The organism is Variovorax sp. KBS0712, assembly GCF_006323185.2.
Taxonomy (GTDB): Bacteria; Pseudomonadota; Gammaproteobacteria; order Burkholderiales; family Burkholderiaceae_C; genus Variovorax; species Variovorax boronicumulans.
Genome location: NZ_VCCD02000002.1, coordinates 54,019 through 167,125 on the forward strand (window position 1 = coordinate 54,019; position 113,107 = coordinate 167,125).

The window sequence follows — 113,107 nt, forward strand, 5'->3', positions numbered from 1 at the left end:
CAGCCTCCGGGTCGGCCACGTCGGCCGCCACCACGCCGTGGCCGCTGCCCGCCAGGGTCTCGGCCACGCGCTGCAGGGCCTGCGCGTCGCGGCCCAGCAAGGTCAGCACTGCCCCCTGGGCAGCGAGGGTGCGGGCGATCTCTGCGCCGATGCCGCGAGCGGCGCCGGTGACGAGGGCATGACGGCCAGTGAGCGAATTTGTGTGCATACCTGAATGGTTTAGTTCTGAATCATTTTAGCCATTTGCGCCCCGAGGTGGTGCTACCGCATGAAACGGCCGCCGTTGAGGTCCAGCGTCGCGCCGGTCATGAAGGCCGCGGCCGGCGAGGCCAGGTAGACGACGGCGGCGGCCACCTCGTCGGCCAGGCCGAAGCGACCGAGCGGGATGCCGGCCTTCAGCGCCTGCTGCCGCTCGGGTGGCAGCGCGGCGAGCGCGGGGCTGTCGATGGCGGCGGGCGCCAGCGCGTTCACGGTCACGCCATGCGGCGCCAGTTCCTGCGCAAAGGCACGCGTCAGCGCCAGCAGGCCGGCCTTGCTGGCCGCGTAGTGCACGCCAGTGGCGCTGCTGACCTGCTGCCCGGCCAGCGAGGCCAGGTTGACGATGCGGCCCGCGCCGCGCGCGCGCATTTGCCTTCCCGCGATGCGGCTGCCGAAGAAGCTGCCGCGCAGGTTGATGGCAAGCACGTCGTCCCACTCAGCGGGCGTGATGTCCCACAGCGAGGTGGTCGGCGTACGCGCCGCGTTGTTGACCAGGATGTCGACGGCGCCGAAGTGCTCCACCGCTTGCGCGAAGCGGTCGCCGAAGGCCTGCTCGTCGCGCACGTCGAGTGGCAGCGCGAGGCCGTTCACCTCGGCGGCAACGGCCTGTGCGTTGGCTTGATCGATGTCGGCCACCGCCACGCGCGCACCGGCCTGCGCCAGGGCGCGCGCGATGGCCGCGCCCAGCCCCTGCCCCGCGCCGGTCACGAAGGCCACGCGCCCTGCCAGTGGAAGCGCGGTGGCGTGCGTCATCCGGCTTTGGCGGGCCGACCGTCCCAGGTCTGCGGCCCCACGCCGCGCTCGCGCAGCTTGAACTTCTGCACCTTGCCGTTCTCGGTGCGCGGCAGGTCGGGCAAGAGGTCGATGTAGCGCGGCACGGCGAAGTACGGCAGGCGGCCTTCGCAGAAACGCGCCAGCTCGGCCGGGTCGATGACGATGCCTTCGCGCGCCACCAGCGCGGCCATCACCTCGTCTTCGGCCAGCTCGGAGCGCACGGGGTACACGGCGCACGAGGCCACGCCGGGGTGGCTCAGCAGCACCTGCTCGACCTCGAAGGACGAGATGTTCTCGCCGCGCCGGCGGATCGCGTCCTTGATGCGGTCGACAAAGCGGAACGCGCCGTCGGCATCGCGCACCACGCGGTCACCGGTGTGGAACCACAGGTTGCGCCAGGCCTCGACGGTCTTCTCGGGCATGTGGAAGTAGCCGCTGGCAAAGGCATAGGGCTCGTCGGCGCGCAGCAGCAGTTCGCCGGCCTCGCCGGGCGGCAGCGGCACGTCGTCTTCGTCGGCCACGCAGGCCTGGAAGCCGGGGCGCAGCCAGCCCATGACGCCGCCGCGCGGCGAATCGGGCGCGGTGGCAATGGCGAAGTTGGTTTCGGTCGAGCCGTAGCCTTCGAGCAGCGCCACGCCCGTGCGCGCCTGGAAGGCCTGCCCCGCCGCCGCGGGCACGCCGGGCCCGAGGCCGGTGCGCACGCGGTGGTCGCGCTCGCCCTCGCCCTCGGGCTGGGCCAGCAGGATCGGCACCATCGCGCCGAGCAGGTAGACCACGGTCGCGCCGTTGGCACGCATCGCCGGCCAGAAGCCCGAGGCGGAGAAGCGCGACTCGAACACCACCTCGGCCCCGGTGAGCGCGGCCTGCGCGAAGGTGTTGAGCGCGTTGATGTGAAAGAGCGGCAGCGTGGTGCACAGCACGTCGTCGCGGCCCACGCCAAGCACCTCGGCGCTGTTCACGCCCCACCAGAAGTACTGCGCCTGCGGGCAGATGACGCCCTTGGCCGGTCCCGTGGTGCCCGAGGTGTAGAGGATGGCGAGCGGATCGCCCGGCTGCACCGTGGCGGGCGGCAAGGCCTGCGCGCCCGGCGGGTAGGCCGACACGCGCACGCCGGCGGGCGGCGTCCACGGCGTTTCGGGCTCGCCCACCACCCACACCTCGCGCAGCGCCGTGCGGGCCAGGTCGGCCGTCGTCAGCCGCTCCAGAAAGCCCGCCTCGATCACCAGCAGCTTCGCCTCGCTGTTCGCGAGGAAGTATTCGATCTGCGGCCCCATCGATGCGGTGTTGACCGGCACGACCGACGCACCGAGCCAGCCCGCGCCGAGGAAGGTGTCGAGGAACTCGATGCGGTTGCCGCACATGACGGCGATGCGGTCGCCGCGCGCCACGCCATGCTGCGCGAGCGCACCGGCGCGCGTGGCCGCCGCATCGGCCGCGTCGGCGTGCGTCCATTGCCGGCCCGCGATGCGCAGCAGCGGTCGGCTGCCGAACAGCGCCGCCTGCCGCTGCAGCATGGCGGGCAGCGTGCGTTGCGCCGGCGGCACCGCGCGCGGGTCACTCGTCATCGTGCGTGCCTCCGCCGAGGTAGGTGGCCTGCACGCGCGGGTCGCTCGCGAGGTCACCGGAAGCACCGGACAGCGCGATCTCGCCGGTCTCCAGCACATAGCCTTCGTCCGAGCTTTCGAGCGCGGCGCGCGCGTTCTGCTCCACCAGCAGGATCGACACGCCGTCGTCGCGCAGCTTGCGCACGATGGTGAGGATGTCGCGCACGATCAGCGGCGCCAGGCCCAGGCTGGGCTCGTCGAGCATCAGCAGGCGCGGCGCCGACATGAGCGCGCGGCCCACAGCCAGCATCTGCCGCTCGCCGCCCGAGAGCGTGTCGGCGCGTTGCGCGCGGCGCTCGGCCAGGCGCGGGAAGCGGTCGTACACCGATTGCAGCTGCTTCTTCATCGCGTCGCCGCGCAGCCGCTTGGCGTAGGCGCCGAGCTGCAGGTTGTCGAGCACGGTGAGTTCGCCGAACAGTTCGCGCCGCTCGGGCACGAGGCACAGGCCGCGCTCCACGCGTGACTCCACGTCGAGCCCCTGCAGGTCTTCGCCTTCGAAGCGCAGCGTGCCCTTGCACGGCAGCAGGCCCATGGCCGCGGCCAGCAGCGTGGTCTTGCCCGCGCCGTTGGGGCCGATCACCGAGATGATCTGGCCCCGCTGCACGTCGAGCGACACGCCGCGCACGGCCTCCACCTGCCCGTACGACACATGCAGGTCGCCAATCTCCAGCATCGCGGTCATACGACGCTCCCGAGGTATGCGGCCTGCACACGCTCGTCCGCGCGCACCGCCGACGGCACGCCCTCCACGAGCTTGGAGCCGAAGTTCATCACTACCAGACGGTCCACCAGTTTCATCACGAAGTCCATGTCGTGTTCGACGATCAGGATGGTCACGCCCTCCTCGCGCAGCTTGCGCAGCAGGTCGCCCAAGGCCATCTTTTCCTTGCGGCGCAGGCCGGCCGCGGGCTCGTCGAGCACCAGCAGCACGGGGTCGGCGGCCAGCGCGCGCGCGATCTCCAGAATGCGCTGCGTGCCCAGCGGCAGGCTGCCCGCGAGCTCGTGCGCGCGGTCGCCCAGGCCGATGCGGTCGAGCTGGCGCTGCGCCTCCTGCAGGATCTGGCTCTCTTCCGTGCGATCGAGCCGCAGGCCCGCCTTCAGGATGCCCGAGCGCGTGCGCGAGTGCGCGCCCAGCGCCACGTTGTCCAGCAGGCTCATGTGCGGGCGCAGCTTCACGTGCTGGAAGGTGCGCGCCAGCCCGAGCCGCGCCACCGCGCGCTGCGGCATGCCGGCGATGTCGTGCTCGAGAAAGCGCACCTGGCCCGCGCTCATCGGCAGCGTGCAGGTCAGCAGGTTGAACATGGTCGACTTGCCCGCGCCGTTGGGCCCGATGAGGCCGATGATCTCGCCCGCCTTGACGTCGAAGCTCACGTCGTTCACCGCCACCAGCCCGCCGAAGCGCTTCACGGCGCCGTTGACCGACAGCACCTGCGCGCCGCGTGCCGGCAGCTGCCGGTGCGGCAGCGGCTCGACCGGCGCGCCGGTGTAGCGCGAGGCGCCCTGCGGCGCGGCGCGCCGGCGCGTCCAGCGCCGCAGCAGGCCCATCACGCCGCCGCGCGCAAAGTGCAGCAGCAGGATGAACAGCGCCGCGAAGGCCACGGCCTCCAGCTGGCCGGCGCGCTGCGTGAGCATCGGCAGCACGTCCTGCAGACCGTTCTTCAGCACCAGCACCAGCGCCGCGCCCACCAGCGCACCCGCCAGCTGCCCGAGCCCGCCGGCCACGGCCATCAGCAGGTACTCGATGCTGGCGCGCACGTCGAAGGGCGACGGGCTCACGAAGCGGTTCATGTGCGCATAGAGCCAGCCCGCCAGCCCCGCGAACAGCGCCGCCGTGACGAACAGCGACAGCCGCACGCGGTACGCATCCGCGCCCACGCTGGCCAGCAGCGTGGCGCCGCCGCGCAGCCCGCGAATCGCGCGGCCGGGGCGCGACTGCAGCAGGTTGTGGCTGAACAGGCAGGCCAGCCCGACCACGACCCAGATCAGGTAGTACATCGCGCGCGGATCGGCCAGCGACCAGCCGCCGATCTGCAGCGGCGGGATGTTCGACAGGCCCGTGTGGCGCCCGAGCGCATCGACGTTGCCGAACAGCATCGCGATCGACAGCCCCCAGGCGATGGTGCTCAGCGGCAGGAAGTGCCCGCCCAGGCGCAAGGTGAGCATGCCGATGGCCAGCGCCGACAGGCCCGTGAGCAGCAGCGCGAACAGGAGCCCCAGCCACGGCGACAGGCCCTGCGCAGTCGTGAGCCAGGCCGTGGCGTAAGCCGCGATGCCCACGAAGGCCGCCTGGCCGAACGAGGTCGCGCCGCCCACGCCGGTGAGCAGCACGAGGCCCAGCGCCACCAGCGCGCCGATACCGATGTCGTTGAGCAGCGAGACCGTGAAGCTGCCCGCCACGGCCGGCACCAGGGCCAGCACGACGATCACCGCCGCGATCCACGCCATGCGTTTGGTGTTGCCGTTCATTGGTCCACCTCGTCTTCTTCCTCTTCCGAATGGGCCGCCATGAAGGAGCGCAGCATGAGCACCGGGATCAGCAGGCTGAACACGATCACGTCTTTCAGCGCGCCGCTCCAGAACGACGCGAAGCTCTCGACCACGCCGACCGCCAGCGCGCCGATGGCCGTCATCGGGTAGCTCACGAGCCCGCCGATGATCGCGGCCACGAAGGCCTTCAGGCCGATGATGAAACCCGAGTCGTAGTACATGGTGGTCACCGGCGCGATCAGCACGCCGATGAGCCCCGCCAGCAGCGAGGCGCAGCCGTAGGCCAGCAGCGCCGTGCGCACCGGCCGGATGCCGACCAGCCGCGCGCCCACGCGGTTCACGGCCGTGGCGCGCAGCGCCTTGCCGGCCACCGTGCGCTCGAACACCAGGAAGAACAGCCCGCTCAGCACCACGGCCGCCCCCACCATCAGCACCACCTGGCCGCTGACCGTGAAGCCGTCGCCCAGCGTGAACACCGAGCTCGTGAGCGGCGTGGTGCGCGAACCTTCAGGCCCGAAGAACAGCAGGCCCAGGCCCGACAGCAGAAAGTGCAATGCGAGCGACACGATCAGCAGCACCAGCACCGAGGCATCGGCGATCGGCTGGAACACCACACGCGCCAGCAGCGGCGCGATGGGCACCACCAGCAGCACGGCCACCGCGATGTGCACCGCCACCGGCACGCCGGGCCGCGCCGCCAGCCAGGCGAGCACGCACGGAATGGCGGGCAGCACGCCCCAGGTCAGCACCGCCTTGGGAATGCGCGCGGCCTCGCCGCGCCGCAGCAGGCTGCCGATCTCGGTGGCCAGCGCCAGCGCGGCCAGCACCGCGACCATGCCGATGGTCGGCGGCACGCGGCCGGTTTCGAAGGCCGCCAGCGACAGCGCGGCAAAGGCCGCGATGTCGCCGAACGGCACGAACACCACCCGCGTGACCGAGAAGATCAGCACCAGCCCGAGCCCGGCCAGCAGATAGACGGCACCGTTGGCCAGGCCGTCGGTGACGAGGATCAATGCCACGTCCCAGTTCATAGAAAAACCTCTGTCGGAGTCATCGTTGTCGTGAAGAAAAACGGGAGATTCAAGGGGCGAGCTTCCATTGGCCGTTGTCGAGCTTGACGATCACGCGGGCGCGCTCGTCCACGCCGTACAGGCTGCCGGGCTTGAAGGTGTAGACGCCGTGCGTGCCGACCACCTCCTTGGTGCTGAAGATGGCGTCGCGCAGCGCCACGCGGAACTCGGGCGTGCCCGGCTCGGCCTTCTTCATGGCGCGCGAGGCGGCGTCGGCGAACACCAGCCAGCCGTCGAACGAGTAGGCCGAGAAGGCGTCGCTGGTGGGCGCGTTGTTGACCTTCTGGAACACGGCGCGGAAGTCGGTCGCGATCTTCTTGGTCGGGTAGTCGGCCGGCAGCTGCTCGGCGACGATCACCGGGCCCGTGGGCATCAGCGCGTTCTGGCCGGCCGCGCCGACCACGCGCACGAAGTCGGGGTTGATCAGGCCGTGCTGGCCGTACACGCCGCCCTTGAAGCCGCGCTCCTGCAGCGCCAGGAACGGCAGCGCGCCCGGCGTGCCGGCGCCGCCGGTCATCACCGCGTCGGGGCGCAGCGCCACGATCTTCAGCACCTGGCCGGTCACCGAGGCGTCGGCGCGTGCGTAGCGCTCGTTGCTCACCACCTTGATGCCGGCGCCGGGCGCGGCCTTGTTCAGGGCCTCGTAGACCAGGTCGCCCCAGGCGTCGGAAAAGCCGATGTAGCCCACGGTCTTGACGTTGTTGCGCTTCATGCGCTCGACCACGGCGTCGATCATGAGCTGCGTGGGCTGCGCCACCGTCATGACCCACGGGTTCTCGTTGGGGTCGAGCAGGATGGGCGTGAGGCCGATCATGGGCGTCTTGGCCTCCTTGCCCACCTGCGCCATCGCGATGGCCGACGGCACGCCCGAGGTGCCCATGAGCACGTCGACCTTCTCGTCCTCGATGAGCTTGCGCGCGTTGCGCCCGGCCGTGGTCGGGTCGGAGCCGTCGTCCAGCACCACGAGCTGGATCTTGCGGCCGTTGACCTCGCCCTTGTAGGCCAGCGCGGCCTGCATGCCCTTGGCGTACGGCACGCCCAGCGAGGAGTTGGGGCCCGACAGCGACACGCTGAGTCCGACCTTGAGGTCGGCCGCCAGTGCGCTCGCCACACCACAGGCGGTCAGCGCCGCGGCGAGGGCACCGCGCGTCAAGGTCTGCATCAGGTTCTTCATGTCGTAGCTCCAGTGAGGAAGGATGGATGGAACGGAAACTCAGATGAACAACTGGATCGCGGGCAAGGCGCGCGTGGCATTGAGCAGGTCGACGCGCTTCTCGCGGATGGCCCAGCCCGTGGGAGTGCGAACGAGGTGATGGCGGGCGGTGCCGCTCAGCAGGATCTGGTCGTCGCCGCGCGCCTCGATGTAGAGAAAGGGCGTGCGCAGGCGCACGTCGTCGGCGCCCTCTTCCTCGATGCGCGAGGGCTGCAGCACATGCTGGCTATGGCTGGCCGGATGCTGCGAATGCGCGCGCGGGTTCTTCAGGCGCTCCACGCGCAGCTGCAGCAGCAGCCGGTCTTCGTAGGCCAGCGAGTTGTGCGAGAACGGATCGGCCTGCGCCGCGCCGAGCAGCGGCACCCAGTAGTGGCCGTCGTCGGCGAACAGGGCCAGCCAGTCGTCGAAGCGGCGCGCGTCGAGCAGGGCCGCCTCGTGGGCGATGAAGTCGCGCGGATCGTTCATGCCGCCACCTCCACCTCCACCGTCATCGCCTTTGCCCAGGCGCGGAACTGGTTGCGCATGAGCAGCTCGTTGGTGCCGTTGGTGGTCACCGTGGCCTGCCGCGTCTCGGCCGGGTCGTGGTTGCGGTGCAGGCTGATCCATTCGTTGCCGCCGGCGCGCAGGCCCTTCTGGATGCTCTCGAACAGGTGCACGTCGTCGTGCGCCACCACCGACATGGGCGAGAACACGAGCCGGTTGTAGCTCATGGCGCGCTCGAACAAGAGCGCGGGCGCACCGGCCGCGCGGAAGCTCCAGGCCTCGACGAGCGTGCGGTTGGCCGCCAGCGGGCGGATCACGCGGATGGCCTGCGGCGAGCCCTTGACCGACAGGCTCGGGTACAGCACCGAGTTCTGCGGCGAGCGCTGCAGGATGTCGGCGGCGCGCGCTACGCCGTGCGCTGCCTGCATCGCGGCCTCGTACTCAGGCAGCTGCGCGTAGTTGGAATGGATGCTGAAGTTCACGCCCAGCACGCTGTGGCCGTTGGCGAACACGCGCCCGCCCATCTGGTCGAAGAACTCGTAGCCCGAGCCGAAGGGCAGGATCTGCTCCATCGCCATCGGCTTGGGGTCGGTGGGCGCATGCCCTTCCCACAGCGCCTCGGCCGCCTTGGTGGCCGACTCGTGCGTCGACATCGGGTGCACCGTGTCGTTGATGTTCTCCAGGTACATCTTCCAGTTGCAATGGACGATGTTGCGCAGCACGCCGCCGCCCACGGTGAGCTTGCCCTCGGGCGAGCGGTCGACCATGTTGTCGAGCGCGCCCAGCACGTCGCCGAAGTAGTCCTCGAACGAGGGGCCGGTGTCGGACAGGCGCACGAACACGAAGTCGCGGTACACCTTCACGTGCTTCACCACCGACAGCCCCTGCCCCGACTCGCAGGCCTTGAGCTGCGTGCCTTCGTAGCCGTTCTTCAGCGGCAGGCCCAGCGGCGCGCCGTCCAGCTTGTAGGTCCACGCGTGGTACGGGCAGCGAAAGAAACGGCCGGTGTTGCCGCGCTCGTCGGTCACGAGCTGCGTGCCCTTGTGGGCGCAGCGGTTGTACATGACGTGCACCGCGCCGTCGGGCTGGCGCACCATGAGCAGCGGGCGGCCCGCGATCTCCTGCGTGACGAAGTCGCCCGCCGCCGGCACCTGGCTGGCATGGCCCAGGAAGACCCAGGTGCGGGCGAACAAGCGCTCCTGCTCCAGCGCGAACAGTTCGTCGCTGAGGTACAGGTCGCGGTGCACCCGGTCGTCGCGGACCAGCGCCGCGACGAGATCGGGGCGGTTGCGGTAGGCGGTCATGGCGGTGGGCTTCGGCTAGGCCGGGGTCAGGGGACCAGCTTCCACTGGCCCTTGTTCATCTGCACGATGACCACGCCGCGCTGGTCCGAGCCGTAGCGGTCGTCGGGCTTGAAGGTGTAGATGCCGTGCGTGCCCACCAGCTCCTTCGTGCCCACGATGGCATCGCGCAGCGCCGTGCGGTACTGCGGCGTGCCGGGCTCGCCCTTGGTGCGCGAGGCCGCGTCGGCCAGCAGCAGGTAGGCGTCGTAGGTGTACGACGAGAAGGCATCGGTGGGCACCGCGCCGTTCGCCTTCTGGTACGCAGCGCGAAAGCCCATCGCGACCTTCTTGATGGGGTTGCTGTCGGGCAGCTGGTCGGCCACCAGCACCGGACCGCTGGGCACCTGCAGGCCGTCGATGGCCGTGCCGCCCACGCGCACGAAGTCGGCGTTGATGAGGCCGTGCGTGCCGTAGATCTTGCCCTTGTAGCCGCGCTCGGCCAGTGCCAGGTAGGGCAGCGCGCCCGGCGTGCCGGAGTTGCCCGCGAACACCGCGTCGGGCCGCGCCGCGACGATCTTCAGGATCTGCCCGGCCACCGACGAATCGCTGCGTGCATAGCGCTCGTTGGCCACCACCTTGATGCCGGCGGTGGCGGCGCTCTTCACGAGCGAGTCGTAGGCCAGGTCGCCCAGCGCATCAGAGAAACCGATGAAGGCCACCGTCTTCACGCCCGACTTCTGCATGCGCTCGACCACGCCCGCCACCATGAGCGGGAACGGCTGCGACACGGTGACGGTCCACGCGCCGTCCGCGCCCGGAATGGTCACGGGCGTGGGCGAGATGAGCGGCGTGTTGAGCTCGCGCGCCACCGAGGCGATGGCCATCGCGCCCGGCACGCCCGAGGTGCCGATGAGCACGTCGACCTTGTCTTCCGTCACCAGCTTGCGCGCGTTGCGCCCGGCGGTGGTCGGGTCGGAAGCGTCGTCGAGCACGATGAGCTGCACCTTGCGCCCGCCGATCTCGGGCCGCTCGGCGATGGCCGCGCGGATGCCCTTCTCGTACGGCACGCCCAGCGCCGCGACCGGCCCCGAGAGCGAGCTGATGAAGCCGATCTTGAGGTCTGCTGCCGCAGCACCGAAGGTGGTGAAGGCGGCCAGCAGCGCGAGGCCAAGGCGGGAGATTTTCTTCATGGGAACTTCCTCTGCAGGGGTGGGTGTGGGGACGAGGGACGGTCAGTAGCGCAAGGTGCGGCGCGATTCGAGGTCGGCATCGACCTGCGCGGGCGTGAGCCGCTCCGGCTTGCATTCGAAGCGCTCGAACAGCGCCAACTGGTCGGCGTAATGGCGGTCGCGCACGCCGGCCGGGCTCACGAAGCCGCTCTGCCCCGGCGCGGCGACCGAGCACATGTCGAGCGCGCCCGGGCGCAGCACGACGCGGTAGTTGAGCGTGCCGCGGTTCATGTAGGAGCTGACCTCGGGCTCGTCGCCCGCGCCGGCCCACGGCACGCCGATGGCGTTGATGCGCGAGAAGCGGTGCCGCACCGCGGGCGTGGTCCACGCGGCCATGTCGGGCCCGAGGCGGGTGCGCAGCTCGCCCACCGCATCGGTCAGCGCCGCGCGCACCATCGTGCGCGGGTCTTGTCCGTTGAAGAAGTCGTGGCGCTGCGGCACGCCCGAGGCCGGGCCGCTCAGCGCGTTCCACAGCAGCTTGGCCACCGCTGCGGGCTGCGCGCTGCCCGGCGAACCGCGCGGCGTGAGCGTCGGGTAGCCCAGGTTGGCGTAGGTGGCGAACACGGCCGGCGGCAGGTCGTCGGCCAGCAGGCGCCGCGACATCGCACCCAGCCACGCGCGCAGCACGGTGGTGGCGCGGTTGTCGTAGACCTCGCCGCCCGGGGCGACGCGGTTCTTCAGGTCCCAGTTGGCGAGCAGGTCGGCCGCGCGGCGCGCGGGGTCGCCGGCCGGCAGGCCCTTGGCCGCGTCGACGATGAGGGGCACGAAGTAGCGCGCGTTCAGGTCGGCCAATGCCGCGCCCTGGCTCACGCGCCAGACCTCGTCGGCGCCCAGCTTGGCCGTGCCCTGCAGCTGCGCATGGATTTCGGCCACGCGGTCGACATGTGAGAAGTTCGCGCCATCCGCGCGCAGGCCTTCGGCGATCTGGTTGTTCCAGCTCGCGAGGTAGCCCTGCGCGGGGTTGTAGGCGCGCGGGTTGGCGCTGAACGGCAGGCTGCCCTGCCACTCCATGCTGCCGTCGCCGCGCGCGGGAAAGCGGATGTCCTGCGTGGCCGGGCGGCGCGGCATGCGGCCCAGGCCCACGGCGCCGATGTTGCCCGCCACGTCGGCATAGAACCAGGTGATGGACGCCGCCACGCGCTCGCCCTGCGCAAGAAAGCCCGACCAGTCGCGCGCCCGCGCGGCACGCGCCCAGCCGAGCATGGTCTCGACCTCGCGGCCCTGCCAGGTGCTGCGCGCGGTGTAGGCGCGGGCGTTGTCCACGTCCCAGCTCTGCACGAAGCCGTGCACCGTGGCGTAGATGTCCACGCTCTGCGGCGCGGCGCCCTTCACGCGGATGACGTCGGTGCGCCGGGTCATCGGGCGGTAGGCGCCGTCGTATTTGTATTCGTGGCGGTTGGCCGGGTTCAGTTCTTCTTGGTAGATGTCGTTGGTGTCGAGCGAGCCCACCGTCGAACCCCAGGCGATGGTGCCGTTGGTGCCGAACAGCACCGGCAGCAGGCCGATGGGCGTGAGGCCCGTGAGGTCGTAGCCCGCGCCGTGCAGGCCAATGCCGTGCACGAACGACGGGTTGTTGAAGCCCTGCTGCGGGCCGTTGTACAGAACGGCCACGCCTTCCTGGGTGCGCGAGGGGCCGAGCACCCAGGCGTTGCTGGCGGTCGGCATGCCTTCGGTGGCGGCCAGGCCCATGCGGGCGACCTGCGTGGCGCGGAAGTCGGCGGCGGCCTGCGCGGAGACCGGCGCGAGCGCGGCGTCGCCGGGCTCGGCGCTCGCCAGCCGGTTCGCGTTGCCGCGCGGCACGATGGTCGGCGCTGTCGGGTCTTCGAGCCAGCGCAGTTGCTCGTACAGCTGCAGGCCGGCCACGTCGCCGCGCGCGGCCTTGAGCTGGTTGAGCAGCGAGAGGTTCGCGACCTCGGCCGTGCCCGCGAAGAAGCGGTTGAGGATGAGGCCGATCCAGACCATGGCCACGTCGTCCGCGGTCCAGGGCGCCGGCTCGAAGCCGTTGTCGATGAACTCGCGCGGCATCAACTTCGCGCGGTCGGCCAGCACGTCGCGGATGCGCGCGTTGACGCCCGCGGCGTAGCCTTCGAACATGGCGCGGTCATCGGCGCTCAACGCATCGATCTGGCGGCGGATCGACACCGGATCGATGTTGGAGCGCGTGGCCTTGTCGGTCGCGACGAACTCGGCCCCCAGCACCTCGGCCACGCTGCCGTTGCCCGAGCGACGCGCCATCTCCAGCTGGTAGAGCCGGTCTTCCGCGACGGCATAGCCGAAGCCGTGGAACAGGCCGCGCGTGTCGCTGGCGTAGACGTGCGGCACGCCGTAGCGGTCGCGCTTGATGGTGACTTCACCGCTGCCGCCGGGTGCGGTCGCAGCGCAGCCGGCCAGCAGCGCGGCGGCGAACAGCACGGTGCCGGTCGCGCGCCGGCGGCGCAGGGTACGAAGAAGCGGGTGCATGGGGTGGGCGGCGTTCATCGGATCGACGCGAGGGCGTTCAGGGCACCAGCTTCCACTGGCCCTTCTCGAGCTTCACGACAACGCGCGAACGGTCGTCCGAGCCGTAGCGCTCGGTGGGCTTGAAGTTGTAGACGCTGTGCGTGCCCACCAGCTCCTTGGTGCTCACGATGGCGTCGCGCAGCGCCAGGCGGAACTGCGGCGTGCCGGGCTCGGCCTTGGTGGCCAGCGCGCGCTGGGCGGCGTCCAGGTACACCAGCCATGCGTCGAAGGTGTAGGCCGAGAAGGCGTCGGTCGGCGGCGCGCCGTTGGCCTTCTGATACGCCGCGCGGAAGTCCATCGACACCTTGCGGATCGGGTTGTCGGCGGGCAGCTGCTCGGCCACGATCACCGGGCCCGTGGGGGCCAGCAGGCCTTCGACCGAGGCACCGCCCACGCGCACGAAGTCGGGGTTGATGAGCGCGTGCATGCCGTAGATCTGGCCCTTGTAGCCGCGCTCCGAAAGCGCGAGGTACGGCAGCGCGCCGGGCGTGCCCGAGGTGCCCGTGATCACCGCGTCGGGGCGCAGCGCCACGATCTTGAGTACCTGCCCGGTCACCGAGGCGTCGCCGCGCGCATAGCGCTCGTTCGACACGATCTTGATGCCGGCCGGCTCGGCGCTCTTTTGCAGCGCGCCGTACACCAGGTCGCCCCAGGCGTCGGAGAAGCCGATGTAGCCCACCGTCTTCACGCCCGACTTCTTCATGCGCTCGACCACCGCGCTCACCATGAGCGGCGCGGGCTGCGGCAGCGTGACCATCCACGCGCCCTCTTCGCCCGGCAGGTTGGCGTTGGCGATGGAGATCAGCGGCGTCTTGGTTTCGCGCGCCACGCCGGCAATGGCCAGCGCGCCGGGCGAGCCGGCCGTGCCGATGATAACGTCGACCTTGTCCTCGTCGATCATCTTGCGCGCGTTGCGCGCGGCCGTGGTCGGGTCGGACGCGTCGTCGAGCTGCACCAGCTGGATCTTGCGGCCGCCCACGTCGGCCTTGTAGGCGAGCGCGGCCTTCATGCCCTTTTCGTACGGAATGCCCAGCGACGACACCGGCCCCGACAGCGAGGTGATGAAGCCGACCTTGAGATCGGCGGCCCACGCGCTGGCGGCGCTCAGCGCGCCGAGGCCCGCGGCCACGGCCGCGAGGGTGCGAATTCGGTTCAGGACTTTCATGGCGATGCTCCAGAGGTGATGTTTTTGAACGGAACGAAACGGACGCTGAAATGAAACTAGAGGGCCAGGCTGCCGACGCTGGTGCCGCCGCACACGTAGAGGACCTGGCCGGTGACGAAGCTGTTCTCGGGCGCGGCGAAGAAACGCACGGCGCGTGCCACGTCGGCCGATTCGCCCAGGCGCTTGACGGGCACCGAAGCCGCGAGCGCGCGCTCCTTCTCGCTGCCGGCCTCAACCACGTCGTAGAACATGTCGGTGCGGATCGGGCCCGGCGCCACCACGTTCACCGTGATGCCGTCGGCCGCGAGCTCCAGCGCCCAGGTGCGCGCCATGCCCAGCATGCCGGCCTTGGTGGCCGAGTAGCTGGTGCGCGTGGCCAGGCCCAGCGCGGCGCGCGACGACAGCAGCACCACGCGGCCGAAGCGCTGCGCACGCATCGCGGGCAGCGCGCCCTGCACGAGCTGGATGGCGCAGCCCAGGTGCAGGTCGACCAGCGCATCGAGGTCGTCGAGCTTCACGTCGGGCAGCAATGCGGCGCGGATCACGCCGGCGTTGTGGACGATCGTGGTCGGTGCGAAGCGCTCGACCAGTTCGCGCACGGCCTGGCCGGTGGCGGCGCGGTCGGCCAGGTCGACCTCGAGGCTGTGCATCTTGGGGTGGTCGATCTCGGCCTTGCGGCGCGCGAGCGAGACCACCTCGTAGCCTTGCGCGAGCAGGTCTTCGCAGATGGCCTTGCCGATGCCGGCGCTGCCGCCGGTGACGGCCGCGACCTTGGGTGCGGCGGCGCTCATGCCGTGGCTCCCACCAGGGCCAGCACGCGCAGCGGACTGCCGCTGCCCTTCTCGATCTTCAGCGGCGGGCAGATCAGCACTGCGCCCGAGGCTGGCAGCAGGTCGAGGTTGCTCAGGCACTGCAGGCCGTAGCGACCCGCGCCGTGCATGTAGTAGTGGCAGGGGTAGGGCGGGCGCAGGTGGTAGCCCTGCCCCGCGTCGGTGCCGATGGCTTCGGAACCGAAGCCCAGCACGTCGCGTTGCTCGACCAGGAAGCGCACGGCCTCGGTGCTCGGGCCGGGCGTGTGCTGGCCGGTCTCGTCGAAGTTCTGGTAGGCCTCGGGGTCGGTGCGCTTGGACCAGTCGGTGCGCATGAGCACCCACGCGCCCTTGGGAATGCGGCCGTGCGCGGCCTCGTAAGCCTCGATGTCCTCGAGCGTCAGCAGGTAGTCGGGGTCGTCCTTCACCTGCGGCGAGCAGTCGATCACGCAAGCCGGTGCCACGAAGTGCTGCACGGGAATGGTGTCGACCGAGTTGTTCGGCAGGTCGCGGCCCGATATCCAGTGGATCGGCGCGTCGAAGTGCGTGCCGGTGTGCTCGCCGCAGGAGAAGTTGTTCCAGTACCAGCCCGGGCCGCGCTCGTCGTACTTCGACACTTCCTCGATGCGGAAGGGCCAGCACTGGCCCATCTCGGGCGGCAGCGCGATCTGCGGAAACTCGGGCGTGAGCGTCTGCGTGAGGTCGATCACGCGGATGCGGCCGCTGGCCATGGCGGTCACGAGGCTGCCGAGGACTTCGGCGGCGGACATCAGTTCGTTGGTGGTCGTGGTCATCGTGTGATTCCTCTGCTCAGCCGCCCGCCGCGAGTTCGCGTTCGAGCACCTTGGGGTTGTCGCGCCAGCGCTCCAGCCACTCCTGCGCCACGTCGCCCGGGTACACGTCTTCCACGCCGTCGCGCAGTGCCTTCACGATGGCGTTGGCCAGCGTGGTGGGCGCCAGCTTGGGCGGCGGCGTGTGCTGGTTCCATTCGTCGTCGATGGGGCCGGGGAACACGTTGATCACGCGGATGCCGGCGGGCCGCATCTCGGCGCGCAGGCACTGCGCGAGCGAATGCGCCGCCGCCTTCGAGGCGCTGAAGGTGCCGTGCGGCGGGAAGTTGCTCAGCGCATAGATCGACAGCAGGTTGACCCACGCCGTCGCGCCCGTCGCGCCGTCGGCCGAGCGGCCCTTGAGCGCGGGGCCGAACTCCTGCGCCAGGCGCAGCAGGCCGAAGTAGTTGATGTCCATCTCGGCCTTGGCCACGTCGGTGCCGCGGCGCGCACCGATGCCGAAGGTGCGGTGCACCTCGGCGTTGTTGATCACGATGTCGACCTTGCCGCCGATGGAGCCGGCCAGCTCGGTCACCTGGCGGCCGTTGGTGAGGTCCAGCGGCACCAGCGTGACCTGCGGCAGGGCCGAGATGTCGTCCAGCCCGTCGCCCATCTTCTTCCACGGCTCGGCATGGCCGACCCAGACGATGTCGGCGCCGGCCTTCACCAGCGCACGCACGAGGGCCTGGCCCGTTTCGGTCTTGCCGTCGGTCACCAGCACCTTGCGGAACTTGGGGTCGCTGGTCATTTCGCGCAGCATCTTGTCGTCGGCCATGTGGGGACTCCCTTCAGTCGGAAAAGCAATGAGGACGGCCTGGCCGGCGCGGTCGAGCCGGGCGCCGACACGCACGCGCGCGGGCGCATCGCCGACCTCGCCGTGCAGGTGGACCATGAGCGTGGGGCCGGCATCCAGGTGCACCAGGCCCAGCCGCCAGGGCAGCCGCTCGCGAAAAAACAGGTCGTTGCTGTGGTGCAGCGTGGTGCTGCCGAGCAGCGCGCCCTCGCCACTCTGCTGGCGCCAGCGCAACGCCGCCGACAGGCACTTGTGGCAGACCTCGCGCGGCGGGTACTGCACCGTGCCGCAGTCCTCGCAGGTCTGCAGCTCGAAGCGGCCTTCGGCGGCGGCGGCCGTGAGGCCGAGCGCGACACGGCCGCGCGCGCCGGGCGGCAGGTTCATCTGCCGGGTGCGCAGCACGGGGTTCTTGCGCGGGGGGCGCATCATCGGCATCGTCATGCGGGTCTCCCCAGGATGACCGCGCCTGTGCACAGGCAGCGGTCGTAGGTCACCATGCCGAAGCCGGCGACAAGGCCCAGCTGGGCGTTGGGCACGGCGCGCGCGCCGGCCTGGTCGGTCAGTTGGCGGATCGCCTCGACCATGCCGAGGAAGCCGCCCGCCGCACCGGCCTGCCCGGCCGAGAGCTGGCCGCCGCTGGTGTTGTTCGGAAAGCTGCCGTCGAAGGTCATGGTGTTCGCCTGCACGAAGGCCGAGCCTTCGCCCTTCTCGCAGAACCCCAGGTCCTCGAACTGCATCATCACGATGACGGGGTAGTCGTCGTAGGTCTGCACGAAGTCGAGCGCGGCGGGCTGCACGCCGGCCTGCGCATAGAGGTCGTCGCGGTCCTTGCGCCAGCCGCCCTGCACCATCACCGGGTCTTCGGCGTAGGCGTTGTGGCGCTCGATGGCGCCACGGATCACGACGTGCGCCAGACCCAGGTCGCGCGCACGCTCCTCGCTCATCACGAGGAAGGCGTCGGCGCCGGCGCAGGGCATCACGCAGTCGAAGAGGTGGATCGGGTCGGAAATCGGCCGCGCGGCCATGTACTCGTCGAGCGTGAGGCCCTTCTTGAACATGGCGTTGGGGTTGCCCAGCGCGTTGGTGCGCTGGTCCACGCAGATGCGGCCGAAGTCTTCGCGCGTGGCGCCGTAGGTGCGCATGTAGTTGGCGGTGATGAACGCGAAGATCGAGTTCGGGCCGCCCGAGCCGTAGGGGTAGCTGGCGTCGCGCGCGAAGTTGCTGAAGCTGCCCAGCGTCTGGCGGAAGGAGTCGACGTGGTTGGTGTCGGCGCCCACGCAGGCGACGATGTCGGCATCGCCCGCCTGCACCGCACGCGCGGCGCGGCGCAGGCACATCACGCCCGAAGCACCGCCGGTGGGCATGTGGTCGAGCCAGCGCGGCGACAGGCCCAGGTGCTGCGTGACGCCCACGGCCGTGTCGGGCGCCAGCGAGAAGCTGCTCAGGCACAGGCCGTCGATCTGCTCCTTGGCCACGCCGCTGGCCTGCACCAGCGCGTCGATGGCCTGGCCGACGAACCAGTGCGCGGTGCGTGTGGAGTAGCGCACGTACGGCACGGTGACGGGCACCGCGACCGCGACGCCTTCATAGGAGAGCCGTCGCTTGGTCATGCCTGCCTCTTTTTCATGGAGCGCGTGTCGATGCAATGGCCCTGGCCCGGCAGCGACTGCGCCATCTCGCGCAGCTGGCCGCGCTGGATCTTCTGCGAGGGCGTGAGCGGCAGCGCGTCGACGAAGGCCACGTAGCCCGGCGCCTTGTAGTACGCCAGCTGCGCCAGCGCATGCTGGACGATGCTGGCCGCGACCGCTTCGCGCTGCGACGCATCGGTGTCATCGCGCAGCACGATGCAGGCGAGCACTTCGTCGCCGCGCACCGCATCGGGCGTGGCGGCCACGGCCGAGGTCTTCACGGCCGGGTGCTGGTTGAGCACGCTCTCGACCTCGACGGCCGAGATGTTCTCGCCGCTGCGGCGGATCACGTTCTTCTTGCGGTCGACGAAGAAGAAGTTGCCGTCGGCGTCGCGGCGCACGAGGTCGCCGGTGTGGAACCAGCCGTCGGCCCAGGCTTCGCGCGTGGCGTCTTCGTCCTTCAGGTAGCCGGAGAAGAAGTAGCGGCGCGGGTCGGCGCCGGCCGAGCGCACCAGCAGTTCGCCGGGCATGTCGGTGCCCACGTCGCTGCCGTCCTCGCCCATGAGGCGGATCTCGACGAAGTCTTCCTGCCGACCGAAGCAGCTGGTGCCCACGAGGCGCGGCTCGCGGTTGGCCATGATGCAGGCGGCCGCGCCGGTCTCGGTCATGGCCCAGGCTTCGACCAGCGGGAAGCCGAAGCGCTCTTCGAAGGGCGCATGGTTCTTGCGGTCGACACCGGCGCCGAAGCCCCAGCGGATCGCGTGGTCGCGGTCGGCCGCCGACGCGGGGGCCGACAGCAGCATCGCGGGCATCACGCCCAGGTAGTGGACGATGGTCGCGCCGCTTTCCTTCGCGCTGGCGAGCCAGCTCTTCGGGTGGAAGCGGTCGAGCTGCACGAGGCAACCGCCGGCCACCAGCACCACCATGGTCGAGAACGCCATCGCGTTCATGTGGTTGAGCGGCAGCGGCGTGATCACGCGTTCGGCATCGGGGCGGATGCTGCACACGCCGTCCAGCGCCGCATACCACTCGCCCGCGCGCAGGAAGTACGCGTTGCTCAGGATGCAGCCCTTGGGCCGGCCCGTGGTGCCCGAGGTGTAGAGCAGGCCGCATTCGGTGTCGGTGCCCACGGGCTCGCCGGCGCGTGGCGCGGCGGTCTTCGCGGGCGGCACGGCGTCGTCGGGGCCCATGGTCTCGAAGGCCACGCCGGCTTGCGCGGCGGCGGCCTGCAGGTCGGCAGCGCGCTCGGGCAGCGTCACGGCCAGGCCGATCTCGCTGTGGCCGATGAGGTAGACCAGCTCGGCCGAGCGCATCTCGGCGTTGATCGGCACCACGCTGGCGCCCAGCGCGTTCAGCGCGAGCCAGTGGAAGATGAAGGCGGGCCGGTTCTCCAGCAGCAGGCCGACGCGGTGGCCGTGGCCGTAGCCGGCCTGTGCGTAGGCGCTGCGCAGCCGATCGATTTCCGCGGCGGCTTCGCCCCAGCGGATGGCGCCGGCGGCGATGCCGTAGGCGGCGGCGGTCACCGATTCGGTGAAGAGGAATTCGGCCTGCGGGGTGCGCGCGGCCGTGGCGGCGAAGACCTGGTGGACGGTGGCGTGGGTCATCGCGTCCTCAGATGAAGAGCTGCACGGCCGGAAGCGCCGCGTCGCAGTTGAGCAGGTCGACGCGCTTGAGCGTCATGCGCAGCGCGCCGTCCTGCACCGTGAGGTGATGGAAGAAGGTGCCGACGTAGAACTGCAGCTCGTCGCCCTGCGACTCGGTGTAGTGGAACTCGGTGCGCACCACGAAGCGCTGGGCCTCGGTGTCGAAGGTCTCGACCACGGGCACCTGCAGCAGGTGGTGGCAGCGGCTTTGGGGCTGCTGCGAGAACGCGCGCGGGCTCTTCAGGCGTTCGATGCGCAGCTCGCGCAGCAGCTTGTCCTCGTACAGGTGCGAGGTGTGGTTCAGGCCGTCTTCCTGGTCGGGCACGAGCGGAATCCAGTAGAACGCGTCGTCGGTGAAGAGCGCGTTCCATTCCTCGTAGCGGCGGGTGTCGAGCAGGCGCGCTTCGTTGACGACGAAGTCGACGAGGTCCTGGCGGGTGATGTCGATGACGTTGGTGGTGGCCATTACATCGTCTCCGTCATGCGCTGCACCCAGCTGCGGTACTGGTTGCGCATGGGCAGCTCGTTGGTGCCGCCCGTGGTGATCTCGCCGCCCTTCAGCTCCGCTTCGTCGTAGTCGCGGTGCAGGCTCACCCACTCGTTGCCGCTGGCGTGCAGGCCGGCCTGCATGCCGCGGTAGGCCTGCAGGTCGTCGTGGCCCACCACCGAGAACGGCGAGTTGATGAGGCGGTTGTACATGGTCGTGCGCTGCAGCAGCTCGGGCGGCGCGCCCTTGAGGCGGAAGGTCCAGCTCTCGATGAGGGTCTTGTCGGCCGAGATCGGCTTGACCACGCGGATCGCCTGGATCGCGCCCTTGATCGTGAGGTTCGGGTAGTACACGGTGTTGTGCCGCGCCATGCCCAGGATCTGCGCCGTCTTCTCTTCGCCGTAGCGCGCCTTCATGGCGTCGTCGTACTCGGGGATCGCCTTGTACTTGCTGTGGATGCTGAAGTGCACGCCTGTGAAGCTGTGGCCGTGGTCATACGTGCGGATGCCCATGTCCTCGAAGAACTTGTAGTCGGACATGAAGGGCACGAACTGCTCCACGGCCATGGGCTTGGGCTCGTCCTCGGGCTTGTCGGCCCACATGCGCTTGGCGGTGCCGGCCGACGACTCGTGCGCCACCATGGGGTGCATGGTGTCGTTGAGGTTCTCGACGAACATCTTCCAGTTGCACTGGTGCATGAAGCGCAGGCAGCCGCCGGCGATTTCCAGCTCGCCCTCGGGCGAGCGGTCGGCCATGTTGTCGATGGAGCTGAGCGAATCGCCGAAGTAGTCCTCGAAGTCGGGGCCCGCGTCGTTGATCTTCACGAAGATGAAGCCGCGGTGGCTGCGCACGTGCTTCACCGGGGTGAGACCCTTGCCCGACTCGCACTCGTGCAGCTGCGTGTGCTCGTAGCCGGTCTTCAGCGGAATGGCCAGCGGCGCGCCGTCGGTCTTGAAGGTCCAGGCGTGGTACGGGCAGCGAAAGAACTTGCCGGTGTTGCCACAGGGCCCGTTCACCAGGCGCGAGCCCTTGTGGGCGCAGCGGTTCATCATGACGCGCACACTGCCGTCGCTGTGGCGCACGACGATCAGCGGGCGGCCCGCGATCTCGTTGGTGATCCAGTCGCCCGACTTCGGCAGCTGGCTCTCGTGGCCGACGTAGTTCCAGGTGTTGGCGAAGAAGTGCTCCTGCTCCAGCTCGAAAAGCTCCTGGCTGGTGTACAGGTCGCGGTGCACGCGGTCGTTCTGCACGAGCGCGCGAACGGCATCGGGGTTGTCTCGGTACGAAGGCATGGTTCTCCTGGCTCCTTCCTGGCTGGCTTTTCTCAGAGGTCGAGCACCAGGCGCGCTCCCTTGGCGCGCGAGATGCAGATCTGCATGACGGTGCCTTCCGCCTTCTCGCGGGCGGTGAGCACGTAGTCGCGGTGGTCGATCTCGCCCTCGATCACGGGCACGGCGCACACGCCGCATTCGCCGCGCTTGCAATCGAACATCGGGTCGCAGCCGTGCTCGATGAGGCAATCGAGGATGCTCTGGCCGACCGGCACGGTAAAGCGCTGGCCCGACTGGGCGAGTTCCACCTCGAAGGGCTGGTCGCCCTCCTCCACGACGGGTTCGGTGAAGAGCTCGAAGTGCACGCGGTCGTGCTCCCAGCCGCGGGCCTGGGTGCGCGCGAGCACGGCGTCGAGCATGACCTTGGGGCCGCAGACGTAGAGGCGGTCGCCGGCGGGCACGGCGTCGAGCAGCGCGTCGATGTCCAGCGGCGCGCCGGCCTCGGCGTCGGCGTGCACACGCAGGTCGTCGCCCAGCAGCGCCTGCAGCTCGGGCAGGAAGGCCATCAGGTCGCGGCTGCGGCCGGCGTAGTGCATGCGCACGGCGGCGCCTTCGGCGCGGCGGCGCGCGGCCATCGAGGCGAGCGGCGTCACGCCGATGCCGCCGGCCACCAGCACCGTGCCGCCGGGGCCGGTGTGCAGCGGAAAGTCGTTCTTCGGCGGCTCGATGGCGAGCACGCTGCCCTCGGTCAGACCTTCGTGCATGAAGCGCGAACCACCGCGGCCGTCGGCCTCCTTGCGCACGGCGATCACGTAGTCGGTCGGGGCGTTGGTGGCGTTGCGCTCGGTGGCGAAGTTGATGAGCGAGTAGTGGCGCCAGTCGGTGGTGCCGTCGGCCAGCGTCACCTGCACGCGGATGTGCGCGCCGGCGGCGAAGCCGGGCAGCGCGCGACCGTCTTCGGCGCGCAGGCGCAGCAGGCGGATCAGCGGGTTGAGGGCGCGCGCTTCGGCGACGCGAAGCTGGAGCGTGGGGGCGGTCATGGTTCGGGTCCCTTCAGGCCAAGGCGTGCTGCACCAGCGCGGCCTGGAGCTTGTGGCCGTGTTCGTCGGCGAGCGCCGCGTCGCGCAGTTCGCGCAGGGTGGCGGGCGCCAGCGCGGCACCTGCACGTTCGAACGCGCGCATCACGGTGTCGTAGTTGCGCAGGCCGCGCTCGTGCGTGTCGCTGTAGCCCTTGACCAGGCGCTGGCACTGGGCGAGTTCGACGGCCAGCGCGGGGTTGCGTGGCGCGGTGGCGGCAATGCGTTGCAGCCACTCTTCGATGCGGCGGTTCTCGTCGGCGTAGCGCATCGTCGAGCGCCGCCAGCCCTTGCAGGCCGCGACCATGCGCAGCATCAGGTAGCCGCGCAGCGAGCTGGTGCGGATCACGCGGCCGTGCTGCGTGAAGCGCTCGACGATCTTCTTCGGCAGCGTGGAGTGCATGAGCCAGCGGCCGAGGCCGCCGGGCAGCGTCTCGCAGATTTCCTGCAGGCGCGGGTGCATGTACTCGTGGATGGCGAGCAGCTGGCCCGGCTGCACGCCGGCCTCGCCGTGCACACGCTCGAAGCGGGTCGCGCGGGTCTTCAGGGCGGCGACGCGGGCCGTGTCTTCGTAGGACATCCACAGCGCGAGGTGGCGCGCGGTTTCGCGCAGCAGGCGGTGGGCGTCGTCGGGCAGCTTGGCCACAACGGCCATGCGGTCGAGGTAGAGGCCGGCGTAGGCCAGGTCCTGGTAGTCGATGAGGCGGCGCACGCCTTCGAGCAGGAAGTCGTGCGCGGGCTGCGGAAAGTCGCGCTGCACGCGCTCGACCAGTGCGCGCACGGCCGGGTGGCGCGGCTGCGGTGCGGGCGTGGCGGCCGGTGCCACCTTGGCGGGTTCGCCGTCGTCGCCGTCCTGCGCGCGGTCGAAGGCCGCACCGAAGGCCTTGAGGCTGGGCTTCACGCCCACGCCGCCGCGCTCGATGGTGGCCTCGAACTGCGCGCGGCCGAACGGCAGCACGCCCGAGCCCGCGAGCGTGCCGAACAGCACGGCGCTGATCACGCTGCCCGAGGCTTCGGCGGCCTGCGCCATGTCGAAGCGGATGAAGCGCTTGGCGGCGCGCGCGGTGTGGGCGAGCAGCTGCTCGCTGTCGACGCGGCCGTCGCCCATGGCGCTTTTTTCGGCGATGGAGAAGACGCGGTGCGTGGAGGCGATGAGCGTGGTGCGGTCGCGCGTGACCAGCCCGCGCTGCACCGCGCGGCCGGCTTCCATGAGCTCGGAGGCGAGCACCACGTCGACATCGCCCGGCAGCGGCATCAGCGCGAGCACGGGGCGTCCGCCGTCGGACTGCGCCTGCGCGTCGGGGTACAGCTCGACGTAGTAGATGGTCGCGCCGGTGCGCTGGGCCACGCCCGGCACGGAGGTGGTCTGGGCGACGTAGCCGTTGGCCTCGCCCATGTCGACGATCCAGTCGGCAAGCACGCCACCGCCCTCCCCGCCCATGGCGAGGATGGCAATCTTGATGGGTTGGACCTTGTTCGTCATGGCGTCAGAAGGCATAGGCGTCACGGCGGCGCGCGTCGCCGCGCTGCATCCAGCCGATGACGGCGGTGCGCACGCGCTGGCGGAAGCGGTCCCAGGCGGTCGGGTTGCTCACGACCTGCGCCTTGTAGAACGAGGGGCACAGCACGGCGGCGTGCGAGACGTCGCCGCAGTTGCCGCAGCCCACGCAGCTGTCGAGCACGGTGGCGACGGGGTCGATGCGCAGCGGATCGGGGTTGGGCTTGATCGAGAGCGACGGGCAGCCCGACAGGCGGATGCACGAGTGGTCGCCGGTGCAGGTGTCGGCATCGACGCCGAACTTGTCGCGCACCATGCGCTTGCCGTCGGCGATGGCCTTGCGCACCAGCGGCTTCTCGCGGCGCTGCTTGTTGAGCATGCACTCCGACTGGGCGATGAGGACCTTGGGGCCCTTCTTGGTGGTGGTGAGTGCGTCTTTCAGCGCGTCGCGCATGCCGGCGACGTCGTAGGTGCGGCGCATCGTCTTCACCCACTCGACGCCCACGCCGCGCACGGCGCGTTCGATCTCGTGGCCGGTGCTGCGCGTCTTGTTGACGGCGGTCGACGAGAGGATGTCCTGCCCGCCCGTGGCCGAGGTGTAGTTGTTGTCGACGATGATGGTGAGGTTGTCGCTCTTGTTGAAGACCGCGTTGGCCACGCCGCTCGTCAGGCCGTTGTGCCAGAAGCCGCCGTCGCCCATCATCGAGATCGCGCGCTTGCCGGCCGGTGCGTTGAGTGCCGAAGCGCCCGCACCGCCGAGGCCGTAGCCCATCGTCGTGTTGCCGATGTTGAAGGGCGGCAGGATCGAGAACAGGTGGCAGCCGATGTCGGCGCTCACGTGGTGCGCACCGAGTTCGCGCTCGACCAGCTTCATGGCGCTGAAGATGGGGCGTTCGGGGCAGCCGGTGCAAAAGCCCGGTGGACGCGAATGCACCACGTCGCCAAGTGCGCTCGACGGCTCAGCGGGTTCAGGCGCGGCATCGACGCCGATGGCCGCCACTTCCTTCAGCGGGATCACCTTGCGCACCGGTGCGGGCACAGGCAGCGGCGCGAGGCGCTCGTAGCGCTCGCAGAAGGCGCGCGTGCCCTTGAGCAGTTCGAGCGTCGTGTATTCACCGGCCACGGGCAGCATGTCCTTGCCGTGCAGCGCGGTGGTGGAGCCGGCCTGGCGCAGGATGGTTGCGAGGTTCTGCTCGACGAAATTGGGCTGGCCTTCTTCCACGATGAGCACGGCGCGCTTGCCTTCGCAGAAGCGGATGACTTCGCTCTCGATGACGGGATAGGCCACGTTCATCACGTACAGCGGCACGCGGGTCTCGCCGTACACGTCGGCCAGGCCCAGGCGTTCGAGCGCACGCAGCAGCGTGTTGTAGCTGCCGCCCTGCACGATGATGCCGATGTCGTCGGCGTCCTCGGAGAAGAACTCGTTGAGCTGGCGCTCTTCGATGAAGCGCACGGCGGCGGGCCAGCGGTCCTTCACCTTCTCTTGTTCATGCACGAAGCTCGCGGGCGGCAGCACGATGCGGCTGACGTCGCGCTGCGGGTTCTCCAGCGCTTCCTTCAGCGTGAACTTGGCGCGCTTGTTGTCGCCGGCGATGAAGTGGCCGTGCACGTGGCAGGCACGGATGCGCAGCTGCAGCATCACGGGCGTGTTGCTGGCCTCCGAGAGGTCGAAGCCGGTCTTCACGGCATCGACGATGCTCGGCAGGTTGGGCCGCGGATCGAGCAGCCAGATCTGCGACTTCATGGCAAACGCGTGGCTGCGCTCCTGCATGATCGACGAGCCTTCGCCGTAGTCTTCGCCCACGATGATGAGCGCGCCGCCGGTGACGCCGCCCGAGGCCAGGTTGGCCAGCGCATCGGACGCCACGTTGGTGCCCACGGTCGCCTTGAAGGTGACGGCGCCGCGCAGCGGGTAGTTGACAGAGGCGGCGAGCGTGGCGGCGGCGGTGGCTTCGCTGGCGCTGTTCTCGAAGCGGATGCCGTGGTCGGCCAGGATGTCCTGCGCGTCGGCCAGCACGTCCATCAGGTGCGAGATGGGCGCGCCCTGGTAGCCCGCCACGTACGACACCCCCGACTCCAGCAGGGCCTTGGTGACGGCCAGAATGCCTTCGCCGCGGAACACTTCTCCACCAGTAAGTCTCAGCTTCTTGACTTCTTCGACGAACGAACGCTCAGCCATGGATGTCCTTCTTCTTTCTCGTGGGAGGATGCGGCCCCGGGGTCACATCACGGTTCCTATAATGTTTAGAAATGAATGTATCCACAATCATGAATTACCCTAGCCATGCAATCCGCATGCCTGCGGCAAACAGGAGGCGCCTTCATGTCTGAACCATCCAAGGAAACGCATCGCTTCGTCGATGACTACCTGCCCGCGCTGCTCGCGCAGGCCAGCCAGCTGATCTCTTCGGAGTTCCACGAGGTGGCGCGGCAGCAGGGTTTTTCGGTGTCGGAGTGGCGCGTGATGGCGTCGCTGGCGGGCAGCGACGCGGTCAGCATCGGCCAGCTCGCGCAGGTGACGGTGACCAAGCAGCCGACGGTGACGCGACTGCTCGACCGCATGGAAGCACGCGGCCAGGTCGAACGCCTGCCCCATGAAAGTGATCGCCGCATCACGCTGGTGCGCATCACGCCCGCGGGGCTGAAGGCGGTCGAGCACCTGATGGAACTGGCGCGCGAGCACGAGCGCCGCGTGCTCGAACCCTTCGGCCTGCGACGCGCCGAAGAGCTCAAGCAGACGCTGCGGCAGATGATCGACCTGCATGTGCATGTGCCGGTCGAGGTGCCGGACGAAGACTGAAGCGCGTGGCCTGAGGCCTGACTAGGGCACGAGCACCGCGCGGCCGCGATGGCCGCCATGACCGCGTCTGGCGATCCAGTCGAGCGCGAGGGCTGCATCGGCGAGCGCGAAGGGCTGCACGTCGAGATGCAGGCGGCCGTCGGCCAGCCTCGCAAGCAACTCTGGAGCGGCTGCGCGGCCTGCGGCTTCGCGCCGGAACATGTTGAGCGGCAGCAGCGCCACGTCGCGCTGCAGGAAGTGCGCGATGTCCAGCTGCAGCGTCGGGCCGGCGGTGTAGCCGACCAGCACGGCGCGACCGCCGAGGCGCACGGCCGGCAAGGCGGCGGCGAGCACGTCGCCGCCGACGGTGTCGATGAGCAGGTCGGCGCTGGCGAATTCAGGCGGTGCGGCTTTCGGATCGACAGGCGTTGCGATGCAGCCTGCATCGCGTGCCAACTGCATCACCAACGAACCCACCGCGCCGCTTGCGCCCGTCACCAACACTTGCTCTCCAGACTGCAATCGGGCGACGTCATGCAAGGCGACCCACGCCGATGTGGTGGGCGAGAAGAACGCCGCGCCGAGTGGCATCGGCACCGCATCGGGCAACACGCCGAGTGCGTCGTCAGGCGCATCGATGAGCTCGCACCACGTGCCGTCGAACAGCGTGCCCAAGCCGCTGCCACGCAACCACACGCGCTGCCCTTCTGCATACCGCTCGCTCGCGACGACAACGCCCGCGGCTTCCACGCCCGGCGTGTACGGCAACGACGGATGCCGCAGGAAGCGGCCTTGCCACACGGTGCGGTCGATGTGGCCGACGGTGGCGGCCTGCATGCGCACAAGGGTGCGGCCGGGTCGCGCCACGGGGTCGGCCACGTCTTCGAGCACCGGCACCGCATCGAAGCCATGGATGCGAACGGCCTTCATGGCCGCGTCGCCAGAAAGTCGAGCACCGTGCGCGCGAAGGCCTCGGGCATCTGGTCGGGCAAGGGCACCATGCCGCCGTCGATGTCGACGATGCGCGCCTGCGGCAGGTGATGCTGCAGCTCCGCCGCATGCGGCGCGGCAAAAGGGTCGAGCGTGGCGCGCACGATGCGCGTCGGCTGCGTCACGCGGCCGATGCGCTCTTCCATGCGATACGAAGCCACGGCGCGGTGCCCTTCTTCTACGCGGTGGCCGACCTTCATCGCATCGCGCACGAAGGCTTCGAGCAGATCGGGACGTCCCGGCGGGTAGAAGGCCTGCCGCTTCTGCCACAGCGCGGCGAGGTGGCTGCCGTCGTCGCTGGGCGCCACCTCGTCGATGGGCGGACGCTGCGCGCGGGCGCGGCGAAACACCTCGTCGGTGTACGGCGTGGACGAGAGCACGAGGCTGCGCACGCGCTCGGGAAACGCCGCGGCCAGTTCGATCGCGATCACGCCGCCGGTGTGGTGCCCCACCACATCGGCCTGCGCGATGCCGAGCGCATCGAGCAGTTCGCACGCCACGCGCGCCCACTGCGCAATGCTTGCGGGCACGCCGCCGTCGGCCGAATCACCGAAGCCCGCGGTGTCCATGGCGATGACGCGGTAGCCCGCGCCGGCGATCAGCGGCAGCACCTCGCGGTACTCGGCCCAGCTGCGTGGCGACTGGTGCAGCAGCAGCACGGCCGGCGCCTGCGTGTCGCCGCACACGGCGTGGTGCACCTGCCCCACCGACAGGTCGGCGAAGGCGCGGCGGATCGTCATGACAGCGTCTCGTCGGCCGGTGCGCGCCACAGACCCGCGTGCTTCAGTTCGCCGAGCGTGCGCGAGAGCACGTCGCGCCGGTAGGCGGCGGTGTCGCGGCCCGCGTAGTCGTAGAAGCCGCTGCCGCTCTTCAGGCCCAGTCGGCCTTCCTCGACCATGCGCCCGACGATGGCCGGCGCGGTGTAGCGCCCCGCGTCGAGCGAGGCCGACATCTCGCGACTCGCGTGGTGCAGGATGTCGCAGCCGCCGAAGTCGATGAACTCGACCACGCCGAGCGCCGCGAAGCGCAGGCCCAGGCCGTAGCGCGTGGCCTTGTCGATTTCTTCCGCTGTGGCAGCGCCTTCTTCGATCATGCGGGCCGCCTCGTTCATCACGAGCGCCTGCAGGCGCGGCACGATGTAGCCGGGCGACGCGCCGCAGACCACGGGCAGCTTGCCGATGGCCTCCATCAGTGCCTTGGTGCGTGCGAGCACGCCGGCGTCGGTGCCGGGGTGGCAGCTCAGTTCGACCACGGGGATCACGTAGGCCGGGTTGAGCCAGTGCATGTTCAGGAAGCGCTCGGGCCGGCGCACCAGCGCGGCCAGCTGCGTCACGAGGATGCTGCTGGTGGTCGAGGTGAGGATCGCGTCGTCGCGGCAATGGCGGTTGAGGTGCTCGAAGGCCTCGCGCTTGGCGTCCATGGTTTCGGGCACGCCTTCGAACACGAGCTCGGCAGCGGCCAGCGCGCGCGGTGCTTCGGCTGCATTCACGAAGTCCACGCGCGCGGCGATGCGCTCGACCTGCGAGGCGTCGATCACACCGAGCTGCGCCAAGCCCGAAAGGCTCGCGGCGATTTCCGCCTGCGCCTCGTCGCGCAAGCGCTGCCAGGCCTCGGGCGTGCGCGGGCGCAGGTCGATCAGCGCGATGCGGTGGCCCGCATAGGCGAATGCGATGGCGATGCCGCGCCCCATGCGGCCGGCGCCCACGGCGGCGAAGCGCGGCGGCGCGGGCTCATTCGCCATCGTGCAGCCTCTGCTTGAGTTGGGCCGCGCTCAGGCTGGCCAGGCCCAGGCTTTCGAAGGTGCGCGGGCCCTGGCGCAGGTCGCGCCCGAGGAAGCCGCCGACGATGGCCAGCAGGCCGTGCGCGATGGGCGCATCCACGCCCGCATGGCGTGCGGCCGAGGCCAGGAAAGCCAGGCCGAGTTCGGTGTCTTCGGTGATGTAGCGGTGCGTGTGCAGGTCGATGTTCTCGCGCCAGTCGCCCGACTTGACGAGCTGCTTGTGCGCATCGCCGTACATCCACTGGTCGTTGTTGTAGTGGTCGGCCAGCGGATAGTGCGGCGCGCCCTGCCCGAAGGCCTCGCGCACGGCCATGCGCTCGCGGTCGAGGCGGTCGGTCACGTCGCGCACGGCGCGCTGCGTGCCTTCGTTGTGGATGTCCCAGCGCTCGAAGTGCTGCAGCGGCGCGGCGTTCATCACCATCAGCGGGGGGTGGATGACGGGGCCGGCGTTCATCAGCGCGCCCGAGAGCGCATCGCCGCAGCCGTGCACGGCCGGGTAGGCGCGGCGGATCACCTCGATGGCCTGCGCCTCCTTGCGTGCCGGATAGACGCCGGTGGGCAGGCGGATCGCGCGGATGGTGACGTTGACTTCGCGCTCGCCGTGCTTGCGCGCAAGGTAGGGCAAGGTGCCGGTCTCGGCCCAGGCCACGTCGGCGCGGTTGCCGGCGGCCTTCACCGCCTGCGCCATCACGTAGCTGCCGAAGGTGCCCGGCGGCAGGAACACGACCTGGCCGTCGACCAGGTGCGGTGCCATGGCCAGCGCGATGTCGTGCTGGGCGATGGCGGGCGTGGGAATGACGATGAGTTCGGCGCCCTTCAGCGCGGCGCCGATGTCGGCGGTGGCCAGCGCGATGGGCACCTCGCGCGCACCGGCGGCGTCTTTCAGCGTGATCGCGCCGGCCTGCACGACGGGTTCGAGCGCGGCGGCGTCGCGGCGCCACAGGCGCACTTCATGGCCGGTTTCAGACAGGTCCGCGGCGGCCGCATAGGCGCCGTGGCCACCCCCAAGAATCGCAATTTTCATGATCGAAAGTCGAGAACAGGTGTCGATGAACCGGCAGCCGCGAACGGACCGGGGAGAAGCAATGCACCATTACATTACTTTTCATCGATTCAGGTGTCAACCAACTTCATGGCCGCCGGACTGCTCGGAAACCCGACAACGAAAAAGCCCGCGTTCGTGAGAAGCGCGGGCTTTTTGAGGGGGAAGCGGCCCTTTTCAGGGCCGCTTGCGGGGGCGATCAGCGGCTGGGCTTGAACGCGCGCTTTTGCGCGTCGCGGGGCACGAACACCTTGCCCGGGCCACCGTGGCCGGCGCCGTTGCCGCGCGGTGCGAAACCTTCGCGGGGCGCAAAGCCTTCACGGGGTGCGAAACCGCCGTCGCCGCGACCGCCGCCATGGCCGTGGCCGCCGCGCGGGGCGCTGTCGCCCCAGCCCGGCTTGCGACCGTAGCCGCCGCCATTGCCGCCTTCGTCACGACCGCCGCCGAAGCCGGCGTTCTGGCCGCCCTGGAAGCCGCGCGGGCCTTGGCCCTGGGCCGGGCTGCGCGAATTGCGGTCGTTGAAGCCGCTGGCGCCGGCATAGCCGCCACCGTTGTTGTTGCCGCGGTAGCCACCGCCGCCGCCTGCACCGCCATTGCCGAACTTGCGATCGCGCGAGAAGTTGTCGCCGCGGCCGCCGCGGTACTCGCCCATCGGGGGACGCGATTGCGGCATGCGCTGTTGCGGCTCGAGGCCGGCCACCACTTCCGCCTTGAACTGCTGGCGGCTGTAGTGCTCGATGTCCATGATCTTGCGGCGATCGCGGAACTCGGCGAACGTGATGGCCAGGCCATCGCGGCCGGCACGGCCGGTGCGGCCGATGCGGTGGGTGTAGTCCTCGGCCTTCATCGGCAGGCCGAAGTTGAAGACGTGGGTGATGGTCGGCACGTCGATGCCGCGGGCGGCAACGTCGGTGGCCACCAGGATCTGCACCTGGCCCTGGCGCAGTGCCATCAGGCGGCGGTTGCGCAGGCCCTGGCTCAGGGCGCCGTGCAGCGCGACGGCGCTGAAGCCTTCTTGCTGCAGGTCGTTGGCGAGGCCGTCGCACTCGACTTGCGTGCTGGCGAACACGATGGCCTGGTTGATGCTGGTGTCGCGCAGCCAGTGGTCGAGCAGCTTGCGCTTGTGCTGGCTGTTGTCGGCCCAGTACAGCGACTGCTTGATGTTGGCGTGCTTTTCTTGCGGGCTGTCGATGGTGATGCGCTGCGGCTCGCGCATGACGCGCTGGGCCAGCTGCTGGATGCGCGGCGCGAAGGTGGCGCTGAACATCATGGTCTGCTGGCGCTCGATGGTGAGCTGGTTGACTTCAGCCAGGTCGTCGGCAAAGCCGAGGTCGAGCATGCGGTCGGCTTCGTCGACCACCAGGAACTTGACCTGGTCGAGCTTGAGCTGCTGCGAGCGCTGCAGGTCGAGCAGACGGCCCGGCGTGGCAACCACGAGGTCGGCGTTCTGCAGCTTGGCGATCTGCAGCTGGTAAGGCATGCCGCCCACCACGTTGGCAACGCGCAGGCCGCGGCAATGGCGAACCAGTTCGATGGCGTCGTGCGCAACCTGCTGCGCGAGTTCGCGCGTCGGGCACAGGATCAGGGCGCCGGGGGTGGCGGCCTTGAAATGACGGGCGTTGGTCGGGTCCTTGCGCTTGGGCTTCTTGAGCGGCGCTTCGCCGCGGGCAGCGGCTTCAGCGGCCAGGCGCTGGAACTCGGCCTTGGCTTCGGCTTCGGCTTCGGCCTGGCGCTTGATCAGCGTGTGCAGCACGGGGAGCAGGAAGGCGGCGGTCTTGCCCGAACCGGTCTGGCTGGACACCATCAGGTCGACGAAACGGGCCGAACCGGCTTCGCCCATGGCGATCGGCACGACCTTTTCCTGCACGGTGGTCGGCTGGGTGAAACCCATGTCGGCCACGGCGGCGATCAGTTCGGGAGCGAGGCCCAGCTTGATGAAACCGTTGGGCGCGGCGGGCGCCTCGGCTTCGGCGGCCTCGGGGGCTGCGGCGTCCAGTGCGTCGAGGATCGGAGCCTCGGACACGGTGTCCGCGACAGCGGTGAATTCGTTGTGGGTAGCGGATTGCACAGGCGCGAGTTCGCCCTGCGCTTCAAAAGCGTCGGTCATGAATATCAATCTCAAACGCGAGCGCTGCCGTAGGCGGCGCCCCGTTGGTGGTTAAAAACATCAACCATCCAACGACATTCAACTTCCGGCTTTCGTCGGAGGCTGCGGCCCTTTTTGATCAGCGGATGCGATCGGGCGCGGTGTGCAAGATAGGGAGATGCGAGAGACGCTGATCTGTGTCCAAAGACGCGTTCAAATCAGCGAAGCCTGCGATTATGGCACGGCTTCGGGTTTTTACCTAATTGTTGTCAATCCACCAAGCGCAGGAAGGTTTCCCGGTAGTGCGCCAGCTCCTCGATGGACTCGTGCACGTCGGCCAGCGCGGTGTGCGCCTGCTGCTTCTTGAAGGCGGTGTAGGCCGCGGGCTTCCAGCGCTTGGCCAGCTCCTTGAGGGTGCTGACGTCGAGGTTGCGGTAGTGAAAGTACGCCTCGAGCTTGGGCATGAACTTGACCAGGAAGCGCCGGTCCTGCCCGATGGTGTTGCCGCACATGGGCGAGCCGCTTCGGGGGATGTACTTGGCGATGAATTCGAGCAGCTGCTGCTCGGCCGCGGCTTCGTCCAGCGTGGAGGCTTTCACCTTGTCGATCAGGCCGCTGCGGCCGTGGGTGCCCTTGTTCCAGGCGTCCATGGCGTCGAGCACGGCGTCGCTCTGGTGGATGACGAGCACGGGGCCGTCGATGCGGGGCGTGAGGTCGGGGCCGGTGACGACCACGGCGATCTCGAGCAGGCGCTCTTTCTCGGGGTCGAGGCCGCTCATTTCGCAGTCCAGCCAGACCAGGTTCTGGTCGCTTTTCTTCAGGGTGGGGGCGGCTGCGGGGGGCGTCGGGTCAAGGGATTCGGGCATCGCAGGATTGTCGTCGAAGGCCTGCGCCCCGATATACCGGGGACTAAACTCGCCGCTTCATGATGTCTTATTCGCTCATCTTCACCCTTGCCTTCGCGGCGGCGCTCGTGGCGGGCCTGCTCGTGAAGTTCTGGCTGGCCACCCGCCAGGTGCGCCACGTAGCGCGCCACCGCGGCGCCGTGCCGGAAGCTTTTGCACAAACCATCACGCTCGCCGCGCACCAGAAGGCGGCCGACTACACGATCGCCAAGGCACGCTTCGGGCTCGTCGAGATGGCCTGGGGCGCCGCCCTGCTGCTGGGCTGGACGCTGCTCGGCGGGCTCGACCTGCTGAACAAGCTGCTGCTGGTGTGGCTGGGCGGCGGCATGGTGCAGCAACTGGCGCTGCTGGCGGCCTTTGCCGTCATCGGCGGCCTGCTGGAGCTGCCGTTCACGCTGTGGCAGACCTTCCGGCTCGAGGAGCGCTTCGGCTTCAACAAGATGACCTGGAAGCTCTGGCTCACCGACACCGTCAAGTCGACGCTGCTCGGCGCGCTGATCGGGCTGCCGATCGCGGCGCTCATCCTGTGGCTCATGGGCGCGGCCGGCACGCTGTGGTGGCTCTGGGCCTGGGGCGCCTGGATGGGCTTCAACCTGCTGCTGATGCTGATCTACCCGACCTTCATCGCGCCGCTGTTCAACAAGTTCAAGCCGCTGGACGACCCGACGCTCAAGGCGCGCGTCACCGCGCTCATGAAGCGCTGCGGCTTCGCGGCCAAGGGCCTGTTCGTGATGGACGGCAGCACGCGCAGCGCGCACGCCAATGCCTACTTCACCGGCTTCGGCGCCAGCAAGCGCGTGGTGTTCTACGACACGCTGCTGCGCCAGCTCAATGCCGGCGAAGTCGAGGCCGTGCTCGCGCACGAACTCGGCCACTTCAAGCACCGCCACATCGTGAAGCGGCTGGTCGCGATGTTCGCGCTGAGCCTGGCCGGTTTTGCGCTGTTGGGTTGGGTCTCGACCCAGGTCTGGTTCTACGCCGGCCTGGGCGTGCAACCCAACCTGTCGCCGGCCGCGCCCAACAACGCGCTGGCGCTGCTGCTGTTCATGCTGGCCGTGCCGGTGTTCAGCTTCTTCGTCGCCCCGCTGCCGGCGCGCCTGTCGCGCAAGCACGAGTTCGAGGCCGACGCCTACGCCGTGGCGCAGACCAGCGGCGCCGACCTGTCGGCCGCCCTGCTCAAGCTCTACCAGGACAACGCCTCGACGCTCACGCCCGACCCGGTGTTCGTCAAGTTCTACTACTCCCATCCCCCCGCCTCCGAGCGCCTTGCGCGCATGACCGCGGCGTGACCCTCGACCCACCTTTTCAGCGAAACCCCTCATGAGCAGCATGTTCAAACCCAAGGACTGGAAGAACCTTCCGCCCCGCAAGGCCCTGAGCGCCACCGAGATCGTCTCGGGCCTGGCCCAGCTCGACGGCTGGAAGCTCACCGGCGACGGCGCCGATGTCGCGATCGAGAAGACCTTCACCTTCGCAAACTACTTCGAGACCATCGCCTTCGTGAATGCGCTGGCCATGGTGGCCCACACGCAGGACCACCACCCCGACCTGTCGGTGCACTACAACCGCTGCGTGGTGCGCTTCAACACGCACGACGTGAACGGTCTGTCGATCACCGATTTCGATTGCGCTCGGCAGGCCGACGCGCTGGTTGCGAGCCCCGCCGCATGAGGACACGCGCCTGTGGCTAAGCCGGGCCGCGCCGCCTTCACCCCCGCTGCGCACAACACGGGGAAGGCGCACCACGACGGCCTCGTCGTCGCCAGCCACGGGCGTCACTGCCTGGTCGAAACGCCCACCGGCGAGCGGCTGATCTGCCACCCGCGCGGCAAGAAGAGCCAGGCCGTGGTCGGCGACCGCGTGCGCTGGCAGGCCACCGAAGACGAAGGCACCATCGAAGAGGTGCTGCCGCGGCGCAACCTCTTCTACCGACAGGACGAGATCCGCACCAAGTCGTTCGCGGCCAACCTCGACCATGTGCTGATCCTGATCGCGGCCGAGCCGGAGTTTTCCGAACACCAGCTGGCGCGCGCACTGATCGCGGCCGAGGCCGAGCGCATCACGCCCATCATCGCGCTCAACAAGAGCGACCTCGTCGAACCCTTTGCGCGCGCCTGGGCCAAGCTGGCGCCCTACCGCCGCATGCACCACGGCGTGCTGCCGCTGTCGCTCAAGGCTTCCGACGAAGCGGACTACGCCTCGCTGATGAAGCTGCTGGCGGGCAAGTCGACGCTGGTGCTCGGCCCATCGGGCTCGGGCAAGAGCACGCTCACCAACCTGCTGGTGCCCGGCGCGAGCGTGCTGACGCAAGAGATTTCGCAGGCCCTCAATTCAGGCAAGCACACGACCACCAGCACCACCTGGTACTGGATCGACGAGGCCCGCACCACGGGCCTCATCGACTCGCCCGGCTTCCAGGAATTCGGCCTGAACCACATCGAGCCGATGCAGCTCGCCGGCCTCATGCCCGACATCGCCGAGCACACGGGCGACTGCAAGTTCTACAACTGCACCCACCTGCACGAGCCCGGCTGCGGCGTGATCTCGAACGTCGAAACGGCGACGCAACCCGGACCGATCAGCGCCTCGCGCTACAAGATCTACGGTGAGCTGTTCGCCGAGCTGAGCCAGACGCGCTACTGAAAACGCACCGGGGGCCCGGCCGCGCTCAGGCCAGCCAGGTGCGGTACGACTTCCAGGTCGGGTCGAAGGCCAGGTCGAGGGTCACCGGCAATTCCAACGCCTCTTGCACCGATTGCGCATGCACGATGGCCGCCTGCGGATCGGCCACATGGAAGTGCACGGTGCGAACGCCCTCCTCCAGCACGATGTGCGTGCAGCAGCCTTCGCCGTGCGTCTGCAGCAGCGCGGTCAGCCGGTCTTCGTAAGCACGCGCCTCGTCCAGTTCTTCGCCCGACTCGACGGGGATGGCGGCCGAGAGCCGATGGCCCAGGTCGGCACGCCCGAGCAGTGCATTCGCGGCATCGTTTCGCATGACGACCGCCTCGACCTCGCTGCCGTCCTCGGCGGTGCGCGTGGCGGTCAGGCCGGACCAACCGTGCTCGCCCGCGGGAAACACGCCGGTGTGGCCCAGATCCTCGCGCCAGCATGCGTCGAACAGAGGCACGAAGTCATCGAGCGGCACGCCATCGAAATCCGCTTGCGCATCCGCCTTGACGTGATCGACCGGCCCGACCTTCACCGCGAAGTCGTACTCGCCCAGGATGTGGTCGAGCATGATCAGGCTCATGTGGCGCGCGTGGTCCTGCATGTCCATCGGAATGGGCTTGGCAAAGCCGATCTCCAGCGCCACCCGCCCCCTGTAGGGCTCGTGCTTCACGAGAACGTCCGAGCAGGCGAGTTCGAAGTCGTTCATGCGCATGCTGAAACCTTCGCGCATGCGCTGCCGGAAGGCCTGCACCTCGACCTGCGGCAACGCGGGCGCGCTGCGCACCAGCGCCATGAGGTCCTCGAAATCGTCTTCGGCGCCGTGCGCTGTCAGCACGAGCGTGAAAGCCGGCGGGTCGCCCAGCACTTCGGCGGCCAGGTTCGGGAAGAAGGGCTGCAGCAGCGCGTTCAGCGCCTCCACCAGCGCGGGGCCCGACAAGGCATGCAGGCTCTCGAGCCTGTCGCTCAAGGCTTGCCAGAACGATGCGCAGGCAACGGCGCGCGGATCGGCGTGAAGGGTCGACATGGACTTGCCTCGGGAGGTCAGGCCAGGATGTCCTGCAGGCACTGAACGAGCGCGCTGCACTGGTCCCGCGTGCCGATGCTGATGCGCAGGTACTGCGCGATGCGCGGCTGCTTGAAATGCCGCACCAGCACCGCGCGCTCGCGCAACAGTGCGGCCAGCTCGGCCGCATCGCGCTGCGGGTGGCGCGCGAACACGAAGTTGGCCTGCGACGGCAGCACCTCGAAGCCCAGGTCTTCGAGCTGCAGGCTCAGGCCTTCGCGCGTGTCGACGACCTCGTCGCGTGTCTTGCGAAACCACGCCTCGTCATCCAGCGAAGCCACGGCACCGGCCGAGGCCAGCCGGTCGATCGGGTACGAATTGAAGCTGTCCTTGACCCGCACGAGCGCGTCGATCAGGTGCGCCTGCCCGCAGGCGAAACCGACGCGCAGGCCGGCCAGCGAGCGCGACTTGGACAGGGTCTGCACCACGAGCAGGTTCGGATACCGACTGATCAGCGACAGCGCGCTCTCGCCGCCGAAATCGACGTACGCCTCGTCGACCAGCACGACGCGATCCGGGCACGCCGCAAGCAGCTGCTCGATGCGCGCCAGCGGCTGGCCGATGCCGGTCGGCGCGTTCGGGTTGGCGATGACGATGCCGCCGCAGCCCTGGCGGGCACGCGCCGCGAACGCATCGATGTCGATGCGCAGGCCGTCATCGACCGGCAGCTGCTCGCAGGCGATGCCGTAGAGCTGGGCATAGACCTTGTAGAAGCTGTAGCTCACGTCGGGCATCAGCAGCGGCTGCGCCTGCTGGAAGAAGGCGAAGAACGCGTGCGCGAGCACCTCGTCCGAGCCGTTGCCCGCGAACACTTCGCCCACCTGCAGGCCGTGGCGGCGTGCCACGGCTTCACGCAGCGCGAGCGACGTGGGGTCGGGGTAGCGTTCAAGGCCGTCGGCGGCCGCGCGCTGGATCGCCGCGATGGCGTCCGGCGACGGCGGGTACGGGTTCTCGTTGGTGTTGAGCTTGACGAGGTTGGTGATGCGCGGCTGCTCGCCGGGCACGTAAGGCTCGAGCGCGCCGATGCGCGGGCTCCAGAAGGGCAGAGTGGTCATGGGGTCAGCCGAGCAAGCGCGCGAGCGTGAGCAAGGCCAGCAGCACCATCCACATCACGACCGATCGCCAGACCAAGCCGACCACGCTGCGAAGGTGGCCGGGCTCAGGCTCGCGACCCGGCGTGCTGCCGCTGTCCAGGCGCCGGCCGACGCTCGGCGATTCGCCGGCCTGCGCGCGCGGCAGCGGATCGGCCACCGGGATCGGGCTCAGCGAGCCGCCGCCCAGACGCACGTTCACCGCGCCGGACGTGGCCGCGAGGATCACGCCATCGTTCTCGTTGGGGAAGCGCCGCGCATCGTTGCGCCAGCAGTCGATGGCCTCTTCGAAGCTGCCGACCACGGCGAAGCCGAGCGCCGTGATGCGCGCGGGCAGCCAGTCGACGGCATGCCAGGCCCGCTCGGCCGCGTCCTGCACCGCCACGCTCGAAGGCTGCACCGGCGCGCCGTTCTTGTGGGCCCAGTAGCGCGCGACGAACTCGCTCATGCGATAGAACACCGCGCCCGCCGGCCCCAGGCCCAGGGCGGCGAGCACCGAGAACCAGGCCAGCACGCCGAAGACATGGCGGTGCGCCGCAATGACCGAATGCTCGATCACGTGGCGCACGATTTCACTGCGCGGCAGCTCGGCGGCATCGACGCCCTGCCAGTGCGCCAGCAGCGAGCGCGCGAGCGGCTCGTCGCCCTCGTCGAGCGCATCGCGGATGTCGGTGAAGTGGTGGCTGAACTGGCGAAAGCCCAGCGTCATGTAGAGCACCGCGACGCTCCACAGCACGGCGAACGGCAGGCCCAGCGTGAGCACCAGCAGCCAGTGCACGCCCAGCGACAGCAGCGTGGGCACGAACACCGCGAGCCCCCAGGCGATCCATCCGTGGTGCGGCTTGCCCGCATCGAAGTTGCGGCTGGTCCAGCGCGTCCACGCCAGGACGCCGCCGTACACGGGGTTGTGCGGGCCCAGCGGCCGCACCTGCTCGATCAGCAACGCGCACAGGATGGCAAAGAAGCTCATCCTTCGATGATAGCGAGAGCACCTGAAGGTTTTGGCCCCAGGTGGCGCCCGATCAGGCTCAGGCGGCGAGGAAGCGGTAGAGGTTGCGCAGCATGCCCGCGGTGGCGCCCCAGACGAAGCGCTCGTGCGGCCCGTCGACGTACGGCATCGAGTACCACTCGCGACGGACCCCATCGGTGGCGCTGACCGCGTGGCGGCGGTGGTTGGCCGGGTCCATCAGCCAGGCCAGCGGCACCTCGAAGGCCTCGGCCACCTCGAACGGATTGATGTCCAGCACGAAGTCGGGCTGCACCAGCGCGACCACCGGGGTCACGACGAACGAGGTGACCGTCGTGTAGGTCGGCAAGGTGCCGAGCACCTCGATGAACTGCGCCGACAGGCCCACCTCTTCCCAGGCTTCGCGCAGGGCGGCGGCCTGGATGTTGGCATCCTCGGGGTCGACGCGCCCGCCGGGAAAGGCCACCTGCCCCGAATGGGTCGACAGGTGCGTGGTGCGCTCGGTGAGCAGCACGGTCGCGCCTTGCGGTCGCTGCACGATCGGTACCAGCACGGCGGCCTGGGCCGGCACGCGGTCGGTCATGCGGGGCTCGCGGCGAAGCTCGGGCGTCCACACGGGCGGCGAGGCGAAGCGCGCGCGCAGGGCCATTGCCGTCAGCTGCGTCGGCGCCACCGCCGGCAGACCATCGCTTCCGTCCACGAAGGGCGCCTGGCGCGGGTCGATCTGCAGCAACGCGGGCGGCACCACGGCATTGACGGGCTCGACGACGGCGGAGGACGTGGGGGCGGAAGTGGAGGAGGTCAAGAGAGGATGCGGCCTGTGGCGGAATGAAAGGAGTAGAGCGTAAAAATGGAAAACTGTCTTGAAGCGCGGCGCCAACGCAAAAAGCCGCCAGAGCGGCGGCTTTTTGAGCAGAAAGGACGGCGCCTGATTAAGCGGCCGACGCAGCCTTCTGCGACTTGCCCGGCAGCTTTTCCTTGATGCGTGCCGAACGACCGCTGCGCTCGCGCAGGTAGTACAGCTTGGCACGGCGCACGTCGCCGCGGCGCTTGACTTCGATGCCGGCGATCAGCGGGCTGTAGGTCTGGAACGTACGCTCCACGCCTTCGCCGCTGGAGATCTTGCGCACGGTGAAGCCGCTGTTGAGGCCACGGTTGCGCTTGGCGATCACGACGCCTTCGTAGGCCTGCACGCGCTTGCGGCTGCCTTCGACGACGTTCACGCTGACGATGACCGTGTCACCGGGCATGAAATCGGGGATGGTCTTGCCGAGACGGGAAATTTCTTCCTGCTCGAGGGTCTGGATGAGGTTCATGATTTCCTGGATATCGATCGTTTCGGGCTGCACTAAAGGCGCCGTGGGCTTTGGCGGAAGAACCACCAACAAACCGGGCGCGGCCGGACAGAGGATCGGGGAATCGCGGATTATAGCTTTTTTTTCAGCGCGGCCTCATCGGCCTTGTTGAGCTTGCCTGCCGCCCGTGCGGCATCGATCAGCTCGGGGCGCCGCGCGGCCGTGATGGCCAGGCGCTGGTCGCGCCGCCAGCGCTCGATCTGCGCATGGTGGCCCGAGAGCAGCGGCGCCGGAACGCCCTGCCCGTTCCACTGCTCGGGCCGTGTGTAGTGCGGGCAGTCGAGCAGGCCGTCGAGCGCCGGGTTGAAGCTGTCCTGCACATGGCTGGCCTCGTCGCCCAGCACGCCGGGCTGCAGCCGCGCCACGGCGTCGAGCAGCGCCATGGCCGCGATCTCGCCGCCCGAGAGCACGAAGTCGCCGAGGCTGACCTGGTGGGTGACACGCGCATCGATGAAGCGCTGGTCGATGCCTTCGTAGCGTCCGCAGACCAGCACCGCACCCTCGCTCGCCGACCAGCGCTCGACAGCCTCGTGGCGCAGCGCCTCGCCGATGGGCGAGAACAGCACCACCGGTGCCGGTGCGCCGCGGGCCGCCAGCGCGGCATCGAGGCAGGCCGCCAGGGGCTCGGCCATCATCACCATGCCGGGTCCGCCGCCGAACGGGCGATCGTCCACGCGCTTGTAGTTGCCCTGGGCGAAATCGCGCGGATTCCACAGCACGACCTCGACCTGCTTCGATTCGTAGGCGCGGCGCGTCACGCCGCTGGCCATGAAAGGCGCGAACAGTTCGGGAAAAAGCGTGAGGACGTCGAAGCGCATGCGCGCGCGGCCCGGATCAGAAATCGGGTTGCCAGTCGACCGTGATGAGGCGGCCGGGCAGGTCGACCTTGTCGACGAAGACCGAGACGAACGGCACCATGCGCTCGATGGCCTTGCCGTCTTCTTCGGCCGCCAGCACCAGCGTGGTCTGCGGGCCGGTGGCGAGCAGTTCGCGCACCGTGCCGAGCACGACGCCTTCGCGGTTGACGACCGACAGGCCGATCAGGTCGACCCAGTAGTACTCGTCGTCGCCGGCGGTCGGGAAGCTCGAACGCGGCACGAACACGCGCGCGCCGCGCAGCGCCTCGGCCGCATTGCGGTCGGGCACGTCCTCGGACGAGGCGACGATGCAGTCGGAATGTTCTTTGGCTTCGCGAACCGCGAGCCGGAAAGCGGCGGGTGTGGAGGCTCCGGGAGCCTGCAGGAACCAACGCTTGGAAGAAAAAAGCGCCTCGGGCTGGGCGCTGTGGGGCAGGACCTTGAACCAGCCCTTGATGCCCCAGGCATCGGCGATGCGTCCGACCTCGATCGCATCCGCCGGCAGTTCGGCGGCTTCGAGTGTGGGCAGCATCGCCGTGCGGGCGGCTTAGGCGGCCGCCTTGGGGGCCGCGGCAGCGGCTTGCTTGATCAGGCGCAGCACCGTGGGCGAAGCCTGGGCACCGACGCTCTTCCAGTACGCGAGGCGGTCCTGGGCGATGCGGATGCTTTCTTCGTTTTCCTTGGCGGTCGGGTTGTAGAAGCCCAGGCGCTCGATGAAGCGGCCATCGCGGCGAACGCGCTTGTCCGACACGACGATGTTGAAGAACGGACGGCCTTTGGAGCCGCCGCGGGAGAGTCGAATGACGACCATGATTTATCCTTGGGTGGTCAGCGAGCCAGTTCAAATAGAAAGAGGCCCGCTCACGATGTTCTTCCAGCGTCGAGACACGCGACATGGCCACCCGGCCAGCGCACGCTGAAAAGCCCACGATTATAGCCCGACCCGGGTTTTTCTCCGAATTCCGGCCCCGCGCCGCCGCCCTCACCCGCATGACCCTCACCCTCCGCCCCAGCCGCGACGAAGACATCGCAGCCATCACGGCCATCTATGCGCACCACGTGCTGCACGGCACCGGCACCTTCGAAACCGAGCCCCCGTCCGAGGCCGACATGGCCGCCCGGCGCGCCGATGTGCTGGGCAAGAACCTGCCCTACCTCGTCGCTGAAGAAAACGGCGAAGTGTTGGGTTTTGCCTACTGCAACTGGTTCAAGCCCCGGCCGGCCTACCGGTTTTCGGCCGAAGACTCGATCTACATGTCCGAGGCCGCGCGCGGCAAGGGCGTGGGCGCGCAGCTGCTGGCGGCGCTCTCGCAGGCGGCCGAAGCGGCCGGCGTGCGCAAGCTGATCGCGGTGATCGGCGACTCGGCCAACGCCGGCTCGGTCGGCGTGCACCGCAGCCAGGGCTTCACGCACGTGGGCGTGCTGAAAGACTGCGGCTGGAAGTTCGACGCCTGGCGCGACGTGGTCCTGATGGAAAAAGTACTCGGCGAAGGCAGCCGCACCAAACCCGAATGATGTGATGAAGAAAATGAAAAGCAAGACCGTCGCCGCCTGGCTCTCCTTCCTCGGTGGCCCGCTGGGCCTGCACCGCTTCTACCTGCGCGGCATGGGCGACTGGCTCGGCTGGCTGCTGCCCATTCCCACCGCGCTGGGCATCTACGGCATCGAGCGCTTGCGCATGTACGGCGTGGACGACGGCGTGAGCTGGGCGCTGATCCCGCTGCTCGGCTTCACGATCGCGGGCTGCGCGCTGATGGCGATCATCTACGGCCTGATGACGCCCGAGAAATGGAATGCGCGCTTCAACGCTGGCGCAGCGCCCGACGCCGCGCCGGGCCAGACCAACTGGCTCACGATCGGCGCCGTGGTGGCGTCCCTGTTCTTCGGCAGCTCGATCCTGATGGCGAGCATCGTGTACAGCTTCCAGCACTACTTCGAACACCAGATCGAAGAAGGCCGAAAGATTTCACAGTAACTGTTGCTCGCCCCCAGGCTGCGCGCACTTCGTGTCGCTTCGCCAACCCCTACCGGGGGCGAGCCGGCCGCTTCGGGTGGCCGTGCGCGGCGGCCCCCACGAATGAAGAAGAGACAGCGCGCGCTGTTTCAGCGCCTTAGAAAATCTGCCAACTGAACCAGTAAGCCATCGCCGCCACAAAGGCCGAGGCGGGAATGGTCAGAACCCAGGCCCAGACGATGTTCCCCGCCACGCCCCAGCGCACCGCGCTGGCGCGCTGCGTGGCACCGACGCCGACGATGGCGCCCGTGATGGTGTGCGTGGTCGACACCGGAATGCCCAGCGCGGTGGCCAGGAACAGGGTCAGCGCCCCGCCGGTCTCGGCGCAGAAGCCGCCCACGGGCTTGAGCTTGGTGATCTTCTGGCCCATGGTCTTCACGATGCGCCAGCCGCCGAACATGGTGCCCAGTGCAATGGCCGCGTAGCAGCTCACGATGACCCAGGTCGGCGGCACCGCGTCGCTGGCCGAGGCGTAGCCGGTGGCGATCAGCAGCATCCAGATGATGCCGATGGTCTTCTGCGCGTCGTTGCCGCCGTGGCCCAGGCTGTAGGCGCCGGCCGAGACCAGCTGCAATCGCCGGAACCAACGGTCCACGCGCGACGGCGTGGCACGCCGGAAGCCCCAGGCCACCACGATCATCATCAGCGAGCCCAGCAGGAAGCCCAGCAGCGGCGACACGAAGATGAAAGCCACGGTCTTCCAGATGCCCGAAGCCACGAGGCCGCTGGTGCCCGTCTTGGCGATCACGGCGCCCACGATGCCGCCGATCAGCGCGTGCGACGAGCTGCTCGGGATGCCGTAGTACCAGGTGACGAGGTTCCAGCTGATGGCGCCGATGAGCGCCCCGAACACCACGTGCACGTCGACCACCCCGGGCTGGGCGATGCCCTTGCCCACGGTGGCCGCCACGCTCAGGTGGAAGACGAAGATCGCGATCAGGTTGAAGAAAGCCGCGAACACCACGGCCTGCCCCGGCTTGAGCACGCCGGTGGACACCACCGTCGCGATCGAATTGGCGGCATCGTGGAAGCCGTTCATGAAGTCGAACAGGATCGCGAGCGCGACCAGCACCACCACCACCCAGAGGGCGACCTGCACCGTTGTCATCGGCTGCTACCCGCTCAGGAATTCTCGAGGACGATGCCCTCGATCACGTTGGCCACGTCCTCGCACTTGTCGGTGATCGTCTCGAGCAGCTCGTAGATCGCCTTGAGCTTGATGACCTCGCGCACGTCCGGCTCCTCGCGGAACAGCTTGCTCATGGCGCTGCGCATCACGCGGTCGGCGTCGGATTCGAGGCGGTCGATTTCCTCGCAGGTCTTGAGCGTGGCCTCGGCCACGGCCGGGTCGGCGATCTTGCCGAGGTACTTGACGGCGTCCTTGAGGCGGTCGCAGCACTTCACGCTCAGGGCCGTGAGGCGCACGATCTCGTCGGTCATGTGGCGCACGTCGTACAGCGCCATGGTCTCGGCCGAGTCCTGGATCAGGTCGGCCACGTCGTCCATCGTGTTGATGAGCTTGTGGATCTGCTCGCGGTCGATGGGCGTGATGAAGGTCTTGTGGATCAGGCGGTTGACGTCGTGCGTCACGCGGTCCGCGGCGCGCTCGGCGTTGTCGACGTCGCGGTTGTACTGTTCGCGCAGGTGCACGTCCGCATAGTGGGTGACGAGCTGCTCGAACGCACGCGCCGCCTCCACGATGCGCTCGGCATGCTGGTTGAACATTTCAAAAAAATTGCCCTCTCGGGGCAGCAGCTTGCCGAACATGGAAAAAACTCCTGGGACGCGCCAATCACAATTTCATGACGCCTTCGTGAAAACTTCCCGAGTTTAACGGGCGCGACCGGAACGACCGGTCGGGCCGACCTTCGGGCCCCGGCGCGACAGGCTCGCTCAGGCCGGCAGCCGCGGTGCCACGACCAGCCGCATGCACGCGGCAACGCCGGCGAGATCGGGCAGTTGCGGCCGCATGCCGGCGGCCCCCGAGGGTCAGCGGATTTTCTGGATGACCTGGCCGGTCACGCGCGCCAGCGCGGCGCGTGGCACCTTGTCGGGTGCGATCTCGGCCAGCGGCTTGAGCACGAAGGCGCGCTCGCGCATGCGCGGGTGCGGCAGGGTCAGCGTGGGGCTTTCGATCACCGAATTGCCGTGCATCAGCAGATCGAGATCGAGCGTGCGCGGCGCATTGGGAAAGGGCCGCTCACGGCCGGCCAGCGTTTCCAGGCGCTGCAGCGCGATGAGCAGCTGCTCCGCGTCCAGCCCGGTGCGCACGGCCACCACGGCGTTGATGAAGTCGGGGCCTTCGGCATCGACCGGCGCGCTGCGGTAGAGCGACGAGCGGGCCGTGACCTGGGTGCGTTGCAACGCACCGATGGCAGCCATGGCCTCCTTCACGGTCGCCTCGGCATCGCCCAGGTTGGCGCCGATGGCGACGAAGGCCTGCACGGTCGGGTAGTCCTCGCGCGGACCGCGTGGACGCGAAGGCGCGCGGCGCGCGGGCGGGTCGCTCTTGCTGCCGGCCGATGGCGGCTTGCTTGCGGCGCGCGGCGCGGGCTTGCCCCCCTTGCCCCCCTTGCCCCCCTTGACGGCCTTTGCGGCCTTGGCAGCCGGGGCGCTCTTCTTGCCGTCCTTCGGCCGGTCGGGCGTGCTCATTCGCCTGCGGCGCTCCCGCCGCCCTCGCTGCCGCCACCACCGCTACCGCCGCCCACCGGGCGCGGCTTGCGCCGGCGCTTGCGCTTGCGCGGCGCGGCCGCTTCGCCGTCCGGCGGCACGGCGTCGGCCTCGATGTCGGGGCCGTCTCCGTCGTCCGACTCGGCTGCGGCCTGCTTCTGGCGCGCCGGTTGCTCGCTGCGCGGCTTGGGCGCAGCGGCCGGGTCGCGCAGGCGCACGCGCTGGCGCACCTTCTGTTCTTCGCGGACCTGTTCGAGCAGGTCCTGGCGGCGCAGGTCGTCGGCGGTGCTGAACTCCTGCCACCACTCGGCGATGGCTTCACCGACCTCGCCCACGTCGGCACGCAGGCGCATGAAGTCGAAGGCCGCGCGGAAGCGCGCCTGCTCGACCAGGCTGTAGGGCGTGGAGCCGGTGCGCTTGTCGAAGCGCGGCTGCATCATCCAGATCTCGCGCATGTCGGCGGCCAGCTTGCCGCGGCCCGACACGTCGCCGATGCGCGAATTGAACACGTCGTCGATCGCGTCCTGCAGCGCCGGGAAGGGCGGCTGCGGGCGCTGGCCGTGCCGGCCTTCCTGGCGCTGGGCCCAGCCGTCGCGCACGTCGGCCCACAGCACGCAGGCCAGCAGGAAACTGGGCGCCACGGGCTTGCCTTCGCCGACGCGGCGGTCGGTGTCTTGCAGGGCGGCCTTCACGAAGGGCTGGTCGGCGCGCTCCACCACCACGTCGAGCAGCGGATAGATGCCGGTGGCGAGCCCCAGCTTGCGCAGTTGCTCGACCGTCGCGATGGCGTGGCCGGTCTGCAACAGCTTGAGCATCTCGTCGAACATGCGGCTTTGCGGCACGTCGGCCAGCAGCTTGCTCGATTCGATGAGCGGCGCGGCGGTCTTGGCTTCCATCTTGAAACCGAGCGCTGCGAGCTTGGCCGAGAAGCGGATGGCGCGAATGATGCGCACCGGGTCTTCGCGGTAGCGCGTGACCGGGTCGCCGATCATGCGCAGCGTGAGCTTCTGGGCGTCCTTGATGCCGTTGTGATAGTCGACCACGACCTGGTTGGCCGGGTCGTAGTACATGGCGTTGACGGTGAAGTCGCGGCGCGCCGCATCTTCTTCCTGCGGGCCCCAGACGTTGTCGCGCAGCACGCGGCCGCTGGCGTCCACGGCGTGCTTCATGCTCGCGAGTTCGCCCTTGCTGGTGCGTTCGTTGCCGGCCACCTGTTCGGCGGCGGCGCTGTCCATGTAGGCGCGGAAGGTCGAGACCTCGATCACCTCGTGCTCGCGGCCCCGGCCGTACACCACGTGCACGATGCGAAAGCGCCGGCCGATGATGAAGGCGCGGCGGAACAGCGACTTGACCTGCTCGGGCGTGGCGTTGGTGGCCACGTCGAAATCTTTCGGCCGCAGGCCCAGCAGCAGGTCGCGCACCGCGCCGCCCACCACATAGGCCTCGTAGCCGGCCTGCTGCAGCGTGGTGACCACGTTCTTCGCGCGTTCGTCGACCAGGGCGGGATCGATCTTGTGAACCTCTGCCGGCACCTCCTGGCGCTTGCCGAAGCGGCTCTTGCCCTGCGTGCTGCCGGCGGACTTGCCGAGCAGCTTGTCGATGAATTTCTTGATCATTGGTTGTTTTTCGAGGAGGAGCAGGCGCTTCTTCTTATCTGTCTATTCGTTTTCGAGCATGGAGCGGATCAGCGGAATGGTGATCGCGCGTTGGGTCTGCAGGGCGTAGCCGTCCAGCTGCGACAGCAGCTCCATCAGGCTGCCCAGGTCGCGGCTGAAGCGGTGCAGCATGAAGTCGAGCACGTCGTCGGACAGCATCACGCCGCGCGCGTCGGCCGCCTGGCGCAGCACCGCGCGGCGTTCGCTTTCGCTCAGCACCTGCAGATGGAAGACATGGCCCCAGCCGAGGCGGGTGCGCAGGTCTTCGCGCAGCGGCAGGTCGGCCGGCGGCAAGGCGCCGGCGGCGACCACGCCGCGTTGCAGGGTCTGGGCGTTGACAAACCAGTTGAAGGCCGCGTGCTGCTGCACCGCGGTGTAGAGGTGGACGTCGTCGAGCAGGACGGCGCCCCAGCGCTCGTCGAACTCGGGCGGCTCCAGCAGGCCGGCGTGCAGCCAGCCCACGCTGGCGCCCTGCTCGGCCAGTGCGACACGCACGGATTCGAGCAGGTGGGTCTTGCCACTGCCGCTGTCGCCCCAGAGGTAGGTCGGCACCGGCGAGTGCAGCGCAGGGCTGCCGTCGGCGCCGCCCACCCACACTTGCAGGTGTCGCAGCGCCGCCTCGTTGGGGCCGGCAAAAAAGGCGTCGAAGCTGGGGCCCGTCGCAATGCCGATATCGAGCGCGAGCTGTTTCATCCCGGGAAGGTTCATGGAGGGGGCCCGGAGGGCCCTTAAAATCGTGAGGAATTCTATCGGCCCGGCCGCCTCGGTCGCCGGCGCCTCCCCTGCCCGCCCTTCCTCGCCGCTTCGCGAACCTTTTCGCTCCTTCTTCTCGACACCGCCCGCCCATGACCTCCTCCACGCCCACCCCGCTCAGCTACAAGGACGCCGGTGTCGATATCGACGCAGGCGACGCCCTGGTCGACCGCATCAAGCCGCTGGCGAAGAAAACCATGCGCGAAGGCGTGCTCGCCGGCATCGGCGGCTTCGGCGCCCTGTTCGAAGTGCCCAAGCGCTACAAGGAACCCGTGCTGGTGAGCGGCACCGACGGCGTGGGCACCAAGCTCAAGCTAGCTTTCGAATGGAACATGCACGACACGGTCGGCATCGACCTCGTGGCCATGAGCGTCAACGACGTGCTGGTGCAGGGCGCCGAGCCCCTGTTCTTCCTGGATTACTTCGCCTGCGGCAAGCTCGACGTGGACACGGCCGCGGCCGTGGTCGGCGGCATCGCCCGCGGCTGCGAAATCTCGGGTTGCGCCCTCATCGGCGGCGAAACCGCCGAAATGCCCGGCATGTACCCGGCCGGCGAGTACGACCTGGCCGGTTTTGCGGTCGGCGCGGTCGAAAAGTCGAAGATCCTCACCGGCCAGAACGTCAAGCCCGGCGACGTGGTGCTGGGCCTGGCCTCGGCCGGCGTGCATTCCAACGGTTTCAGCCTCGTGCGCAAGGTGATCGAGCGCGCCGGCGCCGACCTGCCCGCCACCCTGGACGGCAAGCCCTTCCGCGAAGCCGTGATGGAGCCCACCCACCTGTACGTGAAGCCCGTGCTCGAGGCGCTGGGCAAGCACCCGATCAAGGCCCTGGCCCACATCACCGGTGGCGGCCTGCTCGAGAACATCCCGCGCGTGCTGCCCGAGGGCACCGCCGCCCACCTGAAGAAGGGCAGCTGGCCCCAGACGGAGCTGTTCGCCTGGCTGCAGAAGGTGGCCGGCATCGACGACATCGAGATGAACCGCACCTTCAACAACGGCATCGGCATGGTCGTGGTGATCGATGCAGCCGAAGCCGCCGCCTGCGCCGCCACGCTGCGCGCTGCCGGTGAGTCGGTGCACGAGATCGGCGTGATCGCCGAGCGCGGCGACGGCGCGGCCGTGGTCGTCGCCTGATCGCGCGCCCGTTCTTTTTTCTTTTTCTCACCGCACGCCCCGCTCCCCGGATGGCCACGCCGCTGCCCGACGCCACCCTCGCCGCCCCGCCCCCGGCCGCCGCCTCCCGCCACGTGGTACTGGCCAGCTACCTGCTGATGCTCGCGGGGCTGATGCTCGTGATGTGGCAGCACCTGCTGCCGGGGCTGCTGTGCGTGTGCATCGGCTTCCTGGTAGCACGCTGGTTCGCCCGTCTGCTGGGCGGCTGGCTGTCGCGCCTGAAGCCCCTGCGCTCCGCCGCCGGCAGCCTGGCCCGGGTGGTGGCGGTCACGCTGGTGCTGCTGGGCCCGATCGGCCTGGTCACGCTGGGGTTTTCGCAGGCGCGCGAGTACGTGCTCGATGCGCCCGACCAGTACCGCGAACTGCTCGACTACACGGCCCGCACGGTGCTCGAACTGCGCTCCAAGCTGCCGCCCGACATCGCCGTCTACCTGCCCGAGGGCGCGGCCGAGGTGCAGCGCATCGTCGCCAACTACCTGCGCACGCAGGCCGGCTCGCTCGCCATGGCCGGGCGCGCCTGGCTGGGCGGGCTGCTGTTCGCCTACGTGGGCCTGATCATCGGCGCGCTGGCCGCCGTGGCGCCGGCGCCGGCCCAGCGCCGGCCGCTGGCGCAGCAGATGTTCCAGCGCATCACCACCTTCGGCGAGGCCTTCGGCCAGATCGTGGCGGCGCAGTTCTGGATCGCCGCCTTCAACACGCTGCTGACCGCGATCTTCCTGCTGTTCCTGATGCCGCTGTGGGGCCTGGAACTGCCCTACACGCCCGCGCTCATCACGCTGACCTTCGTGGCCGGGCTGGTGCCGATCGTGGGCAACCTGGTCTGCAACTCGGTGATCACGCTGGTGGCGCTGTCGGTGTCGCCGGTCACGGCCGCGGCCTGCCTGGGCTTCCTGATCCTGATCCACAAGGCCGAGTACGTCATCAACGCCAAGGTGGTCGGCGCACGCACGCAGATGCGCGTGTGGGAGCTGCTGTCGGTGATGTTCGTGGCCGAGGCGGTGTTCGGCCCCGCCGGGCTGGTGGCGGCGCCGCTGTACTACGCGTACCTGAAAAAAGAACTGCACGCGGGCGGCCTCGTCTAGAGGCTGATTGATGTCCTGATCTGATCGGTTCCGGTCCGCTTTGGCGCGGACGAAGCGCTGGCGGCGCCCAAGAATAGGCGGCATCATCCACTTTGCCTTGCCCGCCACCGCCATGACCACCTGTCTGATTGTGATCGACGCCCAGGAATCGTTCCGCCACCGCCCCTACTGGAACGCGGCCCTGCTCGCGCCCTACCTCGAGGCCCAGAACGCGCTGATCGCCGGCGCCGTGGCGGCCGGACTGCCGGTCGTGCGCGTTTTCCACGTCGATGCGCCGGCATCCCCCGCCAACCCCTTCGCGCTCGAATCGGGCCATGTGCGCCCGATCGAGGGCCTCGCGTCCTTTGAGGCGGCCGCCACCTTCACCAAGCACCGCCACAGCGCGCTGGTCAACAGCGGGCTCGACGTATGGCTCACGCAGCACGGCATCCGCCGCCTGATCGTGAGCGGCATCCGCACCGAACAGTGCTGCGAAACCACCACGCGGCACGCCTCGGACCTGGGCTGGGAGGTCGACTACGTGACCGACGCCACCCTCACCTTCGACATGGTGCAGCCCGACGGCCGGCAGCTGTCGGCCGCCGACATCAAGGCGCGCACGGCGACCGTACTGGACGGGCGCTTCGCCACGGTCTGCAGCGTGGCGCAGGCGTTGGCGCGGGCCACGGAAGGCGCGACCGCATGAGCGCCGCGCCGGGCCGCCCCAAGCAAGCTCGCACCGAAGTGCGAAGCACGGAGGTATTTCAATGACCCCGCTGCGCGTGCGCATCCTGGCCTACGACGGCGTCGAGGCGCTCGACTTCGCCGGCCCCTTCGAGGTCTTCACCACCGCGGCCCGCGTGCACCAGCGCCTGCAGCCGGGTGCGCCCGCGCCCTTCGAGGTCGCCTCGGTCGCCCACACCCGCGCCGGGGAACCGGTGCAGGCGCGCGCCGGCCTGCGGCTGCTCGCCGACCACACGCTGGCCGATGCCGCCGCCACCGCCGACGTGCTGGTCATCCCCGGCGGCGTGGTCGATGCGCCCATGGCGAGCCCCGACACCCTGCGCTGGATCGCCCGGTGCGCGGCCGGCGCGCAGCTGGTCGCCTCGGTCTGCACCGGCGTCTTCCTGCTGGCGCAAAGCGGCGTCGTGACGCGCGAGGCGGTCACCACGCACTGGGAAGACCTCGCCGACCTGCGCGCCCAATTCCCGCAACTCGACGTGCGCGACGGCGTGCGCTGGGTCGACACCGGCCGCATCGTCAGCTCGGCCGGCATCAGCGCGGGCATCGACATGAGCCTGCATCTGGTCGAACGCCTGGCAGGGCGCGACCTGGCCGAGCGCACCGCGCGCCAGATGGACTACGCATGGACCTGCAACGAGCCCCTGTCCGCGTAGTCTTCGTGCTCCTGCCCGACAGCCTGGTGCTTGACTGGGCCGGGCCGGCCGAGGCGCTGCGCATCGCCAACCAGCGGCTGCGCGCAGCGGGCCAGCCCGAGCGCTTCGTCATCGAATTCGCGGGGCCGCGCCCAACCGTCATGGGCTCGGTCGGCGTCGCGCTTTCGGGACTGTCGCCGCTGCCGGCGCAGTGGGATGGCCCGGGCTGGGTGGTGCTGGTCGGCCTGCCGGGCGACACCATCGCGACCGACACCCCCGAGGCGCAGGACCTGCTGCACTGGCTGCGCGGCCAGCGCTTCACGCGCGGCGGCGTCGAGCTGGTCACGGTCTGCGCGGGCGCCCTGCTCGCGGCGCACGCGGGCGCGCTCGCGGGCCGGCGCGTCACCACGCACCACCATCACCTGGACGAGCTGCGCGCCGTGGAGCCGCGCTGCGAGGTGGTGAGCAACCGCGTGTTCGTGATCGACCCGCCGGTCTACAGCAGCGCGGGCGTCACGACGGGCATCGACCTGATGCTGCACCGCATCGCCGACACCTGCGGCGAGGCGCTGGCGGCCCAGGTGGCGCAGGCGATGGTGGTCGCGCTGCGGCGCGGCCCGCACGACCCGGAGCTGTCGCCCTTTCTCGCCTACCGCAACCACCTGCACGCGGCGCTGCACCGGGTGCAGGACGCGGTCAGCGAACAACCGCAGGCCGACTGGAGCGTGCCGCGCATGGCCGAGGTCGCCCACACCTCGGCGCGGCACCTGACGCGCCTGTTCGTCGAGCACGCGGGCGTGGCGCCGCTGGCCTACCTGCGCCGGCTGCGGCTGGCCGCAGCGCAACTGGCGCTGGCCTCGGGTGCCAGCGTGACGCGGGCGGCGGAGCTGTCGGGCTTCGGCTCGGACACGCAACTGCGCCGCGCGTGGCACCAGTTCGGGTTGCCGGGCTCGCCCTCCGCGGGCACGTCCGCGCCCGTCCGCTAAGGCTTGTCGCCGCAGGCCTCTGCGCGCGCCCGCAGCAGCGCCTGCTCGCGCGTGTTGCGCGTGAGCGAGGCGGCGCGCTGGAACTCCCGGCGTGCCTCGTCGTGGCGGCCCAGCTTGAAGAGCAGGTCGCCGCGCACGGTCGGCAGCAGGTGGTAGCCCTTCAGCGCGGGCTCGTCCTGCAGCGCATCGACCACCTCCAGCCCGGCCGCCGGCCCGAAGGCCATCGACAGCGCGACCGCGCGGTTCAGCTCGACGATGGGCGACGGCGACAGCGCGTCGTACAGCGCCGCGATGCGGGCCCAGTCGGTCTCGCCCGCGGTGCGCGCACGGGCGTGGCAGGCGGCGATGGCGGCCTGCAGCGCGTAGGGGCCGAGCGCGCCGCCCAGCGCTTCGGCGCGCGCCAGCGCCGCCAGGCCGCGGCGGATCAGCATCGGGTCCCAGCGTGCGCGGTTCTGGTCGAGCAGCAGCACCGGTTCGCCCGAGGCGCCCACGCGCGCGGCGGTGCGCGAGGCCTGGATTTCCATCAGCGCGACCAGCCCGTGCACCTCGGCCTCGCCGGGCACCAGCTCGGCCACGATGCGGCCCAGACGCAGCGCCTCGTCGCACAGCGCGGGGCGCATCCAGTCGTCGCCGGCGGTGGCCGAGTAGCCCTCGTTGAAGATCAGGTAGAGCACCTCGAGCACCGAGGCCAGCCGGGCTTCGAGCTCGTGGCGGCGCGGCACCTCGAAAGGCACGCGCGCCTCGGCCAGCGTGCGCTTGGCACGCACGATGCGCTGCGCCACGGTGGCCTCGGGCACGAGAAAGGCGCGCGCGATCTCGTCGGTCGTGAGGCCGCCCATCAGCCGCAGCGTGAGCGCCACGCGCGCCTCGGTCGAGAGCACGGGATGGCAGGCGGTGAACACCAGGCGCAGCAGGTCGTCGCCGATGTCGTCGTCGAGCGCCGCATCCACCGCCTGCGCGAAGTCGGCCTCGGCCATGGCGTGCAGCGCATCGAGCTCGCGGCCGATCTCGGGCGCCTTGCGCTCGGCCAGTTGCACGTGGCGCAGGCGGTCGAGGGCGCGATGCTTGGCCACCTGCGTGAGCCACGCGGCGGGGTTGTCGGGCACGCCGTCGACGGGCCACTGCTCGAGCGCGGCCACCAGCGCGTCCTGCGCCAGCTCTTCGGCCAGGCCCACGTCGCGCACCTTGCGCGCGAGCGCGGCGATGATCTTCGCGGACTCGATGCGCCAGACCGCCTCGATGGCGCGGTGGATGGCGGCGGTGTCTGGTCCGCTGCTCATGCGGCCTCGCTGCGGCGCGGCGGGCCGGATAGCATGCGGCCATGACACCACGCCTCGTCTTGTGGAGCCTGGGTTTCGCGTTCGGCCTCGCCTGCGGGGGCGTCCGGGCGGACGACCTCGCCGTGGAGCGCAACAGCCTGGGCATGGCCTTCGTGCGATTGCCGGCCGGCGAATTCCTCATGGGCAGCGACGAGGCGCCCGAGGCGCTGGCGCGCGACTACCCCCAACTGCCCAAGGAGCGCTTCACCCAGCTGGCCGACGAAGGGCCGGTGCACAAGGTGCGCATCACGCGGGCGTTCTGGATGGGCCGGCACGAGGTGACGGTGGGCCAGTTCCGGCGCTTCCTCGAGGCCTCGGGCTACGTGCCCGAATCGGTGGCCGACGGCACCGGCGGCTACGGCTGGCGCGCCGACTACGACCCCGCCACCACGCGGCGCGGCGACGCCTTCGAGGGCCGCGACCCACGCTACTCGTGGCGCAACCCGGGCTTCGCGCAGGGCGACGACCACCCGGTGGTCAACGTGAGCTGGAACGACGCGCAGGCGCTGGCCGCCTGGCTGAGCCAGACGGAGGGCCGGCGCTACCGCCTGCCGACCGAGGCCGAGTGGGAGTACGCCTGCCGCGCCGGCACGCGCACGCGCTACAGCACGGGGGACGATCCGGCCACGCTGCTGCGCGGGGCCAATGTGTTCGACACGCGCAGCGCCGCGCATTGGCCGCGCTGGCGCGCGATGGCGCTCGCGGGCGACGACGGTTTTGCCTTCACCGCCCCGGTCGGCAGCTTCGCGCCGAACGCCTGGGGCCTCTACGACATGCACGGCAATGCGTGGGAGTGGGTGGCCGACTGGCATGGCGACGAATACTACGCGCGCTCCCCGGCCGACGACCCTCAGGGCCCGGCCACGGGCACCGTGCGGGTGCGCCGCGGGGGCTCCTGGCACACCTGGGCTTTCTATGCCCGCTCGTCGTACCGCAACTGGAATGCGCCGGACACACGCTACACGCTGGTGGGCATCCGGCTGGTGCGAGAAGACTAGGGCCCGCTTACTTCTTCAGGGTCTGCTGCATCGACGTGAACTCGCTCGCCACGTCCTGCACCTCGGGCGAGAAGTCCTCCATCTCCTGCACCTGGCGGATCTCGATGACCTCGTTCTCGCTGCCCGGACAGCGGCTCGCCCATTCGATGGCCTCGGCGCGCGAGGCGACGTCGATCAGCCAGTAGCCGCCCAGCACTTCCTTGGCCTCGGCGAAGGGGCCGTCGACCACCTTCGGCTTGCCGCCCGGAAAGCTCACGCGCGCGCCCATCGACGGCGGATGCAGGCCCTCGCAGCCGATCAGCACGCCGGCCTTCTGCAGGGACTCGTTGAAGGCCATCATCGACCCCACGCGTTCGACGTCGTCGGGCACGGTGCCGGGCGCGGCGTTTTCGTAGCCGTGGGGAATCATCAGCAGCATGAATCGCATGATCGTTTCTCCTTCGAGGAATGGATGAGGTTCAGCGGCCGGCCTTGGCAGCCGACTCGGCGCGCAGGCGGTCTTCCTGCGCCAGCAGCTCGGGCGTCATGGCGTCGCCGAAATCGGTGGCCTCGAAGACCTGGCGGATCTCGATCTCGCCTTCCTGGAACGGGCTGCGCTTGATCCACTCGATGGCCTCTTCCTTCGACTTGACCTGCAGCAGCCAGAAGCCCGCCAGCAGCTCCTTCGTCTCGGTGAAGGGGCCGTCGATGACGGTGCGCTTCTTGCCTTCGCAGCGCACGCGCGCGCCCTTGGAGCTGGGGTGCAGCCCTTCGCCCGCCAGCAGCACGCCGGCCTTGACCAGTTCCTCGTTGAACCGGCCCATCTCGGTGAGGATCTCGGTGCTCGGCATCACGCCGGCTTCGGAATCCTTGCTCGCCTTGACCAGAACCATGAATCGCATGTCGTTTCTCCTGAAAGTGGGTGGGGATCGGGAGACGCCGGAATCTGCGTGCTCCTGTTCACACGTCGCGCGAGCGGGCCACGGATCGACACGGCCGCATCGATCTGCTTGTAATTTTGTGTTTCAGAGATAGCCGCAGAACCGCAGCACGTGGCCGTCGGGTTCGCGGATCGCGAATTCGCGCAGGCCCCAGGGCTGGGACGTGGGCGGCTCGATGATGGTCACGCCGCGCTTCACATAGGCGGCGTGCAGGCCGTCGATGTCCTTGCCGACGTGGATCACGATTTCGCCGCGCCAGGGCCGGGCCTCGCGGCTGCCGCATTGCCACAGGCGCAGGTACACGGGGTCGCCATAGCTGCGGTCGCCCTTCATCACGCGGGCGTAGCTGGGCGGCTCGCCGGCGATGAAGTCGATCTCGAAACCCAGCACCTCGGAAAACCAGCGCGCGGCGCGCGAGACGTCGGACACCGGCAGCACCGGCTGCACGCCGTGGAATTCGTGCAGCGTGCCCAGGTCGGGCGCCGCGCTCACGCCGGTGCGGGTGTCGGTCATGGCGTTGGGGCGGTCAGTTGGCCAGGCGCCGCAGCAGCGCCACGCGCTCGGCGATCGCGTCGATGTCGAGCGCGTCTTCGGCGTTGGCGAGGTAGGTTTCGAGGTCGCGCACGGCCAGCGCCGCATGGCCCTGCTCGGCATGCGCCACGCCGCGGTCGCGGTGCTCGCCCCAGGCGGTGGGCAAGAGGGCAATGAGGCGGTTCTGCACCGCGATGTAGCGCGGCCAGTCTTCCTGGGCGTGGTGCACTTCCTTCAGGTTGCGCAGCATGCGCGCGATGATCTCGCGCGGGCTCGCGGGCTGCAGGTACAGGCCCAGCGGCACGTCGAATTCGCCGACCAGCCCGTTGCCGCGCTTGTAGGGTTCGAGCCGCTCGCCCAGCTCTTCGCGCGAGAGCGACTTGCCGGTGAACGGGTCGATCACGACCTGCCCCTTGGGCAGCGTGACCTTGACCATGAAATGCCCCGGGAAGCTGATGCCGCGCGTCTGCAGGCCCAGGCCCTGGGCCAGCTCCATCCACAGCACGGCCAGCGAGATCGGGATGCCGCGGCGGGTGCGCAGCACGGCGTTCAGGTAGCTGTTGTCGGGGTCGTAGTAGTCGTTGACGTTGCCGCCGAAATTCAGGTCGCTGAAGAAGAACTGGTTCAGCGCGCGCAGCCGGGCCAGCGGCGCGGCGTCGGCCGGCAGGCGGCGCTTGAGGCGCGCGAGCAGCTGGTCGACGTCGCCCAGCACCTGCTGCACGTCGAGTTCGGGGTATTCGTCCTGCGCGATGCTGGCGGCCGCTTCGAGCAGCGGAAAGTGGTCATCGCTGCCGACCAGCGACTCGAAATATTCCAGTGCCGTGGGAACCTGGTAGCTGAACGTCATATGGCTTTGTAGAGGAGCCCGCAGGGAGCGTCAAGGCAGTGTTTTCCGGCTCGCCAACGGCGCTTCAGCGGCGCATGAAACTGCGCAGGCGCACGCCCGCGGCGGTGAGCACGGCGAAATAGAGCAGCGCGGCGCCGGCGATGAGCGCGGCCAGCAGGCCGATGCGGTGCAGGCGCTGCGCGCGCAGGCCGACCCAGTCGAAATAGTGCGCGCCCCACGCCAGCAAAACCGCCAGCACCACGGTGCCCAGCAGCACCTGCAGCGCAAACTTGCCCCAGCCGGGCTCGGGGGTGTAGCTGCCGCGGCGGATCAGGCCGATCAGCAGCCACAGCGCGTTGACCAGCGCACCGATGCCGATGGTCAGCGTCAGCGCCGCGTGCTGCAGCAACGGCACCAGGAAGAAGTTGAGCACCTGCGTGAACACCAGCACCGTCACGGCGATCAGCATGGGCGTGCGCGTGTCGTGCTTGGCGTAGTAGCCGGGCGCGAGCACCTTGACCGCCACGAGGCCGACCAGCCCCACGCCGTAGCCCATGAGCGCCACGGTGGTGCGGCCCACGTCCTCGCCGGTGTAGGCGCCGTTGTGGAACAGCACCGCCACGAGCGGCTTGGCGAACAGCAGCAGCGCCACGGCGCACGGCGCCGCCAGCAGCACCACGAGGCGCAGGCCCCAGTCGAGCAGCGAGGAGTAGCGCGCGTCGTCCTTGGCGGCGCGGGCGCCGGCGAGCTGGGGCATCAGCACCACGCCCAGCGCCACGCCGAGCATGGCGGTGGGAAACTCCATCAGCCGGTCGGCGTTGGTGACCCAGGTCACGCTGCCGGTGGCCAGGTGCGAGGCGATCTGCGTGTTGATGAGCAGCGAGATCTGCGCCACGCTCACGCCCAGCAGCGCCGGCAGCATGAGCTTCATGACCTTGCGGGTGGTCGGATCGGTCCACGCGGCGCGCAGCGCCTTGAAGCTGGCGCCGATGCGCGGCATGAGCCCCAATGCGCGCAGCGCCGGAATCTGCAGGGCCAGCTGCAGCACGCCGCCGACCATCACGCCCACGCACTGGGCGTAGATCGGCTCGATGCCGTAGCGACGGAACAGCGGCGCGCCGATGGAGATCGACAGGATCAGCGCGATGTTGAGCAGCACCGGCGACGCCGCCGGCACCGCGAACTTGCGCCAGGTGTTGAGGATGCCGCCCGCCAGCGCCACCAGCGACATGAAGCCGATGTAGGGGAACATCCAGCGCGTCATGACCACGGCGGCGTCGAAGCCCTGCAGGCCGCTGGCCATGGCCCAGACCAGCAGCGGCGCGCCGGCCACGCCGGCCACGCACAGCACCACCAGGGCCCAGGTCAGCAGCGTGGCGACGTGGTCGACCAGCTCCCGGGCGCCCTCCTGCCCCGCCTCGGTCTTGCGCGCGGCCAGCACCGGCACGAAGGCCTGGCTGAAGGCGCCCTCGCCGAACACGCGGCGAAACAGGTTGGGGATGCGAAAGGCGACGTTGAAGGCGTCGGTGAGCGCGCTGACGCCGAACACCGAGGCAAACAGCACGTCGCGCACGAGGCCCGTGATCCGCGAAGCGAGGGTCAGCAGGGAGACGGTGGAGGCGGATTTGAACAGGGACACGGGGGCGAGTGTAGGGCTGCGAAAGGTGGCAAAAGCAGGCAATTCGGCAAAAACCGGAACCCGGCCTATAATGGAGGGCTTTGCTGCATCATCCTCAGACACCTAAGGAACACTAAATATGGCATCCGCCAAGCCCAAGAAGAAGAACCCGCGCCTCGCGTCGGGCCGCAAGCGCGTCCGCCAGGACGTCAAGCTCAACGCTGCGAACACCTCGCTGCGCTCCAAATACCGTACCGCTGTCAAGAACGTCGAAAAGGCTGTTCTGGCTGGCGACAAGACCAAGGCAAGCGAACTGTTCGCGAAGGCCCAGAGCATCGTCGACACCGTCGCCGACAAGGGCATCTTCCACAAGAACAAGGCCGCCCGCGACAAGAGCCGCCTGTCGGCCAAGGTCAAGGCCCTCGCCCTGGCGCCTGAAAAGGCCGCCGCCTGACACCTGTCAGGCAAGCCCGGACCGGAATCCTCCGGTCCGCCGTTTGATCGGGGTGCGCTGCAGCAAGCAAAAGTGAAAAACCGCCTTCGGGCGGTTTTTTCATGGGCGCTCGAAAAGCATCCAGGCGCGAGCAACCTGCGCAGCCCAAAAAAAAGACCTGGAAGTCAGGTCTTTTTGGGAGGGGGCGGCGTGTCCGCCGGGTCGGGCACCAGGCAGGCCTCGGCCACCTGGAGGTTGTTGTCTTTCGCGAAGTTCACGCAGAAGTCCCAGGCCATGGGCTCGGCGTCGCGCAGGGCGCGGTTCACCACCACGCATTTCACGCCGTTGATGGTCGTGGGAATGCACCAGGGCGAATAGCTCAGGTGGCTGCCCGGGTAGGCGCCGCCGGGGCGGAAGGAGCACATGACGCCGGCGAGGCGTTCGGCCCAGTCGCTGGGGCGAAAAGTGCGGCCATCGTGGGTGATGCCCTGGATGAAGATTTCTTTGGCGTTGGGGGAAATCATCGTGAAGTGAGGCGACCGGAACAGGTGCTGCGGTGCAGCAAGCGATTGTATCCGGGGCCCTTTTTGCATCCTGAATGGGGGGCATTGCTGTGATGCGGAATCCTCAACGAAGCCGTCAAACCGCACGCCTAGAATTCGCGTTCCCTATCTGGAGAACCGAATGAGCGCCACCGCCCAGCAACCCACCTCGCCCCACGTCATGAACACCTACGGTCGCCTGCCGATCGCGCTGTCGCACGGCCAGGGCTGCCGAGTCTGGGACACCACGGGCAAGGCCTACCTCGACGGGCTGGGCGGCATCGCCGTCAACACGCTGGGCCACAACCACCCCGAGCTGGTGCCCGCCCTGCAGGACCAGCTGACCAAGCTGATCCACAGCTCCAACTACTACCACGTGACCGGCCAGGAACAGCTCGCCACCAAGCTGACCGAGCTGTCGGGCCTGACCAACGCCTTCTTCTGCTGCACCGGCCTGGAAGCCAACGAAGCCGCCCTGAAACTGGCGCGCAAGTTCGGCCACGACAAGGGCATCGAGCGCCCCGAGATCGTCGTCTACGAAGCCGCCTTCCACGGCCGCAGCATCGCCACGCTGTCGGCCACCGGCAACCCCAAGGTGCAGGCCGGCTTCGGCCCGCTGGTCGAAGGCTTCATCCGCGTGCCGCTGAACGACATCGAGGCGCTGAAGAAGGCCACCGAAGGCAACCCGAACGTGGTCGCCGTGTTCTTCGAAACCATCCAGGGCGAAGGCGGCATCAACCCGATGCGCGTCGACTACCTCAAGCAGGTGCGCCAGCTGTGCGACGAGCGCGACTGGCTCATGATGATCGACGAAGTGCAGTGCGGCATGGGCCGCACCGGCAAGTGGTTCGCGCACCAGTGGGCGGGCATCAAGCCCGACGTGATGCCGCTGGCCAAGGGCCTGGGCTCGGGCGTGCCGATCGGCGCCGTGGTCGCCGGCCCCAAGGCCGCCAACATCTTCGGCCCCGGCAACCACGGCACCACCTTCGGCGGCAACCCGCTGGCCATGCGCGCCGGTGTGGAAACCATCCGCATCATGGAAGAGCACAAGCTGCTCGAGAACGCCGCCACCGTGGGCGCGCACCTGAAGGCCGCACTCGAGCGCGAAATCGGCAGCCTGCCCGGCGTGAAGGAGATCCGCGGCCAGGGCCTGATGCTGGGCATCGAGCTCGACCGGCCCTGCGGCGCGATCCTGAACCGCGCCTGCGACGCCGGCCTGCTGCTGAGCGTGACGGCCGACAAGGTGATCCGCCTCGTGCCGCCGCTCATCCTGAGCATTGCCGAAGCCGACGAGATCGTCGCGATCCTCGCGCCGATCGTCAAAACCTTCCTCTCGGAGCCCGTTGCGCAATGACGACCGCCGCCGCACCGAACGCCCTGCGCCACTACCTGCAGTTCTCGGACCTCACGGCCGACGAGTACGTCTACCTCTTCGATCGCATGGCGATCATCAAGAAGAAGTTCAAGACGTACGAAAAGCACCAGCCGCTGGTCGACCGCACGCTGGCCATGATCTTCGAGAAGGCCAGCACGCGCACCCGCGTGAGCTTCGAGGCCGGCATGTACCAGCTCGGCGGCAGCGTGGTGCACCTGACCACGGGCGACAGCCAGCTGGGCCGCGCCGAGCCCATCGAGGACAGCGCCAAGGTCATCAGCCGCATGGTCGACCTGGTGATGATCCGCACCTACGAGCAGACCAAGATCGACGCCTTCGCCGCGCACTCGCGCGTGCCCGTCATCAACGGCCTGACCAACGAGTTCCACCCCTGCCAGATCCTGGCGGACATCTTCACCTACATCGAGCACCGCGGCTCGATCCAGGGCAAGACGGTGGCGTGGGTCGGCGACGGCAACAACATGGCCAACACCTGGCTGCAGGCCGCTGAAATTCTTGGCTTCACCGTGCACGTGAGCACGCCCAGCGGCTACGAGGTCGACCAGTCGATCGCCGGCATTCGTTCGGGCGACAGCTACAAGGTCTTCCAGGACCCGATGGAAGCCTGCCGCGGCGCCGACCTCGTCACCACCGACGTGTGGACCAGCATGGGCTACGAGGCCGAGAACGAAGCGCGCCGCAAGGCCTTCGCCGACTGGTGCGTCGACGAGGACATGATGCGCATCGCCCAGACCGACGCCCTCTTCATGCACTGCCTGCCCGCGCACCGCGGCGAGGAAGTGCAGGCCGAGGTCATCGACGGCCCGCAGTCGGTCGTGTGGGACGAGGCCGAGAACCGCCTGCACGCACAGAAGGCGCTGATGGAGTTCCTGCTGCTCGGCAGGCTCTGACATCGCGCCACTGAACCAACGGAGCGCCGCATGGAGCTGATGAACCGCTACCTGCCGCGCTACCAGTTCGCGGAGACGCACAGCCTCCACGTGCCCGCGTCGCCCGCGCGCGTGCTCGACATGGCGGCCCGGCCCGAGATCACCGACGACCCCGTGGCGCGCAGCCTGATCGCGCTGCGCGAACTGCCGAACCGGCTGGCCAGCCGGCTCGGGCTCGCCGCTCCCACGCTGCGCCAGCGCGAGGCCTTCGGTTTTGCCGACTTCACGCCGCTGGGGCGCGACGGCGAGCGCGAACTGGCCTTCGGCCTGGCCGGCCGCTTCTGGCGCTTCGACTACGGCCTGGTCCCGCTGGCCGACGGCCCGGCCTTCGCCGCGCTCGATGCCACGGGCCTGGCCAAGCTGGTGCTTCACTTCACGGCCGAGCCCGAAGGCACTGGCACGCGCCTCACCACCCGCACCCGGGTCTGGTGCGGCGATGCCGCCGCGCAGCGCCGCTTCACCGCCTACTGGCTGCTGATCCGTCCCGCGAGCGGGCTGATCCGCCGCCGCATGCTGCAGCGCGTGCGTGACGCCGCGCTGCTCGCCTCATGAATCCCTGCCAGACCTGCGGCGCCTGCTGCGCCAGCTACCGCGTCGACTTCAGCGTGCACGAGCTCGACGACCACGGCGGCCGCGTGCCCTCGGGCCTGGCGGTCGACGTGAACGACGCCCTGTGCCGCATGCGCGGCACCGACCACACGCCGCCGCGCTGCGCCGCGCTCACCGGCAAGATCGGCCAGTCGGTGGCCTGCGGCATCTACGAATGGCGGCCGAACCCCTGCCACGAGCTGCAGGCCGGCAGCGACGCCTGTCAGCGTGCGCGCCTGCGGCATGGGCTGCCGATGCTGTCCGACGAACTGCACTGACGACAGGCCAGGCCAGGCCAGGTCAGGCGACGGGCACTGGCAATCCACCGAGCTGCCCCTTGAACTCCTGCAGCGAGAAATGCGTCTGCACATGGCGCACGCCCGGCAGTCGGTGCAGCTTGCGCTGCAGCAGGTCGGAATACGCATCGAGGTCCTTCGCGACCACCACGAGGATGAAATCCGCCGGCCCCGAGATGCCGTGGAACATCACCACCTCGGGAATGGCGCACACCGCGTCCTCGAAGGCGCGCGACGAAATTTCGGTCTGGTGGTCGATGCCGACCATCACGAAGGCCAGCACGCCGAAGCCCAGCGCGCGCCGGTTCAGGCCCGCGTGGTAGCCGCCGATCACGCCGTCGTCCTCCAGCTTCTTCACCCGGCGCCAGCACGGCGACTGCGACAGGTGCGCCATCTGCGCCAGCTCGCCCGAGGTCAGGCGGGCGTTGTCCTGCAGCGCGCGCAGCAGCTGGAGGTCGGTTCGGTCGAGGTCGGCTTGCATGATTTGTTCTCCATTTCCTGTCGATTGAATAGATTATTCAATCTTTCGATGATTGATGGATAACTTCTCGACTCAAGGCAGTCACTGCGCATAGCATTCGGCACCCGCCGGCCCCTTGTGAAGCGACTCCAACCGGCCCACACTGCCCTTTTTCTTCCTTCGCCCTGCCGCCCGCCATGACCGCCCCGCTCCGACTCTGGGACATCTCCGCCCCCGTGCACGCCGGCAGCCCGGTGTTCCCGGGCGACACGCCGTATTCGCAGCAGTGGTGCGCCACCATCGGCCCCGGCTGCCCGGTCAACGTGAGCGCGATCACGCTGTCGCCGCACGTGGGCACCCATGCCGACGCGCCACTGCACTACGCCCCCGAAGGCCAGACCATCGGCCAGGTCGACCTCACGCCCTTCCTCGGCCCCTGCCGCGTGATCCATGCGATCGGCCGCGGCCCGCTGGTCACCTGGGAGCACATCGCGCATGCCGTGAACGACACGCTGCCCCCGCGCGTGCTCGTGCGCACCTACCCGGCCATGCCCGTCGACCGCTGGGACCCGCAGCTCGCGGCCTATGCACCCGCCACCGTCGAGCGCCTGGCCGCCATGGGCGTGAAGCTCATCGGCATCGACACCGCCAGCATCGACCCGGCCGACAGCAAGACGCTCGACAGCCACCAGCGCATCCGCCACCTCGACCTGCGCGTGCTCGAAAACCTCGTGCTCGACACCGTGCCCGAGGGCGACTACGAACTCATCGCGCTGCCGCTCAAGCTGACAAGCGCCGATGCCTCCCCCGTGCGCGCCGTGCTGCGCGAACTTCCCCGCTGAAACCACCCTTTCCATGACGACGACCCTTGCCGACTGCCGCGCCCTCGACGCGCAAGACCCGCTGCGCGCCCTGCGCGACCAATTCACCCTGCCCGAGGGCGTGCTCTACCTCGACGGCAACTCGCTCGGCGTGCTGCCCAAGGCCGCGCCCGCGCGCATCGCCGACGTGGTCGCCAAGGAATGGGGCGAAGGCCTGATCCGCTCGTGGAACACCGCGAGCTGGTTCGACCTGCCGCAGCGCCTGGGCGACAAGGTGGCCCGCCTGATCGGCGCCGCGCCCGGCGAAGTGGTGTGCACCGACAGCACCTCCGTCAATCTCTACAAGGTGCTGTTCGCCGCGCTCTCGCAGCAGAAGGCCAGCGGCCGCAAGCTGGTGGTGAGCGAGCGCAGCAACTTTCCCACTGACCTGTACATCGCCGAATCGCTGTGCCGCGAACGCGGCTTCACGCTGAAGCTGATCGATGCGAGTGAGCTCCCAGCCGCACTGACCGATGAGGTCGCCGTGCTCATGCTCACGCACGTCAACTACCGCACCGGCGCCATGCACGACATGAAGGCCGTCACCGCCGCCGCGCACGCCGCGGGCGCGCTCACCGTGTGGGACCTGGCGCACAGCGCGGGCGCCGTGCCCGTGGCGCTCAACGACAGCGACGCCGACTACGCGATCGGCTGCGGCTACAAGTACCTCAACGGCGGCCCCGGCGCGCCCGCTTTTGCCTGGGTGAACACGAAGCACGCAGGCCAGTTCGAGCAGCCGCTGTCCGGCTGGTGGGGCCACGCGGCGCCCTTCGAGTTCACGCCGCACTACCGCCCTGCCCCAGGCGTCGGCCGCTACCTGTGCGGCACGCAACCGGTCATCGCCTTGGCCGGGCTCGAATGCGGACTCGACACCGTGCTGGCCGCCGAAGCCTTCAACGGCACCGGCGGTGCGATGGCCGCGCTGCGCACCAAGTCGCTCGCGCTCACCGACCTGTTCATCCGCCTGGTCGAAGAACGCTGCGCCGGCCAGGGCCTGTCACTCGTCACGCCGCGCGACCACGCACTGCGCGGCTCGCAGGTGTGCCTCAGCCGCGAAGAAGGCGCCTACGCCATCGTGCAGGCCCTGATCGCGCGCGGCGTGATCGGCGACTACCGCGCCGGCGATTCTCAGATGCCCGACATCCTGCGCTTCGGCTTCACGCCGCTGTATGTCGGCTTCGAGGACGTGTGGCACTCGGTCGAACACCTCGTGCAGGTGCTCAAGACCGGCGAGTGGCGACGCGCCGAATTCAACCGCAAGAACGCAGTGACATGAGCACCGACAACGACAACAACAAGACCCCCGAGTCCATCGTCCACGAAGAGAAGGCGCAGCTGGACTTCAGCAAGTCCATGAGCTACGGCGACTACCTGCACCTCGACGAAATCCTGAACGCGCAGCATCCGCTGTCGCCCGCGCACGACGAGATGCTGTTCATCGTGCAGCACCAGACCAGCGAACTCTGGATGAAGCTCATGCTGCACGAGCTGCACGCCGCCGTGCAGTGCATCGCGCAGGAGCGCCTGCCCGACGCCTTCAAGATGCTCGCGCGCGTGAGCCGCATCATGGAACAGCTGGTGAGCGCATGGACTGTGCTCTCGACCATGACGCCGCCCGAGTACACGGCGATGCGCCCCTACCTCGCCAACTCCAGCGGCTTCCAGAGCGCGCAGTACCGCTGCATCGAGTTCCTGCTCGGCAACAAGAACGCCGCCATGCTCAAGCCGCACGCCCACCGCGCCGACCTGCTCGCGCAGGTGGACGCGGCCTACCGCGCGCCCTCGCTGTACGACGAATCGCTGCGCCTGCTCGCACGCCACGGCCTGCCCGTGCCCGCCGACCGCCTGGAGCGCGACTGGACCCAGCCCTACGAATCGAGCGACGGCGTCGAAGCCGCCTGGCTCACGGTCTACCGCAACCCGCACGACCACTGGGACCTGTACCAGCTCGGCGAAAAACTCACCGACCTCGAAGACGCCTTCCGCCTCTGGCGCTTCCGCCACGTGACCACGGTCGAACGCGTGATCGGCTTCAAGCGCGGCACCGGCGGCACGGGCGGCGTGAGCTACCTGCGCAAGATGCTCGACGTGGTGTTGTTCCCCGAGATCTGGAAGCTGCGCACCGATCTGTAGTGCGACATGCGGGGGCTTGCAGCAGCCCCGGGCGAACGAGGGTTGCTCCATCGGCGCAAAGCGCTACATTTTGGAGAACACGGAGGCCGCTGCCATGAACAACAACACCTCGTTCTCTGTTGAAGAGCTCTCCACCCTGCGCGAACATGGCGTCGTGCTGTTCGCCGATCGCGTGATCTTCGACGCGCAGCCGCCGATGCCGCAGCAGCAGATCGATGCAGTGCAGGCGCTGTGCGCCGGGCCACTGCCCGAAGCGCTGGTCGCGCTGTGGCAGCACACGGCGGGCGGGCGCCTCGACTACGACCTCGCGTTGCCGATGAACGGAAACGTCGAGAGCGTCAGTTGGTCGGAGCTGTTCTGGGACGGCAGCGACGGCTACCGCGACCTGCAGGGCTGGATCGAGCACGAGCAGGAACTCGCCGAGGAAGCGGCCGAAGACAGCGGCACGCCCTGGAGCGGCAAGCTCACGCACCTGCCCTTCGGCGGCTTCGAGTACTGCGACCGCGTCTACGCGGTGGTCGAGCCCGGCGCCACGCACGGCCAGGTCATCGCGTGGAAGCAGGGCCTGCCGCCGGCCTGGACGCACGCGCTGCACGAAGACGGCCTGAGCCCCGTCGCGGCCGACCTGTACGGCGCCTTCGCGGCGCTGCATCTCGACGAAGACCCGCTGGCGCCGACGGGCGACTACTTCTCGGGGCAGGCGCTGCTCGCCTACCTCGACGATCGCCACGAAGGCTACGGGCTGGACCTCGACCTGATGGACAAGCTGGTCACCTTCTATTGCCGCGCCATCGTCGACTGGCGCACGCCGCTGGCCGACGGCACGCTGCGCCATCACCCGGCGCTGGCACGCGCGGCGCTGCGCCACGCGATTGCCACCGACGACGCTGCGCTGGTCGCCGAACTTGCCGCCGCAGGCCTGAACTTCGAAGGGCCGCATGAAGGCAGTGCACTCGCCACCGACGTGGCCGTGGGACACAGCGCCTTCGCCGCCGCGGCAGCACTGGTGCGCGCAGGCGCGCCGGTGGCATCCGACGTGCTGCGCAACATCGACGGTCAGATCTCGCCCGAACTCACGAGCGCCCTGCTGGACAACGGCGCCGAGCCGACCGTGGCGGCCATCGTGAAATGCGCGGCCTGCGGTGCGCCCGCCAGCGCGCACCTGATCGCCGACGCATGCACGCAGATCGGCATCGATGTACCGCCGGCCTTCGTGGCGGATCGCGACGCGATGCTGGTCGAGTTGGAAACCACGCTCGCGCAGATGCGCGATGGGACGCATGGGCATTACCTGGGGCAGGAAGGTCTCGCCGAGCGCATCGAGCATCTGCAGACGTTCCGGCTCTGATTCTTTCAGGGCGACGCTCCCGCCGACGGGGAGCCTTGCTCCGCGAATGTCCCCCGGCCTGCGGCCTCCTCCTTGATTTCGCTGCGCAAGGCACCCCATCGGCGTGAGCGTTGGGCAGTGCGGTTGTCGATCGGCTGCACACCAGCGCGGCGTCCCGTGCCCAGGGCACTGGGTGCTTCCCGCAGCGAAATCAAGGAGGAGGGGCGAAGCCCCGGGGGACATTCGCGGAGGGAAGTACCCGGTGGCCTGGGCACGCGCCCTGGATCAACCGCCGTACAGCCAGGGCTGATCGAGCAACCGGGACCCCAACAAGCGCATCGCCATGTCACGCCCCAAACGCACCGCCCCGGTGGCGTGAAAGATCTCGCCATTGCGACGCGCACGCGCCTGCACCTGCGCGTTGCGTTCCCAGCGCGCATCGGCATAGCGTGCAAACGCAGCCGGCACACCCAGCGCCGAGGTGTCGCCCAGGGCATCCGCCAACGCGACCGCATCCTCGATCGCCATGCCCGCCCCTTGCGCAAGGTACGGCACCATCGGATGCGCAGCATCGCCTACCAGCGCCACGCGCTCGTGCGCCATGTCGCCAGGGCCGGCCACAGGCGCCCGGTCGCTCAGCGTCCACGCACGCCAAGCAGGCATCGCGTCGAGCAATGACTGAAGACTCGCACAGCTGCGCCCCATCGCCTGCTTCAGCGCGACAAGGCTGCTGGCCTGATCCCAATCGCGCGCATTGCCAGCCGGTGCAGATTCGGCGATCACGACGACGTTGAGCGCATCCCCCGCGCGCACCGGGTACGCAACCGCATGCAAACGCGGCCCGAGCCACACATCCACACGCGAACGACGCAACGCCGCAGGCAGGTCGGCCTGACGCACCAGCGCACGCCACGCCGTGTGTCCCGTCACGCGCGGCGGCGCTTCAGCAGATTCGGATTCAAGCTGCGCCCGCACCAGGCTCCACAGGCCGTCGGCCCCCACCAGCGCCTCGCCCTCCCACGCACGCGCGTCGGTGCTCGAGACGCAGACGAGGTCGTCGCTGGTCTCGACCTGGCGGATGCGCGCGGCCGTGACCAGCGAGCCCGTGCCCTGCGCGCGCACGGCATCGAGCAGCAGCGTGTGCAGGTCGGCGCGGTGCACGCAGCAGTACGGCGCGCCGTAGCGCTGCTGCATGGCATCGCCCAGCGGCATGCGGGCCAGTTCGGCGCCGCTGCCGGCGCTGTGGACCACCAGCGCCTCCGGACGCGCTGCGATGGCTGCGAGGCCGCGGCCGAGGTCGAGTTGTTGAAGGCGGCGGGTGGCGTTGGGGCCGAGCTGCACGCCGGCGCCGATTTCGCCGAAGTCGGCGGCCTGCTCGAAGACGTCGGCGCGGTGGTGGGCGCGGGACAGCGCCAGCGCCGTGGCCAGCCCTCCGATCCCGCCCCCGGCGACGAGGATGTGCGCGGGCATCGGACTCAGCGTCCGGTGCTGGGCGTGGTGGAAGTCAGCGCGGGGCTGCTGTGGCTGTCGGCCGGGTCGGCGCCAGCGGGTTTCTTGGGAGCACAGCTGCCGCAGCTGTCGCACGAGCCGCAGCCCGAGGTCTTGGCCAGCGAGGCGGCGAGTTGATCGGCGCGGGCCTGATCGATGAGGCCCGCGCGCTGCGTGCCGGCCGCGAACTTGCGCGCGGCGCCACGGCGCCAGCCGGCAGGCATCCAGCGCCAGACCGCGTAGAGCGCGGCGGCCGCGACGATCAATCCGACGATCAGTTGCTGTGTCATGTCTTCTTCAACCCTTTCCCTGTGGTTTTACCCCGCGCCGACAGCGAGTGCAATGCGATAGGTCAAGAAGCATGCCACGTATGCCAGGGCGAATAAGTAGCCCGCCATGATCCACACGTATTTCCAGGAGCCGGTTTCGCGCTTGACGGCCGCCAGCGTCGAGATGCACTGCGGCGCGAACACGTACCAGACCAGCAGCGACAGCGCGGTCGCCAGCGACCAGCTGCCGGCGATGAGCGGCTCCAGCGCACTGGCCACGTCGTCGCCGGTGGCCGAGAGCGCATACACCGTGCCCAGCGCGCCCACCGCGACTTCGCGCGCGGCCATGCCCGGCACCAGCGCGATGGAGATCTGCCAGTTGAAGCCGATGGGCGCGAAGATGTGCTCCAGCCCGCGGCCGATCATGCCGGCCAGGCTGTATTGAATGGCGGGGCCGGTCGCGCCTTCGGGCGGCGACGGGAAGGTCGACAGGAACCACAGCAGGATCGTGAGCGTGAGGATGATCGTGCCCACGCGCTGGATGAAGATCCAGGCCCGCTCATAGAGGCCCAGCGCCAGGTTGCGCAGGTTCGGCCAGCGGTAGGCCGGAAGCTCCATCAGCAGCGGCGAGTGCCGCGTGCTATCGCGGAAACGCTTCATCACCCAGGCCACGGCCATTGCCGAGACGATGCCGAACACGTACAGCGCGAACAGCACCACGCCCTGAAGGTTGAAGATGCCGCCCACCTCGCGCGCCGGAATGAAGGCCGCGATGAGCAGCGCATACACCGGCAGCCGCGCCGAGCAGGTCATGAGCGGCGCGATCATGATGGTCGTGATGCGGTCGCGCCAGTTGCTGATGGTGCGCGTGGCCATCACGCCCGGAATGGCGCAGGCAAAGCTCGACAGCAGCGGAATGAACGAGCGGCCCGACAGCCCCACGGTGCCCATCAGGCGGTCGAGCAGGAAGGCCGCGCGCGGCAGGTAGCCGGAATCTTCGAGCGCGAGGATGAACAGGAACAGGATCAGGATCTGCGGCAGGAACACGATCACGCCGCCCACGCCCGCGATCACGCCGTCGACCAGCAGGCTCTGCAGCATGCCTTCGGGCATGTGCGTCTTGATGAGGTTGCCCAGCCCCTCGGTGCCGGCCTTGATGGCGTCCATCGGCACGTTGGCCCAGCTGAACACGGCCTGGAACATCAGGAACATGGTGACCGCCAGCACCAGCATGCCCCACACCGGGTGCATCACGACGCGGTCGATGCGGTCGCTGGTGTCCAGGCTGCCCACGGGCTCCTTCACGGCCAGGCCGAGGATGCGGCGCACCTCGCGCTGCGTGGCGAGCACGTCGTCCAGGCCGGGCGCCTTCCAGGGCTGGGGCGCCGCGGCGGCGACCGGTGCGTCGAGCGCCTCGAGCAGGTTCTTCGCGCCGCCGGTGTGGACACCCACGGTCTCGATCACCGGCACGCCGAGTTCGCGCGAGAGCACGGCGGTGTCGACCGCGATGCCCTGCTTCTTGGCCATGTCGGTCATGTTGAGCGCCACCACCATCGGCAGGCCGAGCTGGCGCGCTTCGAGCACCAGCCGCAGGTTCAGGCGCAGGTTCGTGGCGTCGGTCACGCACACGAGCAGGTCGGGCAGCGCTTCCTGCGCCTGGCCGGTGACGATGTCGCGCGTGACGGCCTCGTCGGCGCTCAGGGCGTTCAGGCTGTAGGCGCCCGGCAGGTCGAGCACGAACACGCGGCGGCCGGTCGGCGTGCGCAGCGTGCCTTCCTTGCGCTCGACGGTCACGCCGGCGTAGTTGGCCACCTTCTGGCGGCTGCCGGTCAGCAGGTTGAAGAGCGCGGTCTTGCCGCAGTTGGGGTTGCCCAGCAGCGCGATGCGCGCGGGCTGCGCGGTGGCGCCGAGACGGCCCGGCCCCTGGATGACGGCTTCAACCATGGTTCGCGGCCCCCGGTGTGACGTGGATCAGCGCGGCCTCGTGGCGGCGCAGCGCGAAGGTGGTGTGGCCCAGGCGCACGGCCAGCGGCTCGCGGCCCGGGGTGCCGGTGGCGACGATGCGCACGGCCTCGCCCGGCACGAAGCCGATTTCGGTCAGGCGCAGCACCAGCTCGCGGTCGTCCGCGCTGTCGGGGCGGGCCACGTCGAGCACGGTGGCCCACTGATGGGACGGAAGCTGGTCGAGGCTCAGCGCGGTGGTGGTCGGCGCTGCGCCGAGGTCGTTGTTTCGCACGGTGGAGGTGCGCCCCCCGGAAACCCCGGGGCGCGCCAGTAAGCAAAAGCCAGATGCTAGCAATTCTCACTCGCGAAAACCTGACCAACCCCAAAAAGTCCCGGGTCAGCCTGAAATGAGCGCGTCCCCCGGGGCCAGACTCAGTTCAATCCGAGCATCCCGCGCAATTTGGACAGGTCTTCGGCCAGCGTATTCACCCGGCCGGCCAGCATCTTGCGGTCGCGCTCGGTGAGCTTCGAATAGGTTTCGAAGCCGCCGTCGGCCGTGCGGTACTTGGCCAGCGTGTCGAACACCACCTTGAAGTTGGCGTCGGCCTTCTCGGCAAACGGCTTGTCCTGCTTCACGACCAGCGGGCGCAGCAGCTCGACGATCTTGTAGGCGCCCTCGAAGTTCGACTGGAAGTCCCACAGGTCGGTGTGGCTGTAGCGGTTTTCCTCGCCGGAGATCTTGGTGGCGGCCACCTCTTCCATCAGCACGGCGGCGCCGCCCACGACCTTCTCGGGCGGGAAGGTCAGCGCGCCCAGGCGCTTTTGCAGCTCGAGCACGTCGGCCAGCAGCTTGTCGGCCACGGGGTTCAGGTCCTTGGTGCTCTTGAGCGTCCACAGGCTGTACTCGATGCGGTGGAAGCCGATGAAGGCCGGGTCTTTCTCGGCCTTCTCGTGGTCGTCCGCGCGCGAGTCGATCGACTGGTCGAGGTCGGTGAACAGCTCGGCCACGGGCTCCACGCGTTCGTAGCTGGTGCGCGTGGGCGCGTAGAGCTTCTTGGCCTTCTCGATGTCGCCGGCCTTCACGGCGGCGGTGAACACGCGCACGTCGGCCGCCAGCTTGCGCACGTTCTGCGTCACGTAGATCTTGTAGTCCGAGATCGGACCGACCAGCTCGAGCGGCGACACGGCGGCCTGCGCGCCGACGGCGTAGAGCCCGGCAAAGCCTGCGACGAAAGCGGCGAGGAAGCGGCGGCGGAACTGCACGGTCATGGATCTCCTTGGATGCGGTGCGGTGGTGATGAAAAAGGGAGCGATCAGGCGGCCATCAGGCTGCGCCCGAGCCAGTCGTCGGTGCCCTGCACGCCGGGCAGCGTGAAGAAGAAGCCGCCGCCGATGGGCTTGATGTATTCCTCGAGCGGCTCGCCGTCCAGGCGCGTCTGCACGGCGACAAAGCCCTTCTCGAGGTCGGCCTGGTAGCAGATGAACAGCAGCCCCATTTCGAGCTGGCCCGACTTGGTGACGCCGTTCGAGTAGTTGAAGGGCCGGCGCAGCATCAGGTTGGCGTCCGAGGCCTTGGTGCGCGGGTTCGCCAGGCGGATGTGCGCGTCCATCGGCGTCGCCTTGCCTTCGGGGTCCTTCGTGTAGTCGGGCACGTCGTGCTCGGTCTTGCCGCCGTCCAGTGGCGCGCCGCTGGGTTTCAGGCGGCCCATGATGGCCTCCTGCTCCTGCAGCGGCGTGCGGTCCCAGCGCTCGACGAAGTTGCGGATGATGCGCACCGCCTGGTAGCTGCCGCCCACGGCCCAGGCCGGCTCGTCGCCGTTCGGCTGCACCCAGACGTGCTTGTTCATGAGCGTGTCGTCCGCGGAGTCGGGGTTGGCCGAGCCGTCGCGAAAACCGAGGAAATTGCGCGCGCTCTCCGCCGGCTGGCCCGCCACGGCCGGGATCGGCGGCACGGAGCCTTCCTGCTTCCAGTGCAGCACCAGCAGGTCGGGCGTGTTCTTGATGATGTCGCGCAGCGCGTGGATGTTGGTGTCGGGCGTGTTGGCGCAGAACTGGATCGACAGGTCGCCGTGGCACAGCGCCGCATCGAGCGCGTCGTTCGGGTGGCGCTGCATCGGCTTCAGGCGCAGCGGCTTTTTCTTGTCGAGGCCGAAGCGCTCGTCGAACAGCGAGGCACCGACCGACACCGTCACGGTCAGCCCGTCGGGCTGCACCACCGGGCCGAGGATGCCGGAGCCCGCGGGCGGCAGCTTGGGGTCGGGGTCGGTCTGCGGGCCGCCCTGCGTGAGAAAGGCGATGCGCTCGGTGAGCGTGCGCATCAGCCGCTCCAGGTCGGCGCGGTTCTCGGCCAGCACGTAGAACGAGGCGATCATGCCGGCCGTCGGGCGCGGCGTGACCACGCCCGCCTGGTGCTTGCCGCGGAAGGGCACGCGGTCTTGCGTGTGGGTGCTCTGCGGCGCGTCGGTGACCTGCGCGCCGGTGTCGGGCGTGCCCGGAATGGCCGCGCCGGCGCGCGCGCTGGCGGCGAGCCCGGCAAAGGCCACGCCCGCGGCGCCGAGCATGCGGCGGCGGTGCGGCGAGGCAGGAGCGGTGTCGTTCTTCTTCGTCGGTTCCATGGGGTCGTCGTTCTCTCTCAACTCATTCCAGACCGAGCGCGGCGTTCACCTTGCCCAGTTCCTCGGCCAGCGCGCGCACCGGCACGGCCAGCGCCTGGCGCTGCGCGTCGTCCAGCGGCGCGGGCTGGAAGCCTTCGCCGGCGCGGTACGGCGCCAGCGCGGCGTCGAAGGCGGCAAAGCGCTCGTCGACGGCCTTCTGCTGCGCAGGCGCGGCCTTCACGAGCAGCGGCTGCAGCAGGTCGGCGATCTTCTTGGTGCCTTCGTAGCTGCCCTGCAGGTTCAACAGTTCGGCATGGCCGTAGTGGTCTTCGCCGCCGGCCGGCAGGTTGTCGGCCACGCGGCGCAGCAACTTCGAGGCGGCGCTCGCGAGCCGCTCGGGCGGCACGCTTAGCTCGCGCAGGCGCGCCTGCAGCGTCTCGATGTCGGCCAGCAGCTGGTCCAGGACCGGTGCCAGCGCCTTCGCGTCGCCCTGCCCGTACAGCGCGTACTCGATGCGGTGGAAGCCGCTGAAGCCCGGGTCGGCCTCGCGCTTCTCGAAGTAGTCGGCGCGGGCGTTGATGCGCGCGTCGAGGTCGGCGAACAGCTCGGCCATCGGCTCGATGCGCTTGTAGGCCTGGTGGGCCGGTGCGTAGAGCGCACGCGCCTGCGCCAGGTCGCCGGCCTTGACGGCATCGGCCAGCGCGCGCACCGCGTCGTCGAGCGTGGCGGCCTCCAGCCGCAGGAACACCTGGTACTCGGCCAGCGCACCCACGTAGTTGACGAGCGAGGGCCGCGCCTCCTCGGCCAGCGAGGCCGCCGACGGCGTGACGTGCAGCTTGCCGCGCGGGTTGCTCAGCAGGCCGCAGGTGATGGCGAAATCGCCCGGCGAGAGCTTGACCGTCATGGTCTGCGAGAAACCGGGCGCGATGTTCTCGCGCTCTTCGACCACCATCACGCCGTCGAGAATTTCCCACTCGAGCGCGCGGTTCGACTGGTTCACGATGGTGAAGGTCGTGCGGCCCGCGGGCACGGTGATCTCGTTCGGATCGCAGGCGTTGCCGCGGATCGTGACGGTGACGGCATGGTCGACCGCCTTGGGCGGCGCCTTGCGCGCCTGGTTCGAGGCGTACCAGAAGGCCGCGAGGCCGGCGACGACCAGCAGCGCCGAGGCGCCCACGGCGACGCGCATGAGCGTCGATGACGAAGAAGAGGAAGAAGACATCGGGGAAAAAGATCAGCCAGCAGCGGCCGTGCGCGGCGCCGCAGCAACCGCCGGGCGCAGGAAGAAGAACAGGGCCACGGCCAGGAAGGCCAGGTAGACGATCACCTCGCCCACCACGGGCGCGGCCTGGTAGCCCAGCAGGCCCGACAGCACGGCGCCCACGGGGCTGTCCATCGGCAGGGTTTCGCTCATGTCGAACACCACGGTCTGCAGCTGGTTCCACACGCCGGCCTCGTGCAGCTTGCGCAGCACGCCCGCCAGCAGCCCGGCCGCGACCAGCAGGATGAACAGGCCCGTGAAGCGGAAGAAGCGGCGCAGGTCGAGCCGCACGCCGCCCGAATAGATGCCCCAGCCGACCACCACCGACACGGCGATGCCCGCGAGCGCGCCCACGGGCGCTTCCCAACCGGTGCTCTGCTGGAACACCGCCAGCAGGAAGAAGACCGACTCCAGCCCCTCGCGCGCGACCGCCAGGAACACCATGCCGATGAGCGCCCAGCCCTGCCCGTCGGCATGCTGCGCCAGCGCCTTGTCGATCGACGCGTGCAGCTCGCCCTTGATGGAGCGGGCGGCCTTGCGCATCCAGAACACCATCGTGGTCAGCATGACCACGGCGATGAGCCCGACCACGCCTTCGAACAGCTCCTGCTGCTTCTGCGGAAACTCGGCCGCCAGCAGTTGCAGGCCGGCGCCGGCGAACAGCGACAGCGCGGTGGCCAGCAGCACGCCGACCCACACCGCGGGCATCAGCACGCCGCGACCGCTTTGTTTCAGGTAACTGGCAACGATGCCGACGATCAGCGCGGCTTCGATGCCTTCGCGCAGCATGATGAGAAAGGGAATGAGCATCTCGGAACAGAAGAACGTTCTTTGAAAATGCCCCGATGTGGTGCATTTTTCAAGGAACGGCCCGAGGATACTCCATCAAATAAGATTTATTCTCAATTAGGGGTATTCGACCCCGCCCCGCTCACAGAGGCAGTTCGACGATGCGCGCGCTGACGGTGTCGCCGTCGACGATCAGTTCGGCCACGGCGATAGGCAGCTTGAATCGGCGCGGGCCGGCGCTGCCCGGGTTGACGTAGAGCACGCCGCCGCGTTCTTCGACCTTGGGTTGGTGCGAGTGGCCGGAGATCACGACACGCACGCCGGCACCGGCGGGGTCGATGTCGATCTGAGAAAGGTCGTGGATCGCGTAGACATGCACGTCGCCGACCTTCAGGAATGCCGTCTCTGGGATGGCCCCGGCCCAGGCCTCGCGGTCGTTGTTGCCGCGCACCACCGTCAGCGGCGCGATCGCGGCGAGCGCGTCGAGGATGCCGGCGTCGCCGATGTCCCCGCCGTGCACGATGAAGTCGCAGCCCTGCAAGGCCGCCACGGCCTGCGGGCGCAGCAGGCCGTGGGTGTCGGAGATGAGCCCGACGCGGATCAAACCCAGCCCGTCAGGCCGCCAGCAGCTGCCGCAGCACGAACGGCAGGATGCCGCCGTGCTTGTAGTAGTCGACCTCGATCGGCGTGTCGATGCGCAGGCGCACCGTCACCTCCTGATGCGTGCCGTCGGCGCGATGCACGACCAGCTTCACGTCCATCTGCGGCTTGAGTTCGCCGCCGATCACGACGTCGATCTTTTCCTCACCCGTGAGGCCCAGCGTCTGCCACGAATCGGCGCCGCGGAACTGCAGCGGCAGCACGCCCATGCCGACCAGGTTGGCGCGGTGGATGCGCTCGAAGCTGCGCGCCACCACGGCCTTGATGCCCAACAGCTGCGTGCCCTTGGCGGCCCAGTCGCGCGACGAGCCCGTGCCGTACTCCTCGCCGCCGAACACGATGGTGGGCGTGCCCGCTGCCATGTACTTCATGGCGGCGTCGTAGATGAACATCTTTTCGCCGCCCGGCTGGAACAGCGTGACGCCGCCCTCTTCCTGCGTGCCGTTGGCGTCCGGCGGAATCATCAGGTTCTTGATGCGCACGTTGGCGAAGGTGCCGCGCACCATCACGTCGTGGTTGCCGCGGCGCGAGCCGTAGCTGTTGAAGTCGGCCTTGGGCACGCCGTGCGCCTTGAGCCAGATGCCCGCGGGCGAGCTTTCCTTGATGGAGCCGGCCGGCGAGATGTGGTCGGTGGTGATCGAGTCGCCGAACAGCGCCATGACGCGCGCGCCCTGGATGCCGGCGTCCGACGCGTGCGGCTGCATCTGGAAGCCTTCGAAGAACGGCGGTTCGGCGATGTAGGTCGAGGTCGGCCAGTCGTAGACCTGGCCGGTCGTGCCCTTGATGCTCGTCCAGAACTTGCCCGGATCGCTCTTGACCTTCTCGTAGTTCGCGCGGAACGACTTGGCGTTCATCGCGAAGCGCAGGTTGTCGTCGATCTCCTTCGGCGTGGGCCAGATGTCGCCCAGGTACACGTCCTTGCCGCCCTTGCCCTTGCCCACGGGCTGGGTCATGAGGTCGGTCATCACGTTGCCCGCGATGGCAAACGCCACCACCAGCGGCGGCGAGGCCAGGAAGTTGGCCTTCAGGTTCGGGTGGATGCGCGCCTCGAAATTGCGGTTGCCCGACAGCACGGCCGCGCCGATGAGGTCGTTCTTCGTGATGGCTTCGTTGATCTCGGGCGTGAGGTCGCCGGCATTGCCGATGCAGGTGGTGCAGCCGTAGCCCGCGAGGTAGAAGCCCAGCTTCTCCAGGTACGGCAGCAGGCCCGCCTTCTCGAGGTATTCGGTGACGATGCGCGAGCCCGGGGCCAGCGAGGTCTTGATGTGCGGCTGCACCTTCAGGCCCGCTTCCACCGCCTTCTTGGCCAGCAGGCCGGCCGCAAGCATCACGCTCGGGTTGGAGGTGTTGGTGCACGAGGTGATGGCCGCGATCAGCACGTCGCCGTTGCCGATGGTGACGTCGCCCTTGGGCGCCGACGGCGCCGTGGCGCTGGTGTGGGCCGCGGCCTTGGTCGAGCGGTTGGCCACCATCTCGATGACCGGGCGCGGCGAGCCGGGCGGCGGCGGGGGCACTTCGGTGTCGCCGCTCTGGCCTTCGCGCGTCAGCGCGTAGCGCTGCTTGAGCTTGTCGGCCGGCTGGTTGAAGCCGTTGGCGTCGTTGGGCTTGCTGTACAGCTCGGCGAACTTGGTCGACAGGTCGCCCAGGTTGATGCGGTCCTGCGGGCGCTTCGGGCCGGCCAGGCTGGGCGAGACGGTGCCCAGGTCGAGCTTGACGACCTTGGTGTAGTCGATGTCGCCCGGCGCGGGCATGCCGAACAGGCCCTGCGCCTTGTAGTAGGCGGCGAAGCGCTCCACTTCCTCCTTGGTGCGGCCCGTGCCTTCGAAGTACGCCACGGTCATCTCGTCGACCGGGAAGAAGCCCATGGTGGCGCCGTACTCGGGCGCCATGTTGCCGATGGTGGCGCGGTCGGGCACGGCGATGGACGCGGCACCGGGGCCGAAGAACTCGACGAACTTGCCCACCACCTTTTCGGCGCGCAGGATCGAGGTGACGTACAGCACCAGGTCGGTGGCCGTGACGCCTTCGCGCAGCTTGCCGGTGAGCTCGAAGCCCACCACGTCGGGCGTGAGCATGTAGACCGGCTGGCCCAGCATGGCGGCCTCGGCCTCGATGCCGCCCACGCCCCAACCGACCACGCCGATGCCGTTGATCATGGTGGTGTGGCTGTCGGTGCCCACCAGCGAGTCGGGGTAGTACACCGGCGTGTCGCTCTTGTCGGCCGGGCTCTTGTAGACGCCGCGCGCAAAGTACTCGAGGTTGACCTGGTGCACGATGCCGAAGCCCGGCGGCACGACGCCGAAGGTGTCGAAGGCCTGCATGCCCCACTTCATGAACTGGTAGCGCTCGTTGTTGCGCTGAAACTCCAGCTTCATGTTCAGGTCGAGCGCCTTGGGCGTGCCGTAGTAGTCGACCATCACCGAGTGGTCGACCACCAGGTCGACGGGCACCAGCGGCTCGATGGTCTTGGGCGACTTGTTCAGCTTGGCGGCCACGCTGCGCATGGCGGCCAGGTCGGCCAGCAGCGGCACGCCGGTGAAGTCCTGCAGCACCACGCGGGTGACGACAAAGGGAATTTCGTCGGTGCGCTCGGCGTTGGGCGCCCAGTGGGCCAGCTCTTCGACGTGCTTGGCCGACACCTTCTGGCCGTCGCAGTTGCGCAGCACCGACTCGAGCACGATGCGGATCGACACCGGCAGGCGCTCCACCGAGGGGTACTGCTTGGCCAGTTCCTTCAGCGACCAGTACTTGCCGGACTTGCCCGACGCGGTCTTGAAGGTCTTGAGGGTGGACGCAAACGCGTGCGCCGGGGCTTTGGCCATGAGAAGACTCCTGTGTGTTCGTGGAAGCCTCTCAAGGATAGCGAGGTTCAATGTCAGTGGCTGTAGTCGGTCTTCCTTGTCGGGCTCTTCCGGAACTATCGTTCTCATGGCGAAAACGCCCGCCGCACGGGGTGCGGCGGGCGTGGAGCGGACGGTCGTCAGGCGTTCAGGCCATTGCCATGCGGGTGCCGCCGCGCGTGCGGCGCAGCCCGGTCCATTGCAGCTCGGCCAGCACGACCACGCACAACGCCTGCGCCAGCACCCAGGCCGTGCCGAGCGCGGTGACCGCGAACACACCGCTCACCAGCAGCGCTACGCAGGCCACGGCCCAGGCGAAGTTGCCGACGACCACGAGGCCGATCAGTGTGCGCGGCGGCGTGGCGCGGCTGGCCATGAAGGCGGCGGCTGCTGCGTAGGCCAGCAGGAACACGCCGGTGCCCATGAGCAGCCAGGCGGGCAGGCCGGTCAGGGAGGCAAGGACGTCGGTGAACGCCACCTGCAGCGCGCCGGTCGCGGCGCACGAAGCGGCATCGGCCCACATCACGTTCGACAGGAAGCGGGGGGAAGCGAAAACAGACATGTGGATCTCCTGGGTGGGTACGCTGCAGGCCAGTCCTGCTGCGTTGGGGTCGATGATTCCGCCGGGCGTGGATCGCGTCGATGACCTGGGAGGTCATGGCGCCGCGCCGCCGCCGCGCCAGAATGCGGCTCCATGAACACCCCCCGCACCCATTCGTCCAAGGCCGCCGCCGCCGGCCTGCCCGGCGCGCGCGATCCGTTCGGCGCCCACCTGCGGCACTGGCGCACCCACCGCCGCCTGAGCCAGCTCGACCTGGCGCAGGAGGCCGAGGTCTCGACCCGCCACCTGAGCTACGTGGAAACCGGCCGCGCCGCGCCCAGCCGCGAGATGGTGCTGCGCCTGGCCGAGCGCCTGGACGTGCCGCTGCGCGAGCGCAACGCGCTGCTGGTGGCCGCCGGCTTCGCGCCCATGTACCGCCAGCGCTCGCTCGACGACCCGGCCATGGCCTCGGCGCGCCGCGCGATCGACCTCGTGCTGAAGGGCCACGAGCCCTTCCCCGCGCTGGCCGTGGACCGGCACTGGAACCTGGTGGCGCACAACGCGCTGGTGCCGCTGCTCATGGAAGGCTGCTCGGCCGAGCTGCTGAAGCCACCCATCAACGTGCTGCGCCTGAGCCTGCACCCCGACGGCGTGGCGCCGCGCATCGCGAACCTGGCGCAATGGCGCACGCACCTGCTGGAGCGGCTGCAGCAGCAGATCGCCGCCACCGGCGACACCGTGCTGCAGGCGCTGCACGACGAGCTGGAGGGCTACCCGCCGCCCGCCGTGAGCCACGACGCGCCGCTGCTCGACACCGCGCTGTCGGCGGTGGCCGTGCCGTTCCAGGTGGTCATGCCCAGCGGCGTGCTGAGCTTCATCAGCACCATCACGATCTTCGGCACGCCGGTGGACGTCACGCTGCAGGAACTCGCGGTGGAGTCGTTCTTTCCGGCGGACGAGCAGACAGCGGCGGCGCTGACGGCACTGGCGGCGCAGCAGGCGCGCTGAGGCCGGCGCTGCCGTCTGCGTTGCGCGCCGGCCCTTCGAAGTCGTCGACCTGAATGACCTTGTCGGCCGCCTGCAGGTAGGCCAGCGCCAGCGCGGGGTCGCTGGCCGAGCGCGCGGCCTCGTCGAGCGAACGCGTGCGGCGCAGCACCTTGTTAAGCGCGGCCGTCTCGTCGCCCAGCCGCGCGCCGAGCGCCATCGCCTGCATCAGGTCGTGCAGGCCGCCCGGGCCGGGCTCCGACAGATCGGGCACGAGCCGCGCGACCACGTCCGGGCGCGTGCGCAGCAGTTCGGCCAGCGCCATCAGCTGCACGTCGCGCAGCGGCGCCAGGTGCGCGGTGCGGCGCAGCACCAGCGCGCCGAGCAGGCGCCGCCCCGGCGTCGGCAGGTTGGCGTACAGGTCGCGCAGGATCTTGCCGGCCTCGTCCAGCTGCAGCCGGATCGCGGCCTGCGCGAAGGGCAGCAGCTCGGGCGCCGCATCGACGCGGTAGCGCCACACGCAGGCGCTCGCCAGGTACAGGTGGGCCAGCACATCGCCCAGCCGCGCCGACAGCAGCTCCATGCGCTTGAGCTTGCCGCCGAGCAGCCCCATGGCGAGGTCGGCGGTGAGCGCGTACTTGGCGCTCATGCGCGCGATGAGCCGCGCTTCGGCCGCCAGCGCCTCGGGCGGATCGCCAAGCACCGGCGCGCCGAACAGGCTGTGCCACAGGTTGCGCGCCACGTGCCTGCCGTGCGCGAGGAGCGCCTGGCCCAGTGCCGTTTCGTCTTTCGCCTGCACCGCCGCCATCTCGTCGAGCACGTGCGGGTGGCAGCGCACCGCGCCCTGGCCGAACACGATGAGCGCGCGCGTGAGGATGTTCGCGCCCTCCACCGTGATCGCGATCGGCGCCTGCCGGTAGGCCACGCCGAGCAGGTTCGACGGGCCCGAGATGATCCCCTTGCCGCCGAGGATGTCCATGCCGTGGTTGACCGCGCGGCGCCCGGCCTCGGTGAGCTGCACCTTGAGGATCGCGCTGGCCACGCTGGGCCGCTCGCCCTTGTCGAGCGCGGCCGCCGTGAAGCGCCGCGCGGCATCGGTCGCGTACAACTCGGCCGACATCTGCGCGACCAGCCCCGCCACTGCGTGGAACTTGCCCACCGGCAGGCCGAACTGCTCGCGGATCTGGCCGTAGGCGTTGCTCACGTACAGCGCGGTCTGCTGCATCGCCGAGCCCAGCGCGGGCAGCGAGATGGCGCGGCCCGCGGCCAGGCATTCCATCAGCATGCGCCAGCCCTGCCCCACCTGCGCCTCGCCGCCGATGACCCAGTCCATCGGCACGAACACCTGCCGGCCGTGGATCGGGCCGTTCATGAAGGCGCTGTCCATCGGGCGGTGGCGTCGGCCGATCTCCATGCCCTCGTGCGGCACGGGAATCAGCGCGCAGGTGATGCCCAGCTCGCGCTGGCCTTCGGGCCGGCTTTCGTCGATGGCATGGAACGCGAGGCCGACCACGGTGGCGACCGGCGCGAGCGTGATGTAGCGCTTGTCGAAATCGACCAGGAAGCCGCGCGTGCGCCGGCCCTGGAACTCGCGCTCGACCAGCACGCCGCGGTCAGGAATGGCGGCGGCGTCGGAGCCCGCGTAGGGCGAGGTCAGGCCGAAGCACGGCAGCTCGCGGCCGTCGGCCAGGCGCGGCAGGTAGTGGTCTTTCTGCGCGTCGGTGCCGTAGCGCAGCAGCAGCTCGGCCGGGCCGAGCGAGTTGGGCACCATCACCGTGACGGCCGTGGCGACGTTGACGCTCGCGATGCGCGCCACCACCGTCGCGTGCGCGTAGTGCCCGAAGCCCAGGCCACCGAAGGCCTCGGGAATGATCATTCCGAAGAAGCGCTTCTCGCGCAGGAAGCGCCACACCTCGGGCGGCAGGTCGTGCGCCTGGTCGATGGCATGGTCGTCGAGCATGCGGCACAGCGCGGGCACCTCGTTCGCCAGGAAGGCTTCTTCGCGCGCGCTGAGCTGGTTGGGGCCGGCGGCCGTCAGCGCATCGAAATCGGGGCGCCCGGCAAAGAGCTGGCCCTCGAACCCGACCGTGCCGGCCTCGAGCGCGGCGCGCTCGGTGTCGCCCAGCGGCGGCAGGGCCTTGGAGAAAGGCTGCATCGCCCATCGGCCGATCAGGGTCGCCAGTGGCATGGGGTCTCCTTGCGCCGCACCGGAGCGCGCGGCATGCGTCCATTCTTGGACGGCACCGGCCCGCACCGGGCCGGTCAAGGGCGTTCGCGCGTGTCGGAGACGGGCTCGCGCGCCCCGCAGGCTCAGCGGCGCTTGGGCGCCTGCCCGGCCGGCGCGGCGGCCGGCACGGGTGCACTGGGATCGCGCCAGCCGTACTCGACGTAGCGGCGGATCACGAGGCAGCCCGGCGGCGAATCGATCAGCGAGACCGACGAGGTCGGCTCCTTGTCGTCGGTGTAGACCGTGTAGATCGGCAGCAGCGGCGTGCGCTTGTAGTTCTTCAGTTCCTGCTCGGCCACGCTGGCGCAGGTGAAGGGTGCCACCGAGATGCGCTCGGCCGCCACGGTGCAGGCGCCGCTGTCGTCGGGAATGGCGGTGATCGACGCGGCCACGCCCGCGTTCGGGTACTGGATGCCGACCAGCGAGAACACCGGCCCGGCGTCGGGACGCTTGCGGTCCCAGTCGAGCAGCACGTCGTGCGCGCGGCTGCCCTGCACGGTGAGCGTCGCCAGCCGCGTGATGGCGGGCAGGCAGCGCTGGATGCCGACGCTGGCGGCGGCGCGCGTGAGCGTGTCCTGCGGCGCCGCGGGCGGGGCCAGCACGCCCTGCGCGAGCGCGCTGCCGGCCATCGCGAGCGCCCAGGCAGCAGCGGTGAATCGGGCCAGGGCGGTCATCGGTGTCGTCCTCACGCGTAGAGGCTCTCGATGGCCGCCGAGTAGAGGCGCACGTTCTCCTCGCCTTCCGGGTCGAGCTTCGCGATGAGGGCGCGTGCGCGCTCGCGGTAGGCCGGCAGGTTGGCGTCGTGCTCGGCGAATGCGCGCCGCAGCGCCTGCCCGCCCTCCTCGCAGTCGAAGCCGTGGTAGCGGTAGCCGCAGTCGCCGATCAGGTGCGAGTTGTGGATGAGCGGCCAGCCGCCATACAACGCCTCGTAGTAGAGGTAGTTCTGCGCGTTCTCCCAGTGGTGCGCAAAGACCGCGTCGATGGCGCCCGGCAGCACCTGGTACAGCGGAAAGCGCCCTTCGAAAGTCGCCAGGCCGTGCCGAACGAGATCGAGGCTCTGGGCGAAGGCGACGAAGTTCGGCTTGTCCTTCAGGTGGAAGCTGTTGTAGACCCACATCTTCTCGATGAGGCGCGGCTGCGCGCGGTGCGCCGACTCGCAGCCCAGCATCGGGATGAAGCTGGTCTTCACCATGCAGATGTTGGGCTCGAAGATGGCCACGCGCCACTGCTTGCGCCCCGGCTCGTAGGCGAAGCGCTTGCCCTCGGCGCCGCGCGCCATCGCCTTCTCGACCACCATCGGGCTCCACAGGTGCGGCATGAGCTTGGTGGGCGCGCGGAAGGTGCTCGCGAAGTACGGCTTGCAGGAGGTTTCGTACTCGGGCAGCGTCCACACCTCGTCGTAGGGCGCGCCGCTGACCAGCATGCCGTGCGGCTTGTTGAAGGTCATGCGCTCGATGTCGATCACGTAGTCGTTGCCCACGCGCATCGAGACGATTTTTCCGCCGCGCTCGCGGAACGCCACCGACCAGTCGCGCCCCAGTTGCGCGCTCATCTCGATCATGAGGTCGAGCTCCTGCGCGGCGGTGGCCATGTCGATGATCGGCACCGGCGAATCGGCCAGGAAATTGGTGGCGTCGGCCGGCCCGCCGTCGCCGCCGCCGGCCACCAGCACCGTGCGCTCGACGCACGGCGAGCGCAGCAGCAGCATCACGAGGAACAGGCAGTTCTGGTAGACGCCGTTCTCCCACAGGCTCTGCTCGCCCTTGCGGATGAAGATGGAGACGCCGACTTTCAGCCGGGTCGGTGCAGCGGCCGCGCGCGGGCCTGCGGTGGGGTTCTGCACGTCGCTCATGCGACCACCTTCGCGTTGCCGGCACGGAACGCCGGATCGCCGCCCACCAGGTTCAACAGCCGCTGCGCGTAGCCGTCGATGTTGGCGGGGTGCATCGGATCGATCGCGTCGAACACGCGCTGGCTGCGCGCACGGTAGTCATCGAGTTGCGCGTCGTGGCCGCGCACGGCCACGGCCAGCTGTTCGGCACCGACGGCGATGTCGAAGTCGGGGTAGTAGTAGCCGGCGTCGCGCAGCCAGGGCGAGTTGTGCACCAGCGGGTAGTTGCCGTACAGCGCGTCGAGGTAGCTGTAGTTCTGGTCGTTCTGCCACTGGTGCGACACCACCGCGTCGGCGTGCTGCACCATGAAGCCCGCGAAGTCGTGCCGTCCGTGGAAGGTGGCCTTGTGCTGGCGCACGATGTCCAGCGAGTTGGCCAGGTAGAGCATCGTCGGATGGTCTTTCAGGTGCAGCGTGTTGAGCACGTGCATCGCCGCGACGTGCTCGGGGTTGGCGCGGTAGGCCTCGTCGGTGATCAGCATCGGGATGCTGCACGACTTCACGACCGAGATGTTGGGCTCGAAGATCGCCACCCGGAAACCCGGTTGCTGCGCCGTGCGCGGCTGGTAGCCGAAGCGAAAGCCCTGCGCCTGCACCTCGTCCACGCGCTGCGCCAGGAACTGCGGCGACCAGAGGTACGGCACCTCGTGCACCGGGCAGCGGTGCAGCGTGCGCATCATCGGCGCAAAGGCCGCGTCCTTGGGCAGCAGCCAGATCTCGTCGCAGCGGTCGGTGGCGCCGAAGTGCCCCTTGTCGGCAAAGACGATCGGCTCGGCCAGCGCCACGAAGGGCTGCCCCACGCCGTGGAAGGCCACGCGCCCGCCGCAGGCGCGGAAGTACGACAGCCACTGCACGTCGAGCGCGCCGGCCATTTCGATGACCACGTCGAGCGCGTCGGTCAGCTCGCGGGCGCGGCCCAGCGTGAGCCCCATCGCCGACAGGTCGACCTGCGGCGGCATCGCCTGCTGGTCGCCCGCGTCGATGAGCGTGACGGACTCGACGAATTCGATGCGTTGCAGCAGCCGGGCCAGGAACAGGACGTTCTGTCCCATTCCGTTTTCCCAGATGTTCTGCCCCGCGTGGGAGAGGACTGAAATACCGATGCGCATGGCCGAAGTGTGTACCAAAAAAACAATGGCTCCCGCGCGCAGGGCGCGGGAGCCACCGGACCGGGGGAGTCGGCCTAGTGACCTTTTACTTCCACTTCCAGCCGATGCCCGCGTTGACGCCCCACTCCTTGCCGGTGGAGCTCAGGCCCGCGCCCCAGGAGATCTTGCCGTCGTCCGACAGGGCCTTGAAGGTCAGCGCCACCGCGCTGTAGCCCTTGTACGAACCCATGCCGATGCCGATCGTCTTCTCGCCCGGGTACAGCGTGGGCAGGTAGGTGCCCGACATCGCGAAGGCCATCGCCGAGCCCGAGTAGGCGATGCGCGCCACGTCGCCCACCTGCTTTTGCACCTGCTGCAGCTGGCCCAGGTTGACCGCATCGCCCGGCAGCACGCCCGGTGCCACGTTGCTGATGCGCGTGGGACCCGAAGTCTCGGTGCCCAGCGTGATCTGGTTGTAGTTCACCGACCCGTCGGGGTTGGTGGCGTACTGCACGCTGCTGGCCTTCGCAGCCGCCGAGACCGCCTTCAGCTGCGCCACGTTGGTCGCGTCGCTGTCGGCCGAGCCGGCTGCCACGCCCGTGATCTGGCGGAACTGGTTGTTGGCCGCATCGCCCACCGACACCGCCGCCTGCGTGCTGGTCGTGGCCTTGATGGCCGCTTCCTGCTGCGCATTCGCGCTGCCCGGCACGTAGCCAGCCACACCCGCCGCCCGCGAGGCCACCGAGTTCGCACCCAGTGCCACGCCGCCGGTCTGCTGGACCACCGCGCCGAAGCCGATGGCCGTGCCCTGCGCGATGTTCTGCGCCTTGCTCAGCGGCGTGCCGCCGGCATCCGCACCGTCACCCAGGGCCACGCCGCCGCCGCCGGCACGGGAGTTCGCGCCGATCGCCTGCGAGCCCGTGGCCAGCGCCCCGGTGCCGATGGCGATCGCGTTGGTGCCCGTGGCCTGCGCCCCGAAGCCCACCGCCACCGCGCCGTCGGCCGTGGCCCGCGCGCCGTTGCCGGCCGCGAAGGAGTTGGCGCCGCTGGCTTCGGAACGCGGCCCGATCGCCACTGCTTCCGCACCGCTGGCCTTGGAGTCGGTGTTGGTCGAGTTGGCGTGGAAGTACTTCGTGCCCTTGTCGTTGATCGTGTTGACCGTCGTGCTCAGGCTGCTGATGCTGCTCGTGGCGGTGCTCAGCCCGGTCGACGTCGAGGTCGACAGGCTGGAGAGGCCGCTGGCCGCACCGCCCACGCTGGTGGACAGGCTGTCCAGGTTGCTGTTGGTGGTGCTCAGGCCGGTCGACAGACTGTTGACGGTGCTGTTGGTCGTGCTCAAACCGGTGGACAGGCTGCTCACGTTGCTGTTCGTCGTGCTCAGGCCGGTCGACAGGCTGCCGACGGCGCTGTTGGTCGTGCTCAGGCCGGTCGAAAGACTGTCGACGCTGCTGCCCACCGTGCTCAGCCCGGTCGACAGGCTGTCGATGCGGCTGGCCGAGGTGCTCAGGCCGGTGGACACCGAGCTCGACAGGCTGTTCACGCTGCTCGTGACCGTGCTCAGGCCGGACGACGTGGAGGTCGAGAGGCTGTTCAGGTTGCTGTTCGTCGTGCTCAGGCCCGACGAGAGGCTGCCGACATTGCTGTTGGTCGTGCTCAGGCCGGTGGACAGGCTGTTGATGCCGCTGTTGGCGGTGCTCAGGCCGGTCGACAGGCTGCCGATGCCGCTGTTGGCGGTGCTCAGGCCGGTCGAGGTCGAGGACGACAGGCTGCCCAGGTTGCTGTTCGTCGTGCTCAGGCCCGTCGACAGGCTGAAGATGCCGCTGTAGGCGGTGCTCAGGCCGGACGAGAACGAGGTGGACAGGCTGCTGACGTTGCTGTTGGTCGTGCTCAGGCCGGTCGACAGGCTGTCGATGCTGCTCGTGGCCGTGCTCAGGCCCGACGAGGTCGAGGTCGAGAGGCTGTCGACGTTGCTGTTCGTCGTGCTGAGGCCGGTCGAGAGGCTGTCGATGTTGCTCGTGGCGGTGCTCAGGCCCGAGGACGTGGAGGTCGAGAGGCTGCCGACGTTGCTGTTGGTGGTGCTCAGGCCTGTGGAGAGGCTGGAGATGCCGCTGGTGGCGGTGCTCAGGCCGGTCGAGAGGCTGCTCACGTTGCTGTTGGTCGTGCTCAAGCCAGTGGACAGGCTGGAGATGCCGCTGGTGGCGGTGCTCAGACCGGTCGACAAGCTATCGATTCCGCTCGTGGCCGTGCTCAGGCCGGTCGACAGGCTGTCGATTCCGCTCGTAGCGGTGCTCAGGCCACTCGACGTGGACGTCGAGAGGCTGCTCACGTTGCTGTTCGTCGTGCTCAAGCCAGTGGACAGGCTGGAGATGCCACTGGTCGCCGTGCTCAGGCCAGACGACGTCGAGGTCGAGAGACTGCTGACGTTGCTGTTGGTCGTGCTCAAGCCAGTGGACAAGCTGGAGATGCCACTGGTCGCCGTGCTCAACCCAGTCGAGAGGCTGTCGATTCCGCTCGTCGCGGTGCTCAGACCAGACGACGTGGAGGTCGAGAGGCTGCTGACGTTGCTGTTCGTGGTGCTCAGGCCCGTGGACAAGCTGGAGATGCCACTGGTCGCTGTGCTCAAACCGGTCGAGAGGCTGTCGATGCCGCTCGTGGCCGTGCTCAGGCCGGACGACGTGGAGGTCGAGAGGCTGCTCACGTTGCTGTTGGTGGTGCTCAAGCCAGTGGACAAGCTGGAGATACCGCTGGTGGCGGTGCTGAGACCGGACGACGTCGACGTCGACAGGCTGCTGACATTGCTGTTCGTCGTGCTCAAGCCGGTGGACAGACTCGAGATGCCACTGGTCGCCGTGCTCAAGCCGGTCGAGAGGCTGTCGATGCCGCTCGTGGCCGTGCTCAGTCCCGACGACGTCGAAGTCGACAGGCTGCTCACGTTGCTATTGGTGGTGCTCAATCCCGTTGACAGACTCGAGATACCGCTGGTTGCGATGCTCAGGCCCGTGGACAGGCTGGAGATGCCGCTGGTGGCAGTGCTGAGGCCGGACGACGTCGACGTCGAGAGGCTGCTGACGTTGCTGTTGGTCGTGCTCAGTCCAGTGGACAGGCTGGAGATGCCACTGGTCGCCGTGCTCAAGCCGGTCGAGAGGCTGTCGATGCCGCTCGTGGCCGTGCTCAGTCCCGACGACGTCGAAGTCGACAGGCTGCTGACGTTGCTATTCGTCGTGCTCAATCCCGTGGAGAGGCTGGAGATACCGCTGGTTGCGGTACTCAGACCCGTCGACAAGCTGTCGATGCCGCTGGTAGCGGTGCTGAGGCCGGACGACGTGGAAGTCGACAAGCTGCTGACGTTGCTGTTGGTCGTGCTCAGGCCCGTCGACAGGCTCGAGATACCGCTGGTCGCAGTGCTCAAACCCGACGACATCGACGTCGACAAGCTGCTCACGTTGCTGTTCGTCGTGCTCAGGCCCGTCGACAAGCTATCGATGTTGCTTGTGGCCGTGCTCAGGCCCGACGACGCCGAGGTCGACAGACTGCTCACGTTGCTGTTCGTCGTGCTCAAGCCCGTCGACAGGCTGGAGATGCCGCTGGTTGCCGTACTCAAACCCGACGACGTCGAGGTCGAGAGACTGCTGACGTTGCTGTTGGTCGTGCTCAGCCCGGTCGACAAGCTGTCGATGCTGCTCGTCGCAGTGCTCAAACCAGAAGACGTAGAGGTCGACAAGCTGCTCACGTTGCTGTTCGTGGTGCTCAAGCCCGTGGACAGGCTGGAGATGCCGCTGGTCGCAGTACTCAAACCCGACGACGTCGAAGTCGAGAGGCTGCTGACACTGCTGTTGGTCGTGCTCAAGCCGGTCGACAAGCTATCGATGCCGCTGGCAGCAGTGCTCAGGCCACTCGACGTCGAAGTCGACAGGCTGCTGACGTTGCTGTTCGTGGTGCTCAAGCCCGTGGACAGGCTCGAGATGCCACTGGTCGCAGTGCTCAGGCCGGACGATGTCGAGGTCGAGAGGCTGCTGACGTTGCTGTTCGTCGTGCTCAGGCCGGTGGACAGACTCGAGATGCCACTCGTGGCCGTGCTCAGGCCGCTCGACGTCGAAGTCGACAAGCTGCTCACGTTGCTGTTCGTCGTGCTCAAGCCGGTCGACAGGCTGCTGACGTTGCTGTTGGTCGTGCTCAGGCCAGTGGACAGGCTGTCGATGCTGCTCGTCGCAGTGCTCAGGCCAGACGACGTGGAGGTCGACAAGCTGCTCACGTTGCTGTTCGTGGTACTCAGCCCGGTCGACAGGCTGTCGATACTGCTCGTCGCAGTGCTCAAGCCAGACGACGTGGAGGTCGACAAGCTGCTGACGTTGCTGTTCGTCGTGCTCAAGCCCGTAGACAGGCTGGAGATGCCGCTGGTGGCAGTGCTCAAACCCGACGACGTCGAGGTCGAGAGACTGCTGACGTTGCTGTTCGTCGTGCTCAGCCCGGTCGACAGGCTGTCGATGCTGCTCGTCGCAGTGCTCAGGCCAGACGACGTGGAGGTCGACAAGCTGCTCACGTTGCTGTTCGTCGTGCTCAGGCCGGTGGACAGGCTGGAGATGCCGCTGGTGGCGGTGCTCAGGCCAGACGACGTGGACGTCGACAGGCTGCTGACGTTGCTGTTGGTCGTGCTCAGGCCGGTCGACAGGCTGGAGATGCCGCTGGTGGCGGTGCTCAGGCCAGACGAAGTGGACGTCGACAGGCTGCTGACGTTGCTGTTGGTCGTGCTCAGACCCGTCGACAGGCTCGAGATGCCGCTGGTCGCCGTGCTCAAACCACTCGACGTCGAGGTCGAAAGGCTGTCCAGGTTGCTGTTCGTGGTGCTCAGGCCGCTCGACGTGGAAGTCGACAGGCTGTCGATGCGGCTGTTGGCCGTGCTCAGACCCGACGATGTCGAAGTCGACAGGCTGCCCACGTTGCTGTTCGTCGTGCTCAGGCCCGTGGACAGGCTGGAGATGCCGCTCGTGGCGGTGCTGAGGCCGGACGACGTGGACGTCGAGAGGCTGCTGACGTTGCTGTTCGTGGTGCTCAGGCCGGTGGACAGACTGGAGATACCGCTGGTTGCGGTGCTCAAACCGGTCGACAAACTATCGATGCGGCTCGTAGCCGTGCTCAAACCCGAGGACGTCGAGGTCGACAAGCTGCCGACATTGCTGTTCGTCGAGCTCAGGCCAGTGGACAGGCTGGAAATGCCACTGGTCGCCGTGCTGAGCCCCGTCGACAGGCTATCGATGCCACTCGCGGCCGTGCTCAGCCCGGTCGACGTGGATGTCGACAGGCTGCTCACGTTGCTGTTCGTGGTGCTCAGGCCAGTCGACAGACTGGAGATACCGCTGGTTGCCGTGCTCAAGCCGGTCGAGAGGCTATTGATGCTGCTCGTGGCCGTGCTCAGGCCCGACGACGTAGACGTCGACAAGCTGCTCACGTTGCTGTTGGTCGTGCTCAGACCAGTCGAGAGGCTCTCAATGCCGCTCGTGGCCGTGCTCAGGCCACTCGACGTCGAGGTCGAAAGACTGCTGATATTGCTGTTCGTGGTGCTCAGGCCAGTGGACAGGCTCGAGATGCTGCTCGTGGCCGTGCTCAGGCCGCTCGACGTCGAAGTCGACAAGCTGCTCACGTTGCTGTTCGTCGTGCTCAAGCCAGTGGACAGGCTCGAGATGCCGCTGGTCGCCGTGCTCAGGCCGGACGACGTCGAGGTCGACAGGCTGCTGACGTTGCTGTTGGTCGTGCTCAGGCCAGTCGACAGGCTGTCGATGCTGCTCGTCGCAGTGCTCAAGCCGGACGACGTGGAGGTCGACAGGCTGCTCACATTGCTGTTTGTGGTGCTCAGGCCCGTAGACAGGCTCGAGATACCGCTGGTGGCCGTGCTCAAGCCACTCGACGTGGACGTCGACAGGCTGTCCAGGTTGCTGTTCGTGGAGCTGAGGCCAGTGGACAAGCTGGAGATACCGCTGGTCGCAGTACTCAAACCAGACGACGTCGAGGTCGAAAGGCTGCCAATGCTGCTCGTCGCCGTGCTCAAGCCAGACGACGTCGAAGTCGACAGGCTCGAAATACCACTGGTTGCCGTGCTCAAGCCGCTCGAGGTGGATGTCGACAAGCTGTCCAGGTTGCTATTGGTGGTGCTCAGGCCGGTGGACAGGCTGGCGATGCCGCTGGTCGCCGTGCTCAGCCCTGACGACGTGGACGTCGACAGGCTGCTCACATTGCTGTTGGTCGTGCTCAGACCGGTCGACAGGCTGTTGATGCCACTGGTGGCAGTGCTCAAACCAGACGACGTCGAAGTCGAAAGACTGTCGATGCTGCTCGTGGCCGTGCTCAGACCGGACGAGGTCGAGGTCGACAAGCTGCTGACGTTGCTGTTGGTCGTGCTCAAGCCAGTGGACAGGCTGGAGATGCCGCTGGTGGCAGTGCTCAGACCCGACGAGGTCGAAGTCGACAGACTGTCGATGCTGCTCGTCGCCGTGCTCAAGCCAGACGATGTCGACGTCGACAGGCTGCTGACGTTGCTGTTCGTCGTGCTCAGGCCGGTAGACAGGCTATCGATGCCACTGGTTGCCGTACTCAAGCCCGACGACGTGGACGTCGACAGGCTGTCGATACGGCTGTTCGTCGTGCTCAAGCCAGACGAAGTCGAGGTCGACAAGCTGCCGACGTTGCTGTTCGTGGTGCTCAGACCCGTGGACAGGCTGGAGATACCGCTGGTGGCCGTGCTCAAGCCGCTCGACGTGGACGTCGACAAGCTGTCCAGGTTGCTGTTGGTGGTGCTCAGGCCGGTGGACAGGCTCGAGAAGCCACTGGTCGCCGTGCTCAAGCCCGTCGACAGGCTGTCGATGCTGCTCGTGGCCGTGCTCAGGCCGGACGATGTAGACGTCGACAAGCTGCTAATGCTGCTGTTCGCCGTGCTCAAACCCGACGACGTGGAGGTCGAGAGGCTGCCGACGTTGCTGTTCGTCGTGCTCAACCCAGTGGACAGGCTGGAGATGCCGCTGGTGGCAGTGCTCAGACCCGACGAGGTCGAGGTCGAGAGGCTGCTGACGTTGCTGTTCGTCGTGCTCAGGCCGGTCGACAGGCTGGAGATACCACTGGTCGCGGTGCTCAAACCAGAGGACGTAGACGTCGAAAGGCTGTCGATGTTGCTCGTCGCCGTGCTCAGGCCGGACGACGTCGAGGTCGACAGGCTGCTCACATTGCTGTTTGTCGTGCTCAAGCCAGTCGACAGGCTGGAGATACCGCTGGTGGCAGTGCTCAAACCAGACGACGTGGACGTCGATAGGCTGTCGATGTTGCTCGTCGCCGTGCTCAGGCCGCTCGACGTGGAGGTCGACAGGCTACTGACGTTGCTGTTGGTCGTGCTCAAGCCAGTGGACAGGCTAGAGATGCCGCTGGTCGCAGTGCTCAGACCCGAGGACGTAGACGTCGAGAGGCTGTCGATGCTGCTCGTCGCCGTGCTCAGGCCGCTCGACGTGGATGTCGAAAGGCTATCGATACGGCTGTTGGTCGTGCTCAGGCCCGACGACGTCGAAGTCGACAGGCTCGAAATTCCACTGGTTGCAGTGCTCAGACCGCTCGACGTGGAGGTCGAAAGGCTGTCCAGGTTGCTGTTCGTGGAGCTGAGGCCGGTAGACAGGCTGGAGATGCCACTGGTCGCGGTGCTCAAACCAGAGGACGTCGAGGTCGACAGGCTGCTCACGTTGCTGTTCGTCGTGCTCAGACCCGTGGACAGGCTGGAGATACCGCTGGTGGCAGTGCTCAAACCAGACGACGTCGAAGTCGAAAGGCTGTCGATGCTGCTCGTGGCCGTGCTCAGACCGGACGAGGTCGAGGTCGACAAGCTGCTGACATTGCTGTTCGTGGTACTCAGGCCGGTAGACAGGCTGGAGATCCCGCTGGTGGAGGTGCTCAGACCCGACGACGTCGACGTCGAAAGGCTATCAATGCTGCTCGTGGCCGTGCTCAAGCCCGACGACGTGGACGTCGACAGGCTGCTGACGTTGCTGTTGGTGGTGCTCAGACCGGTCGACAGGCTGGAGATCCCACTGGTCGCCGTGCTCAAACCCGACGACGTCGAAGTCGAAAGGCTATCGATGCTGCTCGTAGCCGTGCTCAAACCAGACGACGTCGAGGTCGACAGGCTGCTCACGTTGCTGTTCGTCGTGCTCAGGCCCGTGGACAGGCTGGAGATCCCGCTGGTCGCCGTGCTCAGGCCACTCGACGTAGAAGTCGACAGGCTGCTCACGTTGCTGTTGGTCGTGCTCAGGCCCGTCGACAAGCTCGAGATGCCGCTGGTCGCGGTGCTCAGACCGCTCGAAGTCGACGTCGACAAGCTGCTCACGTTGCTGTTCGTGGTGCTCAGCCCGGTCGACAGGCTCTCGATGCCACTCGTCGCCGTGCTCAGACCCGAGGATGTGGAGGTCGAAAGGCTATCGATTCGACTGTTGGTCGTGCTCAAACCACTGGACGTCGAAGTCGACAAGCTGCCCACGTTGCTGTTCGTGGTGCTCAAGCCCGTCGACAGGCTGGCGATGCCACTGGTCGCAGTGCTCAGGCCCGACGATGTCGAAGTCGACAGGCTGCTCACGTTGCTGTTGGTCGTGCTCAGGCCAGTAGACAAGCTGGAGATGCCACTGGTCGCGGTGCTCAATCCACTCGACGTGGAAGTCGAGAGGCTGTCCAGGTTGCTGTTGGTGCTGCTCAGAGCCGTAGACAGGCTCGAGATGCCGCTGGTCACCGTGCTCAGGCCGGACGACGTCGAGGTCGAGAGGCTGCTGACATTGCTGTTTGTCGAGCTCAGGCTCGTGGACAGGCTCGAGATCCCGCTGGTCGCTGTGCTCAGGCCGCTCGACGTAGAAGTCGACAGGCTGCTCACATTGCTGTTCGTCGTGCTCAGGCCAGTGGACAGGCTCGAGATGCCGCTGGTCGCCGTGCTCAGGCCGGACGACGTCGAGGTCGAGAGGCTGCTGACGTTGCTGTTGGTCGTGCTCAAACCAGTCGACAGGCTGTCGATGCCACTCGTGGCTGTGCTCAAGCCGCTCGACGTGGAGGTCGAAAGGCTACTGACATTGCTGTTCGTCGTGCTCAGACCCGTGGACAGGCTGGAGATGCCGCTGGTCGCGGTGCTCAGACCAGACGACGTCGAGGTCGACAGACTGCTGACGTTGCTGTTGGTCGTGCTCAGGCCCGTCGACAAACTGGAGATGCCACTGGTCGCAGTGCTCAGACCGCTCGAGGTAGACGTCGACAAGCTATCGATGCTGCTCGTGGCCGTGCTCAGGCCCGACGACGTAGACGTCGAGAGGCTGTCGATACGACTATTGGTGGTGCTCAGGCCCGTGGACAGGCTGGAGATACCGCTGGTCGCGGTGCTCAACCCGCTCGACGTGGAAGTCGAGAGGCTGTCCAGGTTGCTGTTGGTGCTGCTCAGAGCCGTGGACAGGCTCGAGATACCGCTTGTTGCCGTACTCAAGCCCGACGACGTCGAAGTCGACAGACTGCTGACGTTGCTGTTCGTGGTGCTGAGACCGGTCGAAAGGCTGGAGATGCCGCTGGTTGCCGTGCTCAAGCCGCTCGACGTCGAGGTCGACAAGCTGCTGACATTGCTGTTGGTCGTGCTCAGGCCCGTAGACAGACTAGAGATGCCGCTGGTTGCCGTACTCAAGCCCGACGACGCCGAGGTCGACAGGCTGCTGACGTTGCTGTTCGTCGTGCTGAGACCGGTCGAAAGACTGGAGATGCCGCTGGTCGCGGTGCTCAGGCCGGACGACGTCGAAGTCGACAGGCTGCTCACGTTGCTGTTGGTTGTGCTCAGGCCCGTCGACAGACTAGAGATGCCGCTGGTTGCCGTGCTCAAGCCGCTCGACGTCGAGGTCGACAAGCTGCTGACATTGCTGTTCGTGGTGCTCAGACCTGTGGACAGGCTGGAGATGCCGCTGGTCGCAGTGCTCAGGCCCGACGACGTAGATGTCGAGAGGCTGTCGATGCGGCTATTGGCCGTGCTCAGACCCGACGACGTCGAGGTCGACAAGCTGCCCACGTTGCTGTTCGTGGTGCTCAAGCCCGTCGACAGGCTCGAGATACCGCTGGTTGCAGTGCTCAGACCGCTCGAAGTGGAGGTCGAGAGGCTGTCGATGCTGCTCGTGGCCGTGCTCAGGCCCGACGACGTCGACGTCGACAGGCTGCTCACATTGCTGTTGGTCGTGCTCAGGCCCGTCGACAGACTGTTGATGCCGCTCGTAGCGGTACTCAAACCGGACGACGTAGATGTCGACAGGCTGCTCACGTTGCTGTTCGTGGTGCTCAGGCCCGTGGACAAACTGGAGATGCCGCTGGTGGCAGTGCTTAGGCCCGACGACGTAGATGTCGACAGGCTGCTCACGTTGCTGTTCGTCGTGCTCAGGCCCGTGGACAGGCTCGAGATTCCACTGGTCGCAGTGCTCAGGCCGCTCGACGTGGACGTCGAGAGACTGTCGATGCGGCTGTTGGTTGTGCTCAGACCCGACGACGTCGAGGTCGACAAACTGCTGACGTTGCTGTTCGTCGTGCTCAGACCTGTGGACAGGCTCGAGATGCCGCTCGTGGCGGTGCTCAGACCGCTTGAAGTCGACGTCGACAGGTTGTCGATGCGACTGTTGGTCGTGCTCAGGCCAGTCGACGTGGACGTTGACAGGCTGCCCACGTTGCTGTTCGTCGTGCTCAAGCCCGTGGACAGGCTCGAGATTCCGCTGATCGCCGTGCTCAGACCCGACGACGTCGACGTCGAAAGGCTGCTCACGTTGCTATTCGTAGTGCTCAGGCCTGTGGACAGGCTGGAGATGCCGCTGGTGGCCGTGCTCAAACCGGACGACGTCGAAGTCGACAGGCTGCTGACGTTGCTGTTGGTCGTGCTCAAGCCGGTGGACAGGCTGGAGATACCGCTCGTGGCCGTGCTCAAGCCGGACGACGTCGATGTCGACAGGCTACTGACGTTGCTGTTCGTGGTGCTTAGGCCAGTCGACAGGCTGGAGATGCCGCTGGTCGCCGTGCTCAGCCCGCTCGACGTCGAGGTCGACAGGCTGCTGACGTTGCTGTTCGTTGTGCTCAACCCCGTGGAGAGGCTGGAGATGCCACTGGTTGCTGTGCTCAGACCTGTGGACAGGCTCGAGATTCCGCTGGTCGCCGTGCTCAGACCGCTCGACGTCGATGTCGAAAGGCTGTCGATGCGGCTGCTGCTGGTGCTCAGTCCGGACGACGTAGAAGTCGACAGGCTACTGACGTTGCTGTTCGTGATGCTCAGGCCAGTCGACAGGCTGGAGATGCCGCTGGTGGCCGTGCTCAAACCGGACGACGTCGAAGTCGACAGGCTGCTGACGTTGCTGTTGGTCGTGCTCAGGCCGCTTGAAGTCGACGTCGACAGGCTGTCGATGCGACTGCTGCTGGTGCTCAGGCCCGACGATGTGGACGTCGACAAGCTGCCGACGTTGCTGTTCGTGGTACTCAGACCTGTGGACAGGCTGGAGATCCCGCTCGTCGCTGTGCTGAGGCCCGACGACGTCGACGTCGACAGGCTGTCGATGCGGCTGTTGGTCGTGCTGAGGCCGGTCGACGTGGAGGTCGAAAGACTGCCGACGTTGCTGTTCGTGGTGCTCAGGCCGGTCGACAGGCTCGAGATGCTGCTCGTGGCCGTGCTCAGTCCCGACGACGTCGAAGTCGACAGGCTGTTGATGCGACTGCTCGCCGTGCTCAGGCCCGACGATGTGGATGTCGACAGGCTGGCGACGTTGCTGTTCGTGGTGCTCAGGCCCGTGGACAAGCTGGAAATGCCGCTGGTCGCCGTACTCAAACCGCTCGACGTGGAAGTCGACAGGCTGTCCAGTTCGCTGTTCACCGTACTCAAGCCCGTGGACAGGCTCGAGATGCTGCTGGTCGCCGTGCTCAAACCGGTCGATGTGGAGGTCGACAGGCTGTTGAGACGGCTGTTGGTCGTGCTCAGGCCGGACGATGTGGACGTCGACAGGCTGCTCACGTTGCTGTTCGTGGTGCTCAGGCCGGTCGACAGGCTGGAGATGCCGCTCGATGTCGAAGTCGACAGGCTGCTGACATTGCTGTTCGTTGTACTCAGTCCTGACGACGTCGAGGTCGACAGACTGTTGACGCGGCTGTTGGCGGTGCTCAGCCCCGAGGACGTGGAGGTCGACAGCGACCCCACCGTGCTGGCGACCGAGTACAACTGGCTGCCATTGATCGCATCGGTCGAGGTGGAGGTCACCTGGCCCGCCGCCACATTGGTGATCTGGCGCTCAGCGCCCGCCGAACCAACGCTCACGACACTGGTCGGTGTGGCGCCGGCAAACCCGCCCAGCACAACCCCGTTGACCGTCGCATTGGCAGTCGGAACCGCCGCGGCGGTCACACTGTTACTACCAAGCGCGACGCTGTTGTCGTTACCGGCGCTGGCTCCCGTGCCGATCGCCACGGCGTTTGCGCCGGCGCTCTTCGCGCCGCCATCCACCGTCAGGTTGCCGCCGATGGCCACGCTGTTCGCGCCGCTGGCAGTTGTTGCCCGGCCGATGGCCACGGCCTGCTCGCCCGACGCGACCGAGCCACCGTTGCCGGTTCCGTCCCCGCCCCCTACCGCGACCGATGAAGTCCCGCTGGCCTTGGCGTCGTTGCCCAGGGCGTAAGCCCCTTTGCCCGAGGCTTTGGCACCAGAGCCGATTGCCGTCGAGCTGTGAGAGCTCGCCTGGGCGTTGTTCCCGATCGCGAGAGAGTAATCAGCAATTGCATACGCACTGTTGTTGCCCGAGGTGCCGCTGCCACTGCCATTGCCAATGGCGATGGCATTGGTCACCGAGTTCGGCGCATACCCGCCGCCGATCTGATAGGAAGCATGCCCCCCCGTCACGACAGCCATGAGCGTCGCAGCTGCGACGGCCGCCCGCACCAACTTCGAACCGCTCTTCTTCCCCCGCGCCGAAGTGATTTCAGACGCCGCAACCCAGGCCCCCAGGGCTTCATTCCAGATACTTCGGTAAGACTTGTTCATATTCTTCGAGCTCGGTTCACAGAGGGCGGGCGCGGTATCAACGGCGGAGGAAGGCAACGACCGCCCGCGGTTCGTCGCCCCAGCCAGGGTCGTAGTTACCCTGACGTTCACAATGGACGCGGTAATGTACGCAGCCGTTTACATTTGCAGCCATTTCGGTCTACCGGAAACCGTGAAATGATGATTTAGTTCACAAACTTTCACGATTGGCGACAAATCCGGGCGCGGCGATGTCGCTGTGGAACGTCGATCCGAACGCCCCGCCTAGAATCGCCGCCGCTGTCTGTCACAGCGGTTTTCCTCACAAAAGGTGCCCAATGAAGCCGTTTCTCCCCCGTTTCCTGGCCGCATGCACGCTGGCCCTGGCCGGTTCCTGCGCCCTGGCGCAGGACGGCAACTCCGCCGACGAACTCGTCCAGGCGGGCCTCAGCAGCCTCAAGCAGATCGATGAGAACCGGGCGGGAGAGATCTGGGACACCGCGTCTGCGTTTGTGAAGACTCGCTTTCCCAAGGCCGAATTCGTTGCCAACACGCAACGCTCGCGCCAGACCGTGGGCGTCGTGGCCCGCCGTGACTGGGCCAGCGTGACCCGCATCCGCTACCTGGACGACAGCACCGGCATCCCTGCAGGCCTGTACGCCAACGTCGACTTCGCCACCCGCCTGACCAACGACAAAACGGTCTTCGAAAAAGTCAGCTTCCGCCTCGAACCCCAAGGCTGGCGCCTGACGGGCTACATCCCCCGCGAAAACCAATGACCACCGCCTCGGGTGCCGGCCTGCGCATCGGCATCACGATCGGCCTCCACCACGAGGCCGAGACCCTCTGGAACAACGGCATCAAGCAGAACGCCGTGTTCCTGGCAGAGGCGCTGAAGCACTGCCCCAGCGTCGCCTCGGTGGTGCTGGTCAACACCACCGCCACGCCCATCACCCCCGCCCTGCCCTGGGACCAGGCCCGCTGGCCGACCGTGACCTTCGAGGCGGCCAAGGACAGCGTGGATGTGCTGATCGAGCTGGGCGGCCAGATCGACGCCGACCAGACCGACCACCTCAAGCGCCGCGGCGCGCGGCTGGTGTCGTACTGCTGCGGCTTCGAGTACGTGCACGCGATGGAGTCGATGCTGTTCGGCAAGCCGCTGTGGGGCCGCAACCTGTTCATCAACCAGCGCTACGACGACATCTGGATGGTTCCGCAGGTGGCCCACATCAGCCAGCCGTACTTCGAGGTGCTGCGCCGCGCCGAGGCGCGCGCCGTGCCCTTCGTCTGGAGCCCGGTGTTCCTGCAAGAGCGTGCCCGCGCCCTGCCCGACGGCGGCGCCTACCAGCCGCGCAGCGGCCCGCGGCGGCTCAGCGTGATGGAGCCGAACATCAACGTGGTGAAGTTCTGCGTCTACCCGATCCTGATCGCCGAGCTGGCGTACCGCGCCCGCCCCGACGCGATCGCGCTGCTGCAGGTCACGAACGTGGAGCGCATGGCCAAGGACAGCATGGAGTTCATCACGCTGATGAACCAGCTCGACCTGGTGCGCCAGCACAAGGCGGTCTTCCTGGGCCGGCACGAGACCCCGGTGTTCCTGGCGCAGAACACCGACATCGTGGTCTCCCACCAGTGGGAGAACCCGCTCAACTACTTCTACCTCGAGACCTGCTGGCAGGGCTATCCGCTGGTGCACAACGCCCACCTGTGCGCCGACCTGGGCTACTACTACGCAGAAAACGACGTGGCCGCGGGCAGCGCCCGCGTGCTCGAAGCCATCGACGGGCACGACGCCCAGGCCCAGGCCTACCGCGACCGGCAACGCGCACTCATCGCGCGCTACCTGCCCGGCGACGCGGCGGCCACGCAGACCTACGACACCCTGCTGCAAGGCCTGATGCAGCGCCCCGCCCGCTAGACCCACGGAGCCCCCTCGCATGCTCGACCCGTCCGAACTCCGGCACTTCTATCCCGTGATCGTGACGCCGAGCCACGACGGCAAGTTCTTCCAGAACTACGTGGCGTCGCTGCTGAACTTCACCGTGAGCGCCGAGCGTGCCGGCATGAAGGTGCAGGTGCTGATGCACCAGGGCGAGAGCCTGGTCACGCGCGCGCGCAACAACTGCGTGGCCCAGTTCCTGGCCAACACCGAGTGGACCCACTTGTTCTGGATCGACGCAGACATCGGCTTCTCGGCCGAGGCAGCGTTCCGCCTGCTGCTGTCGGGCTACGACATCGCCGCCGGCGTGTACCCGCTCAAGCGCGAAGACTGGCCAGCCGGCGGCGTGGCGGCCGGCACCACGCAGCAGCAGTTCGAGGCCGCCTTCACGCGCTACACGGTCAATGCCAAGGCCGAAGAAGGCGCGTCGCAGATCGAGCTCGAGGTGCAACCCGACGGTTTCATGAAGATGACCGAGGCGCCCACGGGCTTCATGGCGATCCGGCGCGGCGTGTTCGAGCGGCTGATGGCCGCCTACCCCGAGCTGCAGTACGTGCCCGACAGCATCGGCGAAGCCGACCGCGGGCTGCACTACCGCTTCTTCGACGTGATGGTCGACCCGGTCACGCGGCGCTACCTGTCGGAAGACTACGGCTTCTGCCGGCTGTGGTCGGGGCTGGGCGAGTCGATCTACATCGATGCCAATTCGAACCTGACCCACCAGGGCGCCAAGCTGTACCGCGGCGATTTCGCCCATTCGCTGCAGGCCTCGCTGCCCTACGCGGTGGGCGGCCCCGCCGGTATGGCGATGGTGCTGAAGGGCCAGGAACACCTGAAGCCGAATCCGCCGCCGGGCTGACACCGGCAACGAACGCCCATGAAAAAGCCCCGCCGAAGCGGGGCTTTTTCATGGGGCCGGCGAATCGCTCGCCGGCTGCAACGAGCCTCAGGCCGTGACCGTGTCCGCCACGCCCTTGTAGTCTTCGATCTTGTCGAAGTTCAGGTACTGGTAGATCTGCGCGCTGGACGCGTCGATCACGCCCGTGGCGGCCATGTACTCCTCGCGGGTCGGGATGCGGCCCAGGCGCGAGCAGATGGCGGCCAGTTCGGCCGAGCCCAGGTACACGTTGGTGTTCTTGCCCAGGCGGTTCGGGAAGTTGCGGGTGCTGGTCGACATCACCGTCGCGCCTTCGCGCACCTGTGCCTGGTTGCCCATGCACAGCGAGCAGCCCGGCATTTCGGTGCGCGCGCCGGCGTTGCCGAACACGCCGTAGTGGCCTTCTTCGGTGAGCTGCTGGGCGTCCATCTTGGTCGGCGGTGCGATCCACAGCTTGACCGGGATGTCGCGCTTGCCTTCGAGCAGCTTCGACGCGGCGCGGAAGTGGCCGATGTTGGTCATGCACGAGCCGATGAACACTTCGTCGATGGTGGCACCGGCCACGTCGCTCAGCGTCTTCACGTCGTCCGGGTCGTTCGGGCAGGCCACGATGGGTTCGTGGATCTCGGCCAGGTCGATCTCGATGACGGCGGCGTACTCGGCGTCGGCATCGCCCTTGAGCAGCTGCGGGTCCTTGAGCCAGGCTTCCTGCGCGGCGATGCGGCGTGCCAGCGTGCGTGCGTCGGCGTAGCCTTCGGCAATCATCCACTTCATCAGCGTGATGTTGCTGTTGATGTACTCCTGGATCGGTTCCTTGTTCAGGTGCACCGTGCAGCCAGCGGCCGAGCGTTCAGCCGAGGCGTCGCTCAACTCGAAGGCTTGCTCCACCTTCAGGTCGGGCAGGCCTTCGATCTCGAGGATGCGGCCCGAGAAGATGTTCTTCTTGCCTTGCTTGGCCACGGTCAGCAGGCCCGACTTGATGGCGTACAGCGGAATCGCGTTGACCAGGTCACGCAGCGTGACGCCGGGCTGCATCTTGCCCTTGAAGCGCACGAGCACCGATTCGGGCATGTCCAGTGGCATCACGCCGGTGGCGGCCGCGAAGGCCACGAGGCCAGAGCCCGCGGGGAAGCTGATGCCGATGGGGAAGCGGGTGTGGCTGTCGCCGCCCGTGCCCACGGTGTCGGGCGTCAGCAGGCGGTTGAGCCAGCTGTGGATCACGCCGTCGCCCGGACGCAGCGACACGCCGCCGCGGTTGGCCATGAACTCGGGCAGTTCGTGGTGCATCTTGACGTCGACCTTCTTCGGGTACGCCGCCGTGTGGCAGAACGACTGCATGACCAGATCGGCCGAGAAGCCCAGGCAAGCCAGGTCCTTCAGCTCGTCCCGGGTCATCGGGCCGGTGGTGTCCTGCGAGCCGACCGAGGTCATCTTGGGTTCGCAGTACGTGCCCGGGCGCACGCCCTGGCCTTCGGGCAGGCCGCAGGCGCGGCCGACCATCTTCTGTGCGAGCGAGAAGCCCTTCTTGGTGTCGACCGGGCTTTGCGGCAGGCGGAACAGCGTGGACACGGGCAGGCCCAGTGCTTCACGCGCCTTGGCGGTCAGGCCGCGGCCGATGATCAGCGGAATGCGGCCGCCGGCACGCACTTCGTCGAACAGCACGTCGCTCTTGACCTGGAATTCGGCGATGACCTGGCCGTCCTTCAGGGCCTTGCCTTCGTAGGGACGCAGCTCGACCACGTCGCCCATGTTCATCTGCGTCACGTCGAGCTCGATGGGCAGTGCGCCCGAGTCTTCCATCGTGTTGTAGAAGATGGGCGCGATCTTGCCGCCGAGGCAGACGCCGCCGAAGCGCTTGTTCGGCACGAAGGGAATGTCTTCGCCGGTGAACCACAGCACCGAGTTGGTGGCGCTCTTGCGCGACGAACCCGTGCCGACCACGTCGCCGGCGTAGGCCACGAGGTGGCCGCGCGCGCGCAGGTCTTCGATGAACTTCACCGGGCCGCGCTTGCCGTCTTCTTCAGGAACGATGCCGGGGCGGGCGTTCTTGTGCATCGCCAGGGCGTGCATCGGAATGTCCGGACGCGTCGTGGCGTCGGGTGCGGGCGACAGGTCGTCGGTGTTGATTTCGCCGGCCACCTTGAAGATGCTGACGGTGATGCTCTGCGGCACTTCGGGGCGGCTGGTGAACCACTCGGCATCGGCCCAGCTTTGCAGCACGCCCTTGGCGTGGGCATTGCCCTTGTCGGCCTTTTCCTTGACGTCGTGGAACTGGTCGAACATCAGCAGGGTCTTCTTCAGGCCTTCGGCTGCGACAGCGCCGACTTCGGCGTCGTCCAGCAGGTCGATCATGGGGCTGATGTTGTAGCCGCCGAGCATGGTGCCGAGCAGTTCGGTCGCGCGGGCGCGCGAGATGAACGCGTTCTTCTCGGTGCCGTGGGCCACAGCCGCGAGGTAGCTCGCCTTGACCTTGGCGGCGTCGTCGACGCCGGCGGGCACACGGTAGGTGAGCAGGTCCAGCAGGAAGGCGCCGTCCTTGGCATTCGCGCTCTTCAGGAGCTCGATCGCTTCGGCGGTCTGCTTCGCGCTCAGGGGCAGCGGCGGGATACCGAGCGCGGCGCGTTCGGCAACATGATCAACGTAGGCTTGCAACATCTTCTTTTCTCCGGAAACTAGGCTATCGGGCGTGCGCAGCGGTCTCTAGCGGCCAAGCAAGAGCCGCGCCGCACCCCGGGTTCGGTGCTCTTCTTACTTCTTGGCTGCGTCGGCACCTTCGAAAAGGGCCTTCGGCGGGTTCTTCTTCATCTCGTCGGCAAAGGCGACCTGGGCGGCGGTCTGGCATTCGTCGGCAATGCGCAGGCCGGCCTTCTGGTTCATCAGCATCGACTTGTTGCCCAGCTGGAGCCACATGGCGCCGGCACGCGGGTCTTCGAGGCGGATGGCGCCGGTGCGGCTTTCGACCGGGTGCATGCGGTACTTCAGGCCCTTGGTGGTCACGGTGAAGAAGCCGGGCTTCTTCTCGTCGGGCGTGACGGTCACGTCGGCGCCGAGTTCGCACTGGGCCTTGCCGGTGGACACGCGCTGCGCCACGGCCAGGTCGGACTCGGACAGCACGATGTTGGTGTCGTCGGCGATCGGCGTGACCTCTTCGACGGCCTTGGCCGCCTTGCGGGTGACCTGGCGCTTGGGCGGGGTCTTCTTGGCTTCGGCCTTGGCCGCGGCCGGCTTGGTGGCGGTGGCGTTCTGGGCCACGGCGGCGAAAGGCAGGGCCAGCGCAACGGCGGCGATCAGTGCAATTTTCTTCATGAGCGGGGTTCCTTCAGGCTGATTCAGTGGGTTTCAGGAGACCGCGATGCAAACCAGGCTTTCGCCTCGGAGGGCAACGCGCGCCCTGTTGCGTGGGCGCGCGTCAGGACCTGCCAGAAGTGGCGGTAGCTCGCGCGGTCGTGCAATGTGCCATCAATTTGTGTCGGTGCCCAATCCGCGTCTGCGGCTTTTGTAATGATTTTTGTGGCAATTTGAATCTGCGCCTCGTCGGGCGCGAAGGCCTCGAGGATCGGCCGGATCTGGTTCGGGTGGATGCTCCACATGCGCGTGTAGCCGAATTCGGTGGCCGCCTTGCGGGCCGCGAGACGCATCGCATCCATGTCGTTGAACTCGGTGACCACGCAGTGCGAAGGCACCTTGCCGTAGGCATGCGCGGCCGACGCCAATGCCAGCTTGGCACGCACGACCAACGGATGGCTGAACTGCCCCGCCGCGCCCATGCCGTCGGCGGGAATGGCGCCGGCATGCGCCGACACGAAATCCATGAGGCCGAAGCTCAGCGACTGCACGCGCGGATGCGCGGCGATCTCGAAGGCGTTGTGCACCGCCAGCGGCGATTCGATGAGCACGTGCAGCGGCAGCGCGCCGGCATCGGCGGCGTCCAGCGCGGCAACAGCCTGACACACATCGGCCACGGATTCGACCTTGGGCACCATGAGGTGGCTCAGCCGATGGCCGGCGCGTCCGGCGATGGTGACCACGTCGCCGGCGAAGGCCGGGTGGTCGACCGGGTGCACGCGCACGCCGACGCGCATGCCGGGCTGGGCGGCCAGCGCGAGTTCGGTGACGAGCGCGGCATGCTCCGCCTCGCCGCCGACCGGAGCGCCGTCTTCGCAGTCGAGGGTGACGTCGAACACGCAGGCGCCGAACTCCTGCGCCATCTCGGCCTGGAGCGCGAGGCTCTTCTTCATGCGGGCTTCGACGCCGCTGTAGTGGTCGCACACCGGCAGGGTCACGGCGCCGGCCTGTGCGCCGAGCAGCACGTCCGCGGGATGGGCAGCGGCGGTCTTCGTCGTCATGCGTCTTTTTTCTTGTGCGCCACGATGAACATGCGCGGGAAGGCGAGCAGGCGCTTGCCGTCGGTGCGCACCGGATAGGCCTCGTCCACCCTGCGTTCGTATTCGGCGAGGTAGCTCGCCTGCAGGTCGGGCGGCAGGCGGTCGACAAAGGGCTTCAGGCCCGTGCCGCGCACCCATTCGACGATGGCCGCGGCGTTGGCCATCGGGTGCTGGTAGATGGTGTGCCAGACATCGACATGGGCCGCACGCGCGGCCAAGAGGTCGTAGTAGCCGCCCAGCGGCAGCAGCAAGGTGCGCAGCTTGTCGGCGTCGCCGATGGGCTCGGCCCAGGGCGCTTCGGCCGCCACCGCACGCATCAGGCGGTGCGTGGGCTCCTGGCGGTTGTCGGGCATCTGGACGGCGAGCACGCCGCCCGGGGCCAGTGCGTCGAACAGGCGGGGGATCAGCGTTTCGTGATCCGGCACCCATTGCAGGGACGCGTTGGCGTAAATGAGATCGGGCGCTTCTGTTTCACGCGGCGCCCAGGTCGCGATGTCGCTCAACTCGAAGCGCGCCGCCGGCAGGCGCTCGCGCGCGCTGACCAGCATGGCTTCGGAGTTGTCGGTGCCCGTGACCTGCGCCGTCGGGAACCGATGTGCCAGCAGCTCGGTGGAATTGCCCGGTCCGCATCCGAGGTCGACCACGCGGGCGGCCTCGGCAAGCGGGACCCGCGCCAGGAGTTCCTGTGCGGGCCGGGTGCGCTCGTCCTCGTAGCGACGGTAGAGCGCGGGGTTCCAGTCGAGCATGCGGGCGGGCTTGCTTTACAGCAGGTGGGCAACGCCGGCGCGTTCGCCTTCGAGCTCTTCGAGCGTCTTGTTGATGCGTTCCTGGCTGAAGGCGTCGATCTCGAGGCCTTCGACCAGCTTGTACTCACCGTTTTCGCAGGTGACCGGGAAGCCGAACATCACGTCCTTCGGAATGCCGTACTGGCCGTCCGACGGGATGCCCATCGTGACCCACTTGCCGTTGGTGCCCAGGGCCCAGTCGCGCATGTGGTCGATGGCGGCGTTGGCGGCCGAGGCAGCCGACGACAGGCCTCGGGCTTCGATGATGGCCGCGCCGCGCTTGCCGACGGTCGGCAGGAAGGTGTTGGCGTTCCATTCCTGGTCGTTGATCATCTTGGCGACGCTTTCGCCGTTGATGGTCGCAAAGCGGTAGTCGGCGTACATCGTGGGCGAGTGGTTGCCCCAGACGGTGAGCTTCTCGATGTCGGCCACGGCCTTGCCGGTCTTGGCGGCGATTTGGCTGGCGGCGCGGTTGTGGTCCAGGCGCAGCATGGCGGTGAAGTTCTTGCGCGGCAGGTCGGGCGCCGACTTCATGGCGATGTAGGCGTTGGTGTTGGCGGGGTTGCCGACGACCAGCACCTTCACGTTGCGCGAGGCGACGGCGTTCAGTGCCTTGCCTTGTGCCGTGAAGATGGCGCCGTTGACGGCCAGCAGCTCGGCGCGTTCCATGCCGGGGCCGCGGGGGCGCGAACCGACCAGCAAGGCGTAGTCGGCGTCCTTGAAGGCGGTCATCGGGTCGCCGTGGGCTTCCATGCCGGCCAGCAGCGGGAAGGCGCAGTCGTCGAGCTCCATCATCACGCCCTTGAGCGCCTTCTGGGCCTTCTCGTCGGGGATTTCGAGCAGTTGCAGGATGACCGGCTGGTCTTTGCCGAGCATTTCGCCGGAAGCGATACGGAACAACAGGGCGTAACCGATTTGACCGGCGGCACCGGTAACGGCAACGCGGACAGGCTTTTTGCTCATGGGAAGACTCCAGAAGGTGGTGAAACGGGTTAGCGCTCTCGTGGGGCGCCGCGGTCCAGCGGGGGGAAGCTTTCCCGCGGCGCGGGACCGGCCCGCATTTTAAGCCGATTCGACAAAGGCCGTCTTATGTCTTATATAAGATATCCTCTGGGGGTCCGCCACGGCGCACCCCACCGCTGCCATGAACACGCCCTCCACCCTCGACGAGCCCACGACGCCGTCCTTCAGTCCGCTCTACCAGCAGATCAAGACCCTGATCCTGCAGAGCCTGCAGGCCGGCGAGTGGAAGCCGGGCGAGCCCATCCCCAGCGAGATGGACCTGGCCGTGCGTTACCGCGTGAGCCAGGGCACGGTGCGCAAGGCGATCGACGAGCTGGCGGCCGAAAACCTGGTGGTGCGCCGCCAGGGCAAGGGCACCTTCGTGGCCACGCATGCCGAGCAGCATGTGCAGTACCGTTTTCTCAAGCTGGTGCCCGACGCCGGCAGCCCGAGCGCCGAAGGCCCGGCCGAGCGCACCATCGTCGACTGCAAGCGCCTGCGCGCCTCGGCCGACGTGGCGCGCGCGCTGAGCCTGCGCACCGGCGACGCCGTGCTGCAGGTGCGCCGCGTACTCGCCTACGGCGGCGTGCCGACCATCCTCGAAGACCTCTGGCTGCCCGGCGCGCCCTTCAAGGGCCTCACGGCCGACCGGCTGCGCGCCTGGCCGGGCCCGATGTACGCGATGTTCGAAACCGAGTTCGGCGTGCGCATGGTGCGCGCCGAAGAAAAGATCCGCGCCGTGCTGCCCGATGCCGAACAGGCGCAGCTGCTCGACGTGCCGCTGCAGATGCCGCTGTTGAGCGTGGAGCGCGTGGCGCACACGTACCACGACATGCCGATGGAACTGCGCCGCGGCCTGTACCGCACCGACACCCACCACTACCGCAACCAGCTGGGCTGATCCGATGGCGCCGAAGAACCTCGCCCGCGCGGGCACAAACGCGCACACTCAGCCCGCGCAACGCAGCCTCGAGCCCCGAGCATCCGACTGCCGCAGTGCGTTGACTCCTGTGCGTCCGATGCGCGATGGTGCATTGCAATAGAATTTTGCGTTGTTTGCATTCCGCAGAAGAAACAAAAGCGTTCGCTCTCAGAACAAGCCAACAAGTCACAAAGCCACGAAAGCCATCTCCCTATGACAGAGCTTGCAACTCCCCCCCGGCCGCCGCGTCGCGAATTCCGGAACATCAACGCCTTTACCGATCTCACGACCTACCGGCTGCCGCCGGCTGGCATCGTGTCGATCCTGCACCGCGTGAGCGGCGTGATCATGTTCCTGCTGATGCCCTTCATCATCTGGATGTTCGACACCTCGCTGTCATCTGACTATTCGTTCGCGAAATTCAAGGCCGCGTTCAACACCGGCATCGGCTTTGCCCCGGGATGGTTCTTCAAGCTCGTCGCACTGGCGCTCATCTGGGCCTACCTGCACCACTTCATCGCCGGCCTGCGTCACCTCTGGATGGACGTGAGCCACTCCGCCGTGACCAAGGAATTCGGTCACAGCTCGGCCATCTTCACGTTGCTCGCGAGCATCACCCTCACGCTGGTGCTTGCCGCCAAGCTGTTTGGCATTTACTAAAAAGGAGCCACCCATGTCTGTGAATTACGGCTCCAAGCGCGTCGTCGTCGGCGCCCACTACGGTCTGCGCGACTGGCTCAGCCAGCGCATCACCGGCGCCCTGATGGCGCTGTTCACGATCGTCCTGCTCGCACAGCTGATCTTCTCGCGCGGCCCCATCGGTTACGACCTGTGGGCCGGCATCTTCGCCGCACAGTGGATGAAGGTCCTGACCTTCTCCGTGATCGTTGCCCTGCTCTATCACGTGTGGGTCGGCATGCGCGACGTGTGGATGGACTACGTCCAGCCTGTCGCCATCCGTCTCGTGCTGCAAGTTTTCACCATCGTCTGGCTTGTCGGTTGTGCGGGTTGGGCCATTCAAGTGCTTTGGAAGATCTGACCCACCATGACCTACACAAAAGAAAACATCACCAAGCGCAAGTTCGACGTCGTCATCGTCGGTGCCGGCGGCTCCGGCATGCGCGCCTCGCTGCAACTCGCCCGTGCCGGCCTCAACGTGGCCGTGCTCTCCAAGGTGTTCCCGACCCGTTCGCACACCGTCGCGGCCCAGGGCGGCGTGGGCGCCTCGCTCGGCAACATGAGCGAGGACAACTGGCACTACCACTTCTACGACACGATCAAGGGTTCCGACTGGCTCGGCGACCAGGACGCGATCGAGTTCATGTGCCGTGAAGCCCCGAAGGTCGTGTACGAGCTCGAACACTTCGGCATGCCCTTCGACCGCAACCCCGACGGCACGATCTACCAGCGTCCGTTCGGCGGCCACACGGCCAACTACGGCGAGAAGGCCGTGCAGCGCGCCTGCGCCGCGGCCGACCGCACCGGCCACGCGATGCTGCACACGCTCTACCAGAAGAACGTCGAAGCCCGCACCCAGTTCTTCGTCGAATGGATGGCGCTGGACCTCATCCGCGACAACGAAGGCGATGTGGTCGGCGTCACGGCCCTCGAGATGGAAACCGGCGACCTGCACATCCTGCAGGCCAAGACCGTGCTGCTGGCCACCGGCGGCGCAGGCCGCATCTTCGGTGCGTCCACCAACGCGTTCATCAACACCGGCGACGGCCTGGGCATGGCCGCACGTTCGGGCATCCCGCTGCAGGACATGGAGTTCTGGCAGTTCCACCCCACCGGCGTGGCCGGCGCGGGCGTGCTGCTGACCGAAGGCTGCCGCGGCGAAGGCGCGATCCTGCTGAACAGCAACGGTGAACGCTTCATGGAGCGCTACGCGCCCACCCTGAAGGACCTGGCACCGCGCGACTTCGTCTCGCGCTCGATGGACCAGGAAATCAAGGAAGGCCGTGGCTGTGGTCCCAACAAGGACTACATCCACATGAAGCTGGACCACCTGGGTGCCGACACCATCCACAAGCGGCTGCCGTCGGTCTACGAGATCGGCATCAACTTCGCCAACGTCGACGTCACCAAGGAACCGATTCCCGTGGTGCCCACCATCCACTACCAGATGGGCGGCATCCCGACGAACATCAACGGCCAGGTCGTCATCCAGAAGGGTGAAGACAACAGCGCCGTAGTGAACGGCCTGTACGCGGTGGGCGAATGCTCCTGCGTGAGCGTGCACGGCGCCAACCGCCTGGGCACCAACTCGCTGCTCGACCTCCTGGTGTTCGGCCGCGCGGCCGGCAACCACATCGTCGAGTTCAACGACAAGCTCAAGGAACACAAGGAACTGCCCAAGGATGCGGCCGACCGCACCCTGCAGCGCCTGAACGAACTCGAAGCCTCCACCGGCGGCGAGTACGCCCAGGACGTGGCTGGCGAGATCCGCGCCGTCATGCAGCAGCATGCCGCCGTGTTCCGCAAGCAGGCCTCGATGGACGAAGGCGTGGTCAAGATCGCCGCCGTGCGCGAGCGCGTCAAGTCGATCGGCCTGAAGGACAAGTCCAAGGTGTTCAACACCGCCCGCATCGAAGCACTGGAAGTCGACAACCTGATCGAAGTGGCGCAGGCCACCATGGTCTCGGCCGCCGCCCGCAAGGAATGCCGCGGCGCCCACACGGTGGAAGACTACGAGCGTCCCGCGGACGACCCGGTCGCACCGCTGGGCCGCGACGACGCCAACTGGATGAAGCACACGCTCTGGTACAGCGCGGACAACCGCCTCTCGTACAAGCCCGTCAAGCTGCAGCCGCTGACGGTGGCATCCGTGCCGCCCAAGGTCCGCACGTTCTAAGAATATTTACAAGGTCCATACGATGAAGCGCACATTCCAGATCTACCGCTACGACCCGGACAAGGACGCCAAGCCCTACATGCAGACGGTCGAGGTCGAACTCGACGGCCACGAACGCATGCTGCTGGACGCCCTGATGAAGCTCAAGGCGCAGGATCCCACGCTGTCGTTCCGCCGCTCGTGCCGCGAAGGCGT

General features: G+C 68.3%; 100 protein-coding genes and 2 pseudogenes (2 of these 102 running past the window's edge). 30 read left to right on the plus strand and 72 right to left on the minus strand.

Annotated elements, in window-relative coordinates; genetic code table 11:
- The 22 genes in view from FFI97_RS17170 to FFI97_RS17275 are tightly spaced (at most 56 nt apart) and all read right to left on the minus strand, a layout consistent with a single transcriptional unit that may run on beyond the window.
- Positions 1-208, minus strand: partial view of an SDR family NAD(P)-dependent oxidoreductase gene (locus FFI97_RS17170; RefSeq protein WP_139702005.1) — the 5' portion only. The gene continues 569 nt to the left of window position 1, outside the view; the window shows 208 of its 777 coding nt (coding positions 1-208); the start codon lies at positions 206-208; the stop codon falls past the left edge of the window.
- Between the two features lie 53 nt (positions 209-261).
- Positions 262-1,011 carry an SDR family NAD(P)-dependent oxidoreductase gene (locus FFI97_RS17175; RefSeq protein WP_139702004.1) on the minus strand — a complete coding sequence of 250 codons (750 nt, stop codon included), beginning with the start codon at positions 1,009-1,011 and terminating at the stop codon, positions 262-264.
- Complete coding sequence (locus FFI97_RS17180; protein WP_139702003.1) at positions 1,008-2,597, minus strand: ATP-dependent acyl-CoA ligase; 1,590 nt, start codon at positions 2,595-2,597, stop codon at positions 1,008-1,010. The genes FFI97_RS17175 and FFI97_RS17180 overlap by 4 nt, the downstream gene beginning before the upstream one ends.
- Entirely contained in the window at positions 2,587-3,318 is a 732-nt protein-coding gene (locus FFI97_RS17185) for an ABC transporter ATP-binding protein (RefSeq protein ID WP_070062350.1), read from the minus strand. The genes FFI97_RS17180 and FFI97_RS17185 overlap by 11 nt, the downstream gene beginning before the upstream one ends.
- Positions 3,315-5,102, minus strand: coding sequence for an ABC transporter permease subunit (locus FFI97_RS17190; protein ID WP_139702002.1), 1,788 nt, complete (start codon positions 5,100-5,102; stop codon positions 3,315-3,317). The genes FFI97_RS17185 and FFI97_RS17190 overlap by 4 nt, the downstream gene beginning before the upstream one ends.
- The gene (locus FFI97_RS17195; protein ID WP_139702001.1) at positions 5,099-6,154 is read right to left on the minus strand and encodes a branched-chain amino acid ABC transporter permease; all 1,056 of its coding nucleotides are present in this window, start codon (positions 6,152-6,154) and stop codon (positions 5,099-5,101) included. Before FFI97_RS17195 ends, FFI97_RS17190 begins: the two co-directional genes overlap by 4 nt.
- A 49-nt stretch (positions 6,155-6,203) precedes the next feature.
- Complete coding sequence (locus FFI97_RS17200; RefSeq protein ID WP_095950533.1) at positions 6,204-7,367, minus strand: ABC transporter substrate-binding protein; 1,164 nt, start codon at positions 7,365-7,367, stop codon at positions 6,204-6,206.
- Between the two features lie 39 nt (positions 7,368-7,406).
- Positions 7,407-7,871: an aromatic-ring-hydroxylating dioxygenase subunit beta gene (locus FFI97_RS17205; RefSeq protein ID WP_139702000.1), complete on the minus strand. Its 465-nt coding sequence runs from the start codon at positions 7,869-7,871 to the stop codon at positions 7,407-7,409.
- Entirely contained in the window at positions 7,868-9,193 is a 1,326-nt protein-coding gene (locus tag FFI97_RS17210; RefSeq protein ID WP_139701999.1) for an aromatic ring-hydroxylating dioxygenase subunit alpha, read from the minus strand. The genes FFI97_RS17205 and FFI97_RS17210 overlap by 4 nt, the downstream gene beginning before the upstream one ends.
- Positions 9,194-9,219: 26 nt before the next feature.
- Positions 9,220-10,362 carry an ABC transporter substrate-binding protein gene (locus FFI97_RS17215; protein WP_139701998.1) on the minus strand — a complete coding sequence of 381 codons (1,143 nt, stop codon included), beginning with the start codon at positions 10,360-10,362 and terminating at the stop codon, positions 9,220-9,222.
- Positions 10,363-10,404: 42 nt separating this feature from the next.
- Positions 10,405-12,861 (minus strand): penicillin acylase family protein, encoded by a 2,457-nt coding sequence (locus tag FFI97_RS17220; protein ID WP_139702109.1) that lies wholly within the window; start codon positions 12,859-12,861, stop codon positions 10,405-10,407.
- 37 nt (positions 12,862-12,898) lie between these two features.
- A complete protein-coding gene (locus FFI97_RS17225; RefSeq protein ID WP_139701997.1) occupies positions 12,899-14,065 on the minus strand; it encodes an ABC transporter substrate-binding protein in 1,167 nt (388 codons plus the stop codon).
- Positions 14,066-14,121: 56 nt separating this feature from the next.
- Positions 14,122-14,856 (minus strand): SDR family NAD(P)-dependent oxidoreductase, encoded by a 735-nt coding sequence (locus tag FFI97_RS17230; protein WP_095950537.1) that lies wholly within the window; start codon positions 14,854-14,856, stop codon positions 14,122-14,124.
- The gene (locus tag FFI97_RS17235) at positions 14,853-15,668 is read right to left on the minus strand and encodes a cyclase family protein (protein WP_062475012.1); all 816 of its coding nucleotides are present in this window, start codon (positions 15,666-15,668) and stop codon (positions 14,853-14,855) included. Before FFI97_RS17235 ends, FFI97_RS17230 begins: the two co-directional genes overlap by 4 nt.
- Before the next feature lie 16 nt (positions 15,669-15,684).
- The gene (locus FFI97_RS17240) at positions 15,685-16,938 is read right to left on the minus strand and encodes an SDR family NAD(P)-dependent oxidoreductase (protein ID WP_139701996.1); all 1,254 of its coding nucleotides are present in this window, start codon (positions 16,936-16,938) and stop codon (positions 15,685-15,687) included.
- Positions 16,935-18,107, minus strand: a complete 1,173-nt coding sequence (locus tag FFI97_RS17245; protein ID WP_062475018.1) for a thiolase family protein — start codon at positions 18,105-18,107, stop codon at positions 16,935-16,937. The genes FFI97_RS17240 and FFI97_RS17245 overlap by 4 nt, the downstream gene beginning before the upstream one ends.
- Entirely contained in the window at positions 18,104-19,729 is a 1,626-nt protein-coding gene (locus FFI97_RS17250; protein WP_139701995.1) for an AMP-binding protein, read from the minus strand. The genes FFI97_RS17245 and FFI97_RS17250 overlap by 4 nt, the downstream gene beginning before the upstream one ends.
- Positions 19,730-19,736: 7 nt before the next feature.
- On the minus strand, positions 19,737-20,234 hold the full coding sequence (locus FFI97_RS17255; RefSeq protein WP_139701994.1) for an aromatic-ring-hydroxylating dioxygenase subunit beta: 498 nt from the start codon (positions 20,232-20,234) through the stop codon (positions 19,737-19,739).
- Positions 20,234-21,547, minus strand: a complete 1,314-nt coding sequence (locus FFI97_RS17260; RefSeq protein ID WP_139701993.1) for an aromatic ring-hydroxylating dioxygenase subunit alpha — start codon at positions 21,545-21,547, stop codon at positions 20,234-20,236. Before FFI97_RS17260 ends, FFI97_RS17255 begins: the two co-directional genes overlap by 1 nt.
- Positions 21,548-21,579: 32 nt before the next feature.
- Positions 21,580-22,566 (minus strand): PDR/VanB family oxidoreductase, encoded by a 987-nt coding sequence (locus FFI97_RS17265; protein WP_139701992.1) that lies wholly within the window; start codon positions 22,564-22,566, stop codon positions 21,580-21,582.
- A 13-nt stretch (positions 22,567-22,579) separates the two neighbouring features.
- Positions 22,580-24,085 (minus strand): indolepyruvate oxidoreductase subunit beta family protein, encoded by a 1,506-nt coding sequence (locus tag FFI97_RS17270; RefSeq protein WP_139701991.1) that lies wholly within the window; start codon positions 24,083-24,085, stop codon positions 22,580-22,582.
- 4 nt (positions 24,086-24,089) lie between these two features.
- Positions 24,090-26,282, minus strand: a complete 2,193-nt coding sequence (locus tag FFI97_RS17275) for an indolepyruvate ferredoxin oxidoreductase subunit alpha (protein WP_139701990.1) — start codon at positions 26,280-26,282, stop codon at positions 24,090-24,092.
- 144 nt (positions 26,283-26,426) lie between these two features.
- Here FFI97_RS17275 and FFI97_RS17280 point away from each other — a divergent pair, with 144 nt between their 5' ends.
- Positions 26,427-26,903 (plus strand): MarR family winged helix-turn-helix transcriptional regulator, encoded by a 477-nt coding sequence (locus tag FFI97_RS17280; protein WP_062475035.1) that lies wholly within the window; start codon positions 26,427-26,429, stop codon positions 26,901-26,903.
- A gap of 21 nt (positions 26,904-26,924) precedes the next feature.
- Here FFI97_RS17280 and FFI97_RS17285 read toward each other — a convergent pair whose 3' ends face one another.
- The 6 genes from FFI97_RS17285 to orn form a co-directional block, all read right to left on the minus strand.
- On the minus strand, positions 26,925-27,812 hold the full coding sequence (locus FFI97_RS17285) for a zinc-binding alcohol dehydrogenase family protein (protein WP_139701989.1): 888 nt from the start codon (positions 27,810-27,812) through the stop codon (positions 26,925-26,927).
- Positions 27,809-28,612 carry an alpha/beta fold hydrolase gene (locus FFI97_RS17290; RefSeq protein WP_139701988.1) on the minus strand — a complete coding sequence of 268 codons (804 nt, stop codon included), beginning with the start codon at positions 28,610-28,612 and terminating at the stop codon, positions 27,809-27,811. Before FFI97_RS17290 ends, FFI97_RS17285 begins: the two co-directional genes overlap by 4 nt.
- Entirely contained in the window at positions 28,609-29,613 is a 1,005-nt protein-coding gene (locus tag FFI97_RS17295; protein ID WP_139701987.1) for a 3-hydroxybutyryl-CoA dehydrogenase, read from the minus strand. Before FFI97_RS17295 ends, FFI97_RS17290 begins: the two co-directional genes overlap by 4 nt.
- The gene (locus FFI97_RS17300; RefSeq protein ID WP_056571854.1) at positions 29,603-30,676 is read right to left on the minus strand and encodes an NAD/NADP-dependent octopine/nopaline dehydrogenase family protein; all 1,074 of its coding nucleotides are present in this window, start codon (positions 30,674-30,676) and stop codon (positions 29,603-29,605) included. Before FFI97_RS17300 ends, FFI97_RS17295 begins: the two co-directional genes overlap by 11 nt.
- A 217-nt stretch (positions 30,677-30,893) precedes the next feature.
- Positions 30,894-32,801 carry a DEAD/DEAH box helicase gene (locus FFI97_RS17305; RefSeq protein ID WP_139701986.1) on the minus strand — a complete coding sequence of 636 codons (1,908 nt, stop codon included), beginning with the start codon at positions 32,799-32,801 and terminating at the stop codon, positions 30,894-30,896.
- Between the two features lie 248 nt (positions 32,802-33,049).
- A complete protein-coding gene (gene orn, locus FFI97_RS17310; RefSeq protein WP_070062329.1) occupies positions 33,050-33,646 on the minus strand; it encodes an oligoribonuclease in 597 nt (198 codons plus the stop codon).
- A 62-nt stretch (positions 33,647-33,708) separates the two neighbouring features.
- Here orn and FFI97_RS17315 point away from each other — a divergent pair, with 62 nt between their 5' ends.
- From FFI97_RS17315 to rsgA, 3 genes are read left to right on the plus strand one after another with little or no spacing between them, the layout of a single operon-like run.
- Positions 33,709-34,974, plus strand: a complete 1,266-nt coding sequence (locus tag FFI97_RS17315; RefSeq protein ID WP_139702108.1) for a M48 family metallopeptidase — start codon at positions 33,709-33,711, stop codon at positions 34,972-34,974.
- A 31-nt stretch (positions 34,975-35,005) separates the two neighbouring features.
- Positions 35,006-35,356, plus strand: coding sequence for a 4a-hydroxytetrahydrobiopterin dehydratase (locus tag FFI97_RS17320; RefSeq protein WP_095746391.1), 351 nt, complete (start codon positions 35,006-35,008; stop codon positions 35,354-35,356).
- Between the two features lie 12 nt (positions 35,357-35,368).
- The gene (rsgA, locus tag FFI97_RS17325) at positions 35,369-36,328 is read left to right on the plus strand and encodes a ribosome small subunit-dependent GTPase A (RefSeq protein ID WP_185993653.1); all 960 of its coding nucleotides are present in this window, start codon (positions 35,369-35,371) and stop codon (positions 36,326-36,328) included.
- A gap of 25 nt (positions 36,329-36,353) precedes the next feature.
- Here the strand turns inward: rsgA and FFI97_RS17330 are convergent, their stop codons facing one another.
- From FFI97_RS17330 to rpsP, 8 genes are all read right to left on the minus strand, one after another.
- Positions 36,354-37,379, minus strand: coding sequence for a hypothetical protein (locus FFI97_RS17330; protein WP_139701985.1), 1,026 nt, complete (start codon positions 37,377-37,379; stop codon positions 36,354-36,356).
- Positions 37,380-37,396: 17 nt separating this feature from the next.
- The gene (gene hisC, locus FFI97_RS17335; protein ID WP_139701984.1) at positions 37,397-38,473 is read right to left on the minus strand and encodes a histidinol-phosphate transaminase; all 1,077 of its coding nucleotides are present in this window, start codon (positions 38,471-38,473) and stop codon (positions 37,397-37,399) included.
- Positions 38,474-38,477: 4 nt separating this feature from the next.
- Positions 38,478-39,479 (minus strand): CobD/CbiB family protein, encoded by a 1,002-nt coding sequence (locus FFI97_RS17340; protein WP_062475069.1) that lies wholly within the window; start codon positions 39,477-39,479, stop codon positions 38,478-38,480.
- A 58-nt stretch (positions 39,480-39,537) separates the two neighbouring features.
- Positions 39,538-40,281, minus strand: a complete 744-nt coding sequence (locus FFI97_RS17345) for a CoA pyrophosphatase (RefSeq protein WP_185993654.1) — start codon at positions 40,279-40,281, stop codon at positions 39,538-39,540.
- 127 nt (positions 40,282-40,408) lie between these two features.
- A complete protein-coding gene (gene rplS / locus FFI97_RS17350) occupies positions 40,409-40,792 on the minus strand; it encodes a 50S ribosomal protein L19 (RefSeq protein ID WP_056572437.1) in 384 nt (127 codons plus the stop codon).
- 110 nt (positions 40,793-40,902) lie between these two features.
- Complete coding sequence (trmD, locus tag FFI97_RS17355; protein ID WP_139701983.1) at positions 40,903-41,649, minus strand: tRNA (guanosine(37)-N1)-methyltransferase TrmD; 747 nt, start codon at positions 41,647-41,649, stop codon at positions 40,903-40,905.
- A 16-nt stretch (positions 41,650-41,665) separates the two neighbouring features.
- Positions 41,666-42,220, minus strand: coding sequence for a ribosome maturation factor RimM (rimM, locus tag FFI97_RS17360; RefSeq protein ID WP_139701982.1), 555 nt, complete (start codon positions 42,218-42,220; stop codon positions 41,666-41,668).
- 15 nt (positions 42,221-42,235) lie between these two features.
- Positions 42,236-42,499, minus strand: a complete 264-nt coding sequence (gene rpsP, locus FFI97_RS17365; protein ID WP_007831311.1) for a 30S ribosomal protein S16 — start codon at positions 42,497-42,499, stop codon at positions 42,236-42,238.
- A gap of 179 nt (positions 42,500-42,678) precedes the next feature.
- Here rpsP and FFI97_RS17370 point away from each other — a divergent pair, with 179 nt between their 5' ends.
- Positions 42,679-43,203: a GNAT family N-acetyltransferase gene (locus FFI97_RS17370; RefSeq protein ID WP_139701981.1), complete on the plus strand. Its 525-nt coding sequence runs from the start codon at positions 42,679-42,681 to the stop codon at positions 43,201-43,203.
- Positions 43,204-43,216: 13 nt separating this feature from the next.
- On the plus strand, positions 43,217-43,663 hold the full coding sequence (locus FFI97_RS17375; protein WP_070062592.1) for a TM2 domain-containing protein: 447 nt from the start codon (positions 43,217-43,219) through the stop codon (positions 43,661-43,663).
- A gap of 136 nt (positions 43,664-43,799) precedes the next feature.
- Here the strand turns inward: FFI97_RS17375 and FFI97_RS17380 are convergent, their stop codons facing one another.
- From FFI97_RS17380 to hda, 5 genes are all read right to left on the minus strand, one after another.
- Complete coding sequence (locus FFI97_RS17380) at positions 43,800-44,810, minus strand: inorganic phosphate transporter (RefSeq protein ID WP_062475084.1); 1,011 nt, start codon at positions 44,808-44,810, stop codon at positions 43,800-43,802.
- A gap of 14 nt (positions 44,811-44,824) precedes the next feature.
- Entirely contained in the window at positions 44,825-45,469 is a 645-nt protein-coding gene (locus FFI97_RS17385) for a DUF47 domain-containing protein (RefSeq protein ID WP_056571891.1), read from the minus strand.
- Positions 45,470-45,691: 222 nt separating this feature from the next.
- On the minus strand, positions 45,692-46,354 hold the full coding sequence (gene folK / locus FFI97_RS17390) for a 2-amino-4-hydroxy-6-hydroxymethyldihydropteridine diphosphokinase (RefSeq protein WP_139702105.1): 663 nt from the start codon (positions 46,352-46,354) through the stop codon (positions 45,692-45,694).
- The gene (pcnB, locus tag FFI97_RS17395) at positions 46,351-47,988 is read right to left on the minus strand and encodes a polynucleotide adenylyltransferase PcnB (RefSeq protein WP_144004476.1); all 1,638 of its coding nucleotides are present in this window, start codon (positions 47,986-47,988) and stop codon (positions 46,351-46,353) included. The genes folK and pcnB overlap by 4 nt, the downstream gene beginning before the upstream one ends.
- Before the next feature lie 42 nt (positions 47,989-48,030).
- Positions 48,031-48,720: a DnaA regulatory inactivator Hda gene (hda, locus tag FFI97_RS17400; protein WP_056571899.1), complete on the minus strand. Its 690-nt coding sequence runs from the start codon at positions 48,718-48,720 to the stop codon at positions 48,031-48,033.
- A 152-nt stretch (positions 48,721-48,872) separates the two neighbouring features.
- Between hda and purM the strand changes: the two genes are divergently transcribed.
- From purM to FFI97_RS17425, 5 genes are all read left to right on the plus strand, one after another.
- Positions 48,873-49,913, plus strand: a complete 1,041-nt coding sequence (gene purM, locus FFI97_RS17405; protein WP_062475090.1) for a phosphoribosylformylglycinamidine cyclo-ligase — start codon at positions 48,873-48,875, stop codon at positions 49,911-49,913.
- A 50-nt stretch (positions 49,914-49,963) separates the two neighbouring features.
- Positions 49,964-51,034, plus strand: a complete 1,071-nt coding sequence (locus FFI97_RS17410) for an AI-2E family transporter (RefSeq protein WP_139706486.1) — start codon at positions 49,964-49,966, stop codon at positions 51,032-51,034.
- A 112-nt stretch (positions 51,035-51,146) separates the two neighbouring features.
- On the plus strand, positions 51,147-51,719 hold the full coding sequence (locus tag FFI97_RS17415; RefSeq protein ID WP_139706489.1) for an isochorismatase family protein: 573 nt from the start codon (positions 51,147-51,149) through the stop codon (positions 51,717-51,719).
- Positions 51,720-51,780: 61 nt separating this feature from the next.
- Positions 51,781-52,410 carry a DJ-1/PfpI family protein gene (locus FFI97_RS17420; protein ID WP_139706490.1) on the plus strand — a complete coding sequence of 210 codons (630 nt, stop codon included), beginning with the start codon at positions 51,781-51,783 and terminating at the stop codon, positions 52,408-52,410.
- Complete coding sequence (locus FFI97_RS17425; protein WP_139706492.1) at positions 52,380-53,375, plus strand: GlxA family transcriptional regulator; 996 nt, start codon at positions 52,380-52,382, stop codon at positions 53,373-53,375. The genes FFI97_RS17420 and FFI97_RS17425 overlap by 31 nt, the downstream gene beginning before the upstream one ends.
- Here FFI97_RS17425 and FFI97_RS17430 read toward each other — a convergent pair.
- Positions 53,372-54,655 carry an RNA polymerase sigma factor gene (locus tag FFI97_RS17430; RefSeq protein WP_139706494.1) on the minus strand — a complete coding sequence of 428 codons (1,284 nt, stop codon included), beginning with the start codon at positions 54,653-54,655 and terminating at the stop codon, positions 53,372-53,374. The two genes, FFI97_RS17425 and FFI97_RS17430, sit on opposite strands and share 4 nt — an antisense overlap.
- Before the next feature lie 143 nt (positions 54,656-54,798).
- Between FFI97_RS17430 and FFI97_RS17435 the strand changes: the two genes are divergently transcribed.
- Positions 54,799-55,692, plus strand: a complete 894-nt coding sequence (locus FFI97_RS17435; RefSeq protein WP_260685144.1) for a formylglycine-generating enzyme family protein — start codon at positions 54,799-54,801, stop codon at positions 55,690-55,692.
- A gap of 7 nt (positions 55,693-55,699) precedes the next feature.
- Here FFI97_RS17435 and FFI97_RS17440 read toward each other — a convergent pair whose 3' ends face one another.
- The 5 genes from FFI97_RS17440 to murJ form a co-directional block, all read right to left on the minus strand.
- Positions 55,700-56,119: a YciI family protein gene (locus tag FFI97_RS17440; RefSeq protein ID WP_139706498.1), complete on the minus strand. Its 420-nt coding sequence runs from the start codon at positions 56,117-56,119 to the stop codon at positions 55,700-55,702.
- Between the two features lie 31 nt (positions 56,120-56,150).
- Complete coding sequence (locus tag FFI97_RS17445) at positions 56,151-56,573, minus strand: YciI family protein (RefSeq protein ID WP_139706500.1); 423 nt, start codon at positions 56,571-56,573, stop codon at positions 56,151-56,153.
- Positions 56,574-56,696: 123 nt separating this feature from the next.
- A complete protein-coding gene (locus tag FFI97_RS17450) occupies positions 56,697-57,125 on the minus strand; it encodes a bleomycin resistance protein (protein ID WP_056571928.1) in 429 nt (142 codons plus the stop codon).
- Positions 57,126-57,138: 13 nt separating this feature from the next.
- On the minus strand, positions 57,139-57,990 hold the full coding sequence (locus tag FFI97_RS17455; RefSeq protein ID WP_062477211.1) for a SirB1 family protein: 852 nt from the start codon (positions 57,988-57,990) through the stop codon (positions 57,139-57,141).
- Positions 57,991-58,054: 64 nt separating this feature from the next.
- Entirely contained in the window at positions 58,055-59,608 is a 1,554-nt protein-coding gene (murJ, locus tag FFI97_RS17460; RefSeq protein ID WP_139706502.1) for a murein biosynthesis integral membrane protein MurJ, read from the minus strand.
- A gap of 118 nt (positions 59,609-59,726) precedes the next feature.
- Here murJ and rpsT point away from each other — a divergent pair, with 118 nt between their 5' ends.
- Entirely contained in the window at positions 59,727-60,041 is a 315-nt protein-coding gene (gene rpsT, locus FFI97_RS17465; RefSeq protein WP_056571937.1) for a 30S ribosomal protein S20, read from the plus strand.
- A gap of 164 nt (positions 60,042-60,205) precedes the next feature.
- Here the strand turns inward: rpsT and FFI97_RS17470 are convergent, their stop codons facing one another.
- Positions 60,206-60,544 carry a DUF3579 domain-containing protein gene (locus FFI97_RS17470; RefSeq protein ID WP_062477206.1) on the minus strand — a complete coding sequence of 113 codons (339 nt, stop codon included), beginning with the start codon at positions 60,542-60,544 and terminating at the stop codon, positions 60,206-60,208.
- A 160-nt stretch (positions 60,545-60,704) separates the two neighbouring features.
- Between FFI97_RS17470 and FFI97_RS17475 the strand changes: the two genes are divergently transcribed.
- Genes FFI97_RS17475 through FFI97_RS17490 form a run of 4 tightly spaced genes read left to right on the plus strand, consistent with a single transcriptional unit; the run spans position 60,705 to position 63,753 of the window.
- Positions 60,705-61,916 carry an aspartate aminotransferase family protein gene (locus FFI97_RS17475; RefSeq protein WP_139706505.1) on the plus strand — a complete coding sequence of 404 codons (1,212 nt, stop codon included), beginning with the start codon at positions 60,705-60,707 and terminating at the stop codon, positions 61,914-61,916.
- A complete protein-coding gene (gene argF / locus FFI97_RS17480; RefSeq protein WP_139706507.1) occupies positions 61,913-62,848 on the plus strand; it encodes an ornithine carbamoyltransferase in 936 nt (311 codons plus the stop codon). Before FFI97_RS17475 ends, argF begins: the two co-directional genes overlap by 4 nt.
- A 30-nt stretch (positions 62,849-62,878) precedes the next feature.
- Positions 62,879-63,439: a DUF2867 domain-containing protein gene (locus tag FFI97_RS17485; protein WP_139706509.1), complete on the plus strand. Its 561-nt coding sequence runs from the start codon at positions 62,879-62,881 to the stop codon at positions 63,437-63,439.
- Entirely contained in the window at positions 63,436-63,753 is a 318-nt protein-coding gene (locus tag FFI97_RS17490) for a YkgJ family cysteine cluster protein (protein WP_139706510.1), read from the plus strand. Before FFI97_RS17485 ends, FFI97_RS17490 begins: the two co-directional genes overlap by 4 nt.
- A gap of 22 nt (positions 63,754-63,775) precedes the next feature.
- Here FFI97_RS17490 and FFI97_RS17495 read toward each other — a convergent pair whose 3' ends face one another.
- Positions 63,776-64,252, minus strand: coding sequence for an Lrp/AsnC family transcriptional regulator (locus FFI97_RS17495; protein WP_062477192.1), 477 nt, complete (start codon positions 64,250-64,252; stop codon positions 63,776-63,778).
- A gap of 176 nt (positions 64,253-64,428) precedes the next feature.
- On the opposite strand from FFI97_RS17495, the gene kynB reads away from it, so the two are divergent.
- The 4 genes from kynB to FFI97_RS17515 all read left to right on the plus strand — a co-directional run bounded on the left by kynB (position 64,429) and on the right by FFI97_RS17515 (position 68,572).
- Positions 64,429-65,073, plus strand: coding sequence for an arylformamidase (gene kynB / locus FFI97_RS17500; RefSeq protein WP_062477189.1), 645 nt, complete (start codon positions 64,429-64,431; stop codon positions 65,071-65,073).
- A gap of 13 nt (positions 65,074-65,086) precedes the next feature.
- Positions 65,087-66,367 carry a kynureninase gene (gene kynU / locus FFI97_RS17505; protein ID WP_139706512.1) on the plus strand — a complete coding sequence of 427 codons (1,281 nt, stop codon included), beginning with the start codon at positions 65,087-65,089 and terminating at the stop codon, positions 66,365-66,367.
- Positions 66,364-67,224 carry a tryptophan 2,3-dioxygenase gene (gene kynA, locus FFI97_RS17510; RefSeq protein ID WP_095746431.1) on the plus strand — a complete coding sequence of 287 codons (861 nt, stop codon included), beginning with the start codon at positions 66,364-66,366 and terminating at the stop codon, positions 67,222-67,224. The genes kynU and kynA overlap by 4 nt, the downstream gene beginning before the upstream one ends.
- A 94-nt stretch (positions 67,225-67,318) precedes the next feature.
- Entirely contained in the window at positions 67,319-68,572 is a 1,254-nt protein-coding gene (locus tag FFI97_RS17515) for an SMI1/KNR4 family protein (RefSeq protein WP_139706514.1), read from the plus strand.
- A 264-nt stretch (positions 68,573-68,836) separates the two neighbouring features.
- Here FFI97_RS17515 and FFI97_RS17520 read toward each other — a convergent pair whose 3' ends face one another.
- From FFI97_RS17520 to FFI97_RS17570, 11 genes are all read right to left on the minus strand, one after another.
- Positions 68,837-70,021 (minus strand): FAD-dependent monooxygenase, encoded by a 1,185-nt coding sequence (locus tag FFI97_RS17520; RefSeq protein WP_139702464.1) that lies wholly within the window; start codon positions 70,019-70,021, stop codon positions 68,837-68,839.
- Positions 70,022-70,026: 5 nt separating this feature from the next.
- Positions 70,027-70,329: a DUF6587 family protein gene (locus tag FFI97_RS17525; protein ID WP_062477175.1), complete on the minus strand. Its 303-nt coding sequence runs from the start codon at positions 70,327-70,329 to the stop codon at positions 70,027-70,029.
- A gap of 27 nt (positions 70,330-70,356) precedes the next feature.
- Positions 70,357-72,252, minus strand: coding sequence for a ferrous iron transporter B (locus tag FFI97_RS17530; protein ID WP_139702463.1), 1,896 nt, complete (start codon positions 72,250-72,252; stop codon positions 70,357-70,359).
- Entirely contained in the window at positions 72,245-72,544 is a 300-nt protein-coding gene (locus tag FFI97_RS17535) for a ferrous iron transport protein A (protein ID WP_070062301.1), read from the minus strand. The genes FFI97_RS17530 and FFI97_RS17535 overlap by 8 nt, the downstream gene beginning before the upstream one ends.
- A 140-nt stretch (positions 72,545-72,684) precedes the next feature.
- Complete coding sequence (efeO, locus tag FFI97_RS17540) at positions 72,685-73,521, minus strand: iron uptake system protein EfeO (protein ID WP_082818180.1); 837 nt, start codon at positions 73,519-73,521, stop codon at positions 72,685-72,687.
- A gap of 44 nt (positions 73,522-73,565) precedes the next feature.
- A complete protein-coding gene (gene efeB / locus FFI97_RS17545; protein ID WP_139702462.1) occupies positions 73,566-74,867 on the minus strand; it encodes an iron uptake transporter deferrochelatase/peroxidase subunit in 1,302 nt (433 codons plus the stop codon).
- A 22-nt stretch (positions 74,868-74,889) separates the two neighbouring features.
- Positions 74,890-76,068 (minus strand): iron uptake system protein EfeO, encoded by a 1,179-nt coding sequence (gene efeO / locus FFI97_RS17550; RefSeq protein ID WP_139702461.1) that lies wholly within the window; start codon positions 76,066-76,068, stop codon positions 74,890-74,892.
- Between the two features lie 12 nt (positions 76,069-76,080).
- Complete coding sequence (efeU, locus tag FFI97_RS17555; RefSeq protein ID WP_095950576.1) at positions 76,081-76,917, minus strand: iron uptake transporter permease EfeU; 837 nt, start codon at positions 76,915-76,917, stop codon at positions 76,081-76,083.
- Between the two features lie 121 nt (positions 76,918-77,038).
- Positions 77,039-77,500 (minus strand): metallophosphoesterase family protein, encoded by a 462-nt coding sequence (locus tag FFI97_RS17560; RefSeq protein WP_139702460.1) that lies wholly within the window; start codon positions 77,498-77,500, stop codon positions 77,039-77,041.
- Positions 77,501-77,510: 10 nt separating this feature from the next.
- On the minus strand, positions 77,511-80,378 hold the full coding sequence (locus FFI97_RS17565) for an aconitate hydratase (RefSeq protein ID WP_139702459.1): 2,868 nt from the start codon (positions 80,376-80,378) through the stop codon (positions 77,511-77,513).
- Between the two features lie 166 nt (positions 80,379-80,544).
- A complete protein-coding gene (locus FFI97_RS17570) occupies positions 80,545-80,958 on the minus strand; it encodes a hypothetical protein (RefSeq protein ID WP_139702458.1) in 414 nt (137 codons plus the stop codon).
- 132 nt (positions 80,959-81,090) lie between these two features.
- Here FFI97_RS17570 and FFI97_RS17575 point away from each other — a divergent pair, with 132 nt between their 5' ends.
- Positions 81,091-81,945 carry a helix-turn-helix domain-containing protein gene (locus FFI97_RS17575; RefSeq protein WP_139702457.1) on the plus strand — a complete coding sequence of 285 codons (855 nt, stop codon included), beginning with the start codon at positions 81,091-81,093 and terminating at the stop codon, positions 81,943-81,945.
- Here FFI97_RS17575 and FFI97_RS17580 read toward each other — a convergent pair.
- From FFI97_RS17580 to FFI97_RS34425, 7 genes and pseudogenes are all read right to left on the minus strand, one after another.
- Positions 81,851-84,109 (minus strand): acyl-CoA dehydrogenase, encoded by a 2,259-nt coding sequence (locus FFI97_RS17580; RefSeq protein WP_139702456.1) that lies wholly within the window; start codon positions 84,107-84,109, stop codon positions 81,851-81,853. The two genes, FFI97_RS17575 and FFI97_RS17580, sit on opposite strands and share 95 nt — an antisense overlap.
- A gap of 122 nt (positions 84,110-84,231) precedes the next feature.
- Positions 84,232-84,822, minus strand: coding sequence for a hypothetical protein (locus FFI97_RS17585; protein WP_139702455.1), 591 nt, complete (start codon positions 84,820-84,822; stop codon positions 84,232-84,234).
- Positions 84,823-84,833: 11 nt separating this feature from the next.
- Entirely contained in the window at positions 84,834-86,000 is a 1,167-nt protein-coding gene (locus FFI97_RS17590; RefSeq protein ID WP_139702454.1) for a DUF2827 domain-containing protein, read from the minus strand.
- Complete coding sequence (locus FFI97_RS17595; RefSeq protein WP_139702453.1) at positions 85,997-87,148, minus strand: DUF2827 domain-containing protein; 1,152 nt, start codon at positions 87,146-87,148, stop codon at positions 85,997-85,999. The genes FFI97_RS17590 and FFI97_RS17595 overlap by 4 nt, the downstream gene beginning before the upstream one ends.
- A gap of 85 nt (positions 87,149-87,233) precedes the next feature.
- Positions 87,234-88,667: a YadA family autotransporter adhesin gene (locus FFI97_RS34420; RefSeq protein ID WP_409574644.1), complete on the minus strand. Its 1,434-nt coding sequence runs from the start codon at positions 88,665-88,667 to the stop codon at positions 87,234-87,236.
- A 69-nt stretch (positions 88,668-88,736) separates the two neighbouring features.
- Positions 88,737-99,332: pseudogene (locus tag FFI97_RS17600) on the minus strand (beta strand repeat-containing protein); the annotation flags it as partial.
- A gap of 12 nt (positions 99,333-99,344) precedes the next feature.
- Positions 99,345-100,169: pseudogene (locus FFI97_RS34425) on the minus strand (ESPR-type extended signal peptide-containing protein); the annotation flags it as partial.
- Between the two features lie 317 nt (positions 100,170-100,486).
- Between FFI97_RS34425 and FFI97_RS17605 the strand changes: the two are divergent.
- The 3 genes from FFI97_RS17605 to FFI97_RS17615 are packed head-to-tail and all read left to right on the plus strand — an operon-like array spanning position 100,487 to position 102,946.
- Positions 100,487-100,927, plus strand: a complete 441-nt coding sequence (locus tag FFI97_RS17605) for a DUF4019 domain-containing protein (RefSeq protein WP_095950584.1) — start codon at positions 100,487-100,489, stop codon at positions 100,925-100,927.
- Complete coding sequence (locus tag FFI97_RS17610; protein ID WP_139702452.1) at positions 100,924-102,066, plus strand: DUF2827 domain-containing protein; 1,143 nt, start codon at positions 100,924-100,926, stop codon at positions 102,064-102,066. Before FFI97_RS17605 ends, FFI97_RS17610 begins: the two co-directional genes overlap by 4 nt.
- A 19-nt stretch (positions 102,067-102,085) precedes the next feature.
- The gene (locus FFI97_RS17615) at positions 102,086-102,946 is read left to right on the plus strand and encodes a hypothetical protein (protein WP_139702451.1); all 861 of its coding nucleotides are present in this window, start codon (positions 102,086-102,088) and stop codon (positions 102,944-102,946) included.
- 87 nt (positions 102,947-103,033) lie between these two features.
- On the opposite strand, the gene FFI97_RS17620 is transcribed toward FFI97_RS17615, so the two are convergent.
- From FFI97_RS17620 to FFI97_RS17640, 5 genes are all read right to left on the minus strand, one after another.
- The gene (locus FFI97_RS17620; RefSeq protein WP_139702450.1) at positions 103,034-105,619 is read right to left on the minus strand and encodes a bifunctional aconitate hydratase 2/2-methylisocitrate dehydratase; all 2,586 of its coding nucleotides are present in this window, start codon (positions 105,617-105,619) and stop codon (positions 103,034-103,036) included.
- A gap of 93 nt (positions 105,620-105,712) precedes the next feature.
- Positions 105,713-106,270 carry a lysozyme inhibitor gene (locus FFI97_RS17625; protein WP_139702449.1) on the minus strand — a complete coding sequence of 186 codons (558 nt, stop codon included), beginning with the start codon at positions 106,268-106,270 and terminating at the stop codon, positions 105,713-105,715.
- Between the two features lie 23 nt (positions 106,271-106,293).
- Positions 106,294-107,310, minus strand: a complete 1,017-nt coding sequence (locus tag FFI97_RS17630) for an HpcH/HpaI aldolase/citrate lyase family protein (protein ID WP_139702448.1) — start codon at positions 107,308-107,310, stop codon at positions 106,294-106,296.
- Positions 107,307-108,095 (minus strand): trans-aconitate 2-methyltransferase, encoded by a 789-nt coding sequence (gene tam, locus FFI97_RS17635; protein WP_062479714.1) that lies wholly within the window; start codon positions 108,093-108,095, stop codon positions 107,307-107,309. Before tam ends, FFI97_RS17630 begins: the two co-directional genes overlap by 4 nt.
- 15 nt (positions 108,096-108,110) lie before the next feature.
- A complete protein-coding gene (locus tag FFI97_RS17640) occupies positions 108,111-109,097 on the minus strand; it encodes a malate dehydrogenase (protein ID WP_042578072.1) in 987 nt (328 codons plus the stop codon).
- A gap of 181 nt (positions 109,098-109,278) precedes the next feature.
- Between FFI97_RS17640 and FFI97_RS17645 the strand changes: the two genes are divergently transcribed.
- The 5 genes from FFI97_RS17645 to FFI97_RS17665 form a co-directional block, all read left to right on the plus strand.
- Positions 109,279-110,037, plus strand: coding sequence for a GntR family transcriptional regulator (locus FFI97_RS17645; RefSeq protein ID WP_070062271.1), 759 nt, complete (start codon positions 109,279-109,281; stop codon positions 110,035-110,037).
- A gap of 234 nt (positions 110,038-110,271) precedes the next feature.
- A complete protein-coding gene (gene sdhC, locus FFI97_RS17650) occupies positions 110,272-110,718 on the plus strand; it encodes a succinate dehydrogenase, cytochrome b556 subunit (RefSeq protein ID WP_139702447.1) in 447 nt (148 codons plus the stop codon).
- Between the two features lie 13 nt (positions 110,719-110,731).
- On the plus strand, positions 110,732-111,097 hold the full coding sequence (gene sdhD, locus FFI97_RS17655) for a succinate dehydrogenase, hydrophobic membrane anchor protein (protein WP_139702446.1): 366 nt from the start codon (positions 110,732-110,734) through the stop codon (positions 111,095-111,097).
- A gap of 6 nt (positions 111,098-111,103) precedes the next feature.
- Positions 111,104-112,912: a succinate dehydrogenase flavoprotein subunit gene (sdhA, locus tag FFI97_RS17660; protein ID WP_095949551.1), complete on the plus strand. Its 1,809-nt coding sequence runs from the start codon at positions 111,104-111,106 to the stop codon at positions 112,910-112,912.
- A 22-nt stretch (positions 112,913-112,934) separates the two neighbouring features.
- A protein-coding gene (locus FFI97_RS17665) for a succinate dehydrogenase iron-sulfur subunit (RefSeq protein WP_062479706.1) crosses the window boundary here: on the plus strand, positions 112,935-113,107 show its start. Its footprint extends 529 nt past the window's final position; only the first 173 of its 702 coding nucleotides appear in the window; the start codon lies at positions 112,935-112,937; the stop codon falls past the right edge of the window.

Bases quoted from the DNA above. Each gene is read 5' to 3' on its own strand.
- FFI97_RS17175 (WP_139702004.1), bottom strand. From the start codon at position 1,011: ATGACGCACGCCACCGCGCTTCCACTGGCAGGGCGCGTGGCCTTCGTG.
- FFI97_RS17180 (WP_139702003.1), bottom strand. From the start codon at position 2,597: ATGACGAGTGACCCGCGCGCGGTGCCGCCGGCGCAACGCACGCTGCCC.
- FFI97_RS17185 (WP_070062350.1), bottom strand. From the start codon at position 3,318: ATGACCGCGATGCTGGAGATTGGCGACCTGCATGTGTCGTACGGGCAG.
- FFI97_RS17190 (WP_139702002.1), bottom strand. From the start codon at position 5,102: ATGAACGGCAACACCAAACGCATGGCGTGGATCGCGGCGGTGATCGTC.
- FFI97_RS17195 (WP_139702001.1), bottom strand. From the start codon at position 6,154: ATGAACTGGGACGTGGCATTGATCCTCGTCACCGACGGCCTGGCCAAC.
- FFI97_RS17200 (WP_095950533.1), bottom strand. From the start codon at position 7,367: ATGAAGAACCTGATGCAGACCTTGACGCGCGGTGCCCTCGCCGCGGCG.
- FFI97_RS17205 (WP_139702000.1), bottom strand. From the start codon at position 7,871: ATGAACGATCCGCGCGACTTCATCGCCCACGAGGCGGCCCTGCTCGAC.
- FFI97_RS17210 (WP_139701999.1), bottom strand. From the start codon at position 9,193: ATGACCGCCTACCGCAACCGCCCCGATCTCGTCGCGGCGCTGGTCCGC.
- FFI97_RS17215 (WP_139701998.1), bottom strand. From the start codon at position 10,362: ATGAAGAAAATCTCCCGCCTTGGCCTCGCGCTGCTGGCCGCCTTCACC.
- FFI97_RS17220 (WP_139702109.1), bottom strand. From the start codon at position 12,861: ATGCACCCGCTTCTTCGTACCCTGCGCCGCCGGCGCGCGACCGGCACC.
- FFI97_RS17225 (WP_139701997.1), bottom strand. From the start codon at position 14,065: ATGAAAGTCCTGAACCGAATTCGCACCCTCGCGGCCGTGGCCGCGGGC.
- FFI97_RS17230 (WP_095950537.1), bottom strand. From the start codon at position 14,856: ATGAGCGCCGCCGCACCCAAGGTCGCGGCCGTCACCGGCGGCAGCGCC.
- FFI97_RS17235 (WP_062475012.1), bottom strand. From the start codon at position 15,668: ATGACCACGACCACCAACGAACTGATGTCCGCCGCCGAAGTCCTCGGC.
- FFI97_RS17240 (WP_139701996.1), bottom strand. From the start codon at position 16,938: ATGACGATGCCGATGATGCGCCCCCCGCGCAAGAACCCCGTGCTGCGC.
- FFI97_RS17245 (WP_062475018.1), bottom strand. From the start codon at position 18,107: ATGACCAAGCGACGGCTCTCCTATGAAGGCGTCGCGGTCGCGGTGCCC.
- FFI97_RS17250 (WP_139701995.1), bottom strand. From the start codon at position 19,729: ATGACCCACGCCACCGTCCACCAGGTCTTCGCCGCCACGGCCGCGCGC.
- FFI97_RS17255 (WP_139701994.1), bottom strand. From the start codon at position 20,234: ATGGCCACCACCAACGTCATCGACATCACCCGCCAGGACCTCGTCGAC.
- FFI97_RS17260 (WP_139701993.1), bottom strand. From the start codon at position 21,547: ATGCCTTCGTACCGAGACAACCCCGATGCCGTTCGCGCGCTCGTGCAG.
- FFI97_RS17265 (WP_139701992.1), bottom strand. From the start codon at position 22,566: ATGACCGCCCCCACGCTCCAGCTTCGCGTCGCCGAAGCGCGCGCCCTC.
- FFI97_RS17270 (WP_139701991.1), bottom strand. From the start codon at position 24,085: ATGACGAACAAGGTCCAACCCATCAAGATTGCCATCCTCGCCATGGGC.
- FFI97_RS17275 (WP_139701990.1), bottom strand. From the start codon at position 26,282: ATGGCTGAGCGTTCGTTCGTCGAAGAAGTCAAGAAGCTGAGACTTACT.
- FFI97_RS17280 (WP_062475035.1), top strand. From the start codon at position 26,427: ATGTCTGAACCATCCAAGGAAACGCATCGCTTCGTCGATGACTACCTG.
- FFI97_RS17285 (WP_139701989.1), bottom strand. From the start codon at position 27,812: ATGAAGGCCGTTCGCATCCATGGCTTCGATGCGGTGCCGGTGCTCGAA.
- FFI97_RS17290 (WP_139701988.1), bottom strand. From the start codon at position 28,612: ATGACGATCCGCCGCGCCTTCGCCGACCTGTCGGTGGGGCAGGTGCAC.
- FFI97_RS17295 (WP_139701987.1), bottom strand. From the start codon at position 29,613: ATGGCGAATGAGCCCGCGCCGCCGCGCTTCGCCGCCGTGGGCGCCGGC.
- FFI97_RS17300 (WP_056571854.1), bottom strand. From the start codon at position 30,676: ATGAAAATTGCGATTCTTGGGGGTGGCCACGGCGCCTATGCGGCCGCC.
- FFI97_RS17305 (WP_139701986.1), bottom strand. From the start codon at position 32,801: ATGACCGACGCTTTTGAAGCGCAGGGCGAACTCGCGCCTGTGCAATCC.
- orn (WP_070062329.1), bottom strand. From the start codon at position 33,646: ATGCCCGAATCCCTTGACCCGACGCCCCCCGCAGCCGCCCCCACCCTG.
- FFI97_RS17315 (WP_139702108.1), top strand. From the start codon at position 33,709: ATGTCTTATTCGCTCATCTTCACCCTTGCCTTCGCGGCGGCGCTCGTG.
- FFI97_RS17320 (WP_095746391.1), top strand. From the start codon at position 35,006: ATGAGCAGCATGTTCAAACCCAAGGACTGGAAGAACCTTCCGCCCCGC.
- FFI97_RS17330 (WP_139701985.1), bottom strand. From the start codon at position 37,379: ATGTCGACCCTTCACGCCGATCCGCGCGCCGTTGCCTGCGCATCGTTC.
- hisC (WP_139701984.1), bottom strand. From the start codon at position 38,473: ATGACCACTCTGCCCTTCTGGAGCCCGCGCATCGGCGCGCTCGAGCCT.
- FFI97_RS17340 (WP_062475069.1), bottom strand. From the start codon at position 39,479: ATGAGCTTCTTTGCCATCCTGTGCGCGTTGCTGATCGAGCAGGTGCGG.
- rplS (WP_056572437.1), bottom strand. From the start codon at position 40,792: ATGAACCTCATCCAGACCCTCGAGCAGGAAGAAATTTCCCGTCTCGGC.
- trmD (WP_139701983.1), bottom strand. From the start codon at position 41,649: ATGCGCTTCGACGTCCTCACGCTTTTTCCCGAACTGTTCGCGCCTTTC.
- rimM (WP_139701982.1), bottom strand. From the start codon at position 42,220: ATGCTGCCCACACTCGAAGCCGCCGAACTGCCGGCGGATGCGATCGAG.
- rpsP (WP_007831311.1), bottom strand. From the start codon at position 42,499: ATGGTCGTCATTCGACTCTCCCGCGGCGGCTCCAAAGGCCGTCCGTTC.
- FFI97_RS17370 (WP_139701981.1), top strand. From the start codon at position 42,679: ATGACCCTCACCCTCCGCCCCAGCCGCGACGAAGACATCGCAGCCATC.
- FFI97_RS17375 (WP_070062592.1), top strand. From the start codon at position 43,217: ATGAAAAGCAAGACCGTCGCCGCCTGGCTCTCCTTCCTCGGTGGCCCG.
- FFI97_RS17380 (WP_062475084.1), bottom strand. From the start codon at position 44,810: ATGACAACGGTGCAGGTCGCCCTCTGGGTGGTGGTGGTGCTGGTCGCG.
- FFI97_RS17385 (WP_056571891.1), bottom strand. From the start codon at position 45,469: ATGTTCGGCAAGCTGCTGCCCCGAGAGGGCAATTTTTTTGAAATGTTC.
- folK (WP_139702105.1), bottom strand. From the start codon at position 46,354: ATGAGCACGCCCGACCGGCCGAAGGACGGCAAGAAGAGCGCCCCGGCT.
- pcnB (WP_144004476.1), bottom strand. From the start codon at position 47,988: ATGATCAAGAAATTCATCGACAAGCTGCTCGGCAAGTCCGCCGGCAGC.
- hda (WP_056571899.1), bottom strand. From the start codon at position 48,720: ATGAAACAGCTCGCGCTCGATATCGGCATTGCGACGGGCCCCAGCTTC.
- purM (WP_062475090.1), top strand. From the start codon at position 48,873: ATGACCTCCTCCACGCCCACCCCGCTCAGCTACAAGGACGCCGGTGTC.
- FFI97_RS17410 (WP_139706486.1), top strand. From the start codon at position 49,964: ATGGCCACGCCGCTGCCCGACGCCACCCTCGCCGCCCCGCCCCCGGCC.
- FFI97_RS17415 (WP_139706489.1), top strand. From the start codon at position 51,147: ATGACCACCTGTCTGATTGTGATCGACGCCCAGGAATCGTTCCGCCAC.
- FFI97_RS17420 (WP_139706490.1), top strand. From the start codon at position 51,781: ATGACCCCGCTGCGCGTGCGCATCCTGGCCTACGACGGCGTCGAGGCG.
- FFI97_RS17425 (WP_139706492.1), top strand. From the start codon at position 52,380: ATGGACCTGCAACGAGCCCCTGTCCGCGTAGTCTTCGTGCTCCTGCCC.
- FFI97_RS17430 (WP_139706494.1), bottom strand. From the start codon at position 54,655: ATGAGCAGCGGACCAGACACCGCCGCCATCCACCGCGCCATCGAGGCG.
- FFI97_RS17435 (WP_260685144.1), top strand. From the start codon at position 54,799: ATGGCCTTCGTGCGATTGCCGGCCGGCGAATTCCTCATGGGCAGCGAC.
- FFI97_RS17440 (WP_139706498.1), bottom strand. From the start codon at position 56,119: ATGCGATTCATGCTGCTGATGATTCCCCACGGCTACGAAAACGCCGCG.
- FFI97_RS17445 (WP_139706500.1), bottom strand. From the start codon at position 56,573: ATGCGATTCATGGTTCTGGTCAAGGCGAGCAAGGATTCCGAAGCCGGC.
- FFI97_RS17450 (WP_056571928.1), bottom strand. From the start codon at position 57,125: ATGACCGACACCCGCACCGGCGTGAGCGCGGCGCCCGACCTGGGCACG.
- FFI97_RS17455 (WP_062477211.1), bottom strand. From the start codon at position 57,990: ATGACGTTCAGCTACCAGGTTCCCACGGCACTGGAATATTTCGAGTCG.
- rpsT (WP_056571937.1), top strand. From the start codon at position 59,727: ATGGCATCCGCCAAGCCCAAGAAGAAGAACCCGCGCCTCGCGTCGGGC.
- FFI97_RS17470 (WP_062477206.1), bottom strand. From the start codon at position 60,544: ATGATTTCCCCCAACGCCAAAGAAATCTTCATCCAGGGCATCACCCAC.
- FFI97_RS17475 (WP_139706505.1), top strand. From the start codon at position 60,705: ATGAGCGCCACCGCCCAGCAACCCACCTCGCCCCACGTCATGAACACC.
- argF (WP_139706507.1), top strand. From the start codon at position 61,913: ATGACGACCGCCGCCGCACCGAACGCCCTGCGCCACTACCTGCAGTTC.
- FFI97_RS17485 (WP_139706509.1), top strand. From the start codon at position 62,879: ATGGAGCTGATGAACCGCTACCTGCCGCGCTACCAGTTCGCGGAGACG.
- FFI97_RS17490 (WP_139706510.1), top strand. From the start codon at position 63,436: ATGAATCCCTGCCAGACCTGCGGCGCCTGCTGCGCCAGCTACCGCGTC.
- FFI97_RS17495 (WP_062477192.1), bottom strand. From the start codon at position 64,252: ATGCAAGCCGACCTCGACCGAACCGACCTCCAGCTGCTGCGCGCGCTG.
- kynB (WP_062477189.1), top strand. From the start codon at position 64,429: ATGACCGCCCCGCTCCGACTCTGGGACATCTCCGCCCCCGTGCACGCC.
- kynU (WP_139706512.1), top strand. From the start codon at position 65,087: ATGACGACGACCCTTGCCGACTGCCGCGCCCTCGACGCGCAAGACCCG.
- kynA (WP_095746431.1), top strand. From the start codon at position 66,364: ATGAGCACCGACAACGACAACAACAAGACCCCCGAGTCCATCGTCCAC.
- FFI97_RS17515 (WP_139706514.1), top strand. From the start codon at position 67,319: ATGAACAACAACACCTCGTTCTCTGTTGAAGAGCTCTCCACCCTGCGC.
- FFI97_RS17520 (WP_139702464.1), bottom strand. From the start codon at position 70,021: ATGCCCGCGCACATCCTCGTCGCCGGGGGCGGGATCGGAGGGCTGGCC.
- FFI97_RS17525 (WP_062477175.1), bottom strand. From the start codon at position 70,329: ATGACACAGCAACTGATCGTCGGATTGATCGTCGCGGCCGCCGCGCTC.
- FFI97_RS17530 (WP_139702463.1), bottom strand. From the start codon at position 72,252: ATGGTTGAAGCCGTCATCCAGGGGCCGGGCCGTCTCGGCGCCACCGCG.
- efeO (WP_082818180.1), bottom strand. From the start codon at position 73,521: ATGACCGTGCAGTTCCGCCGCCGCTTCCTCGCCGCTTTCGTCGCAGGC.
- efeB (WP_139702462.1), bottom strand. From the start codon at position 74,867: ATGGAACCGACGAAGAAGAACGACACCGCTCCTGCCTCGCCGCACCGC.
- efeO (WP_139702461.1), bottom strand. From the start codon at position 76,068: ATGTCTTCTTCCTCTTCTTCGTCATCGACGCTCATGCGCGTCGCCGTG.
- efeU (WP_095950576.1), bottom strand. From the start codon at position 76,917: ATGCTCATTCCCTTTCTCATCATGCTGCGCGAAGGCATCGAAGCCGCG.
- FFI97_RS17565 (WP_139702459.1), bottom strand. From the start codon at position 80,378: ATGGCCAAAGCCCCGGCGCACGCGTTTGCGTCCACCCTCAAGACCTTC.
- FFI97_RS17570 (WP_139702458.1), bottom strand. From the start codon at position 80,958: ATGTCTGTTTTCGCTTCCCCCCGCTTCCTGTCGAACGTGATGTGGGCC.
- FFI97_RS17575 (WP_139702457.1), top strand. From the start codon at position 81,091: ATGAACACCCCCCGCACCCATTCGTCCAAGGCCGCCGCCGCCGGCCTG.
- FFI97_RS17580 (WP_139702456.1), bottom strand. From the start codon at position 84,109: ATGCCACTGGCGACCCTGATCGGCCGATGGGCGATGCAGCCTTTCTCC.
- FFI97_RS17585 (WP_139702455.1), bottom strand. From the start codon at position 84,822: ATGACCGCCCTGGCCCGATTCACCGCTGCTGCCTGGGCGCTCGCGATG.
- FFI97_RS17590 (WP_139702454.1), bottom strand. From the start codon at position 86,000: ATGAGCGACGTGCAGAACCCCACCGCAGGCCCGCGCGCGGCCGCTGCA.
- FFI97_RS17595 (WP_139702453.1), bottom strand. From the start codon at position 87,148: ATGCGCATCGGTATTTCAGTCCTCTCCCACGCGGGGCAGAACATCTGG.
- FFI97_RS17605 (WP_095950584.1), top strand. From the start codon at position 100,487: ATGAAGCCGTTTCTCCCCCGTTTCCTGGCCGCATGCACGCTGGCCCTG.
- FFI97_RS17610 (WP_139702452.1), top strand. From the start codon at position 100,924: ATGACCACCGCCTCGGGTGCCGGCCTGCGCATCGGCATCACGATCGGC.
- FFI97_RS17615 (WP_139702451.1), top strand. From the start codon at position 102,086: ATGCTCGACCCGTCCGAACTCCGGCACTTCTATCCCGTGATCGTGACG.
- FFI97_RS17620 (WP_139702450.1), bottom strand. From the start codon at position 105,619: ATGTTGCAAGCCTACGTTGATCATGTTGCCGAACGCGCCGCGCTCGGT.
- FFI97_RS17625 (WP_139702449.1), bottom strand. From the start codon at position 106,270: ATGAAGAAAATTGCACTGATCGCCGCCGTTGCGCTGGCCCTGCCTTTC.
- FFI97_RS17630 (WP_139702448.1), bottom strand. From the start codon at position 107,310: ATGACGACGAAGACCGCCGCTGCCCATCCCGCGGACGTGCTGCTCGGC.
- tam (WP_062479714.1), bottom strand. From the start codon at position 108,095: ATGCTCGACTGGAACCCCGCGCTCTACCGTCGCTACGAGGACGAGCGC.
- FFI97_RS17640 (WP_042578072.1), bottom strand. From the start codon at position 109,097: ATGAGCAAAAAGCCTGTCCGCGTTGCCGTTACCGGTGCCGCCGGTCAA.
- FFI97_RS17645 (WP_070062271.1), top strand. From the start codon at position 109,279: ATGAACACGCCCTCCACCCTCGACGAGCCCACGACGCCGTCCTTCAGT.
- sdhC (WP_139702447.1), top strand. From the start codon at position 110,272: ATGACAGAGCTTGCAACTCCCCCCCGGCCGCCGCGTCGCGAATTCCGG.
- sdhD (WP_139702446.1), top strand. From the start codon at position 110,732: ATGTCTGTGAATTACGGCTCCAAGCGCGTCGTCGTCGGCGCCCACTAC.
- sdhA (WP_095949551.1), top strand. From the start codon at position 111,104: ATGACCTACACAAAAGAAAACATCACCAAGCGCAAGTTCGACGTCGTC.